General features: G+C 72.7%; 104 protein-coding genes and 1 pseudogene (2 of these 105 cut by a window edge). 58 read left to right on the top strand and 47 right to left on the bottom strand.

The window, feature by feature from the left end; translation table 11 throughout:
* Together ACFXAE_RS06510 and ACFXAE_RS06505 are read left to right on the top strand one after the other, a co-directional pair.
* A protein-coding gene (locus ACFXAE_RS06510) for an IS5 family transposase (RefSeq protein WP_384708916.1) occupies nt 1-564 on the top strand; the annotation gives its coding sequence in 2 pieces (ribosomal slippage) (nt 1-94 and nt 97-564; 816 coding nt in all); it begins 254 nt to the left of the window's first position.
* Nucleotides 565-786: 222 nt separating this feature from the next.
* On the top strand, nt 787-1,614 hold the full coding sequence (locus ACFXAE_RS06505) for an MOSC domain-containing protein (protein ID WP_384708913.1): 828 nt from the start codon (nt 787-789) through the stop codon (nt 1,612-1,614).
* A 23-nt stretch (nt 1,615-1,637) separates the two neighbouring features.
* Here the strand turns inward: ACFXAE_RS06505 and ACFXAE_RS06500 are convergent, their stop codons facing one another.
* Nucleotides 1,638-2,606 carry a LysR family transcriptional regulator gene (locus tag ACFXAE_RS06500; protein WP_384708910.1) on the bottom strand — a complete coding sequence of 323 codons (969 nt, stop codon included), beginning with the start codon at nt 2,604-2,606 and terminating at the stop codon, nt 1,638-1,640.
* A gap of 107 nt (nt 2,607-2,713) precedes the next feature.
* Here ACFXAE_RS06500 and ACFXAE_RS06495 point away from each other — a divergent pair, with 107 nt between their 5' ends.
* From ACFXAE_RS06495 to bla, 3 genes are all read left to right on the top strand, one after another.
* On the top strand, nt 2,714-3,655 hold the full coding sequence (locus tag ACFXAE_RS06495; RefSeq protein ID WP_384708907.1) for a serine hydrolase: 942 nt from the start codon (nt 2,714-2,716) through the stop codon (nt 3,653-3,655).
* An 83-nt stretch (nt 3,656-3,738) separates the two neighbouring features.
* On the top strand, nt 3,739-4,776 hold the full coding sequence (locus ACFXAE_RS06490; protein ID WP_384708904.1) for an MBL fold metallo-hydrolase: 1,038 nt from the start codon (nt 3,739-3,741) through the stop codon (nt 4,774-4,776).
* Nucleotides 4,777-4,967: 191 nt separating this feature from the next.
* Complete coding sequence (gene bla / locus ACFXAE_RS06485; RefSeq protein WP_384708901.1) at nt 4,968-5,918, top strand: class A beta-lactamase; 951 nt, start codon at nt 4,968-4,970, stop codon at nt 5,916-5,918.
* A gap of 189 nt (nt 5,919-6,107) precedes the next feature.
* Here the strand turns inward: bla and ACFXAE_RS06480 are convergent, their stop codons facing one another.
* A complete protein-coding gene (locus ACFXAE_RS06480; protein ID WP_384708898.1) occupies nt 6,108-6,566 on the bottom strand; it encodes a CAP domain-containing protein in 459 nt (152 codons plus the stop codon).
* A gap of 503 nt (nt 6,567-7,069) precedes the next feature.
* Between ACFXAE_RS06480 and ACFXAE_RS06475 the strand changes: the two genes are divergently transcribed.
* Together ACFXAE_RS06475 and ACFXAE_RS06470 are read left to right on the top strand one after the other, a co-directional pair.
* Nucleotides 7,070-8,131: a LacI family DNA-binding transcriptional regulator gene (locus ACFXAE_RS06475; RefSeq protein ID WP_384708895.1), complete on the top strand. Its 1,062-nt coding sequence runs from the start codon at nt 7,070-7,072 to the stop codon at nt 8,129-8,131.
* A gap of 311 nt (nt 8,132-8,442) precedes the next feature.
* A complete protein-coding gene (locus tag ACFXAE_RS06470) occupies nt 8,443-9,669 on the top strand; it encodes an MFS transporter (RefSeq protein ID WP_384708892.1) in 1,227 nt (408 codons plus the stop codon).
* Here the strand turns inward: ACFXAE_RS06470 and ACFXAE_RS06465 are convergent.
* Nucleotides 9,644-10,345, bottom strand: a complete 702-nt coding sequence (locus ACFXAE_RS06465; RefSeq protein WP_384708889.1) for a ThuA domain-containing protein — start codon at nt 10,343-10,345, stop codon at nt 9,644-9,646. The genes ACFXAE_RS06470 and ACFXAE_RS06465 overlap by 26 nt on opposite strands.
* A gap of 140 nt (nt 10,346-10,485) precedes the next feature.
* Here ACFXAE_RS06465 and ACFXAE_RS06460 point away from each other — a divergent pair, with 140 nt between their 5' ends.
* The gene (locus ACFXAE_RS06460) at nt 10,486-10,890 is read left to right on the top strand and encodes a VOC family protein (protein ID WP_384708886.1); all 405 of its coding nucleotides are present in this window, start codon (nt 10,486-10,488) and stop codon (nt 10,888-10,890) included.
* On the opposite strand, the pseudogene ACFXAE_RS06455 reads toward ACFXAE_RS06460, so the two are convergent.
* Together ACFXAE_RS06455 and ACFXAE_RS06450 are read right to left on the bottom strand one after the other, a co-directional pair.
* Nucleotides 10,873-11,559: pseudogene (locus ACFXAE_RS06455) on the bottom strand (helix-turn-helix domain-containing protein); the annotation flags it as partial. The gene ACFXAE_RS06460 and the pseudogene ACFXAE_RS06455 sit on opposite strands and share 18 nt — an antisense overlap.
* Before the next feature lie 9 nt (nt 11,560-11,568).
* Nucleotides 11,569-12,504: an AraC family transcriptional regulator gene (locus ACFXAE_RS06450; RefSeq protein WP_384708883.1), complete on the bottom strand. Its 936-nt coding sequence runs from the start codon at nt 12,502-12,504 to the stop codon at nt 11,569-11,571.
* Between the two features lie 81 nt (nt 12,505-12,585).
* Between ACFXAE_RS06450 and ACFXAE_RS06445 the strand changes: the two genes are divergently transcribed.
* Complete coding sequence (locus tag ACFXAE_RS06445) at nt 12,586-13,428, top strand: NmrA family transcriptional regulator (RefSeq protein WP_384708880.1); 843 nt, start codon at nt 12,586-12,588, stop codon at nt 13,426-13,428.
* A gap of 55 nt (nt 13,429-13,483) precedes the next feature.
* On the opposite strand, the gene ACFXAE_RS06440 is transcribed toward ACFXAE_RS06445, so the two are convergent.
* Nucleotides 13,484-14,623 (bottom strand): YihY/virulence factor BrkB family protein, encoded by a 1,140-nt coding sequence (locus ACFXAE_RS06440; protein ID WP_384708877.1) that lies wholly within the window; start codon nt 14,621-14,623, stop codon nt 13,484-13,486.
* 90 nt (nt 14,624-14,713) lie between these two features.
* Between ACFXAE_RS06440 and ACFXAE_RS06435 the strand changes: the two genes are divergently transcribed.
* From ACFXAE_RS06435 to ACFXAE_RS06365, 15 genes are all read left to right on the top strand, one after another.
* A complete protein-coding gene (locus ACFXAE_RS06435; protein ID WP_384708874.1) occupies nt 14,714-16,348 on the top strand; it encodes an acyl-CoA dehydrogenase family protein in 1,635 nt (544 codons plus the stop codon).
* Between the two features lie 380 nt (nt 16,349-16,728).
* Nucleotides 16,729-18,018 carry a GAF domain-containing protein gene (locus tag ACFXAE_RS06430; protein WP_384708871.1) on the top strand — a complete coding sequence of 430 codons (1,290 nt, stop codon included), beginning with the start codon at nt 16,729-16,731 and terminating at the stop codon, nt 18,016-18,018.
* Nucleotides 18,019-18,216: 198 nt separating this feature from the next.
* Entirely contained in the window at nt 18,217-19,488 is a 1,272-nt protein-coding gene (locus ACFXAE_RS06425; protein WP_384708868.1) for a hypothetical protein, read from the top strand.
* 63 nt (nt 19,489-19,551) lie between these two features.
* Nucleotides 19,552-20,124, top strand: a complete 573-nt coding sequence (locus ACFXAE_RS06420) for a GNAT family N-acetyltransferase (RefSeq protein ID WP_384708865.1) — start codon at nt 19,552-19,554, stop codon at nt 20,122-20,124.
* 127 nt (nt 20,125-20,251) lie between these two features.
* The gene (locus ACFXAE_RS06415) at nt 20,252-20,335 is read left to right on the top strand and encodes a putative leader peptide (RefSeq protein WP_310591794.1); all 84 of its coding nucleotides are present in this window, start codon (nt 20,252-20,254) and stop codon (nt 20,333-20,335) included.
* A gap of 129 nt (nt 20,336-20,464) precedes the next feature.
* On the top strand, nt 20,465-22,183 hold the full coding sequence (locus ACFXAE_RS06410; RefSeq protein WP_384708862.1) for a nitrite/sulfite reductase: 1,719 nt from the start codon (nt 20,465-20,467) through the stop codon (nt 22,181-22,183).
* Nucleotides 22,180-22,359 (top strand): hypothetical protein, encoded by a 180-nt coding sequence (locus ACFXAE_RS06405; protein ID WP_149547040.1) that lies wholly within the window; start codon nt 22,180-22,182, stop codon nt 22,357-22,359. The genes ACFXAE_RS06410 and ACFXAE_RS06405 overlap by 4 nt, the downstream gene beginning before the upstream one ends.
* Nucleotides 22,356-23,066: a phosphoadenylyl-sulfate reductase gene (locus ACFXAE_RS06400; RefSeq protein ID WP_384708859.1), complete on the top strand. Its 711-nt coding sequence runs from the start codon at nt 22,356-22,358 to the stop codon at nt 23,064-23,066. Before ACFXAE_RS06405 ends, ACFXAE_RS06400 begins: the two co-directional genes overlap by 4 nt.
* 43 nt (nt 23,067-23,109) lie before the next feature.
* Nucleotides 23,110-23,646, top strand: a complete 537-nt coding sequence (gene cysC / locus ACFXAE_RS06395; RefSeq protein WP_384708856.1) for an adenylyl-sulfate kinase — start codon at nt 23,110-23,112, stop codon at nt 23,644-23,646.
* The gene (cysD, locus tag ACFXAE_RS06390; protein ID WP_384708853.1) at nt 23,643-24,578 is read left to right on the top strand and encodes a sulfate adenylyltransferase subunit CysD; all 936 of its coding nucleotides are present in this window, start codon (nt 23,643-23,645) and stop codon (nt 24,576-24,578) included. The genes cysC and cysD overlap by 4 nt, the downstream gene beginning before the upstream one ends.
* A gap of 2 nt (nt 24,579-24,580) precedes the next feature.
* Nucleotides 24,581-25,915, top strand: a complete 1,335-nt coding sequence (locus ACFXAE_RS06385) for a sulfate adenylyltransferase subunit 1 (RefSeq protein WP_384708850.1) — start codon at nt 24,581-24,583, stop codon at nt 25,913-25,915.
* 228 nt (nt 25,916-26,143) lie between these two features.
* Nucleotides 26,144-27,247, top strand: a complete 1,104-nt coding sequence (locus tag ACFXAE_RS06380; RefSeq protein WP_384708847.1) for an aliphatic sulfonate ABC transporter substrate-binding protein — start codon at nt 26,144-26,146, stop codon at nt 27,245-27,247.
* A 36-nt stretch (nt 27,248-27,283) separates the two neighbouring features.
* Nucleotides 27,284-28,072, top strand: a complete 789-nt coding sequence (locus tag ACFXAE_RS06375) for an ABC transporter ATP-binding protein (protein WP_384708844.1) — start codon at nt 27,284-27,286, stop codon at nt 28,070-28,072.
* Nucleotides 28,059-28,955: an ABC transporter permease gene (locus ACFXAE_RS06370; RefSeq protein WP_217134612.1), complete on the top strand. Its 897-nt coding sequence runs from the start codon at nt 28,059-28,061 to the stop codon at nt 28,953-28,955. The genes ACFXAE_RS06375 and ACFXAE_RS06370 overlap by 14 nt, the downstream gene beginning before the upstream one ends.
* Nucleotides 28,956-28,963: 8 nt before the next feature.
* Nucleotides 28,964-29,701, top strand: coding sequence for a sirohydrochlorin chelatase (locus ACFXAE_RS06365; RefSeq protein WP_384708840.1), 738 nt, complete (start codon nt 28,964-28,966; stop codon nt 29,699-29,701).
* A gap of 2 nt (nt 29,702-29,703) precedes the next feature.
* On the opposite strand, the gene ACFXAE_RS06360 is transcribed toward ACFXAE_RS06365, so the two are convergent.
* The gene (locus ACFXAE_RS06360; protein ID WP_384708837.1) at nt 29,704-30,255 is read right to left on the bottom strand and encodes a DUF1697 domain-containing protein; all 552 of its coding nucleotides are present in this window, start codon (nt 30,253-30,255) and stop codon (nt 29,704-29,706) included.
* A 270-nt stretch (nt 30,256-30,525) separates the two neighbouring features.
* Between ACFXAE_RS06360 and ACFXAE_RS06355 the strand changes: the two genes are divergently transcribed.
* Nucleotides 30,526-32,775 (top strand): MMPL family transporter, encoded by a 2,250-nt coding sequence (locus ACFXAE_RS06355; RefSeq protein ID WP_384708834.1) that lies wholly within the window; start codon nt 30,526-30,528, stop codon nt 32,773-32,775.
* Between the two features lie 146 nt (nt 32,776-32,921).
* Here the strand turns inward: ACFXAE_RS06355 and mgt are convergent, their stop codons facing one another.
* Together mgt and ACFXAE_RS06345 are read right to left on the bottom strand one after the other, a co-directional pair.
* The gene (gene mgt / locus ACFXAE_RS06350) at nt 32,922-34,118 is read right to left on the bottom strand and encodes a macrolide-inactivating glycosyltransferase (protein ID WP_384708831.1); all 1,197 of its coding nucleotides are present in this window, start codon (nt 34,116-34,118) and stop codon (nt 32,922-32,924) included.
* 346 nt (nt 34,119-34,464) lie between these two features.
* A complete protein-coding gene (locus ACFXAE_RS06345; protein WP_384708828.1) occupies nt 34,465-35,202 on the bottom strand; it encodes an NADPH-dependent F420 reductase in 738 nt (245 codons plus the stop codon).
* Nucleotides 35,203-35,350: 148 nt separating this feature from the next.
* Here ACFXAE_RS06345 and ACFXAE_RS06340 point away from each other — a divergent pair, with 148 nt between their 5' ends.
* Nucleotides 35,351-36,199, top strand: coding sequence for a LysR family transcriptional regulator (locus ACFXAE_RS06340; RefSeq protein ID WP_384708826.1), 849 nt, complete (start codon nt 35,351-35,353; stop codon nt 36,197-36,199).
* A 230-nt stretch (nt 36,200-36,429) separates the two neighbouring features.
* Here the strand turns inward: ACFXAE_RS06340 and ACFXAE_RS06335 are convergent, their stop codons facing one another.
* The 3 genes from ACFXAE_RS06335 to ACFXAE_RS06325 are packed head-to-tail and all read right to left on the bottom strand — an operon-like array spanning nt 36,430 to nt 39,478.
* Nucleotides 36,430-37,710, bottom strand: a complete 1,281-nt coding sequence (locus tag ACFXAE_RS06335) for an ABC transporter substrate-binding protein (protein ID WP_384708823.1) — start codon at nt 37,708-37,710, stop codon at nt 36,430-36,432.
* On the bottom strand, nt 37,710-38,543 hold the full coding sequence (locus ACFXAE_RS06330; protein WP_384708820.1) for a carbohydrate ABC transporter permease: 834 nt from the start codon (nt 38,541-38,543) through the stop codon (nt 37,710-37,712). Before ACFXAE_RS06330 ends, ACFXAE_RS06335 begins: the two co-directional genes overlap by 1 nt.
* Nucleotides 38,540-39,478 (bottom strand): carbohydrate ABC transporter permease, encoded by a 939-nt coding sequence (locus tag ACFXAE_RS06325; protein ID WP_384708817.1) that lies wholly within the window; start codon nt 39,476-39,478, stop codon nt 38,540-38,542. The genes ACFXAE_RS06330 and ACFXAE_RS06325 overlap by 4 nt, the downstream gene beginning before the upstream one ends.
* 181 nt (nt 39,479-39,659) lie before the next feature.
* Here ACFXAE_RS06325 and ACFXAE_RS06320 point away from each other — a divergent pair, with 181 nt between their 5' ends.
* Nucleotides 39,660-40,523 (top strand): phosphotransferase, encoded by an 864-nt coding sequence (locus ACFXAE_RS06320; protein WP_384708814.1) that lies wholly within the window; start codon nt 39,660-39,662, stop codon nt 40,521-40,523.
* 28 nt (nt 40,524-40,551) lie between these two features.
* Here the strand turns inward: ACFXAE_RS06320 and ACFXAE_RS06315 are convergent, their stop codons facing one another.
* Together ACFXAE_RS06315 and ACFXAE_RS06310 are read right to left on the bottom strand one after the other, a co-directional pair.
* Nucleotides 40,552-41,274 (bottom strand): 3'-5' exonuclease, encoded by a 723-nt coding sequence (locus ACFXAE_RS06315; RefSeq protein WP_384708811.1) that lies wholly within the window; start codon nt 41,272-41,274, stop codon nt 40,552-40,554.
* 116 nt (nt 41,275-41,390) lie between these two features.
* A complete protein-coding gene (locus ACFXAE_RS06310) occupies nt 41,391-42,662 on the bottom strand; it encodes an SAV2148 family HEPN domain-containing protein (RefSeq protein WP_384709065.1) in 1,272 nt (423 codons plus the stop codon).
* 271 nt (nt 42,663-42,933) lie between these two features.
* On the opposite strand from ACFXAE_RS06310, the gene glgX reads away from it, so the two are divergent.
* Nucleotides 42,934-45,072, top strand: a complete 2,139-nt coding sequence (glgX, locus tag ACFXAE_RS06305; RefSeq protein WP_384708808.1) for a glycogen debranching protein GlgX — start codon at nt 42,934-42,936, stop codon at nt 45,070-45,072.
* Nucleotides 45,073-45,174: 102 nt separating this feature from the next.
* Entirely contained in the window at nt 45,175-47,523 is a 2,349-nt protein-coding gene (treY, locus tag ACFXAE_RS06300; RefSeq protein WP_384708805.1) for a malto-oligosyltrehalose synthase, read from the top strand.
* A gap of 135 nt (nt 47,524-47,658) precedes the next feature.
* On the opposite strand, the gene ACFXAE_RS06295 is transcribed toward treY, so the two are convergent.
* From ACFXAE_RS06295 to ACFXAE_RS06285, 3 genes are all read right to left on the bottom strand, one after another.
* Complete coding sequence (locus ACFXAE_RS06295) at nt 47,659-48,078, bottom strand: SSI family serine proteinase inhibitor (RefSeq protein WP_384708802.1); 420 nt, start codon at nt 48,076-48,078, stop codon at nt 47,659-47,661.
* Nucleotides 48,075-49,418 carry a M14 family zinc carboxypeptidase gene (locus tag ACFXAE_RS06290; protein WP_384709062.1) on the bottom strand — a complete coding sequence of 448 codons (1,344 nt, stop codon included), beginning with the start codon at nt 49,416-49,418 and terminating at the stop codon, nt 48,075-48,077. Before ACFXAE_RS06290 ends, ACFXAE_RS06295 begins: the two co-directional genes overlap by 4 nt.
* A gap of 117 nt (nt 49,419-49,535) precedes the next feature.
* Nucleotides 49,536-50,087, bottom strand: coding sequence for an FHA domain-containing protein (locus ACFXAE_RS06285; protein WP_384708799.1), 552 nt, complete (start codon nt 50,085-50,087; stop codon nt 49,536-49,538).
* A gap of 174 nt (nt 50,088-50,261) precedes the next feature.
* Between ACFXAE_RS06285 and treZ the strand changes: the two genes are divergently transcribed.
* Nucleotides 50,262-52,007, top strand: coding sequence for a malto-oligosyltrehalose trehalohydrolase (gene treZ / locus ACFXAE_RS06280; protein WP_384708796.1), 1,746 nt, complete (start codon nt 50,262-50,264; stop codon nt 52,005-52,007).
* A gap of 140 nt (nt 52,008-52,147) precedes the next feature.
* On the opposite strand, the gene ACFXAE_RS06275 is transcribed toward treZ, so the two are convergent.
* The 7 genes from ACFXAE_RS06275 to ACFXAE_RS06245 form a co-directional block, all read right to left on the bottom strand.
* On the bottom strand, nt 52,148-53,101 hold the full coding sequence (locus ACFXAE_RS06275) for an aminoglycoside phosphotransferase family protein (protein ID WP_384708793.1): 954 nt from the start codon (nt 53,099-53,101) through the stop codon (nt 52,148-52,150).
* A 49-nt stretch (nt 53,102-53,150) separates the two neighbouring features.
* Complete coding sequence (locus tag ACFXAE_RS06270) at nt 53,151-54,278, bottom strand: aminopeptidase P family protein (protein WP_384708790.1); 1,128 nt, start codon at nt 54,276-54,278, stop codon at nt 53,151-53,153.
* Nucleotides 54,279-54,505: 227 nt separating this feature from the next.
* Nucleotides 54,506-55,093 (bottom strand): PDZ domain-containing protein, encoded by a 588-nt coding sequence (locus ACFXAE_RS06265; RefSeq protein ID WP_384708787.1) that lies wholly within the window; start codon nt 55,091-55,093, stop codon nt 54,506-54,508.
* A 73-nt stretch (nt 55,094-55,166) separates the two neighbouring features.
* Nucleotides 55,167-57,326: a germacradienol/geosmin synthase Cyc2 gene (gene cyc2 / locus ACFXAE_RS06260; RefSeq protein WP_384708784.1), complete on the bottom strand. Its 2,160-nt coding sequence runs from the start codon at nt 57,324-57,326 to the stop codon at nt 55,167-55,169.
* 95 nt (nt 57,327-57,421) lie between these two features.
* Nucleotides 57,422-58,600 carry a damage-control phosphatase ARMT1 family protein gene (locus ACFXAE_RS06255; protein ID WP_384708781.1) on the bottom strand — a complete coding sequence of 393 codons (1,179 nt, stop codon included), beginning with the start codon at nt 58,598-58,600 and terminating at the stop codon, nt 57,422-57,424.
* A gap of 41 nt (nt 58,601-58,641) precedes the next feature.
* Entirely contained in the window at nt 58,642-59,289 is a 648-nt protein-coding gene (locus ACFXAE_RS06250) for a ScbR family autoregulator-binding transcription factor (RefSeq protein WP_384708778.1), read from the bottom strand.
* A 255-nt stretch (nt 59,290-59,544) separates the two neighbouring features.
* Nucleotides 59,545-61,356: a S8 family serine peptidase gene (locus ACFXAE_RS06245; protein ID WP_384708775.1), complete on the bottom strand. Its 1,812-nt coding sequence runs from the start codon at nt 61,354-61,356 to the stop codon at nt 59,545-59,547.
* A gap of 373 nt (nt 61,357-61,729) precedes the next feature.
* Between ACFXAE_RS06245 and ACFXAE_RS06240 the strand changes: the two genes are divergently transcribed.
* The 6 genes from ACFXAE_RS06240 (at nt 61,730) to ACFXAE_RS06215 (ending at nt 67,755) form a co-directional block, all read left to right on the top strand.
* Nucleotides 61,730-62,629 carry a lytic polysaccharide monooxygenase gene (locus tag ACFXAE_RS06240; RefSeq protein WP_384708773.1) on the top strand — a complete coding sequence of 300 codons (900 nt, stop codon included), beginning with the start codon at nt 61,730-61,732 and terminating at the stop codon, nt 62,627-62,629.
* 261 nt (nt 62,630-62,890) lie between these two features.
* Nucleotides 62,891-63,901, top strand: coding sequence for a substrate-binding domain-containing protein (locus ACFXAE_RS06235; protein ID WP_384708770.1), 1,011 nt, complete (start codon nt 62,891-62,893; stop codon nt 63,899-63,901).
* A gap of 51 nt (nt 63,902-63,952) precedes the next feature.
* The gene (locus tag ACFXAE_RS06230) at nt 63,953-66,343 is read left to right on the top strand and encodes a nitrate- and nitrite sensing domain-containing protein (RefSeq protein WP_384708767.1); all 2,391 of its coding nucleotides are present in this window, start codon (nt 63,953-63,955) and stop codon (nt 66,341-66,343) included.
* Between the two features lie 36 nt (nt 66,344-66,379).
* Nucleotides 66,380-66,811: a roadblock/LC7 domain-containing protein gene (locus ACFXAE_RS06225; protein WP_085575286.1), complete on the top strand. Its 432-nt coding sequence runs from the start codon at nt 66,380-66,382 to the stop codon at nt 66,809-66,811.
* Between the two features lies 1 nt (nt 66,812).
* Complete coding sequence (locus ACFXAE_RS06220; RefSeq protein ID WP_384708764.1) at nt 66,813-67,172, top strand: DUF742 domain-containing protein; 360 nt, start codon at nt 66,813-66,815, stop codon at nt 67,170-67,172.
* Nucleotides 67,159-67,755 carry an ATP/GTP-binding protein gene (locus ACFXAE_RS06215; RefSeq protein ID WP_384708762.1) on the top strand — a complete coding sequence of 199 codons (597 nt, stop codon included), beginning with the start codon at nt 67,159-67,161 and terminating at the stop codon, nt 67,753-67,755. Before ACFXAE_RS06220 ends, ACFXAE_RS06215 begins: the two co-directional genes overlap by 14 nt.
* A 43-nt stretch (nt 67,756-67,798) precedes the next feature.
* On the opposite strand, the gene ACFXAE_RS06210 is transcribed toward ACFXAE_RS06215, so the two are convergent.
* The 7 genes from ACFXAE_RS06210 to ACFXAE_RS06180 all read right to left on the bottom strand — a co-directional run bounded on the left by ACFXAE_RS06210 (nt 67,799) and on the right by ACFXAE_RS06180 (nt 74,011).
* Entirely contained in the window at nt 67,799-68,758 is a 960-nt protein-coding gene (locus tag ACFXAE_RS06210) for an ABC transporter substrate-binding protein (RefSeq protein ID WP_384708759.1), read from the bottom strand.
* Nucleotides 68,759-68,832: 74 nt separating this feature from the next.
* Nucleotides 68,833-69,498 (bottom strand): ABC transporter permease, encoded by a 666-nt coding sequence (locus ACFXAE_RS06205; RefSeq protein WP_384708756.1) that lies wholly within the window; start codon nt 69,496-69,498, stop codon nt 68,833-68,835.
* On the bottom strand, nt 69,495-70,193 hold the full coding sequence (locus ACFXAE_RS06200) for an ABC transporter permease (RefSeq protein ID WP_384708753.1): 699 nt from the start codon (nt 70,191-70,193) through the stop codon (nt 69,495-69,497). The genes ACFXAE_RS06205 and ACFXAE_RS06200 overlap by 4 nt, the downstream gene beginning before the upstream one ends.
* Entirely contained in the window at nt 70,190-71,362 is a 1,173-nt protein-coding gene (locus tag ACFXAE_RS06195; RefSeq protein ID WP_384708750.1) for an ABC transporter ATP-binding protein, read from the bottom strand. The genes ACFXAE_RS06200 and ACFXAE_RS06195 overlap by 4 nt, the downstream gene beginning before the upstream one ends.
* Nucleotides 71,363-71,483: 121 nt before the next feature.
* Nucleotides 71,484-72,224: an FAD:protein FMN transferase gene (locus tag ACFXAE_RS06190; RefSeq protein WP_384708747.1), complete on the bottom strand. Its 741-nt coding sequence runs from the start codon at nt 72,222-72,224 to the stop codon at nt 71,484-71,486.
* Between the two features lies 1 nt (nt 72,225).
* Nucleotides 72,226-72,624, bottom strand: coding sequence for an FMN-binding protein (locus ACFXAE_RS06185; protein ID WP_384708744.1), 399 nt, complete (start codon nt 72,622-72,624; stop codon nt 72,226-72,228).
* Nucleotides 72,625-72,670: 46 nt separating this feature from the next.
* Nucleotides 72,671-74,011, bottom strand: coding sequence for a ferric reductase-like transmembrane domain-containing protein (locus ACFXAE_RS06180; RefSeq protein WP_384708741.1), 1,341 nt, complete (start codon nt 74,009-74,011; stop codon nt 72,671-72,673).
* 149 nt (nt 74,012-74,160) lie between these two features.
* On the opposite strand from ACFXAE_RS06180, the gene ACFXAE_RS06175 reads away from it, so the two are divergent.
* Together ACFXAE_RS06175 and ACFXAE_RS06170 are read left to right on the top strand one after the other, a co-directional pair.
* Nucleotides 74,161-74,850, top strand: coding sequence for a response regulator transcription factor (locus ACFXAE_RS06175; RefSeq protein WP_384708738.1), 690 nt, complete (start codon nt 74,161-74,163; stop codon nt 74,848-74,850).
* A gap of 38 nt (nt 74,851-74,888) precedes the next feature.
* A complete protein-coding gene (locus tag ACFXAE_RS06170; protein WP_384709059.1) occupies nt 74,889-76,292 on the top strand; it encodes a sensor histidine kinase in 1,404 nt (467 codons plus the stop codon).
* Between the two features lie 70 nt (nt 76,293-76,362).
* On the opposite strand, the gene ACFXAE_RS06165 is transcribed toward ACFXAE_RS06170, so the two are convergent.
* The 3 genes from ACFXAE_RS06165 to ACFXAE_RS06155 form a co-directional block, all read right to left on the bottom strand.
* Nucleotides 76,363-76,530 (bottom strand): hypothetical protein, encoded by a 168-nt coding sequence (locus ACFXAE_RS06165; protein WP_384708735.1) that lies wholly within the window; start codon nt 76,528-76,530, stop codon nt 76,363-76,365.
* A gap of 92 nt (nt 76,531-76,622) precedes the next feature.
* The gene (locus tag ACFXAE_RS06160; protein WP_384708732.1) at nt 76,623-77,384 is read right to left on the bottom strand and encodes a hypothetical protein; all 762 of its coding nucleotides are present in this window, start codon (nt 77,382-77,384) and stop codon (nt 76,623-76,625) included.
* Entirely contained in the window at nt 77,381-77,917 is a 537-nt protein-coding gene (locus ACFXAE_RS06155) for a sigma-70 family RNA polymerase sigma factor (protein ID WP_384708729.1), read from the bottom strand. Before ACFXAE_RS06155 ends, ACFXAE_RS06160 begins: the two co-directional genes overlap by 4 nt.
* 478 nt (nt 77,918-78,395) lie before the next feature.
* Between ACFXAE_RS06155 and ACFXAE_RS06150 the strand changes: the two genes are divergently transcribed.
* Nucleotides 78,396-79,904: a DUF4246 domain-containing protein gene (locus ACFXAE_RS06150; protein ID WP_384708726.1), complete on the top strand. Its 1,509-nt coding sequence runs from the start codon at nt 78,396-78,398 to the stop codon at nt 79,902-79,904.
* A gap of 109 nt (nt 79,905-80,013) precedes the next feature.
* Complete coding sequence (locus ACFXAE_RS06145; RefSeq protein ID WP_384708723.1) at nt 80,014-81,015, top strand: NAD-dependent epimerase/dehydratase family protein; 1,002 nt, start codon at nt 80,014-80,016, stop codon at nt 81,013-81,015.
* Nucleotide 81,016: 1 nt separating this feature from the next.
* Here the strand turns inward: ACFXAE_RS06145 and ACFXAE_RS06140 are convergent, their stop codons facing one another.
* On the bottom strand, nt 81,017-82,129 hold the full coding sequence (locus tag ACFXAE_RS06140) for a sensor histidine kinase (RefSeq protein WP_384708720.1): 1,113 nt from the start codon (nt 82,127-82,129) through the stop codon (nt 81,017-81,019).
* A 3-nt stretch (nt 82,130-82,132) separates the two neighbouring features.
* A complete protein-coding gene (locus ACFXAE_RS06135) occupies nt 82,133-82,861 on the bottom strand; it encodes a response regulator transcription factor (protein ID WP_384708717.1) in 729 nt (242 codons plus the stop codon).
* 104 nt (nt 82,862-82,965) lie between these two features.
* On the opposite strand from ACFXAE_RS06135, the gene ACFXAE_RS06130 reads away from it, so the two are divergent.
* From ACFXAE_RS06130 to ACFXAE_RS06120, 3 genes are read left to right on the top strand one after another with little or no spacing between them, the layout of a single operon-like run.
* Nucleotides 82,966-83,688 (top strand): glycosyltransferase family 2 protein, encoded by a 723-nt coding sequence (locus tag ACFXAE_RS06130; RefSeq protein ID WP_384708714.1) that lies wholly within the window; start codon nt 82,966-82,968, stop codon nt 83,686-83,688.
* Nucleotides 83,685-84,308, top strand: a complete 624-nt coding sequence (locus ACFXAE_RS06125; protein WP_384708711.1) for a DUF2064 domain-containing protein — start codon at nt 83,685-83,687, stop codon at nt 84,306-84,308. The genes ACFXAE_RS06130 and ACFXAE_RS06125 overlap by 4 nt, the downstream gene beginning before the upstream one ends.
* Nucleotides 84,309-84,313: 5 nt before the next feature.
* The gene (locus ACFXAE_RS06120; protein WP_384709056.1) at nt 84,314-85,000 is read left to right on the top strand and encodes a class I SAM-dependent methyltransferase; all 687 of its coding nucleotides are present in this window, start codon (nt 84,314-84,316) and stop codon (nt 84,998-85,000) included.
* A 74-nt stretch (nt 85,001-85,074) separates the two neighbouring features.
* On the opposite strand, the gene ACFXAE_RS06115 is transcribed toward ACFXAE_RS06120, so the two are convergent.
* Nucleotides 85,075-85,488 (bottom strand): hypothetical protein, encoded by a 414-nt coding sequence (locus ACFXAE_RS06115; protein ID WP_384708708.1) that lies wholly within the window; start codon nt 85,486-85,488, stop codon nt 85,075-85,077.
* 8 nt (nt 85,489-85,496) lie between these two features.
* A complete protein-coding gene (locus ACFXAE_RS06110) occupies nt 85,497-86,756 on the bottom strand; it encodes a molybdopterin-dependent oxidoreductase (RefSeq protein ID WP_384708705.1) in 1,260 nt (419 codons plus the stop codon).
* Nucleotides 86,757-86,869: 113 nt separating this feature from the next.
* On the opposite strand from ACFXAE_RS06110, the gene ACFXAE_RS06105 reads away from it, so the two are divergent.
* Nucleotides 86,870-88,195: a hypothetical protein gene (locus ACFXAE_RS06105; RefSeq protein ID WP_384708702.1), complete on the top strand. Its 1,326-nt coding sequence runs from the start codon at nt 86,870-86,872 to the stop codon at nt 88,193-88,195.
* 19 nt (nt 88,196-88,214) lie between these two features.
* Here the strand turns inward: ACFXAE_RS06105 and msrB are convergent, their stop codons facing one another.
* The 4 genes from msrB to ACFXAE_RS06085 form a co-directional block, all read right to left on the bottom strand.
* Nucleotides 88,215-88,622, bottom strand: coding sequence for a peptide-methionine (R)-S-oxide reductase MsrB (msrB, locus tag ACFXAE_RS06100; RefSeq protein ID WP_384708699.1), 408 nt, complete (start codon nt 88,620-88,622; stop codon nt 88,215-88,217).
* 14 nt (nt 88,623-88,636) lie between these two features.
* Complete coding sequence (gene murC, locus ACFXAE_RS06095) at nt 88,637-90,025, bottom strand: UDP-N-acetylmuramate--L-alanine ligase (protein ID WP_384708696.1); 1,389 nt, start codon at nt 90,023-90,025, stop codon at nt 88,637-88,639.
* An 81-nt stretch (nt 90,026-90,106) separates the two neighbouring features.
* The gene (locus ACFXAE_RS06090) at nt 90,107-90,580 is read right to left on the bottom strand and encodes an indole-3-glycerol phosphate synthase (RefSeq protein ID WP_384708693.1); all 474 of its coding nucleotides are present in this window, start codon (nt 90,578-90,580) and stop codon (nt 90,107-90,109) included.
* A gap of 201 nt (nt 90,581-90,781) precedes the next feature.
* Nucleotides 90,782-91,576 carry a pyrimidine reductase family protein gene (locus tag ACFXAE_RS06085; protein WP_384708691.1) on the bottom strand — a complete coding sequence of 265 codons (795 nt, stop codon included), beginning with the start codon at nt 91,574-91,576 and terminating at the stop codon, nt 90,782-90,784.
* Nucleotides 91,577-91,613: 37 nt separating this feature from the next.
* On the opposite strand from ACFXAE_RS06085, the gene zapE reads away from it, so the two are divergent.
* The 5 genes from zapE (at nt 91,614) to ACFXAE_RS06060 (ending at nt 97,812) form a co-directional block, all read left to right on the top strand.
* The gene (zapE, locus tag ACFXAE_RS06080) at nt 91,614-92,717 is read left to right on the top strand and encodes a cell division protein ZapE (protein ID WP_384708688.1); all 1,104 of its coding nucleotides are present in this window, start codon (nt 91,614-91,616) and stop codon (nt 92,715-92,717) included.
* Nucleotides 92,718-93,130: 413 nt separating this feature from the next.
* Nucleotides 93,131-93,712: a carbonic anhydrase gene (locus tag ACFXAE_RS06075; RefSeq protein ID WP_384708685.1), complete on the top strand. Its 582-nt coding sequence runs from the start codon at nt 93,131-93,133 to the stop codon at nt 93,710-93,712.
* Between the two features lie 8 nt (nt 93,713-93,720).
* Nucleotides 93,721-95,208 carry a SulP family inorganic anion transporter gene (locus ACFXAE_RS06070; protein ID WP_384708682.1) on the top strand — a complete coding sequence of 496 codons (1,488 nt, stop codon included), beginning with the start codon at nt 93,721-93,723 and terminating at the stop codon, nt 95,206-95,208.
* 261 nt (nt 95,209-95,469) lie between these two features.
* A complete protein-coding gene (locus ACFXAE_RS06065; protein WP_384708679.1) occupies nt 95,470-96,291 on the top strand; it encodes a slipin family protein in 822 nt (273 codons plus the stop codon).
* 90 nt (nt 96,292-96,381) lie between these two features.
* Nucleotides 96,382-97,812, top strand: coding sequence for an alkaline phosphatase PhoX (locus ACFXAE_RS06060; RefSeq protein ID WP_384708676.1), 1,431 nt, complete (start codon nt 96,382-96,384; stop codon nt 97,810-97,812).
* A gap of 61 nt (nt 97,813-97,873) precedes the next feature.
* On the opposite strand, the gene ACFXAE_RS06055 is transcribed toward ACFXAE_RS06060, so the two are convergent.
* Together ACFXAE_RS06055 and ACFXAE_RS06050 are read right to left on the bottom strand one after the other, a co-directional pair.
* Nucleotides 97,874-98,359, bottom strand: a complete 486-nt coding sequence (locus ACFXAE_RS06055) for an SRPBCC domain-containing protein (RefSeq protein ID WP_384708673.1) — start codon at nt 98,357-98,359, stop codon at nt 97,874-97,876.
* Entirely contained in the window at nt 98,356-98,760 is a 405-nt protein-coding gene (locus ACFXAE_RS06050; protein WP_384708670.1) for an ArsR/SmtB family transcription factor, read from the bottom strand. Before ACFXAE_RS06050 ends, ACFXAE_RS06055 begins: the two co-directional genes overlap by 4 nt.
* An 86-nt stretch (nt 98,761-98,846) precedes the next feature.
* Between ACFXAE_RS06050 and ACFXAE_RS06045 the strand changes: the two genes are divergently transcribed.
* From ACFXAE_RS06045 to ACFXAE_RS06030, 4 genes are all read left to right on the top strand, one after another.
* Nucleotides 98,847-100,370: an FAD-dependent oxidoreductase gene (locus ACFXAE_RS06045; RefSeq protein WP_384708667.1), complete on the top strand. Its 1,524-nt coding sequence runs from the start codon at nt 98,847-98,849 to the stop codon at nt 100,368-100,370.
* 98 nt (nt 100,371-100,468) lie between these two features.
* Nucleotides 100,469-101,332, top strand: a complete 864-nt coding sequence (locus ACFXAE_RS06040; protein WP_384708664.1) for a polysaccharide deacetylase family protein — start codon at nt 100,469-100,471, stop codon at nt 101,330-101,332.
* Nucleotides 101,329-101,514, top strand: a complete 186-nt coding sequence (locus ACFXAE_RS06035) for a hypothetical protein (protein WP_384708661.1) — start codon at nt 101,329-101,331, stop codon at nt 101,512-101,514. The genes ACFXAE_RS06040 and ACFXAE_RS06035 overlap by 4 nt, the downstream gene beginning before the upstream one ends.
* A 33-nt stretch (nt 101,515-101,547) precedes the next feature.
* Nucleotides 101,548-102,264, top strand: a complete 717-nt coding sequence (locus ACFXAE_RS06030; protein WP_384708658.1) for a peptidyl-tRNA hydrolase — start codon at nt 101,548-101,550, stop codon at nt 102,262-102,264.
* A gap of 52 nt (nt 102,265-102,316) precedes the next feature.
* On the opposite strand, the gene ACFXAE_RS06025 is transcribed toward ACFXAE_RS06030, so the two are convergent.
* Nucleotides 102,317-103,795 carry a glycoside hydrolase family 76 protein gene (locus ACFXAE_RS06025; protein WP_384708655.1) on the bottom strand — a complete coding sequence of 493 codons (1,479 nt, stop codon included), beginning with the start codon at nt 103,793-103,795 and terminating at the stop codon, nt 102,317-102,319.
* Nucleotides 103,796-104,046: 251 nt separating this feature from the next.
* Between ACFXAE_RS06025 and ACFXAE_RS06020 the strand changes: the two genes are divergently transcribed.
* The 4 genes from ACFXAE_RS06020 (at nt 104,047) to ACFXAE_RS06005 (ending at nt 109,071) form a co-directional block, all read left to right on the top strand.
* Nucleotides 104,047-104,991, top strand: a complete 945-nt coding sequence (locus tag ACFXAE_RS06020; RefSeq protein ID WP_384708652.1) for a C45 family autoproteolytic acyltransferase/hydolase — start codon at nt 104,047-104,049, stop codon at nt 104,989-104,991.
* A gap of 194 nt (nt 104,992-105,185) precedes the next feature.
* Nucleotides 105,186-106,490, top strand: coding sequence for a DUF692 family multinuclear iron-containing protein (locus ACFXAE_RS06015; protein WP_384708649.1), 1,305 nt, complete (start codon nt 105,186-105,188; stop codon nt 106,488-106,490).
* A 110-nt stretch (nt 106,491-106,600) separates the two neighbouring features.
* Complete coding sequence (locus ACFXAE_RS06010) at nt 106,601-107,380, top strand: TIGR04222 domain-containing membrane protein (RefSeq protein WP_384708646.1); 780 nt, start codon at nt 106,601-106,603, stop codon at nt 107,378-107,380.
* A gap of 89 nt (nt 107,381-107,469) precedes the next feature.
* On the top strand, nt 107,470-109,071 hold the full coding sequence (locus tag ACFXAE_RS06005) for an alpha/beta hydrolase (protein ID WP_384708643.1): 1,602 nt from the start codon (nt 107,470-107,472) through the stop codon (nt 109,069-109,071).
* Here ACFXAE_RS06005 and hemQ read toward each other — a convergent pair whose 3' ends face one another.
* Entirely contained in the window at nt 109,072-109,803 is a 732-nt protein-coding gene (gene hemQ / locus ACFXAE_RS06000) for a hydrogen peroxide-dependent heme synthase (protein WP_384708640.1), read from the bottom strand. It abuts the gene before it with no gap.
* A 5-nt stretch (nt 109,804-109,808) separates the two neighbouring features.
* Nucleotides 109,809-111,266 carry a protoporphyrinogen oxidase gene (gene hemG, locus ACFXAE_RS05995; protein WP_384708637.1) on the bottom strand — a complete coding sequence of 486 codons (1,458 nt, stop codon included), beginning with the start codon at nt 111,264-111,266 and terminating at the stop codon, nt 109,809-109,811.
* 155 nt (nt 111,267-111,421) lie between these two features.
* Here hemG and ACFXAE_RS05990 point away from each other — a divergent pair, with 155 nt between their 5' ends.
* A protein-coding gene (locus tag ACFXAE_RS05990; RefSeq protein ID WP_384708634.1) for a DUF4349 domain-containing protein crosses the window boundary here: on the top strand, nt 111,422-112,208 show its 5' portion. Its footprint extends 215 nt past the window's final position; the window shows 787 of its 1,002 coding nt (coding positions 1-787); its start codon is at nt 111,422-111,424; its stop codon lies off the right edge, out of view.

Genomic DNA, 112,208 nt, shown 5'->3' with positions numbered 1-112,208 from the left:
GCTGCACCGGGCCGTTCCGGACGAGCTCGGCGCCCGCGGCGAGGTGGACTGGACCTCGGCCATCGTGGACGCGGCCTCCGTCCGCGCGAAAAGGGGGGATCGCTGACCGGGCGCAATCCGGTCGACCGGGGTAAGAAGGGCGGCAAACTGCACGTCCTGTCCGACGGGCAGGGGCTGCCTCTTGCGCTTGGCGCGTCCGGTGTCAACGTTCACGACAGCCAGGCGCTGCTGCCGCTGGTGCTGGGCGTCCCCGCCATCCGCTCCCGGCGCGGCCCGCGAAGGCGCCGCCCCGGCAGGCTCCGTGCGGACAAGGCGTACCACTCCGTCGAGAGGCTGAAGTGGCTGCGCGAGCGGGGCATCGTCCCGCGCATCGCCCGGCCCGGCATCGAGTCCAGCGAGCGACTCGGCCGGCACCGCTGGAAGATCGAACGGTCGATCTCGTGGCTCTTCGGCTACCGCCGCCTGACCGTCCGGTACGAGCGAAAGGGCAGCCACTTCCTGGCCTTCCTCGGACTCGCGGCGGCCCTGACCTGCCACAAGAAGCTCGCAAAACTCACCACGTGAGACACCCTCTTGATCAATTCAGAAGTGAGGGAACCGTAAGCATTTCCCGGATCGACCCACAAGAAGATCACAACTTCTCGTGATCACAGTGTGATGATCTTCGACCGATTTTTTCGACAAATGATCAATGGTCCGACAGAAAAGGGGCCAGCATGCTGCGAGACTCATCAAAACGAGCACCAGTGCGGTCGCCGATCGGCAGAACAGGACGGAAACGCCACCATGGCCAGCGTTGTCGAGCTGACGTACTACCCCGTCAAAGGCTGCGCCGGGGCATCGGTGGGCGAGGCGCTGCTCACCCCCGCCGGGCTCGCGCACGACCGCACGTTCATGGTCGTCGGCGAGGAGTGCGTGGGGCGGACCCAGCGTCGGGATCCCCGGCTCGCTCTGGTCCGGCCCACGGTCGGCGACGACGGCGAGCGGCTCGTGCTGCACGCGCCGGGCGTCGAGGCGCTGGACCTCCGCGTGGACACGGTCGGTGACCGGCGGAAGGTGGAGGTACTCGGGACGGTCCACCAGGGCATCGACCAGGGTGACGCGGCAGCCGACTGGTTCTCGGAGGTGCTCCGCGCGCCGAGCCGGCTCGTGCGCGTACCGCCGGAACACGACCGGGTGACCGACGGCCGGATTCCCGGCACCTCCGCCTACGCCGACAGCTGCGCCCTGCACGTCGTCTCACGCGCCACGCTCGGCCTGCTCCACCGCAAGCTTGCCGAACGCGGCCTCCCGCCGCTGCCGATGAACCGCTTCCGCCCCAACATCGTGGTCGACGGCTGGGACGAACCGCACACCGAGGACCGCGCCCACCGCATCCGCATCGGCGACACCGAGCTGGGCTACGCCAAGCTCGCCATCCGCTGCGCGGTCACCACGGTCGAACAGGAGACGGGAGCGAAGGCGGGCCCGGAGCCTCTGCGCACCCTCGCCGGCTACCGCCGCGCCACCGAGGGCGGCGTCGCCTACGGGACCAAGTACGCCGTGCTCCGTACCGGCACCCTGTCCGTCGGCGACACCGTGAACGTCACCTCGTGGGGAGAGTCCGAACTCTAGGACACCGGCCGGTGTGCGGGTGTTCAGCCGTACACCACCGACCACGGACGCGGGGTGTCGTCGGGTGGGTGGGCGGTGCCCCCTCGTCGGGGGATGACGGTGTGGTGGCGGGACAGGACCTCGGCGGCGAGTTCGGCGAAGCGGCGGGCGGCCGGGTGGGCTCCGCGGCCGGCGGGCCAGGCGCCGCTGATGCGCAGGGTGAGGGGACGGCCCGCCAGGGGGGCCCAGGCGACGCGGGGTTCCTTGCGGGCCGCCGGTCCCGGGTCGAAGGCGACTCCGTGTCCTGCCGTCACGAGGGCGAGCAGGAACTCGGGGTTGGAGGCGTGGCGGAGGCGGCCGGGGACGAAGCCTTCGGCGCGGCACACGTCGAGGACGCGGTCGTGCCAGCCGGGCGCGTGCGCGCGGGGGAAGAGCACCAGGTCGTGGCCGGAGAGGTCGCCGAGCGACACTTCCGGCAGCCGGGCCAGGGGCGAGGTGCGGGGAAGGACGACGCCCAGGTCCAGTGAGACACCGGGGCCGATTCTCAGTTCGGTGGCGTCGACGGGGTGGTGCACGAGTCCGACGTCCAGACCGCCGGAGGCCAGCAGCCGCAGTTGCTCCGCAGTGGTGACCTCCTGCAGGTCGACGGAGAGCTCCGGAGCGTGTTCCGCGCAGGCGGCCAGCAGAGCGGACAGGACGGCGGCCGTGGTGTCGGGCGGCACGCCCGCGCGCAGGGTGCCGAGGCCGCCGTCGGCGGCACGGCGGGCCAGGGTGCGCAGCCTCTTCTCCCGGGCGAGGAGTTCGTGGGCCTCTTCCAGCAGCGCCGTTCCGGCGGCGCTGAGCCGGACGGCGCGCTGCGAGCGGTCGAAGAGCTCGGCTCCGAGTTCCTTCTCCAGCCGGCGGATCGCCTGGCTGAGCGGCGGCTGGGCCATGCCCAGCCGCTCGGCGGCCCGGCTGAAGTGCAGCTCGTCGGCTACGGTGACGAAAAGACGCAGGTGGCGCAAGAGATCCACGGTCAAGGATCCTATGCGGAAGCCGCCTTGAGGGGGACGGCCCGGTCGACCCGGCGGTCGAGCGGCCGGCCGACGATGAGGGGAACGTCGATGGCCGAGGACGAGCAGTGACGAGCACGCGAACAGCGATCGAGGACCGGATCCGGCAGGTCTTCGCCGAGGCGGGCGCGAGGGGGCAGTTGCACGCCGTCCCCGTCCGCGCGCGCACGCCGGCCGCCGGGGAGACCGACGGCGAGCGGGATGTCCGTGAGGTCGCCGTGAGCGCCGACGACGCCGTGGTCATCGCTTCGATCTTCAAGATCCTGCTGGTGCTGGAGTTCGCCCGGCAGGTCGTGGCCGGCCAGCTCGATCCGAGGGAGCGGGTACGGGTGACCTCGGCCGACCGGCTCGGCGGCTGGGGCACCGCCGGCTGCCTGGACGACGTGGAGCTGTCGTTGCGCGACCTGGCCTACTTCGCGATGTCGGTCAGCGACAACTCGGCCGCCGACCTGCTGCTGGACCGGGTCGGCCTGGACACCGTGCGACTGCTCGCCAAGGAACTCGGCCTGGACCGGACGCGCGTCGTGGGCGGCCCGCGGGACCTGCTGGAGTCGATGCTCGCGGAGGTCGGGGCACGCGACGAGAGGGAGTTCGCCGTGCGCTACCCGGCCCTGCCGGACGAGCGGAAGAGACGGCTGGCGGTGCTGGATCCCCGCCACACCACGGCCAGTACGCCCCGCGAGATCACCCGGCTGCTCCGGCTCGTGTGGACCGATGCCGCCGGTCCGCCGGAGGCCTGCGCGCTCGTGCGTGACCTGATGGGCAGGCAGGTCTTCCGTCACCGGCTGGTGTCGGGTTTCCCGGACGACGTCGCGGTCGCGGCCAAGACCGGCACCCTGCCAGGACTGCACATGGAGGCGGGCGTCGCCCGTTACCCGGACGGCGCGTGCTACGCGATCGCCGTGTTCGCGCGCACGCACGACCTGACCGCCTCCCGTGCCACGGTGGACGCGGCGATCGGCCGGGCCGCCGGAATCGCGGCCGCTTTCCTCCGCGGCGACGGCCGCTGACCGGGACACATATGCGTTCGCGTATCGGAGGTGCCCGACTCCGGTCTTGGACAGGGGACTTCACCCCTTGATCTGCTGACGCCATGACCCAGGACACACACGCGTCGGACAGATCAAACGTCTCCCCCCGCCGCGGGCCCGACCGCCGTACGGTGCTGCGAGGCGCCGCGCTCGGTGCGACAGCCCCGCTGATCCCGGCCACAGCGGCCACCGCAGCCCCGGCGTCCGCGACCGCCGGCCGCGACCGGGGCGGTGACCGGGCCGCCCGTTCCGCGTCGTTCCGCTGGCTCGGCACCACGGGCTGGCGCATCGACGTGGACGGCCGCACCGTGCTCTTCGACCCCTACCTCACCCGCTTCCCCACCGGGCTGTTCGGCAGCGGTCTCGACCCGGAGACGGAGCTGAAGACGGATCCCGCCGTCGTGGACGCGCACATCGGCCGTCCCGACCTGGTGCTGGTGAGCCACTCCCACTGGGACCACCTCGGTGACGTGCCGTACATCGCCAGGACCACCGGCGCCCGCGTCATCGGCACCGAGACCACGTACCACCTGCTCACCGCCCTCGGAGTCGACCCGAAGCAGATCTCCGTGGTGAAGGGCGGCGAGGTACTGGACATCGGCACGGTCACCGTCGAGGTCGTACCCGGCCTGCACAGCCGCAACAAGAACTGCGCCTACTTCGCCCCGGGCACGCTGAACGCCCCGCCGGCGCGGGTTCCCCGCACCATCGCGGACCTGCCCGAGGGCGACACCCTGGCCTTCCAGGTCACGGCCGGGGAGCACGGCCCTTCGGCCTTCCTCATGGGGGCCAGCGACTTCTCCGAGCGGGCGGTGCGGGGCCTGCGTCCCGACCTGGCGATGATCGCCCTGCCCAGCGTCACCGGCACCACCCACCGCTACGTGCCCAGGCTGCTGGACGCCCTGGACGCCCCCGGTGTCGTCGTGCCCGTCCACTGGGACAACTTCGAGCTGCCGCTGGATGGTTCCCCGGTCCGCGACCCGGCGATGGACCTCGACGCCTTCCTCGCCCAGGTCGGGAAGGCGTCCCCGGCCACCCGGACCGTCGTCCCGGACTACCGCACCGTGTACGACGGCGCCATGCGGCCCGCACGCCGGTAGGCGGGGCCCGCCGGGCCGACGACGGGCCTTCGGCACCGCTCGGCCCGGACGGTCGTCGACAGTTGTGTCGACGCGCAGAACACCCCCTATCGGGATGGGACACCTTCCCTATGGTTCTTGACTCCCTTTCCGGCACGGGACGGCCTCTCCGCTCGCGCTTACGGCTCGCGGCGCCGACTGCCTTCGCGCTGTTGGCAGTCGGCGCCTGTGCGGCGGGTACCACCAGCGTCACCGGCGCGGGTGCCACCGGCGGTACGAGCACCGCCGACGGGACGAGCACCCCGAGCCCCACCCCCCGGACGCAGGACGACGTCTCCTCCGACTCCGGCCTGACCGAGGCCCTGCGGGCACTCGAGAAGTCCTACGACGGGCGGATCGGCGCGGTGGGCATCGACCTGGGGACCGGCCGGGCGGTCGGGTACCGGGCCGGCGAGCGCTTCCCGTTCAACTCCTCGTTCAAGGTGTTCGCGTGTGCGGCGGTGCTGCACACGGCGCGCACCGGCGAGCCGGGGCCGATGGACGAGGTGGTGCGCTGGAAGCCCGCCGACATGGCCGGACCGACCGCGAACTCCCCGGAGACCACCGAGTACACCGACACCGGGATGACGCCCGCGCAGTTCTGCCGCGCCGGGATCACCAAGTCCGACGGTTTCGCGGGCAACATGCTCCTGGAGCGGATCGGCGGGCCGCGCGGGCTGACCGCGTTCTTCCGCGCCGTCGGTGACCGGACGAGCCGCCTGGACCGGCCCGAACCCGGGTTGACCGAGTGGGCGCCCGGCGAGACGCGCGACACCACCACCCCCGCGGCGGCCGCACGGACCTTCTCCGAACTCACCACCGGTGACGTCCTCCGTCCCCGTGACCGGGCGCGGCTGGTCGGCTGGCTGAAGGCGAGCCTCACCGGAGCGAACCGGATCAGGGCGGGACTGCCCGAGGACTGGACGGTCGGTGACAAGACCGGCACCGGAGGCGCGAGCAACCACGGCACCGCGAACGATCTGGCGATCGCCTGGCCCCCGGGGGCGGACGCCCCGGTCGTCCTGTCGGTGTTCACCCACCGCAACCTCGACGGCACCCGCCACGACGACAAGGTGATCGCATCCACCGCGACCGCGCTGGCCGAGGCCCTCGGCAAGCGGTGACCGGCCGTCGGGCCGTGGCACGGTCCGCGAGCCGAAGCGGCCCCTGACCACCGCCCGACCCGTGCAGGACGCGTGCTGACGGTCGTACGGCCTTGCCGCCAGTGCCGAGGCCGACGTCCTACCGGGGAGATGAGCGCCCGGCCCCCGGTGGAGCCCTCGTCTCCTTTCGTGCCTCCGTGCGGCGGGGCCCTACCTCGTGCCCATGTCCAGCGTCCAGTAGTGGCCCCAGGGGCCGCCCTCGTGATGGCCCAGGCCGGCCTCCTGCGTTTCGGACCGGAGGATGGCGTTGCGGTGCCCCCAGCCGAAGCGTTCGTCGTCCTGCATCCAGAAGCGCAGCGCCTCCTCCGCAGTGGTGAAGCCCACGGCCACGTTCTCCGCCCGCCAACTGCGGTAACCGGCCTGGTCCATGGGCTCTCCGGCCTCCCAGACCAGTTTCCCGCTGGGGCCGCGGTGCATGTGGTCACCGCTGACGGCCCAGTCCCTCGATTGATCCTTCAAGAAGAGGTTGTGGGCGTTCGCCACGTCCGTCAGCTGCGGCGAAAGGCCGAAACCGTTCGCGCACGCGGTCATGGTCGCGCCTGCGGAGTTGCCGTGCGGCGGGTACTTCTCCGGATGCTGTCGCGCATCGTTGATCAAGTCGAAACTCACCTTGGGCTCCTCACACGAAGGCCTGCCCCGGTGCGACCGAACCGGCCGACCAGGAGGAGTCGGCCCTTTCCTCGATTGTCCCGGACGGGCGGCGCCCCGGCATTTCGTGGCCCACAGGCTCGACTTGCTCGTCGAGCGGGCCCGCCCGGCCGCACGCCCGTGTCGGTCGCGGCGGAGTGCGCCGACGCGGCGCAGGCGGCGTACGACCGAGCGGAGTTCGGGGGTGGGGACTGCGCGGGGTCCTCGGTGGCGGCCGGTCAGACGGTGCAGGAAATGCGGAGCAGGTGATCGGTGACCGGCCGGCCGGCGGGTTCCGCGGTGCCGTCATCCGCCCACCGGTCCTTCACCGCGCCGCGCCGTATCACGCACCGGACGGACCCGCCGGTGACACGAGCGCCCCACCACGCCCTTCGGTATTCCCGGGTCCGCGTAGAAGTTCTTCCCGCCCCGGTGCGCCGGACCTACAGTAGGAAGCGCTTTCTATTCGGAGAGGTGGGTACTCGATGGTCCGTGCGGGGAGTGCCGGCGTGACGGCCGGGCCGACGCTGGCGGTGGTGGCCCGGGAGGCGGGGGTGTCCGTGCCGACCGCGTCCAAGGTGGTCAACGGCCGCGAGGACGTGGCTCCCGAGACCCGCCGCCGCGTCACCGAGGCACTGGACCGGCTCGGGTACATCAGGAGACCCCGGTTCGACGGCGGGAGGGCGCCGCGCCTGGTGGACCTCGTGGTGCACTCGCCGGAGACCTCCGGGTCGGGCGCGGTGCTGCACGGCGCGGAGGAGGCGGCGCACGACGCGGGTCTCGAGCTCGTCGTGTCGGCGGCCCTGACGCGGAGCCGCTCGGAGCGGCCGGAGCGTGGCTGGCTGGACAAACTCGTCCTGCGGGGATCGTCGGGAGTGCTGTTCCATCTGGCCGAGCTGAGCGAGCCGCAGTACGCGTGGCTCGCTCAGCACCGCATCCCGTTCGTGATGATCGACCCGGTGCTCGAACCGCCGCCGGGTGTCGTCTCGGTGGGTGCGGCGAACTGGCGGGGCGGGGTGACGGCGACCGAGCATCTGCTGTCCCTGGGCCACGAGCGCATCGCGGTCGTGGCCGGCCACCGGCACACGCTGTGCGCCGACGCGCGGATCGCCGGTTACCGCTCGGCCCTCGCCACGGCGGGGGTACGGCACCGCCCCGAGTACGTCCGGCACGCCGACTCCGGGGAGGACGCGGCCGGCCGCCGCATGCGCGAACTCCTCGAGCTGCCCGAGCCGCCCACGGCCGTCTTCGTCTGCGCGGACCGGATGGCGCTGGGTGTCTACGCGGCCCTGGCCGAGCGGGGTCTGCGCGTACCGGACGACATGAGCGTGGTCGGCTACGACGACCTGCCCGAGGCCCGCTGGCTCACCCCGGCCCTGACGACGGTCCGCCAGCCCCTGTCCGAGATGGCGGCGACGGCCCTGCGGCTGCTGCTGCGCATGATGGACGGCCACCGCCCGGAGAGCACCCGCACGGAACTGTCGACCCGGCTGGTGGAACGCGCCAGCACGGCGCCTCCCGGGTCCCGCCCGGACGGTCACGGCTGACGGACGGCACCGTGCTCCGGTACGGGCACGCCCCGGTGGCCGGCCGGCCGCGGAGCCCGGCTCCCGGGAGGCGGCCGGGCGGGACCGGAGGGCGGTGCCCCCGCCCGGTACGACGTGACACGAGTCACGGCGATGTGCGGCCCGATCTTGGAATGCGTGGCTCGCCGTTCTTGCTCCACTCCTTATGGGCTCGCCCTGTCCCGCGCCGGGCAATGGTGCTCAGCGCGACCGGCCACGAGAGCCGGGGGACGGCTTCGGTCCTCCCCGCTCCCCCGATCCGGCCCGCTGTCTTCGAAAGGTTTCCCCGCACCATGCCACTGGCTCTGCTGGCCCTGGCCGTCGTCGCGTTCGGCCTCGGCACGACCGAGTTCGCCACGATGGGGCTGTTGCCCCAGATCGCCGACGGCGTCGACGTCTCCGTGCCGGACGCCGGCAACCTCGTCTCGGCCTACGCGCTCGGTGTCGTCGTCGGCGCCCCCGTGCTGACCGGCATCGGTGCGCGCATGCCCCACAAGCGGCTGCTGCTGCTCCTGACCGGGTTGTTCGTGGTCGGCAACGTCGCGTCCGCGCTCGCCCCCACCTACGGCACGCTCTTCGGCGCGCGTTTCCTGACCGGACTGCCGCACGGGGCGCTGTTCGGCGTGGGCGCCGTCGTGGCCTCCCGGCTGGTCGCCCCCGACCGGGCCGCACGCGCCGTCTCGAAGATGTTCCTCGGACTCACCGTCGCGAACATCGTCGGCGTCCCGGCCGGCACGGCCCTGGGCCAGCAGCTGGGCTGGCGGTCCGCCTTCCTCGCGATCGCCGTCATCGGCCTCGCCGCCCTCGCCGCGCTGGCCCTCTTCGTCCCCCACCAGCCCCGTAGCGGGCAGTCCGGCGTCCGGCACGAGCTGCGGGCGATGGGCAACCGGCAGGTGGCGATCGGCCTGGCCGTCGCCGTGGTGGGATTCGGCGGCTTCTTCGCCGTCTACAGCTACCTGGTGCCCATCCTGACGAACGTGACGGGCATCTCCGAGTCCTCGACCACCCTGGTCCTCGCGCTCTACGGCGTCGGCATGACGCTCGGCACGCTGGTCGCGGGCCCGCTCACGGACCGCGCCCTGCGCCCGACGCTGTACGCGGGGCTCGCCCTGCTCGCCGCGGCGCTGGTGACGTTCTCCTTCACCGTCCACAGCACCTGGCCCGCCCTGGTGACGATCACCTTCATCGGTGCGCTGGGCTCCCTCATCACCACGCCCGTCCAGATGCTGCTCATGGCCAAGGCGAAGGACGCCCCGACGATGGCGGCGGCCTCCAACCACTCCGCCTTCAACCTGGCCAACGCGGGCGGCGCCTGGCTCGGCGGGCTGGCCCTCTCGGCGGGCTGGGGCTGGACCTCGCCCGCCCTGGTCGGCGCCGTCCTCGCCGTGGCCGGTCTCGGCCTCGCCCTCCTGGGCGGCCTCCTGAACCGGGACGGCAACCGCTCCGAGGTGATCACCTCGTCCGGCGCCGGAGCCGCGGTGAAGGCCGACCGGGTCACGGCGGCCCACCGCCCGGACTGACCTGCTCGTCCGCCCCGGTCTCCGCCGGAACCAGGCGCGGGGCGGCCGCCCAGATGATCCCGCCGCGCAGGTGGGCGCGGAAGGCGGGGTCGTCGTAGGCCTCGGCGGCATGCCCGAGGGCGGTGTAGAAGACGCGGCCCGCGCCCTGTTCGCGGCACCAGGCCAGCGGGTGGTCGTCGCCCATGCCGCCGCCGTCGTACGACGACTCGTCGGCGGAGACCAGGACCCGGACCCTTCCACGGGGATTGGTGCGGAAGTCGTACCACTCGTCCGTGAACTCCCAGACGGCGGGCAGGTGCCGGGTCGCCGGGTGGGCGTGGTCCTCGATCACGGCGCGGCCCGGCTGGAGGGCGGGGTGCCGGTCGAAGCGGGCGCCGAGGAGTTCGCCGTAGTACGGCCAGTCGTCCTCCGTGCAGGCGGCCGCGTGCACCCCGACGAATCCCCCGCCCGCCTCGACGTACGCCGCGAGCCGCTGCCGCCCGGCCGGGGTGAGCACCTCGCCGCTGGTGGAGAGGAAGACGACGGCGGCGTAGCGGCCGAGCGGTTCCTCCAGGGCGGCCGGGTCCTCGGTGGCGTCGACGGTGAAGTCGCCGAGGGCGCGCAGGGCGGCGACCCCGGCGGGGATGGAGTCGTGCCGGTAGTCGGTGGTGCGGGTGTACACGAGGAGTGCGGGCATGGGCGCGAGCCTATGCGGCGGGCCGGTGCCGGGGCGGCCGGCTCCTCGGAGTCGTCCGGCTCCTCGGAGTCGTCCGGTCCGGACTCGCGTGTCCGATTCCTTCAAGACCGGCGTAGGGGCGCGGCCCTACGGTGGGTCGCATGAGCACACGATTCGATGCCATCGGGCTGGTCGTCTCCGACATGGCCGCCTCCGTCGCCTTCTACCGGAAACTCGGATTCTCCTTCCCCGAGGGGGCCGAGGAACAGGGACACGTGGAGGCCGGACTGCCGGGCGGGCTGCGGTTGTTGCTGGACACGGAGGAGGTGGTCCGGTCCTTCCACACGGAATGGGAGCCGCCGTCGGGCGGGGGCAGGACCTCACTGGCGCTGCGGTGCGACAGTCCCGCGGAGGTCGACACGCTCTTCGCGGAGATGGTCGACGCCGGGAGCGGCTTCGAGCTCAGGCCGTGGGACGCGGTGTGGGGGCAGCGGTACGCCGTCCTCCTCGACCCGGACGGGAACGGCGTCGACCTGTTCGCGCCGCCGGCCGTGAGCGGCCAGTAGCTCGCCCAGCGGCAGGCCCGTCAAGTCCCGTATCTCACGGGAGAGGTGGGCCTGGTCCGCGTAGCCGGTCCGGGTGGCCGTCTCCGCGAAGACGACGCCCGCCCGGGCCAGGGCGAGGGCGCGGCGCATCCGGAGGATGCGGGCCAGGGTCTTCGGACCGTAGCCGAACGCGGCCAGCGCGCGACGGTGCAACTGACGGGCGCCCAAGCCCAGTTCGTCGGCGGTGGCGGCCACCGGGCGGCCCGCGTCGAGGGCGGCCACGAGAAGGCCGAGCAAGGGGTCCGGCGGGGCGGTTTCCGCCGCCCGGCGCAGGGCCAGGTCCTCCAGGGCGCGCACCGGATCGTCCGCCGCGTTCACGAGGGCGGTCACGCGGCGTACGTCTGCCGCCGGCCACAGGTCGGACAGGGCGACGCGGCGGTCGCGCAGCTCGTGGGCGGGTACGCCCAGCAGCGCGGGCGCGGTGCCGGGCCCGAAGCGGACGCCCGCCCAGATGCCCGGCCGGCCTCCGGTGAGGTGCGCGTGGGTGTCGGGGCCGGCGACCAGGAGGCGCCCCTCGTTCCACAGCAGGTCCATGCAGCCGTCGGGCAGCACCCGGTTCTCCCCGGCGCCGGACGGGCTGTTGGTCCACACGACCGCGCCCGTCAGCCGTGATACCCGCTCCCTGTACACGCCCCCACGCTACGCCGCCCGGTTGCGCCACTCCTGCGGGCTGACGCCGTACGTCCGTTTGAAGGCCGTGGACAGGGCGAACGCGCTGCCGTAGCCGACCTGGCGGGCGATCGCGCCGATGGTGTCGCCGGTGTCGCGGAGGCGGTCCGCGGCGAGGGCGAGACGCCAGCCGGTGAGGTAGGTCATCGGGGGTTCGCCGACGAGTGCGGTGAAGCGGCGGGCGAGGGCGGCGCGGGAGACGCCGGCCTTCGCGGCGAGTTCGGCGACCATCCACGGGTGGGCGGGGTCGTCCTGGAGCAGGCGGAGGACCGGGCCCACGACCGGGTCGGCCCGGGCCCGGTACCAGGCGGGCGGCTCCGCCTCCGGGCGGGCGAACCAGGCGCGCAGCGCGGCGATGACCAGCAGGTCGAGCAGCCGGTCCAGGACGACCTCCTGGCCGGGGGCGTCGCGCACGATCTCGTCCATGAGGAAGGGGGTGAGCGGGCAGTCCCAGACGTCGGTGGTGAGGGAGAGCAGCGGCGGCAGCGCGTCGAGGAGCCGGCCGCCGATCTCACCCCGCATCCGGTAGGTGCCGATCAGCATCACCGTTCCGCCGTCCGGCCGGTCGCCCCAGGTGCGGACGCCGAGGTCCATGACACCGTTCAGGGGGCGTCCGTCGGGGTAGTGGCACTCGCCGCCGGGCAGGATCAGCGCCTGCGGGGTCGTGGCCGGGTCGTCGGCGCAGATGTACGGGTCGGGGCCGCGCGCGATGGCGAGGTCACCGGGGCGCAGGCGCAGCCGCTCCCCGTCGTCGGAGACGATCCGTGCCTCGCCGCGCACGAGCAGCATCACCGTCAGCGGGGCGCGGTCCTCCACGCGGATCGCCCACGGCGGGTCGAAGCACGCCCGGATCATGAACGCGCCACGGGCGCGGGGGCCCTCGAGCAGGCCGGTGAGTGCGTCCATGGCAGCAGCGTAGACGCGGGCTTATGGAAATGAGCCGCTCGGCGATGGTTCCTCGCGGCGCGGGGCGGTTGACTCGACGGCATGACGCAGAACGCGAAGAGCACGAGGGACATGACCCTGGTCGTCACGGGTGCGACGGGGCGTACGGGGAGCCGGGTGGCGCGGGCCGCCGAGGCGGCGGGGCTGACGGTGCGGGCGGCGTCGCGGGCGACCGGGTTCGACTGGGCGGACCGGTCGACGTGGGCGGACACCCTGCGGGGTGCCGACGCGGCGTATCTCGTCCACCCGGCGGACGTCGGCGCCCCGGGCACCGCGGAGGCGGTCGGCGAGCTGGCCGGCACGGCGGTCGGTCTGGGCGTACGGCGGCTGGTGCTGCTGTCCGCGCGGGGCGAGGACCAGGCGCTGCCCACCGAGGAGGCGCTGCGGGCGTCGGGCGCGGACTGGACGGTCGTACGGGCCGCGTGGTTCGCGCAGAACCTCAGCGAGGGGCCGCTGGTGGCGGAGGTGCGGGCCGGGGAGCTGGTGTTCCCGGCGGGTGAGGTGCCCGAGCCGTTCGTGGACGTGCGGGACATCGCCGAGGTGGTGGTGGCCGCGGTGACGGGCGGGGAGCGGTACGCGGGACGGACGCTGTCCCTCACCGGGCCCCGGCTGCTGACCTGGGGCGAGGCGGTCGCGGAGATCGCCGCGGCGACGGGGCGCCCGCTGGCGTACCGGGCGGTGTCCGCGCGGGACTACGGCGAGGCGCTGCTCGGTTTCGGGGTGCCGCCGCAGGAGGCCGCCTTCCTCACCGGGCTGTTCGAGACGCTGCTCGACGGCCGCAACGCGCGTCTGGAGGACGGGGTGCGGCAGGTGCTGGGGCGGGAGCCGCGGGACTTCGCGGAGTTCGTACGGGAGGAGGCGGAGGCCGGGACCTGGAAGGCGTGAGCCTGTGTGTCGTCGCCCCCGCCGCCCCGTCCCGTCCCCGGGGGCGGGACGCGGCTCACTCCTCCTCGTGCGTCGGCCCCTCGCCGTTCCGCTGGTGGGTGGACTTCACGTGCGTGCGCAGCCGGGCCGTGACGTCCTCCGGGGGCAGGAAGCGGGACCAGCGTTCGGGGAACTCGGAGGGCATGTCGGGATCGACCTCGCCGGCCGCGGCGGTGCGGGCGACGTACTCGGCGACCTGCGCCTGCCGCAGCCGCTCGTTGGCCTCGCGGGCCGCGGCCGTCGCGGCGGCCGGCCAGACCCGGTCGATGGCCGCGTTGACCGCGGCGCCGACGAGCACGGCGAACGCGGACACACCGATCCACAGCAGTACGGCGACGGGGGCGGCGAGGGAGCCGTAGATCGTGGGGCCCTCGACGGTGTTCGTCAGGTAGAGGCGCAGCAGGAAGCTGCCGAGCACCCACATGGCGAGGGCGACCAGCGCGCCGGGGACGTCCTCGATCCACGGGGAGCGCACGGGCACGGAGACGTGGTACAGCGTGGTCAGGAAGGCGACGGAGAGCAGGATCACCACCGGCCAGTAGAGGATCTGGACGAGCGTCGTCGACCAGGGCACGATCCGCACGACCGCGTCCGGGCCCGCCACCATCAGCGGCAGCGCGACCGAGCCGATCAGCAGGGCCACGATGAACAGCAGGAAGGCCAGCAGCCGGGTCTTGACGATGCCCCGCACGCCGTCGAGGCCGTACATGACGGTGATGGTCTCGATGAAGACGTTCACCGCGCGGGAGCCCGACCACACGGCGATCAGGAAACCGAGGGAGATCACGTCGGGCCGGCCGCCCTTGGTGACGTCCCGCAGGATCGGCTCCGCGACCTCCGTCACGCCCCGGTCGGACAGCACCGTCCGGGAGGCCTCCAGGAGGTTGCGCTGCACGCTCTGGATGGTGTCGGCGCCGGTCCAGGCGTCGACGTAGCCGAGGAGGCCGATCAGGCTGAGCAGCAGCGGGGGCACCGACAGCAGCGTGAAGAACGCCGCCTCGGCCGCCAGGCCCAGGATGCGGTACTCCATGCACGAGTTGACGGTGTCCTTCAGCAGCAGCCAGGCGGTCCTGCGCTTGGAGACGTTCCGGTAGAGGGCCCGGGCCCGGTGGAGGCGCCCCGAGGGCGCGTCGGGGGATTCACTTGCTGGCTGCACGCCCTAAAGGTATCCGTCGTGCCAGGTCGCACTCACCCGCAGGCCGGATCGGCGGGTGCGGCCGGCGTACCACGGGGTACGTTCATGGGCATGGCAGGCACCACGCACACCGTGACCAATCAGGTTCCCCCACTGGTGCAGTACGACGTGTTCGGCGCCGACCGGGCGCTGGTGGAGGCGGTCGAGCGGCATCTGGAACCGGACGTGCTGGACGAGGGCCTCTCCGAGCTGTCGGGGCTGGGGCGGACCGCCGGGTCCGCGCAGGTGCAGGAGTGGGGGGTGCTGGCGAACGAGAATCCGCCGCGGCTGCGCACCCACGACCGCTACGGTCACCGGATCGACGAGGTCGACTTCCATCCGTCCTGGCACCGGCTGCTCGGCAAGGGTGTCTCGGCGGGGCTGACGGCGGCCTGGGTGCGGCCGGGCGGGCATGTGCGGCGGGCGGCGGCGTTCCTGGTGTGGACGCAGGTCGAGGCCGGCAACGGCTGTCCGCTGTCGATGACCCACGCGGCGGTCCCCGCCCTGCGCACGGATCCGGCCCTGGCGGCGGAGTGGGAGCCGCGGCTGACGTCGACGATCTACGACCGCGCCCTGCGGCCCGCGGGGCGGAAGCCCGGTGCCCTGTTCGGGATGGGCATGACGGAGAAGCAGGGCGGCAGCGACGTACGGGCGAACACGACGGCGGCCCGGCCGCTGGCCCAGGACGGCGCGTACGAGCTGACCGGGCACAAGTGGTTCTGCTCGGCGCCGATGTCGGACGCCTTCCTGGTGCTGGCGCAGGCGCCCGGGGGCCTGACGTGTTTCCTGGTGCCGCGGGTGCTGGAGGACGGCACCCGCAACGTGTTCCTCATCCAGCGGCTCAAGGACAAACTGGGCAACCGGTCCAACGCGTCCGCCGAGGTCGAGTTCGCCGGGACATGGGCGCGCCGGGTCGGGGACGAGGGGGCCGGGGTGCGCACCGTCATCGGGATGGTGGCGGCGACCCGGCTGGACTGTGTGCTGGGTTCGGCGGGGCTGATGCGGCAGGCCGTGGCGCAGGCGGTGCACCACTGCACGTACCGGGAGGCGTTCGGCGGGAAGCTCGCCGACAAGCCGTTGATGCGCAACGTGCTGGCCGATCTGGCGCTGGAGTCGGAGGCGGCCACCACACTGGCGCTGCGGCTGGCGGCGGCGTACGACGACGGCGGCGAGCAGGAGCGGGCGCTGCTGCGGATCGCGGTGCCGGCGGCGAAGTACTGGGTGACCAAGCGGTGCGCGCCGCTCGCGGTGGAGGCGGCGGAGTGCCTGGGCGGCAACGGGTACGTCGAGGAGTCGGGGATGCCCCGGCTGGTGCGGGAGTCGCCGCTGAACTCGATCTGGGAGGGCGCGGGGAACATCCAGGCGCTGGACGTGCTGCGGGCGCTGCGCCGGGAGCCGGCGGCGCTGGACTCGTATCTGCGCGAGGTGGGACAGGCGCGCGGGGCGGATCACCGGCTGGACGCGGCGGTCAAGGACCTGCTGACCGAACTGGCGGATCTGGAGGGCGTCGAGGGGCGGGCGCGGCGGCTGGTGGAGCGCCTCGCACTGGTGCTCCAGGGGTCGCTGCTGGTGCGGTACGCGCCGCCGCAGGTGGCGGACGCGTTCTGCGCCTCAAGGCTGGGAGGCGACGCGGGCACGGCCTTCGGCACGCTGCCCCACACCTTGGATCTGGCAGCGATCGTGGACCGGGCCCGGCCGGTCTCCTGAAGCCGAGGGCGTGGACACCGGCCCGAGGGGCGCGGGGCCGTGACATGTGCGGCTCCGCCGCGTGGGCGCGACCGGCCACCCGCAACCCGGCGGCCGCCGACGCGTATCGGGCCGCACCCCGTGCCGCGCACACCGTCCCGGCTGCCGCAGGCATGACGCGGGGGTGGTGCTGCGCCGACACGGCACCACCCCCGCCGCACGGGCCCTTTACGAGCCGTGGACGCCGCTCGGGACGGCGTCGCTCAAGTTTCGGACAGCCGGGGACTCTTCACCAGGGTTGCAAGGGGTTGCAACGTGTTGTTCCCGTGGCCGCGGTGAGCGTTCGCTGCCGGGGGCAGACGGCAGTATGAGTCCCGACAGTCTTTCTCCCGGGAGGACCGGTGGCGCTCTCGCCGATGGACATGACGCGGCTGGCCGCCGTCGACACGGCGCGTGCGGCGCGGGTGCTCGACGAGGTCCGCTCCGCCGCGCTCTCCGGGCAGCGTACGCCCGTGGCCCCCCGCCCGGTGATCGGGCAGTCCTGGGAGCGGATGCTGCGCAGTGGTGTGGACCCGGACCACGACTTCCGCAACGGGCTGCTGTCCCGTGAGGAGGTGCAGCGGCGCCGGGAGTCGTCGACGCTGCGGCAGGTGCTGCCGGTGCTGCGGGAGGGGCTGCTGTCGGTCGCGGACGTCGCCCGCCACATCATGGTGGTGGCCGACGAGGAGGGCCGGGTGCTGTGGCGGGAGGGCAGCGCGCCGGTGCTGCGCAAGGCCGACGGGCTGGGCTTCGAGATCGGCGCGGACTGGCGCGAGGAGGTCGTCGGCACCAACGGGGTGGGGACGCCGGCGGTGACGCGGCGCCCCGTGCAGGTGTTCGCCGCCGAGCACTTCGTACGGTCGCACGCCGCCTGGACGTGTGCCGGGGCGCCGATCACCGATCCCCGCGACGGGCGGCTGATCGGTGTGGTGGATGTGAGCGGGCCGCTGGAGACGATGCATCCGGCCACGCTGGCATGGGTCGACTCGGTGGCGAAGCTCGCCGAGGCACGGCTGCGGGAGACGCATGTGCGGTCGCTGGAGCGGCTGCGCGCGGTGGCGGCGCCGGTACTGGCACGGATCGACGGGCGTGCGCTGGTCGTGGACCGGCAGGGGTGGACGGCGGCGGTGACGGGGATGCCGTACACGGAGCGGCTGACGCTGCCCGAGTCGGTGTCGGCGGGCATGCGGTGGCTGCCGGCGCTGGGCCGCTGCTCGCTGGAGCCGCTGGCCGGGGGCTGGCTGGTGCGGGCGGCGGACGAACCGGTGGCACGTGCCGCGACCCGGATCGTGCTGGACCTCGCGGGGCCGCGCCGCTGGTCGGTGGAGGTGTCCGACGGGTCGGGCTCCTGGACCCGGGAACTGAGCCCCCGGCACGCCGAGTTGCTGTACCTGCTGGCCGTGCACCGTGCGGGGCGCAGTGCCGCGGACCTCGCCCGGAACGTCTTCGGCGACCCGGCCCGCACGGTGACGGTACGCGCGGAGATGTCCCGCGTGCGCCGCTACCTGGGTTCCCTCCTGGACCACCGCCCCTACCGCTTCACGGAGACCGCCGAGGTGGAGGTCGTCCTCCCGGACGACCCCCGCGACCTGTTCCCCCACTCGGCGGCCCCGTTCCTGAGCCGTCGACGGCGGCCGGTGCGGGCGGACTGACTCGCCGCCCGTCAAGACCGCGCGGGGCCGCACAGACGTGCCCCGGAGCCCCTCGGAAGGTCGCTGTTTCACATATTTGCAGGGTCTTCGGCTCCTGGGCCGGCCGGCTGCCGTAGCATCCCGGTACGGGCCACCCCAACTGCTCCACGGTCAACCCTCGGACCACCGGACGCAGTTGGCTCGTCTCGGGAGGACGTCATGAAGCATCGCGGCAGACACCGCCGGCGCAGGCGGAGCAGGGCGCTGCGGGCGGCGCTGGCCGGGACCGCCCTCGCGCTGACCGCGGCCGCCGCCATGATCAGCGCCTCCCAGGCCACCGACGCCGACGACCCCGGGGCGCTGAAGCCGCTCACCGCGTCCGCCGAGACCGCACCGCTGCGGCTGACCGAGCACCACGTGCCGCGCGACGCGCTGGACCGGCTCTCCGACGGGATGGGCCGGCCGGTCGGTGTGGGTGCCGTGCTCGCCGATCCCGACGGCTCCCTGGGCGACGCGGAGGACTGTACGGACGACGACCGGCGGGCCCTGCCGGTCGAACCCGCCGCGACCCACGCGTACTGCTGGCCGGGCACCGACACCGACGGCTGGCGGTCCGGCGCGGTCACCACTTCCGGGGACGCGGACGACGACGGCCGCTGGGGCGGGCACCGGGTGATCCTCTCGGGGTGGAGCCGCAGCACCGGCACGCCGTCCGAGGACGGTCTGGCCCGCGTCGCCTTCGTGGACGCCGGCGACCCGGACGACCTCCGCTACACCTGGGCCCTGCTGACCGTTCCGGTGGACGGCGGCCGCGACTACCGCGGGCTCGGCTCCGCCGTGTCCGGCATGGTCTGGTACCAGGACAAACTGCTGGTCACCGCGGGCCCGGCGGACGCCGGCGCGCTGTATGTGTACGACCTGGCACGGGTCCAGCGGGCCACCGTGGACGGCACCTCGGTCGGGCGGGTGCCCGGCGGCTGGTCGGCGGCGGGGGCGCGGTACGTGCTGCCGGCCGTCGCCTCCTACCGGACCGACGGGGCCGGCGCGCCCCGGCCGGGCGGCATCTCCCTGGACCGCAGCACCGCGCCCGACAGCCTGGTCACGCACGAGGCGACGCCCGCGGACGAGGACGGGCCGACCCGGCTGTGGCGGTACGCGTTCAGTACCGAGCCGGAGCGTGCGGGACTGCTCGACACGGACCCGGCCGGGGTGTACGAGACGGAGCTGACCGATGTGCGCGGCGTGCTGTCGTACCGGTCGGGCTGGTATCTGGGCCGGACGACCGGGACGCCGGACGAGCGCGGCACGCTGTGGCGGCAGGACACGGACGGGGCGCGCCCCGTCCGGTGCGGCGCGGACGGGACGCACCGCTGCTGGAGCGGCCGGGCGGTGTCCCTGTCGTACTGGGAGGAGAGCGGCGACGTGTGGTCCCAGTCCGGCCGGATGCTGTTCGCCCTGCCGCTGGCGTCCGTGGACCGCTCCCTGGACTAGCGGGTGTCCGCGCCTTGATCAGGCGTTCGACAGCAGCTCGTGCCGGGTGGTTCCCTTTCGGGCATGACGACCATCTCCGTGACCACCTGGTCCCTGGAGCAGACCGCGCCCACCGATCTCCTTCCGGCCGCCGTGCCCGAGGGGGACGTACGGGTCGTCCGCTCCGAGGTGCCCTCCCCCGAGTTCAGCCGTTTCCTGTACGCCTCGGTCGGCGGGGACATCCGCTGGACCGACCGGCTGGGCTGGACGTACGCGCGGTGGCTGGAGCACCTGGACCGGCCCGAGGTGGAGACGTGGGTCGCCTACGACCGGGGCACGCCGGCCGGGTACGTGGAGCTGGAGGCCCAGGGGGACGGGGTCGTCGAGATCGTCTACTTCGGGCTGCTGCCCGCCTTCCGGGGGCGGCGCATCGGCGGGCACCTGCTGTCGTACGGCACGGCCCGCGCCTGGGACCTGGCGGACCGCCGGCCGGAGCTGAAGCCGACCACGCGGGTGTGGCTGCACACCTGCAGCAAGGACGGTGAGCACGCCATGGACAACTACCGGCGTCGCGGCTTCACCCTGTTCGACACCAAGGTCGAGGACGAACCGGAGGCGTCGGCTCCGGGCCCGTGGGCCGGGGCCTACCCCGCCTGACCAGCACGGACAAGACCGCCTGCGGCGCTTGTGACCAAGGACACCCTTGTCTCTCACTTCGAGACAAGGGTGTCCGCATTTTGGACGAAGCTGGACTGTGTCCAGAACGCCGTGACACGCTTCCGCCATGTCTGGAACTGGAATCGCCTTGGTGAGTCGGCGGCACGTCGACCTCGGCCGCATGTCCAGCGCCATCTGTCCGGCGCGCTGAGAACACTCGGCACCGCCCGGCATCCCCTTCTTCGCCCCACTCCCCGCGCAATGACGCGCACTCCCATTCGTGCGCGCATACGCGCAGGTCAGAGCCGCATTCCCGCCTGTCCCGAAGGACGTATCAACCATGGCCGCCACCCCGCAGAATCCTGCCGCCGCGCAGAAGCCTGCCGCCGCGACTCCCCGCCGCAAGGTGAGCCGTCACCGCGGAGAGGGACAGTGGGCCGTGGGTCACTTCACCCCGCTCAACGGCAACGAGCAGGTGAAGAAGGATGACGACGGTCTCAATGTGCGGACACGCATTGAGACGATCTACTCCAAGCGCGGTTTCGACTCGATCGACCCCGGCGACCTGCGCGGCCGGATGCGCTGGTGGGGTCTGTACACCCAGCGCAGGCCCGGGATCGACGGCGGCAAGACCGCGATCCTGGAGCCGGAGGAACTGGACGACGAGTACTTCATGATGCGGGTGCGCATCGACGGCGGGGCGCTGACCACCCAGCAGCTGCGGGTCATCGGCGAGATCTCGCAGGAGTTCGCGCGCGGCACCGCCGACATCACCGACCGGCAGAACGTCCAGTACCACTGGATCCGGGTCGAGGACGTCCCCGAGATCTGGGACCGGCTGGAGGCCGTCGGCCTGTCCACGGTCACCGCCTGCGGCGACACCCCCCGCGTGATGATCGCCTCCCCCGTCGCCGGCATCGCCGAGGACGAGATCATCGACGGCACCCCGGCGCTGGAGGAGATCAAGCGCCGCGTCCTGGGCAACAAGGCGTATTCGAACCTGCCCCGGAAGTTCAAGACGGCCATCTCCGGCTCGCCCGTCCTCGACGTGGTGCACGAGATCAACGACGTCGCGTTCGTCGGCGTCCGCCACCCCGAGCACGGGCCGGGCTTCGACCTGTGGGTCGGCGGCGGGCTGTCCACCAACCCCAAGCTGGGTGTGCGGTTGGGCACCTGGGTGCCGGAGGAGGACGTCCCCGACGTCTACGAGGGCGTCCTGTCGATCTTCCGCGACTACGGCTACCGCCGGCTTCGCAACCGTGCCCGCCTGAAGTTCCTGGTCGCCGACTGGGGCCCGGAGAAGTTCCGCCAGGTACTGGAGGACGAGTACCTGGGCGGGCGCAAGCTGATCGACGGTCCCGCGCCCGAGCAGCCGGTGCAGCAGTGGCGCGACCACATCGGTGTGCACCGCCAGAAGGACGGCCGTCACTACGTCGGTTTCGCCCCGCGGGTCGGCCGCGTGGACGGCACCACCCTCACGAAGATCGCCGACCTCGCGGAGGCGCACGGCTCCGGCCGGGTCCGTACCACCGTCGAACAGAAGATGATCATCCTCGATGTCGAGGAGGACCGGGTCGACTCCCTCGTCGAGTCCCTGGAGGCACTGGACCTCAGCGCCAGGCCCTCCCCGTTCCGGCGCGGCACGATGGCCTGCACCGGCATCGAGTTCTGCAAGCTCGCCATCGTCGAGACCAAGGCGCGCGGCGCCTCGCTGATCGACGAACTCGAGCGCCGCATCCCGGACTTCGACGAGCCGATCACCATCAACCTCAACGGCTGCCCGAACGCCTGCGCCCGTATCCAGGTGGCGGACATCGGTCTCAAGGGTCAGCTGATGCTCGACGAGCAGGGCCAGCAGGTCGAGGGCTACCAGGTGCACCTCGGCGGCGCACTCGGCCTGGAGGCCGGCTTCGGCCGCAAGGTGCGCGGTCTGAAGGTCACCGCGGACGAACTGCCCGACTACATCGAGCGGGTCCTCAACCGCTTCCAGGAGGAGCGCGAGGACGGCGAGCGGTTCGCCACCTGGGTCGGCCGCGCGTCGGAGGAGGCCCTGTCGTGAGCGAGCGTGCTGCGCCGTTCCACTGCCCCTACTGCGGGGACGAGGACCTGCGCCCTGGCGAGCAGGGCCACGGCGCCTGGGAGTGCGGCGCGTGCAACCGGGCCTTTCAGCTGAAGTTCCTCGGGTTGCTCGCCCGGGGACTCGAGCGATCCGACACGGGAGGGGACCGGACATGACGGCTGTTCAGGAAGAGCGCGCCGCCGAGGACCTGAAGGCGCTGGCCGAGCGGGCGGGCCGGGACCTGGAGGACGCCTCCGCCCTGGAGATCCTGCGGTGGGCCGCCGAGACCTTCGGCAAGCGGTTCTGCGTGACCTCCTCGATGGAGGACGCGGTGGTCGCCCACCTCGCCTCCCGTGCGCTGCCCGGCGTCGACGTGGTCTTCCTCGACACCGGCTACCACTTCCCGGAGACCATCGGCACCCGCGACGCGGTGGAGGCCGTGATGGACGTGAACGTCATCACGCTGACCCCGCGGCAGACGGTCGCCGAGCAGGACGCCGAGTACGGCCCGAAGCTGCACGACCGCGACCCCGATCTGTGCTGCGCCCTGCGCAAGGTCAAGCCGCTGGAGGAGGGCCTGAAGGGCTATGCGGCCTGGGCGACCGGCCTGCGCCGCGACGAGTCCCCGACCCGGGCGAACACCCCGGTCGTCGGCTGGGACGAGAAGCGGCGGAAGGTGAAGATCTCCCCCATCGCGAAGTGGTCACAGGAAGATGTGCAGGCGTACGTCGACGAGCACGGCGTCCTCACGAACCCGCTGCTGACGGACGGTTACGCCTCCGTGGGCTGCGCGCCCTGCACCCGCCGGGTGCTTCAGGGTGAGGACGCCCGCGCCGGCCGCTGGGCGGGCCGCTCCAAGACCGAGTGCGGACTGCACGGTTGACATGACGACGACCACCGGACCATCGAGATCCAGGGAGAACCACGTGACGACCGGAGCCACCGTCTGGCTCACGGGTCTGCCGAGTGCGGGCAAGACCACCATCGCCCACGAACTGGCCGGCCGGCTGCGCGAGGAGGGCCGCCGGGTCGAGGTGCTCGACGGCGACGAGATCCGCGAGTTCCTCTCCGCGGGCCTCGGCTTCACCCGCGAGGACCGGCACACCAACGTGCAGCGCATCGGCTTCGTCGCCGAACTGCTCGCCCGCAACGGCGTCATCGCGCTCGTCCCGGTCATCGCGCCGTACGCGGACAGCCGGGACGCGGTACGCAAGCGGCACGGGGCGAACGGCACGCCCTACGTCGAGGTGCATGTGGCGACCCCGGTCGAGGTGTGCTCCGTACGCGATGTGAAGGGCCTGTACGCCAAGCAGGCCGCGGGCGAACTCATCGGGCTGACCGGCGTGGACGACCCGTACGAGGAGCCCGAGACGCCCGATCTGCGGATCGAGTCGCAGAACCAGACCGTGCAGGAGTCCGCGGCGTCGGTGTACGCCGCGCTCAGCGAAAGGGGACTGGCATGACGACCGTCGCCACCGTCGAGGAGGGCACGGACAACCCGTACGCCCTTTCCCACCTGGACGCCCTCGAGTCCGAGGCGGTGCACATCTTCCGCGAGGTGGCGGGCGAGTTCGAGAAGCCGGTGATCCTGTTCTCCGGCGGCAAGGACTCCATCCTCATGCTGCACCTGGCGCTGAAGGCGTTCACCCCGGCGCCGGTGCCGTTCTCCCTGCTGCACGTCGACACCGGGCACAACTTCCCCGAGGTCCTCGACTACCGCGACCGCACGGTCGCAAAGCACGGGCTGCGGCTGCACGTCGCCTCCGTGCAGGACTACATCGACCGCGGGGTGCTCAAGGAGCGCCCGGACGGCACCCGCAACCCGCTGCAGACGGTGCCGCTCACCGAGAGGATCCAGAGCGAGAAGTTCGACGCCGTCTTCGGCGGCGGGCGCCGCGACGAGGAGAAGGCCCGCGCGAAGGAGCGGGTGTTCTCGCTGCGCGACGAGTTCTCCCAGTGGGACCCGCGCCGCCAGCGCCCCGAGCTGTGGAACCTGTACAACGGCCGGCACGCCCCCGGTGAGCACGTCCGGGTGTTCCCGCTGTCCAACTGGACCGAGCTGGACGTGTGGCAGTACATCGCCCGCGAAGGCATCGAACTGCCCGAGATCTACTACGCGCACGAGCGCGAGGTGTTCAGCCGCTCCGGCATGTGGCTGACCGCCGGTGAGTGGGGCGGCCCGAAGGACGGCGAGAGCGTCGAGAAGCGGCTGGTGCGCTACCGGACCGTGGGCGACATGTCCTGCACCGGCGCGGTGGACTCCGACGCCGACACCATCGAGAAGGTGATCACCGAGATCGCCGCCTCCCGGCTCACCGAGCGCGGCGCCACCCGCGCCGACGACAAGCTCTCCGAGGCCGCGATGGAAGACCGCAAGCGCGAGGGGTACTTCTAGAGATGAGCACCATCACGACCGAGGAGCTCGCGGCCACCACGCTGCTGCGGTTCGCCACCGCCGGTTCCGTCGACGACGGCAAGTCCACGCTGGTGGGCCGGTTGCTGCACGACTCCAAGTCGGTCCTCACCGACCAACTGGAGGCCGTGGAGCGGGTGTCGGCGAGCCGGGGTCAGGAGGCGCCCGACCTGGCGCTGCTCACCGACGGTCTGCGGGCCGAGCGGGAGCAGGGCATCACCATCGACGTGGCCTACCGCTACTTCGCCACGCCCCGGCGCCGGTTCATCCTCGCCGACACCCCGGGCCACGTGCAGTACACGCGGAACATGGTCACCGGCGCCTCCACGGCCGAGCTGACCGTGGTCCTGGTCGACGCCCGCAACGGTGTCGTCGAGCAGACCCGCCGGCACGCCGCCATCGCCGCCCTGCTGCGCGTCCCGCACGTCGTCCTCGCCGTCAACAAGATGGACCTGGTCGACTACCAGGAGTCCGTGTTCGCGGGGATCGCCGAGGAGTTCACGGCGTACGCGACCGAGCTGGGCGTTCCCGAGGTCACCGCGATCCCGATCTCGGCGCTGGTCGGCGACAACGTGGTGGAGCCGTCCGCGCACATGGACTGGTACGGCGGCCCCACCGTGCTGGAGCACCTGGAGACCGTCCCGGTCAGCCACGACCTGGCGCACTGCCACGCGCGGCTGCCCGTGCAGTACGTGATCCGGCCGCAGAGCGCCGAGCACCCCGACTACCGGGGCTACGCGGGGCAGATCGCCGCGGGCACCTTCCGGGTGGGCGACGCGGTGACCGTGCTGCCGTCCGGACGGACGACGACGGTCACGGGGATCGACCTGCTGGGCGAGCCGGTCGACATCGCCTGGACGCCGCAGTCGGTGACGCTGCTGCTGGCCGACGACATCGACATCTCCCGCGGTGACCTGATCGTCCCCAGCAAGGACGCGCCGGCCGTCTCGCAGGACGTCGAGGCCACCGTGTGCCACGTCGCCGACCAGCCGCTGACCGTCGGCCACCGGGTGCTGCTCAAGCACGGCACCCGCACCGTCAAGGCGATCGTGAAGGACATCCCGTCCCGGCTGACGCTGGACGACCTGTCGCTGCACCCGCACCCCGGGCAGCTCACCGCCAACGACATCGGCCGGGTGAAGATCCGCACCGCCGAACCGCTGCCCGCCGACTCCTACGCGGACTCGCGGCGCACCGGCTCGTTCATCCTCATCGACCCCGGCGACGGCACCACGCTCACCGCGGGCATGGTCGGCGAGTCCTTCGCCGCACCGGAGCCCGTCAAGGACGAGGCCGACGACGACGGGTGGGACTTCTGAGCATGAACTCCACCGATTTCTACTCCGGGTTCGCGAAGGAGGGCGGCCGCGTCGGCAGCGGTGCGCTCGGCAGCGGGCAGGGCGGGGTGGCCCGATGTGTGCGATGACGTACGCGCACCGCTCGCGCGCCCTCACCCCCCACCGCCGTAGACGAAAACCCGCCGACTTCCCGGCCACGGCCTGAGACCAGGACCGTGACCGCCGGGCCTTGCGAGAGGAACACCTCCCGTGCCTGCCACAACAGCCCTGCGCCGTACCCTCGCGGTGATAGCCGCGCTTCCGCTGCTCACCCTGGCCGCCTGCGGCTACGGATCCGAGGCCAAGGACGACGACACCGCGAAGGTCACCGCCGGGGCGAAGAAGACCGACGGTCTCGACTCCGTCAGGATCGGCTACTTCGGCAACCTCACCCACGGCACCGCGCTGGTGGGGAACAAGAAGGGTCTGTTCCAGAAGGAACTCGGCGCCACCAAGGCCACGTACGCGATCTTCAACGCGGGGCCGTCGGAGATCGAGGCGCTCAACTCCGGTTCCATCGACATCGGCTTCATCGGCCCGTCCCCCGCCATCAACGGCTACACCAAGTCGGGCGGCAAGAACCTGCGGATCATCGGCGGTTCGGCGTCCGGCGGGGTGCGGCTCGTGGTGAACCCGGACAAGGTGAAGTCGCTGAAGGACGTCAGGGGCAAGCGGATCGCGACACCGCAGCTGGGCAACACCCAGGACATCGCGTTCCTCAACTGGGTGGCCGAGCAGGGCTGGAAGGTCGACGCCCAGAGCGGCAAGGGCGACGTCACGGTCGTCCGCAGCGACAACAAGGTCACCCCGGACGCGTTCAGGGCCGGGTCGATCGACGGTGCCTGGGTGCCGGAGCCGACCGCGTCGAAGCTGGTCGCGGAGGGCGGCAAGGTGCTGCTGGACGAGGCGTCCCTGTGGCCGGACGAGAAGTTCGTGATCACGAACATCATCGTGCGCCAGGAGTTCCTGAAGGAGCACCCGAAGGCCGTCGAGGCCGTGCTGAAGGCGTCCGTCGAGACCAACCGGTGGATCAACGCCAACCCGGACGAGGCGAAGACCGCCGCCAACGAGCAGCTGGCGGCCGACTCCGGCAAGGCGCTGCCCGCCGAGGTGCTCGACCCGGCTTGGGAGTCGATCCGGTTCACCGACGACCCGCTGGCCGCCACGCTCGACGCCCAGGCGGAGCACGCCGTCAAGGCGGGTCTGCTGGAGCAGCCCGACCTGGACGGCATCTACGACCTCACGCCGCTCAACAAGGTCCTGAAGGCCGCCGGTGACCCCGTCGTCGACGACGCCGGACTCGGCGCCAAGTAAGCCCGGATCACGAAGAGTTCCCAGGAGGTGACGACCATGGCCACGACCCTCGCCAAGGCCGCCGACGGCACCGGGGCGGCCACGCACGCCGCCCGGATCGAGCATGTTTCGAAGTCGTTCGCGGGCCCCGCCGGACAGCAGCTCGTGCTGGACGACATCACCCTCGATGTCGCGCCCGGTGAGTTCGTCACCCTCCTGGGTGCCTCGGGCTGCGGCAAGTCCACGCTGCTCAACCTGGTCGCGGGGCTCGACCGCCCCACGGCCGGCACGATCAGCACGGACGGGCGGCCGGCCCTGATGTTCCAGGAACACGCCCTCTTCCCGTGGCTGACCGCGGGCAAGAACATCGAACTCGCCCTGAAACTGCGGGGAGTTCAGAAGAACGAGCGCCGCGAGCGGGCCGAGGAACTGCTGGAGCTCGTCCGGCTGAAGGGCGCGTACGGCAAGCGGGTGCACGAGCTGTCCGGCGGTATGCGGCAGCGCGTGGCGCTGGCCCGGGCGATCGCCCAGGACAGCCGGCTGCTGCTGATGGACGAGCCGTTCGCGGCGCTGGACGCCATCACCCGGGACGTGCTGCACGACGAGCTGACCCGCATCTGGCGCGAGACCCGGCTGTCCGTGCTGTTCGTCACGCACAACGTGCGCGAGGCCGTCCGGCTCGCGCAGCGGGTGGTGCTGCTGTCGTCCCGTCCGGGCCGGATCGCCCGCGAGTGGACGGTGGGCATTCCGCATCCGCGCCGTATCGAGGACACCGCCGTGGCGGAACTGTCCGTCGAGATCACCGAAGAACTCCGTGGGGAGATCCGCCGTCATGGCCAGCACTGAGACGACCGCGAAGGACAAGGACGGGGGCGACCTCGCCGGTCTGGAGGCGGGGCTCGACGCACTGGAGACGGTGCAGACCGGACGCAAGCCGCTGCGGCAGACCTTCGTGGAGAAGATCCTGCCTCCGGTCATCGCCGTCGCGCTGGTGCTGGCGGTGTGGCAGGCCCTGGTCTCCTTCGAGATCGTCGACGATCCGACCAAGCTGCCCTCGCCGGGCGCGGTGTGGGACGTCCTCCGTGAGGCGTGGCTCCAGGGCGAGCTCCTCGGCTACATCTGGACCAGTGTCTCGCGCGGTCTGCTCGGCTTCTTCTTCGCGCTGCTGATCGGCACCCCGCTGGGACTGCTGGTGGCGCGGGTGAAGTTCGTGCGCGCCGCGATCGGGCCGATCCTGTCCGGTCTGCAGTCGCTGCCGTCGGTGGCGTGGGTGCCGCCGGCGGTGATCTGGCTGGGTCTGAACAACCAGATGATGTACGCCGTCATCCTGCTCGGCGCGGTCCCCTCGATCGCCAACGGCCTGGTCTCCGGCGTCGACCAGGTGCCCCCGCTGTTCCTGCGCGCCGGGCGCACGCTGGGCGCGACGGGGCTGAAGGGCACCTGGCACATCGTGCTGCCGGCCGCGCTGCCGGGCTATGTGGCGGGACTGAAGCAGGGCTGGGCGTTCTCCTGGCGTTCACTGATGGCCGCGGAGATCATCGCGTCGTTCCCGGACCTCGGCGTGGGCCTCGGCCAGCTCCTGGAGAACGGCCGCAACGCCAGCGACATGGCCATGGTCTTCGAGGCCATCCTGCTGATCCTGACCGTCGGCATCGCCATCGACCTGCTGATCTTCAGTCCGCTGGAGCGGTGGGTGCTGCGCAGCCGCGGTCTGCTGGTGAAGGGCTGAGGGACACCATGCGCCGTCCGGTACTTCTCGTCGTCGCCCACGGCAGCCGCGATCCGCGGCACGCCGCGACCGTGCACGAACTGGTGCGGCGGGTGCGGTCGCTGCGGCCGGGGCTGCGGGTGGAGACCGGGTTCCTGGACTTCAACATCCCTGCCGTCAAGGGGGTGCTGGAGTCCCTGGACGCGGAGGGCGTGCGCGATGTGGTCGCCCTCCCGCTGCTGCTGACCCGCGCCTTCCACGCCAAGGCGGACATCCCGGCGGTGCTGGCCGAGGCCCCGCCGCGGCTGCGGATCCGCCAGGCCGAGGTGCTGGGCCCGTCCCCGCTGCTGCTGGCGGCACTGGAGCGCCGGCTGTACGAGGCGGGCCTGACGCCCGCCGACAAGTCCTCGACCGGGGTCGTCCTGGCCTCGGCGGGGTCCTCCGACCCGGAGGCGATCGCAGTGATCGCAGCAATCGCGCGGGAGTGGCGGCACACCGGTTGGTGCGCCGTGCGGCCTGCGTTCGCCTCCGCGTCCCTGCCCCGCACCGAGCAGGCGGTACGGGACCTGCGGGCCCTCGGCTGCGCACGCGTCGCCGTCGCGCCGTACGTCCTGGCCCCCGGCTTCCTCCCGGACCGGATCGCCCGGGGCGCGGCCGGGGCGGACGTCCTCGCGGACGTGCTGGGCCCGGCGCCTGAGGTGGCGCGGGTGCTGCTGGAGCGGTACGACGAGGCGCGGGTGCCGCTGCTCGCGGCGGTCGGCGCCTGAGCTCAGCCCTCGGTGAGCTCCACCAGTTTGCGCACCGTGTTCCAGTTGCGGCCGGTGGCGACGACGCCCTTGTTGATACGGGGTCTGGCCAGGTGCTCGGCGAGTTTCGAGCGGCCCAGGCCGTTCGGGGCGTACAGGTAGAGGGCGCGGTCGCCGAGGCGGAACTCCTCGGGCAGATACGCCTCTCGGTCCATCCCGGCGAAGCGCTCGGGGGTGACGGGTGCGGAGAAGTACGTGACGTGGAGCTGCTTGGGCTCCAGTTCGCCGGCCGGGAACGGGCAGGCGTCGACGATCCCCTTCAGATAGGCGTGGTCGCGCACGATCACGTCCACGGCGAAGCCGAAGTGCCGCTCGACCGCCGCCGACAGCTCTGCGGCCAGTGACTCCTCGTCGCCGTGCGCGGCGGTGAACACCACCTGGCCGCTCTGCAGGTGGGTGCGCACCCCGTCGTGACCGAGGCCCTCCACGAGGGCGCGCAGGTCGGCCATCGGGACTTTCCTGCTGCCGCCCACATTGATCCCGCGCAGCAGTGCCGCGTATCTCGTCGTCGCCATGCGCACACCCTAGGACGGCCGTCGTACCCCGTGGGGGTGTGCCCGACGGCGGTGGCGTACCGGGACCCTGATCAGCGGCCCCGACACGCCCGGGTACGTGTAGGGGGCCGCTGTCCTCCCCAGTGGGGAGGAGGCGGGCGCCGATCGGATGACCCGGGGCTTCCCGGCTTCGCCGGACAGCACGACGAGACGGGCTTATCCGGCCCCTACCTTCGAAAGGGTCAGGTGGCGGCAGGGGGTCGCTGCCGAACACGAGGGAGCGAGCCCGTCATGGGGAACGGACAATCACGGGTGCGGGGCCTCGCCGCACGGGCCGGCGGCTGGAGCGCCCGGCACCGCTGGGCGGCCGTCGGCATCTGGGTGCTGTTCGTCGTGCTGGCGATGGGTCTCGGTTCGGCCGCGGGCCGGGTCGACGTCGGCGACAGCGATCAGCTCAAGGGAGAGACCAGTACCGCCGCCCGCATCATCGAGGACGCCGGCATCGAGGAGCCGGCCGGTGAGACCGTGCTGATCCAGGCCGGGGACGGCGGTCCGAAGGCCACGGACGCCGAGTTCAGGTCGGCGGTCACCGCGGTCGTCACGGCGGTGGAGAAGACCGGCGAGGTCACGGACGTCACCTCGCCGTACGAGAGCGACACCATCTCGCAGGACGGGCGCAGCGCGCTGGTCCAGTTCGACGTGCGCGGCGACTCGGACACCGCCGGTGAGCGGATCGAGCCGGTGCTGAACGCCGTGGAGGACGTCCAGAAGGACCACGAGTCGCTGCGGATCGAGGAGATCGGCGGCGCCAGCATGATGAAGACGTTCGACGACGCGTTCGGCGACGACTTCAAGAAGGCCGAGTACTCCGCGGTGCCGGTGGCCCTCGGCATCCTGCTGATCGCGTTCGGCGCGCTGGTGGCGGCGCTGCTGCCGGTGGCGCTGGCGATCACCGCGATCATGGCGACCATGGGTCTGATGGGCCTGGTCAGCCATCTGCAGCCGATGAGCGAGACCGCGAACTCGGTGATGCTGCTGGTCGGCCTGGCCGTCGGCGTCGACTACTGCCTGTTCTACCTGCGCCGCGAGCGTGAGGAGCGGGCGGCCGGCCGGGACGCCCAGGCCGCGCTGCGGATCGCCGCCGCGACCAGCGGCCGCGCGATCGTCGTCTCCGGTGTCACGGTGTGTGTGGCCATGGCGGGCATGCTGTTCACCGGGCTCGCCGAGTTCGAGGCGATGGGCCTGGCCTCGCTGATGGTCGTGGCGGTCGCCATGGTCGGTTCCGTCACCGTCCTGCCCGCGCTCCTCTCGCTGCTGGGCGAGCGGGTCGAGAAGGGCCGTCTGCCGTTCCTGCGCCGGCGGCGCACCGGCGGCAGTGGTGACAGCCGGTTCTGGTCGGCCGTACTGAAGCGGGTGCTCGCCAAGCCGGTGCTGTCGGTCGTGGTGGCGACCGGTGCGCTGCTGGCGGTGGCCGCTCCGGCGGTCGGGATGAAGACGCAGAACCTCACGCTGGACCAGGAGTTCGGCGACTCGCTGCCGATCGTGCAGACGTACAACCGGGTCAACGACGCCTTCCCCGGCGGCTCCGAGCCGGCCGAGGTGGTCGTCAGGGCGGACGACATCAACGCGCCCGAGGTGCGGTCCGCGCTCGCCGAGTTCCGTGAGCGGGCGATCAGTTCGGGGGCCTCGCGCGGCCCGGTCGAGATCAAGCTGCACGACCAGCAGAACGTCGCGTTCGTCTACGTCCCGCTGGTGGGCGGCTCCGACCAGGACAAGGCGGGCGAGAGCCTGGACATGCTGCGCGACGAGGTACGGCCCGCCACGCTCGGTGAGGTCGACGGCGTCGAGGCGCCGATCACCGGGCAGGTCGCCGGGAACAAGGACTTCAACGACCAGCTGGTCGGCTCCGTGGTCCCGGTCTTCGCCTTCGTGGTGGTCTTCGCCTTCCTGGTGATGCTGCTGTCGTTCCGCTCGCTGACGGTCGCGATCACCTCGATCGTGCTGAACCTGCTGTCGGTGGGCGCCGCGTACGGCATCCTCGTGGCGGTCTTCCAGCACGGCTGGGGCGCGTCCCTGGTGGGCGCGGAGGGCGTCGGCGCGATCATCACGTGGCTGCCGCTGTTCCTCTTCGTGATCCTGTTCGGCCTGTCGACGGACTACCACGTGTTCGTGGTCTCCCGGATCCGCGAGGCCCGGCTGCGGGGCCGTACGACGCGGGACGCGGTCCAGCACGGTGTGGTCACCACGGCCGGTGTGGTCACCAGTGCCGCGATCATCATGGTCGCCGTGTTCGGGATCTTCGGAACGCTGTCCATGCAGTCCATGAAGCAGATGGGCGTCGGCCTCGCGGCGGCGGTGCTCATCGACGCGACGATCATCCGGGGAGTGCTGCTGCCCGCGGTGATGGCGCTGCTCGGCGAGCGCAACTGGTACCTGCCGAAGTGGCTGCACCGGATGCCCGACCTGACCCACGACGAGTCGCCGGAGGCGGTGGCGCCGCCGGCGTCGCGGGACGACGAGGGCGAGCGGGTGCCGGTGTGATCCGGTAGGCGCGCTGCGAGACGGGCCCGGCGGTTCTCCGCCGGGCCCTCTTTGCAGACAGGGGCGGAGGTCACGCTGCCCGGCGCCGGCGGGGTGCCGCTGCGCCCACCCGTGCCGCCCCAGCGGCACGACTGCCCGCAGTCGCGTCAGCGTGTGGGCAGCTCCGCCTCGATCAGGTCGGCCGCCCGGCGAGTGCCGCCCTCCTCCGCCATCTCGGCCTGGACGCCCTTCAGCCGCCGGGCGACCTCCGGGTCGTCGACCAGGGCGAGGGCCGCCGCCCTCAGCACCTCGGCCCTCGCCTCGTCGGCCGGAACGTGCCGGGCCACCCCGAGCCCCTGGAGCATGTCCGCGTTGCCGAACTGGTCCACGGCCTGCGGTACGGCGATCATCGGCGTGGCCGTGGCCAGCCCCTCCTGGCTGCCGCCGGCCCCGGCATGGGTGACGAACAGGTCGGCCTGCCTGAGGATCGCGAGCTGCGGCACCCAGGACCGCACCTCGACGTTCTCCGGTACGCCCCCCAGCTCGGCGGGGCCGACGTGCCTGCCGACCTGGAGCACCAGGTGCCAGCCGGGCAGGTGGGCGAACGCCTCGACGCACTCCCGGTAGAAGGCCGGCTGCTTGGTGAAGGACGACCCGAGCGACACCAGCACGACCTTCTCGGCCCCGGCGGGCCGCTGCCAGTCGCCCTCGGTACTCCGGTCGCCCTGGCAGGCCCCGACGAAGGAGTGCACCCGCTCGTCGACCCGGTCGGCGTGGGGCTGGAGGGCCTTGGGGATCAGCACGATGGAGCGGTCGGGGCGGCCCACGAAGTCGTCGGGATGCATGGTGATCCCGTTCTCCTCCAGCCAGGCGTGGAAGCGGGCGTAGTACGCCTGCCCCCGCTCGGTCTTCTTCGGCTCCTCCCACATCGGCTCGGCGACCTCCTGCTCGTACCCGTCCCAGGCGACGAGGTTCGGCGAGAGGGAGACGGCGGGCACGCCCCAGCGGTGGGCGAGCACACGGGCCGGGTAGGAGGTGATGTCGTGCAGGACGAGGTCGGGGGTGTCGCCCTCGTGGGCCTCGATGAGCTGCGGGAGTGCCTGGACGGCGTCATCGAGGAACGGCTCCATGTTGTCGAGCAGTGTGGTGCCCCAGGCCTCCGGGTCGTCGTCGGGGCCGGGCAGCGTGCTGTTCCACAGCTTGAGTTCGGCGCCCGTCTCGGCGACCTTCTCGGCGAACAGCGGCGGGATCGCGTACGTGACCCGGTGGCCGCGCGCCACGAGCTCGCGGATCACCTCGAGGCTGGGGTTCACGTGCCCGTGGGCGGCGATGGAGAACATGGCGATGTGTGCGGGACCGGTCATGCGCCGACAGTAGACGAGACGATACGTCTCGTGCAACCTCTTTGATCTCCTGTCGTCGGCTCCACGTGCAGCCGCGGCCACCTCGCCGGCGCCGGGCGACCGACCGCAGCCCCACCCGGCGGCCGCGGTCGGCCAGGACCGTGCGCCGCTCGAAGACCGCCCGCCGGCCCACCGGCCGGGGCGTCATCCGCGGCGCGGTGTCCCTCACCGCCCGCCCCGCCGAGGCCGGGGCCCGCAAGGTCCCCGGGGCGAGGTCCCGGGGTTCCCCGTGCCGCAGCGCCCGGACGTCAGGCGCGGTGACGGTGAGCGGACGCTCGGCCGTACCCTCGGGGCGGATCGCCCCCTCCTACATCCGGAAACCCGCGGGCCCCCGCACCGCGGCGGCGGCGAGCTCCTCGACCCGGGCGGCGGGTACGGGCACACCGGACGCCTGCTGGACCCAGGCCACGAATTCCCTGACGGTGAGGCCGGACGGCGGCTGTCCCACGTACGGGAGGGCGTACAACGGGGTGTTGGGTTCGCTGCGCCAGCTGTCGGCCAGTGCGCCGAGGTCCACCGCGTCGAAGCCGAGGACGTCCAGCAGGTCGGCCACCTCCTTCTTGGCGTCCGGGTCGTCGCCGGAAAGCGGCAGCGCGGTGCGGTCGGGGGCTCCGGCCGGGCGGAACAGCTCCATCAGCTGCTTGGGGCCGATGTTGTGCAGTGCCTTCACCACCCGGGCGTCCGCGAGGTGGCGCTGTACCAGTTCGCTGGAGGTCAGCTCGTTGCTGTCGAGTTCCGGCATCTCGAAGTCGGAATGCGGCGCGTAGTTCATCGGGTCGATCACGGTCTTGCCGGCGAGCTCCGCCCGGGGCAGCTGCTCGTGGGCGGCCAGCGGCACGGCCGCGATGACCAGATCACCGGCGTTCGCCGCTTCGGCCGGGGTGGCCGCGCGGGCCCGCTCGCCGAGCTCCGCGACGAGGCCGGCCAGCGTCCCGGGGCCGCGTGAGTTGCTCAGGACGACGTTCAGGCCGGCGTCGACGGCGCGGCGGGCGGTCCCGAGGCCGACCATGCCGGTGCCGATGACGCCGAGGGTTGTCGTACTCACTCTGTTCTCCGTTCGTGTTTCCCCGCGTCGCGGCATCCAGCGGGTAGGACCGCTCCGGCGGGCTCGTACCCATCACAGCCGGAGTCACCTGCGCGAACAATGACCAGAAACGCTCGGCAGCGATCACCTCGCGTGATAGATCGGGCAGATGGAACTGAGAGCGCTGCAGTACTTCGTGACCGTCGCCGAGGAGCTGCACTTCGGGCGCGCGGCGCGACGGCTGGGCATCGTGCAGCCGGCGGTGAGCCAGCAGATCGCCCGGCTCGAACGGGAGCTCGGCGTGCGCCTGCTCGACCGCACCTCACGCCGGGTACGGCTCACCCCGGCCGGCGGACGAGTGCTCGCCGCGGCCCGCGAGACCCTCGCCGCGGCGGCCCGGGTGCGGGTGGTCGCCGGAGAACCGGCGGCCGTCCTGCGGATCGGGGTGGCGTCCTGCGTCACCGGACGGCTCGACCGGGCGGTGAGCCGTCTGGGCGACGGCGAACGCCCCGCCGAGCCGAAACTGGTCGACCTGCCGGTGACCGCGCGGCTCGACGCCGTCCGAAACGGCGAACTGGACCTGGCGCTGGTGCGGGGCACGCTCACCTCCGCGGCGGTGAGGGTGGTGCGCGCCTGGTCCGAGCCGCTGCACGCAGTGCTCGCGCGTGAACACCCCGCCGCCCGCAGGCCCTCGGTCGGCCTGCACGACCTCGATCCGTACGGTCTGCGGCTCCCCGCCCGCGACAGTGACCCGCCGATGCATGACGCGATCCTCGCCGCCCTGCCCGTGGCCCCGCTGCGGCCGCCTGCCGGGGACATGCTCAGCGTGCTGTTCGAAGTGGGCCGGGACACCGAGGGCTGGACGCTGATGCCGGCCGAACAGCTCGACGGGTCCCGCTCCGAGCGGTTGCTCCGGATGCCGCTCGACCCGCCGGTGACCGTCGACGGCCACGTGGTCACCTCACTGGCCACCCCGAAGCCGTGCGTGGCGTCGTACGTGGCCGCGTTCGCGGATTGAACTCCCGCCTCGGGCAAGTGTTTCCCGGGAAGGAACACCGTGTCCCGCCCCGCGCCGACGGCAATACGCCGAGCTTGTTCCACCGGACTCGGCCGACGACGTCGGCCGGCCGGGGCCCGCGGCCGCGGCCGCTCGGCCTACCCGTCCCCGGCTTCCGCGAGAGCCTTGGGGACGACACCGACCGGGATCCCGACGCCGGCGGCGCGCAGCGGTTGTCCGGACGGCCGCGCTCAGCGCTGGTAGCGGGCCAGGACCAGGTTGCCGTCCTCCTCCAGCCGTTCGCGCAGTTCGTCGAGGCCGATCGCGCCGCTGTAGTACTCCTGGAGCGCCGGGGTGGCGACCTTGTCCTTCCACTCCGGGTAGCCCCGTACGGTCTGTGCGGGCGCCGGGCGCAGCCGGGCCGCCAGTGCGGTGCCGGTGGCCCAGCCGTGTTCGGCGGTGTGCAGGGCGGGGTCGGCGAGGGCCTGGCGGCCGGTGGGGAGCATCCAGTCACCGAGGGCGAGGCGGACCATGTTCCGCGGCTGGAGCAGGAAGTCGAGGAAGGCCGCGGCCTCCTTCTTGTGCGGGCAGTCCTCGGCCACGGAGAGCGTCTGCGGGCTGACGCCCTGGGTGAGCCCGCCGGCACCGGCCGGGGCGGGCAGCACCCGCCACTCGAAGCCCTTCGGCGCCTGCTGGACGATCTGCTGGCGGTAGGAGAACCCGAGCGGCACCATCGCGTACGTGCCGGCGAAGAAGCCGGGCAGGGTGTCGGAGCCGCCGCTGCCGAGCGTGGTGGGCGAGGCGCTGCGGTCGGTGTTCACCTGCTCGTGGACGGTGCGCGGGACGACCTCGTCGCCCTCCTCGAACCGCACGGTCACCTTGCCGTCGCCGCCCCGGTGGAACAGCCGTCCGCCGGCGGAGAGGGAGAGGTTGAGCGTGGCGGACACGGGCTCCTTGAGCGGCCAGGCCACGCCGTACTTCCCGTCGCCGCCGAGCCGCTTCGTGATGCGACGGAACTCGGCCCAGCTCCAGGGGTGTTCGGGGGTCGGGACACGGACGCCGGACTTCTCCAGCCAGGTGGCGTTGGCGATGAGCACGCGCGGTTCCTGGAGGAAGGGGACGCCGTAGACGCCGTCGCCGAAGGTGACGGTCTCCCAACTGCGGGGCGGGATTTCGGACTTCAGCCGCTCGGGCAGCAGGTCCGTCAGGTCGGCCAGGTAACCGCCGTAGGCGAAGTCGGCGAGGTCGTCGGAGGCGTCGTGGATGATGTCGGGTGCCTCGCCGCCCTCGAAGGAGGTGAGGAGCTGGTCGTGGACGCTGTCCCAGCTGCCCTGGACGTACTCCACCCGGACGTCCGGGTGGGCCGCGTTCCACTCCTCGACCAGTTCCCTGTTGGCCTCGACCGACTCCTGCTGCCAGGCCAGGGACTGGAAGCGCAGGGTGATCCGGCCGTCGTCGCGGGTGCCGCCGGAGGAGCAGCCCGCCAGGAGCAGGGCGACGGCGAGTACCGTCACGAGGATTCTGGTCCGCATCAGCTCTTCACCGCCCCGGCGAGCATGCCGCCCGTGATCCGCCGCTGGATGATCGCGAAGACGACCAGGGAGGGCAGCGTCGCGAGGAACGCGGCAGCCGCCAGCGGGCCGAGGTCGGCGACTCCCTCGGCGCCGATGAAGTGGGTGAGGACGACCGGCAGGGTCTGTTTCTCCGGGGTCTTGAGCAGGACGAGGGCGAAGAAGAACTCGTTCCACGCGGTGACGAAGGCGAACAGCGCGGTCGCGACGATCCCCGGCGTGAGGAGCGGGGCGGTGACCGACACCAGGATCCGCAGCCGCCCGGCCCCGTCGACGGCCGCCGCCTCCTCCAGCTCGGCCGGCACGGCACGGACGTATCCGGTGAGCATCCACAGGGCGAAGGGCAGTGCCCAGACCACGTAGACCAGCACCAGACCGGGCACGGAGTCGATCAGCCGCAGGTTCTTCAGCACCAGGAAGAGCGGGATGATCAGCAGCACGAACGGGAACGCCTGGCTGACCACCACCCAGCCGGTGGCGGCCCGGGCAAGGGCGGTGCGGTGACGGGCCATCACATACGCCATCGGGGTGGCGACGACGACGGCGACGACGGCCGCCGCGAGCGCGGCGAGCAGGGAGTTGAGGGCGGCCCGCAGCAGTGGCTGTTCGTCGAAGGCCTGACGGAAGTTGGCGAGGGTGGGGTCCTCGGGGATCCAGGTCGGGTGCAGACCGGCCAGCTCCGTCGGCGGCTTGAACGCCGTCGAGACCAGCCAGAGGAACGGAAAGGCGAGGAAGACGAGATACGCGAGCAGCGCGGCGTACTGGCCGACGCGGGCGCCGGTGGAGGTCCTCATGCCCGGTCACCTCCCCGGAGCCGGCCGGCGAGGAAGACGGCCAGCGCGATCGAGACCGCGGCGACCATGACGCAGCCCATCGCCGCCGCGTAGCCGAACTGTCCGTAGCGGAAAGCCTCTTCGTAGGCGAAGAGCATGGGCAGCCGGGTGCGTCCGCCGGGGCCGCCGTTGGTCAGCACATAGACCAGGGCGAAGGAGTTGAAGTTCCAGATCAGGTTGAGCGCCGTGATGGCGAGGGCGACGGGGCGGATGGCGGGCCAGGTCACCGTGCAAAAGCGGCGCCAGGCGCCGGCGCCGTCGACCGCCGCCGCCTCGTGCAGCTCGCGCGGGGTGTTCTGGAGCCCGGCGAGCAGCGCGACCGTGGTCTGGGGCATTCCGGCCCACACGCCCACGACGATCACCGCGGGCAGGGCGGTGGCGAGCCCGCTGAGCCAGTCCCGGCCGTCGCCCAGGCCGAGGTCGCGCAGTGTCTCGTTGAGGATGCCGGCGTCGGGGTTGTAGACGATCCGCCACATGATGCCGACCACCACCTCGGGCATCGCCCAGGGAATGATCGCCAGAGCCCGAGCCGCCCAGCGCAGTCTCAGGTCCTGGTGGAGCAGCAGGGCGAGGCCGAGTGCCAGCAGGAACTGCGGCACCGTCACCCCGACCGCCCACACCAGACCGATCCGGAAGGACTCCCAGAACAGCGTGTCGTGCAGCAGGTCCCGGAAGTTGAGGGTGCCGATCCACCGGGTGGGCTCGGTGCGGCCGGACTGGGCGTCGGTGAAGGCCAGCAGGATGCCGTAGAGCAGCGGGCCGACGCTGAGGACCAGGATCGGGATCAGGGCGGGCAGCACCAGGAACCAGGGGCCGTGGTCGACGGCCCGCCCGGCTCTGCGGCCCGGGTCGGGCGCGCGGGGTACCGGTCTCCTCACCTCGGTCACTGACGTCACGAGATCAGCCCCTTTGCGCGGCGCGGGTGGGCCCGGCCATGGTCGTGAAGGCGCTCGCCCCCGTCAAGGGGCCACGCACACCGCCCGACCTGTGTGAATGCGACACTGGCCGACGGATGGCCGGATACCGGCGGTCGGACGGGACCGGTGATCGGGCGTGGACGGACAGGGAGGCGGACGGATGGACGAGGCACGGGCGCGGGACGTACTCGCGGCGGCGGGAGTGCTGCCCGGTGCGGCGGCGGACGCGCGGCTGCTCGCCCTCGGTGAGAACGCGGTGTTCGCCGCCGGTGACCTGGCCGTCAAAGTGGGCCGTGACGCCGAACTGCTGGAGCGGGCCCGCCGGGAGCTGGCCGTCGCGGGGTGGCTGGCGGAGCAGGGCGTGCCGGCGGTGCGGGCGGCCGAGCCGGAGGCACTGCTCGTCGACGGGCACCCGGTGACCGTGTGGCACCGGCTGCCGGAGGCGGTGCGGCCCGCCGGACCCCGGGATCTGGCCGGACTGCTGCGGCTGGTCCACGCACTGCCCGCTCCCCCCTTCGCGCTGCCGCCCCGCGAGCTGCTGGGCGGGGTGGAGCGCTGGCTGCGCCTCGCGGGCGACGCGATCGACCCCGCGGACGCGGCGTACCTGCGTGAGCGGCGCGACGGTTTCGCCTCGGCCGCGGCGGCGCTGACGCCCCGGCTGACGCCGGGCCCCATCCACGGGGACGCGCTGCCCCGCAACGTGCACATCGGGCCGGACGGGCCGGTCCTGGTCGACCTGGAGACCTTCTCGGCCGATCTGCGCGAGCACGACCTCGTGGTCATGGCCCTCTCCCACGACCGCTACGGGCTGCCGGACGAGGCGTACGCCTCCTTCACCGCCGCCTATGGCTGGGACGTGCGTGCCTGGGAGGGCTGCTCGGTGCTGCGCGGCGCGCGGGAGACCGCCAGCTGCGCCTGGGTCGCCCAGCACGCACCGGGCAACCCCGCGGCACTGGCCGAGTTCGTACGCCGGGTGGCGTCGCTGCGGGACGGGGACGGGACCGTGCGCTGGTATCCGTTCTGACCTTCCGGCCTTCGGACCGCCCGGCGCGTCAGACCCGCTCGCCCGCCGGCTCCCGCAGCGGCCAGGTGCCGTCGATCACCGCGCCGGCGTCGCCCTTGCGGCGCAGGAAGTCCTGGAAGTCCGCCGCCCACGCGGCGTACCACTCGATCTGGCGGCGGTGCAGCTCCACCGGGTCGAGGGCCGCGACCTCGGGGTGGCGGCCGGCTATCGCACAGGCCAGCCGGGCCGCGGCGAGGGCGTCGGCGGTCGCGTCGTGCGCCGAGCCGAGGACGACGCCGTACTCCGCGCAGACCGCCTCGAGGTTGCGCTTGCCGCGCCGGTAGCGGTCGACGGAACGGTCGATGGTGTACGGGTCGATGACCGGGGCGGGATCGGCGCCGCCCAGACGGTCGCGCAGCGACGGCAGTCCATACCGCCGCAGTTCGGCGGAGAGCAGGGTCAGGTCGAAGGCCGCGTTGTAGGCGACGACCGGGACGCCCGCCTTCCAGTGGGCGGTGAGGACGCCGGCGATGGCGTCGGCGACCCGGTCGGCGGGGCCGCCCTCGGCGGTCGCCCGCTCGGTGCTGATGCCGTGCACCGCCACCGCGTCCTCGGGGATCGGCACGCCCGGGTCGGCCAGCCACTCCCGGCGGCTCACCGGCTCCCCCGCCCTGACCTCGATCACGGCCCCCGTGACGATCCGTGCCTCGCGCGGATCGGTACCCGTCGTCTCCAGGTCGAAGCCGATCAGCGGCTCCCGGTGCCAGCCCATGGGCCGTCCCCCTTCTGTGTGGTGCGTTCCCCCAGTGGTTCCCACCTTCGCACGCACCACTGACAATCAGAGGATCGCGTTCCGCTTACCGGCCGGGACGGCTCCTCGCCGCCCGCTCACGACACCGGCCGCGCATCCGTCCACATCAGCTCGAACTCCTCGCGGTAGGTGGGGAACAGTCCACCTTCCTCGACTTCGCCCGGCTTGACCACTTTGATCCCGTTGCGCAGGACCAGTACCGGCGCCTCCATCCCCCGGGCCCGGCGCAGATGGTTCTGCACGACCGCGACGCCGTCCGACCCGTCCCCGTCCACGAGGTAGGCGGTGCAGCGGGGCGTCTCGTCGTAGACCTGGATCTCGAAGGCGCCGGGGTCGCGCAGCCGGGACCGTACCCGGCGCATGTGCAGGATGTTCATCTCGACGCTGCGGCCGAGCTCGCCGCGCTTGAGGCCGAGCTCGCGCTCGCGGCGCTTGACCGCGCTGGAGGCCGGGTTCAGGAACAGCAGCCGCACCCGGCAGCCGGACTCCGCCAGCCGCACCAGGCGCCGCCCGGAGAAGTTCTGCACCAGCAGGTTGAGGCCGATGCCGAGGGCGTCGAGCCGGCGGGCCCCGCCGAAGATGTCCTCGGCCGGGAACTGGCGCAGCAGCCGCACCCGGTCCGGGTGGACGGCGACCACGTCGGCGTACCGGTCGCCGACCAGGTCCTCGACCGCGTCGACGGGCAGCCGGCGCGCGGACGGCACGTCGCCGCCGGCGCCGAGCATCTCGAGGAGCCGCGCGGAGGCCCGCTCGGCCTGGGCGAGGACCGTCTCGGACAGTGCGCGGTTGCGGGAGACGACGTTCCGGGTGACCTCCAGCTCGTCCAGGGCGAGTTCGACGTCCCGGCGGTCGTCGAAGTACGGCTCGAAGCAGGGCCAGTGCGCCACCATCAGCTCGCGCAGCTGCGGCAGCGTGAGGAAGGACAGGACGTTGTCGTCGGCCGGGTCGAGCAGATAGCCCTTGCGGCGGCTGACCTCGCGCACCGCGACCGCGCGCTGCACCCACTCCTGCCCGGCGGGCCCGGCGGCGGCGACCACCCAGTCGTCGCCGTGCACGGGCTCGTAGATGGGACGCAGGACGGCGGCCACGACCGCGCGCAGCCGCTGTTCGACGAGGTTCAGCCAGATGTAGGCGCGGCCGGCCCGCTGGGCGCGGGTGCGCACCTCGCGCCAGGCGTCGGCACCCCAGTCCAGCTCCGGCCCGATCGAGCCCGCGTCCATCGGCCGTGCCAGGGACACCGCACCGGGCGGGACGTCCGTGGAACCACTCCCCTCGTGACCGTCGTCACCAGGGGGCAGTTCCAGCCCTCCCGCGCCCACCCGCGTACCGCCTTCCGCTCCCCCGAGCACTCCCGTCCCGACGATCAAGGAGAGTACTCCGCCAGCGGTGCACGGTGCAGCCCGATGGACAGGGTCGTTTCCCAACTTCCCGTATTCACCGGACCGTTCCGCCCGGAGGGCCCCCGGGAGTGAGCGGATTCATAGCAAGATCGGCGGCGGGTACGGGTCATCGGACCCGAGGAGCACGGGTAGAAGGTGGTTCCCGTCCTTTCGGGGAGACACGGAAACACTCGGAGCCAAGGCGCCCCACCGGCGCCGTACACCTGAAAGAGTCGTATCCATGCAGGTCTGGCCTGGCGAGGCGTATCCGCTCGGTGCCACGTACGACGGCGCCGGAACGAATTTCGCGGTCTTCACGGAGGCCGCGGACCGAGTGGAGCTGTGTCTGCTGCACGACGACGGCTCCGAGACCGCGGTCGAACTGCGCGAGAGCGACGCGTTCGTGCGGCACGCGTACCTGCCCGGGGTCATGCCCGGGCAGCGGTACGGCTTCCGTGCGCACGGGCCGTACGCCCCCGAGCGGGGGCTGCGCTGCAATTCGGCGAAGCTGCTGCTCGACCCGTACGCGCGTGCGATCAGCGGGAAGATCGACTGGGGCGAGGAGGTGTACGGCTACCACTTCGACGACCGCGACCGGCGCAACGACCTCGACTCCGCGCCGCACACGATGACGTCGGTCGTGGTCAATCCGTACTTCGACTGGGGCGACGACCGGCGCCCCCGTACGGAGTACCACCACACGGTGATCTACGAGGCCCACGTCAAGGGCCTCACCATGCGCCACCCGGGGCTGCCGGAGGAACTGCGCGGCACCTACGCGGGCCTCGCGCACCCGGCGGTGATCGAGCACCTGACCGAGCTGGGGGTGACGGCGCTGGAGCTGATGCCGGTGCACCAGTTCGTCAACGACCACCGTCTGGTGGACATGGGCCTCAACAACTACTGGGGCTACAACACGATCGGTTTCTTCGCCCCGCACAACGCCTACGCGTCCTGGGGCGACCGGGGCCAGCAGGTGCTGGAGTTCAAGTCGGCGGTGAAGGCGCTGCACGAGGCCGGGATCGAGGTGATCCTGGACGTGGTCTACAACCACACCGCCGAGGGCAACCACCTGGGCCCGACGCTGTCCTTCAAGGGGCTCGACAACCCCTCGTACTACCGGCTCACCGACGACCCCCGCTACTACATGGACACGACGGGCACGGGGAACTCCCTGCTCATGCGGTCCCCGCACGTCCTGCAGATGATCATGGACTCGCTGCGGTACTGGGTCACCGAGATGCATGTCGACGGGTTCCGCTTCGATCTCGCGGCGACCCTCGCGCGGCAGTTCCACGAGGTGGACCGGCTGTCGTCGTTCTTCGACCTGGTCCAGCAGGATCCCGTGGTCTCGCAGGTGAAGCTGATCGCCGAGCCGTGGGACGTGGGCGAGGGGGGCTACCAGGTGGGCAACTTCCCGCCGCTGTGGACCGAGTGGAACGGCAAGTACCGCGACACCGTGCGCGACCTGTGGCGGGGCGAGCCGCGCGCGCTCGCGGAGTTCGCCTCCCGGCTGACCGGCTCCTCCGACCTGTACCAGGACGACGGACGGCGCCCGCTGGCCTCGATCAACTTCGTGACCTGCCACGACGGATTCACGCTGCACGACCTGGTGTCGTACGACGACAAGCACAACGAGGCCAACGGTGAGGACAACCGGGACGGCGAGAGCCACAACCGGTCCTGGAACTGCGGCGCCGAGGGCGGGACCGAGGACCCGGACGTGCTGCGGCTGCGGGCCCGGCAGATGCGCAACTTCATCGCCACGCTGATGCTCTCCCAGGGCGTGCCGATGATCAGCCACGGCGACGAGGTGGCCCGCACCCAGCACGGCAACAACAACGCCTACTGCCAGGACAACGAGCTGGCCTGGCTGGACTGGCCCGCGCCCGGCGAGGGGGAGGACGGCGGGCAGGACCCGCGCCGGCAGCTGCTGGAGTTCACCCGCGCGATGGTGTGGCTGCGCAAGAACCATCCGGTGTTCCGGCGGCGCCGCTTCTTCCACGGCCGGCCGGTGGAGGGCACCCACGACGACCTCTCCGACATCGCCTGGTTCACTCCCGAGGGCGCGGAGATGACCCAGCGGGACTGGGACTCCGCGCGGGCGTCGGCGCTGACGGTGTTCCTCAACGGCAACGCGATCTCCGAGCCCGGGCAGCGCGGGGAGCGCATCACCGACGACTCGTTCCTGCTGATGTTCAACGCCTCCCCCAAGCCGCTGGACTTCGTGGTGCCGGTCGACCACGGCCGGCAGTGGCAGGTGGTCGTCGACACCTCCCGCGCGGACGGCGTACCGCCCGGGACCGGTCCGAAGGTGGCGGCCGGCACCCGGCTGACGCTGACCGACCGCAGCATGACGGTGCTGCACCGGCCGGCGTAGCGGCTGCGGCGGCGCACCCCCGCGGTCACCCGTCCGGGCGACGGGTGGCTCGGTGGGAGGAGCGATGACAGATAAGGCGGCCACGCGGGTACGTAGGTTCCCATGACCTCTGAGCGACCTGACCCGGCGGTGCCCACGGCCACCTACCGGCTGCAGTTGCAGCCCGGCTTCCCGTTCGGGGCGGCGGCCGGCGCCGTGCCGTACGTGGCCTCGCTCGGCGTGTCCCATCTGCATCTGTCGCCCGTCCTGGAGGCCGTGCCCGGCTCGCGGCACGGCTACGACGTGGTGGACCACACGCGCGTGCGCGAGGAGCTGGGCGGCGAGGAGGGCCTGCGGGAGCTGGCGCGCACCGCGCGGGAGCACGGTCTCGGCCTGATCCTTGACATCGTCCCGAACCACATGGCGATGTCCCCGCGCCACAACCGGGCCCTGTGGGAGGTGCTGCGCGACGGCCCCGCGTCGCGCTACGCGCGGTGGTTCGACATCGACTGGGAGGCGCAGGGCGGCCAGGTGCTGCTGCCGGTGCTCGGGGGGCCGCTCGGCCGGGAGGCCGGCCACCTGAGGACGGACGGCGACGTGCTGCGCTACCACGACCACGCCTTCCCGCTGCGCGAGGGGACGGCCGGGCTGCCGCTCCCTCAGCTGCTGGACGCGCAGTGGTACCGCCCCGTGTGGTGGCGTCTGGCGCGGACCGAACTGAACTACCGGCGGTTCTTCAGCATCTCCGAGCTGATCGGGGTGCGGGTGGAGGATCCGGAGGTGTTCGAGGCCACGCACGCCAAGATCCTTCAGCTGCTCGGGGAGGGCGTGGTCGACGGACTGCGCGTCGACCACCCGGACGGGCTCGCCGACCCCGACGGCTATCTGCGGCGGCTGCACGAGGCCACGGGCGGCCGGTGGACGGTGGTGGAGAAGATCCTCTCCGACGGGGAGCCGCTGCCCGCCTCCTGGCCGGTCGCCGGCACCACCGGCTACGACGCCCTGCGGCACGTGGACGGGGTGTTCACGGACCCGGCGGGATTCGGGGAGCTGCTCGGCCGGTACCGGCGGTTCGCGGCCCCGCAGACGGACCGGGGCGGCGACTGGGACGCCACGGTGCGGCGGGCCGCGTACAAGGTGCTCACGCACGAGCTGGCCGCCGAGGTGGACCGGCTGGTCCGGGTGGCGAGCCGGCTGTGCGCGAGCGCTGCGGAGACCGGGCTGCGCGACCGCGCGCCCTGGGCGCTGCGCACCGCCCTGCGGGAGCTGCTGGTACGGCTGGAGGTGTACCGCCCCTACGCCTCCGTGGACGCGGCCGGTGTCGTCACCGAGGAGGCCGCCGCCGAGGCCCGGCTCGCCTTCGCCGTCCCCGAGGAGGCCGGGGCGGTGGACGTCGTACGGGACCTGGTGCTCGGGCGGTACGGGGACGGCGCGGAGTACGTGGAGTTCCGTACGCGGTTCGCGCAGACCGCGTCGGCGCTGCGGGCCAAGTCGGTGGAGGACACGGCGTTCTACCGCTATGTGCCGCTGCTGTCGGCGACGGAGGTGGGCGGGAACCCCGGTGACCCGGCGGTGTCCCCGGAACGGTTCCACGCGTACTGCGCGCGCGTGCAGCGCGACTGGCCGTCGACCGGGACGGTCGTCTCGACACACGACACCAAGCGCAGTGCCGATGTGCGGGCGGCGCTGCAGGTGCTCACCGAGTGCCCGGAGCGCTGGGCGGACGTCCTGGCGGAGGTCACCCGCGCGGGCGAGGGCGTGCCGGACGCGCAGCTGGCGTGGGCGGCCTGGCAGACGGTGTTCGGGCTCGGTCCCGCGGAGGAGGAGCGGGTGCGGGGGGCGCTGCTGAAGCATGTGCGGGAGGCGGGCCTGTACACGAGCTGGACGGAGCAGGAGCCGCCGTACGAGGAGGCGGTGGCGCGGTTCGTGGCGGCGGGGCCGTGCGGGGTGCCGGGTGAGCGGGTGGCGGCGCTGCGCGCCTCGCTGGAGGCGCACGTCCGGGCGAACGTCCTGGGCACGGCGCTGGTCCACCTGACGATGCCGGGGGTGCCCGACCTCTACCAGGGCACGGAGCACGAGTACCGGGCGCTGGTGGACCCGGACAACCGGCGGACCGTGCGGTTCACGGACGACGGGAGCGGCAAGGAGGCGGTGACGCGGGCGGCGCTGCGGCTGCGGGCGCGGCGGCCGGACGTCTTCGGTGACACGGCCACGTACGAACCGCTGTCCGCCGAAGGGCCCGCGGCGGCGCACTGCCTGGCCTTCGTTCGCTCCGGCGAGGTGCTCACCGCCGTGACCCGGCTGTCGCTCCGGCTGGCGGAGGCGGGCGGCTGGCGCGACACCCGCCTGCCCCTGCCACCGGGACGGTGGGCCGACGTGCTGGAGACGGAGCGGGAGTTCAGCGGGCACGCGCGCGTGGGAGAACTGCTCGGGCGCTCCCCCGTGGCACTGCTGGAGCGGCTCCCGGACTGAGCGCCCTTGACACCACCTCCCCACCGTGGGGTACCGCGCCACGCGGACGCGAGGGGTGACGGAGGGTGGGGCCGCTGCCGGAGTTGCGCCGTCCGGCGGCGGCCGAACCGGTCTCCGCCGCCCGGAGCCGGGTCGTCACGGGGTGTCCAGGGCGAAGACCGAGCCCGTCCTGGCGGACATCGTGCAGGCGTTCGGGAAGGTCTGCGTGTAGTCGACGGAGCGCCCGCGCCACGTCCCACTGGCGTGTGCGGTGACCGGCGCGTAGATCATCGGGCACACGACGCCCTCCCTCGGAGGGATGTCGGCGATGCGGCCGTCCGCCGCGGCCAGCTCCGCGCAGGCGTCGGCCGCGTGCCGGTGCCCCCGGGGCGGGTCGCACCGCAGCATGGTGCCGTCCTCCGCGGTGGACGGTGGCTCTCCGTGACTGACCGTGAGCATCAGCCAGCTGTCCTCGGCGGAGTGCCCGGCGCCGGCCCGCGCGGGTGCCGCGCACGCGAGCAGGACGAGGGCGGCGACCAGTCCCGCCCGTACCGCTTTCACTGAGATGTGCGTCATTCCCGATGCATCGGCACGACGGTGTCCGGACCCCACCCCGGCTCACCCGAACGGAAGGCTCCGCGGCCGGCCAGCTCGAACGCGGCGAGGACGACCCGCGCCTGGTACTCGGCCTGGCGCGCGACCGCGATCCAGCGCGCCCCGAACACGTCCCGGTAGTCGGCGCACCGCGCGTCGACGAGCCGGTCCAGCTCCGGCAGCGCCCCGGCCGGGTCGTGCCCGGAGCGCGTCACCAGCTGGTGCAGCAGCCCGGCGGTGCGCAGGGCCAGCCGCCGCCCGGAGAGGCGCAGCGCGGCGAGGCGGGCGGTGGTCATGGGCGGCAGCGGCCGAGCAGAATCGTTCCAGCGGTCGGGGTCCCACGTGTCGGCGAGTCCTGGGCAGACCAGGAGGTAGTCGTCGACCGGGGCGAGCAGCCGCGCCGCGTCGGGCACGCCGGCGAGATGCGGCCGGATCCGGGCCGTCAGGCCCGCCAGCAGCAGGGTGTCCTGGCGCAGGGTGCGGCTGACGGACCGCAGCTCCGCCTCCGCTCCGGCGTGCGGGGAGCCGTCCCCGACGGCCGCCACCCCCCACATGGGTGCCTCGACGACCGCGGTGACGGTGCCGTGCCGGTGCGGGTGGAACCACGTCGACTCGACGGCGGCCTCGGTGATGGCGGCGGCGAGGTCGCGGCGGCGCGGGGGCGGGATGCGGTAGACGGCGGGGCCGAGTCCGGGCCAGTACAGGGCGTCGTAGGCGCCCAGCTCGCGCGGGACGCCGAGGCGGGCGGCGATGCCCTCGACCCGCCGGTCGAGGCCGGGCAGGTCACGGGTGAGCTCGACGAAGCCGCCGCCGACGTCGACGCCGTGCAGGGAGCACTGGAGGAAGGGCCGCAGTTCGTCCTGGAGGGCGAGCAGGGCGCGGGTCTCGGGCAGCGCGGCGGCGGCGGCGCCGTCGGGCAGCCATTCGGGTTGTTCCAGGAAGCCGGGCCGGAAGAAGTTCCGGAAGTGGTGGCCGAGGGTGTACGGGCCGGTCAGCCAGCGCTCGTTGCGGCGCAGTCCGTCGGGATCGAGGCACAGCAGCAGGTTCCAGGTGGCGTCGGCGCCCTCGGTGAGCCGGGGGTCGGCCAGGGCGCGCTCGGCCAGGCGCAGCACGGTGGCGCCGCCCGCGGGCTCGTTGGCGTGCGGCCCGGCGACGACGAGGACCTGGCGGCTGCCGTGGCCGACGCTGAGCAGCCACAGGGGGATGCCCGCGCGGGAGGCGCCGACGCGGCGCAGCCGGGCGTCGCGGGGATGCCGGGCGACGAGGGCGGCGGCCCGCGCGCCCAGTTCGTCGACGGTCGGGTAGTACGGGAGGGGCGGCAGGGCACACCTCCACGAAGCGGCGCCGTCGTTTCACCGGGAGTGCAGGGCGTACGCACAGTCAGTCACGACTTCGGGGGTACGTCAACACTGTGGCGATCGTGGGGATTTCGCCGGGAGTCAGTGCGTCGCGAGCCGGTAGGCGATCTGTCCGAAGCCGATCTGGTCGCCCTCGCGGACGACGGCCGCGCCGACCACCCGACGCCCGTTCACCGTGGTGCCGTTGGTGGAGCCGAGGTCCCGCAGCACCCAGAGGCCGCCCTGGTGGCGGAGTTCGGCGTGCACGCGGGAGACCGTCTCGTGGCTGAGCCGCAGTCCGCTGCCGGGATCGCGGCCTATGCGCAGGGGGTGGCCGGTCGACGGGTGCGGCAGCAGCAGCTTGGGGAGCTTCTCGGCCTGCCAGGCCCGGCGCAGCCGCACGGTGAACCCGGAGACGGCCTCCACGGTGCCGAACACCAGGCGGGAGAAGCGGCTTTCCTGCGGGAGGTCGGCGGTGAGCGCGGCGAGTTCGTCGGAACGCCGCGCGGCGAGGGCGAGTTCCATGCGCCGGACGAACGTGTCGTGGGAGAGGCGGCCCATGGCGACACCGTCCCGCAGCACGCCCAGCGCCTTGTCGCGCTCCGCGTCGGACAGCCGCGCGGGGTACGTGTGGAACTCGAAGGACGACGTCACACTGTTGATTGTCGGTCAGCGACGGCCGGACTGTCCAGGAACCGGGGAAACGGCCGGCGCGCGTGCGTACCCGGCGACACCCGCCGCAAAAGGGGAAATCCCCCGGCGAATTGATCTCCGATGGCGCACGATGGAGGCGCTACATCACGGTGAGCAGACGAAGGGGAACCGTCCGTGCAGTTCGAGGTGTGGGCACCGCAGGCCGGCAGAGTGACGCTCCAGTGCGACGGCGTCACGCGCGCGTTGGAGCACGATCCCGAGCGCGAGGGGTGGTGGCGGGGGGAGGCCGGGGCGCACGACGGCTCCCGGTACGGCTTCGCGTTGGACGACGGTCCCGTCCTGCCCGATCCGCGCTCGCGCCGGCAGCCGGACGGGCCGGACGGCCTGAGCGCCGTCGTCGACCACGACCGGTTCGCCTGGCGTACGGAGTGGACGGGGCGCCCGCTGCCCGGCGCGGTGCTGTACGAGCTGCACGTGGGCACGTACACGCGCGAGGGCACCTTCGACGCCGCCGCCGAGCGGCTCGGCCATCTCGCGGAGCTGGGCGTGACGCATGTGGAGCTGATGCCGGTGTGCCCGTTCCCGGGCCGGCACGGATGGGGGTACGAGGGAGTCTCGCTGTGGGCGGTGCACGAGCCGTACGGCGGACCCGAAGGGCTGAAACGGTTCGTCGACCGGGCCCACGCCCTCGGCCTCGGCGTCGTCCTGGACGTCGTGCACAACCACCTGGGGCCGTCCGGGAACCATCTGCCGCTGTTCGGGCCGTACTTCACGGACACCCATCACACCCCGTGGGGGGCGGCGGTCAATCTGGACGCGCCCGGCTCCGACGAGGTGCGCGCGTTCCTGGCGGACAGCGCACTGGCATGGCTGCGGGACTACCGGTTCGACGGGCTGCGCCTCGACGCGGTGCACGCGCTGGCGGACACGCGCGCGTGCCACTTCCTGGAGGAACTGTCCGGGGCCGTGGACGCCCTCGCCGCCGACACCGGCCGCCCCCTGTTCCTGATCGCCGAGTCGGATCTGAACGACCCCAGGGTCATCCGGCCCCGCGCGGAGGGCGGTTTCGGGCTGCACGCGCAGTGGAACGACGACTTCCACCACGCCCTGCACACCGCGCTGACCGGTGAGGCGCAGGGCTACTACGCCGACTTCGCACGTGCCCCGTTCGCGGCCCTCGCCAAGACGCTCACCGGCGGGTTCTTCCACGACGGCACGTACTCCAGCTTCCGGGGCCGACGCCACGGCCGCCCCCTGGACCGCGACCGGATGGCCGGGCACCGGCTCCTCGGTTACAGCCAGACCCACGACCAGGTCGGCAACCGCGCCCGGGGGGACCGCCTGGCCGCCCTGGTCTCCCCCGGACTGCTGGCCTGCGCGGCGGCCCTCACGCTGACCGCTCCCTTCACGCCCATGCTGTTCATGGGCGAGGAGTGGGGGGCGGGCACGCCCTGGCAGTTCTTCACCGACCACACCGATCCGGAGCTCGCCAAGGCGGTGAGCGCGGGCAGACGGCGGGAGTTCGCGGCGCACGGCTGGGCCGAGCAGGACGTGCCCGACCCGCAGGACCCCGCCACCCGCGACCGCTCCTGTCTCGACTGGTCGGAGCCGGAACGCGAGCCCCACGCGCGCGTGCTGTCCTGGTACCGGCTCCTCCTCTCCCTGCGCCGGGAGCAACCGGACCTCACCGACCCCGACCTCGGCGACACCAAGGTGGCCTACGACGAGGAGCACCGCTGGCTGGCCTTCCGGCGGGGGGACGTCCGGGTCGCGGTGAACCTCGGCGACGGGCAGGCGGCGATCCCCCTGGGCGTCCCCGGGGCGCGCGTCCTCGCGGCATGGGAGCCGGTGGAGACCCCGGGCGCGGACGGGGTGCTGCGACTGCCGGGCCGGTCGGCGGTCGTCCTCCTCCAGGACTGAGGGCCGCCCGGCGCTCGCGAAGGCCGCGACACACCTGCCCCGGCCACACGGTCCGGCACCGGAGCGGCCCCACCGGCGGTCGGGGCGGGGGGTCGCGTCGTGGCCGGGGCCCCTCCGGCGGAGGGTGCCGGACGGGCCCTCTACGGCGCGTCGTCCGCGCGGCCGAGGTCCGTCACCCGCTCCAGCATGATCGGCTCCCAGGCGCGTCGCAGCCGGGTGCGCAGCACGGCCGGCGGGGTGGTGGTGCGGCCTGTGAGGGCCTCGGCGAGGTGGCGGACGGAGTCGCAGCGGGCCAGCCACAGGCCGCGCAGGCAGGGGCGGGCGCCGTAGCCGGCGAGGGTGGCGGCGCGTACGGCGGCCGGGGCGCCGACGGCGAGCGCGAGGCCCGCGATGTCCTCGGCGGGGTCGCCGACCACCGCCGCGTCCCAGCCGAGGACGCCGCGTACGCGGCCGTCCGCGCTCACCACGAGGTGTCCGCCGGTGAGGGCGTGGTGGACGAGGACGGCCGTGCCGGACTGGGCGGCGAGCTGGACCGCGGCGGGCGGGGTGAGCCGGTTCAGCCGGTCCGGATCGAACTCGTCGGCCTCGGCGAGCCGTCCGGCGGCCTCCGCGGCGGCCCGGCGCAGGGCTTCCAGGGAGCGCGGGGAGACGCGCGGCACACCGAGCGTCTCCGCCTGCCGCACCGGCACCTCCCGCAGCCCCGTGAGCAGCCCGGCCAGGTCGGCCTCACCGACGGCGGACACGCGGTGCTCTTCCGCCGTCCCGCCGGTCAGCCGGGTGTCCAGGGCGCAGAGCAGACCGGGTGCCCACTCGCCGTGCGCCACGGCGGACGGCAGCGCGACCGGGACGTGCGGGCGGACGAGGTCGCGCAGCCGCAGTTCGCGGCGGCGGCGCACGCTCGCCTCACGGTCCGGGGCGAGGCGCAGCACATGGCGGGTGCCGACCCACCAGGCGGCGGGTTCGGCGCCCGCGGCGACAGGCCGGACGTCGGGGCCTGCGGCGGAATCCGCGCCGCCGCCCCTGCCGCTGTCCTTCAGCAGGGAGCGGGCCAGTCGGCGGACGGTGTCCGCGGTGGGTGTCGGTGCCTGGGTCATGGTCGCGCCGTTGCCGTTCGGGGAGGCAGGGAGGGGACGGTGGGGCCGTTCAGTCCACTATGACCATCTCCCGCGCGGTGTTGTTCAGCCGCCGTCCGCCGTCCTCGGTCACGGTCACGATGTCCTCGATGCGCACGCCGAACCGGCCGGGCAGGTAGACACCGGGTTCGACGGAGAAGCACATGCCGGGGACGAGGGGCCGCTCCTCGCCTTCGATCATGTAGGGCGGCTCGTGCGTGGTGACGCCGATGCCGTGCCCGGTGCGGTGGACGAAGTACTCCCCGTACCCGGCGTCGGCGATGACCGCACGGGCGGCGCGGTCGACCTCCTGGCAGGCGGCGCCGGGCCGCACCGCGCGGAAGCCCGCCTCCTGTGCCTCGCGCACGAGGTCGTGCACCCGGCGTTCCTCGTCGGTGGGTTCGCCGACGTGGACGGTGCGGGAGGTGTCGGACCCGTAGCCGTCCTTGAGGCCGCCGAAGTCGAGCACGACCATGTCGCCGCGTTCGATGACACGGTCGCCGATCTCGTGGTGCGGGTTGGCGCCGTTGGGTCCGGAGGCGACGATCGTGAAGTCGACCTGGGAGTGTCCGAACCGGCGCAGCAGGGCGGCCAGATCGGCCGCGATCTCGGTCTCGCGGCGGCCGGCGAAGGCGACCTGCCTGATCTCCTCGAACACCGCGTCCGCCGCGGCCCCCGCGGCGGCCAGGAGCTCCAGCTCCGCCGCGTCCTTGACGGCGCGGAGCATCGGCAGGGCCTCGGTGAGGGAGGCGTACGAGGTACCGGGCAGCGCCTTCTGCAGGCCGAGCAGGTGCATGGCCCAGGCGTTGTCGCTGATGCCGAACCGCCCGTCCGCGTCCAGCAGGGCCGCGGTGGCGGCGTAGGGGTCCTTGCCGTCGGTCCAGTCGTGCAGGGTGAGTGCGGAGGCGCCCAGGGCGCGCCCGGCGTCCGGGGCCTCCAGGGTGGGGACGACGAGCACGGGGTCCCGGCCGGCCGCCAGGACCAGCAGGGTGAGCCGCTCGGTGACGGCGGTGGGGGTGTAGCCGGTGAGCCACACCAGGTCGGGGCCGGGTGCCACGAGCAGTCCGGCGAGCCCGGCGTCGGCGGCCTGCCGCGCCGCACGCTCCCTACGGGCCTCGTAGTCGTCGGCGGTGAAGAACGCGGGCACGGCGCCGGTCATTCGGGGGCCTCCCAGGGCGACAGCAGGTTACGGGCAGCATCCTGCCCGGCGGGCGGGGGTGACGCGAGCCGGTTCGCGGTGTTCGCCCTACGGCCCACCGCGCGTCATGGCGGAGCGTCGCCCCACCATGACGAGAGGCACACGACCGCGGCCGGGGCCGTCGCGGACGGACCACGGCACCGGGACCGAGTCCGGGGAGGGCCGGCTCACCAGCCGCTTCCGCGTGGTCACGTGACGATGCCGGGGACGGCCGTCAGCTGCTGGTGGCCGCCGCTGCGACGGCGCACCGTCAGTGTCACCTCGTCGCCCGGGCGGGCCCGGGCGACGGCGCGTGCCAGGTCGGCGGCCGAGTCGACACGGGTGGTGCCGAAGGCGAGGAGGACGTCGCCGCGCACGAGACCGGCCGAGGATCCCGGGCCGGGCACGTGCACGGTGACGACCAGCGCCCCGGGTCTCCTGTCGTCGGCCACCTCCACGCCGAGCCTGGTGACAACGGGCGGGGACGGGACGGACCGCGGTGCCACGGCCGGGGCGGCGGACGGCACTCCCGCCTGCCGCTTCAGCTCGGCGAGCCCGCCCGCACCGACGACCGTGGCCCCCACCGCCCCCAGCCCGGCGCCGGAGAGCACCAGGAGCATCCCGGCCGGCACCCCGAGCAGCGCGGCCACCAGCCGCCGCCCGCGCCGACGACCGGGATGCCGGCCGGGCGGGCCGGAGCCCGGCCCGCCCCCGGACACGCCGCCGCCCCCGCCCTCGGATACGCCTCCGCCCCCGTCGCCGGGCATCGGCCTGGGCCGCAACGCGGTCTGTTCCATGGTTCGCCTCCGGCGGCAGAGCGGGCAGTACGGGTGTGCGGGCAGTACGGGCAGGTACGGGCGGTGCCGGACGTCAGACGAGGACCGGTGGTGCCGGTGTGCGGTTCGGAAGGAAGCCGTGGACCCGGCCGGACAGGTACTCGTCCTTGTACCGGTCGACGCTGCGGTGCCAGTTGAGGATGCCCGCCATCCAGTTCCGCAGGTCCGTCACATAGCCCCGCATGATCGCCCGCGCCTCGCCCGACAGCTGGAAGTCGTCGTACACGACGGGCAGTTCGTGCTCCACGACGTGCTCGAACTGGCGCATGCGCTGGTTCATCAGGTCCTGCACCACGGGCAGCGCGGTCGGATAGTCGACGCCGAAGAAGTTCTGCACCACGAGGACCGCGTTGTGCATCTCGCCCTCGAACTCGATCTCCTTCTGGTAGGAGAAGATGTCGTTGAGGAGGCACGCGTAGTCGATCGCCGCGTTCTCCAGGGAGCGGACGGGACCGCTGCGGTAGACCTCCGGCGGCACCGCCGGTCCGTGCCCGGCGCGGCAGAGCCCCAGGGTGAGGTCGGAGCCGAAGGTGGCGCGCCGCATCTCCAGGTAGTCCACGGGGTCCGGGACGCGGTTCTGGATCTGGTTGGTCAGCTCCCACACCCAGGCCTCGGTCATCGTGTCGACGGCCGTCCTCAGGGGGCGGCGCTCATCGGGCGTCATGCCGGCCGTCGTACGCCTCCACAGGTCGGTCAGCGCCCGCTCCATGGCGTTGACGGGCGGCGGCGGGACCTCGTCGGAGCCGAGGGGCATGCAGGCCGACAGGCGGGTCGTGGTCAGCCGCGCGGCGGCCAGATCGCGGCGGTGGCCGTAGACGAGCGGGTAGTAGTCGTCGCCGTAGGTGCCGAAGGCGAGCCAGCCGGAGGCGAGGTCGAGCTGCTCCTGGGTGGCGTCCGGGTCGAGGCCCGCCGCGCACAGGGGGAGGTCGCAGCTTTCGAGTTTGTCCTCGTCCCAGACACCCTCACCGAGGAAGCCGATCCGCCGCGACCACTCCAGCAGATGCCGTCGCGCACCGTCGAGGGCGGGGCTGAGCTCCAGGGGGAACGGCATGCGGATGTCGGGGATGATCGAGGGGCCGACCTTCTGGAACGGCACGTGCGTGTAGGCGCGTAGTCTCTCGGCCCCCGCGCCGGCGAGCAGTGCGCCGACGTCGGCGGCGGACGTCCCGGGGCCGGACAGGGACTGCCAGGGGGCGCCGGACCGCGCGCCCTCGTTCATGTAGCGGCTGGAGCGCAGGTGCCATTCGTGGCCGCCGGACTGCCAGTCCTGCAGGCCCTTCGTGTACGCCCCGACGGCCGCCGCCTCGGCCGGGGTGAGCCCGTTCTCCAGCGCCGCGGCGGGGACTTCGGTGAACGCGGTGTGCTCGAACTGGTGGAGCCGCGAGGTGAGGACGTCGCCCACGATGTCGGCGGCCTCCTGGGTGGTGCAGCCGAAGAAGGTCTCCAGGACGAGTACGCCGTTGCTGAGCTCGCCCTCGTCCTCGACCTCCCGCTGGTAGGAGAACAGGTCGTTGCGCAGGTGCACGGCGTCGGAGAAGGTCTCCCTCAGCACCCTCAGCGGCCTGGTTCCGGCGACGGCGGGGGGCACCTCGGCGGTGGCGTACTCCACGAGCCCGGCGGACCAGGGTGCGCCGCCCACCTTGCGGCGCATCTCGATGTACTCGACGGGGTTGGCGATCCGCCCCTCGTTGATGTTGGACAGCTCCCACAGGGACTCGTTGAGGAGGTGCTCGGTGGCGAGGGCGAACCGGCGGCGCCAGCCGGCGGACATCGCCGGAACGGTGCGCGCCCACAGGTCGGCGAGGCCCGCCTCGACCGGGTTCTCCGGTGCGGGAACGGGAGTGGCCGGGTCGAGCGGCATGAACAGCGGCAGCCGGTCCAGGTGGGCCTTGCCGGCGTCGCGGTCCTGGGTGCGTTTGAACTTCTCCAGGAAGTGGTCGTCGAAGAAGAAGACCCACACGTACCAGTCGGTGATGAGCGAGAGGGCGGGCCCGTCGCAGTCGGGGTGGGTGTAGGCGCAGAGCAGACCGTAGTCGTGCGCGTCGAGATCGGTCCGCTCCCAGACCCCGCTGCCCTCCAGCATGCCCATCTCGCGCGCCCACCCGGCCGAATGGGCGCGGGCCTCGTCGACGTGCGGGTTGAGCCGCGCGGGATGCGGCAGGTAGAAGTGCGGGAGTTCGAACGGCTGCGTCATGGCCGTGGGCTACCCGCGGCCCGGTGGCGGCATCCACCGGGCCGAGCATGATCACACCATCGCGTGAACCGTGCCCCGTACGGGAGTTGTGGACCCTATGTCCGGACCTGGATCAGCGCGTGGGTGCCGCCGGTGCGCCAGCGCTGCCCCTCCGCCGCGGCCAGGGCCGCCTCGGTACCGGCGGTCAGTCCGGTGATCACGTCGGACTTCAGGGTGCGCAGGGCCGCGACCGGACCCGGGAAGTAGGCCGTGACCTCCGCGAAGGGTGTGGTCGGGGGCCAGTACCGGTCGCCCACGAGGCGGCGGTAGTTGAGGTCGCCCTTGACGACGGTGAGCGCGGCGGCGGCGAAGTCCGCGCGCAGGTCGTCCGGCATCTCCTCGTACGGCAGCGGAGAGCAGGAGAACGGGTGGGCCCGGAGGGCGAGCCGGCCGTCGGTGAGCGCGGCCCACAGGCCGCGGCCGTACTCGGCCGCGGCGCCCTCGGCGCCGGTGAGCCGGCGCACCGCGTCGACGACGTCGGCGGTGGTGGCGTCGGAGACGTAGTACGGGTACGGCTTGACGTGCAGCACCGCCCGGCCGATCCGGCCGCAGGCCAGCAGGTGGGCGGCGAGGAGCAGGTCCGGGACGAGTTCGCGGCCCGCGTTGTCGGCGACCAGGCACAGCGTGCCGGTGCCGGAGGTGCCGAGCAGGGGCCACAGCCGTTCGCTGTCGTCGGCCACCAGGGCCGACACGGCGGCCGTCTCCTCGGCGCCCTCGGCGGACAGCCGGAAGCCGAGGTCGGCGCGGTTGCCCCACAGGGAGCCGTGCAGCAGGGCACGGGCCCGTTCGTCCGCCGGGCGTGCGGCGAGGTCGTCGAGCGCGGCCAGTTCCTCGTCCGTGGCGGGCGAGTCGAGTTCGGCGAGCTTGGAGGGGCGGAACGGGTCGATGCCCTGCCAGGGGCCGGGGGCGAAGTAGCCCACCGCGTGCAGCAGTCGGCGGTAGAACCAGCTCTCCGACCACAGCCACGGCACCTCGTACCAGGAGCGGCCGGCGTAGGTGTCCATCCCCCAGGTCTCCCAGTGTCGCCGGTCGTGCGCGTCGGCGGGGAGGGGTTCGATCGTGCCCCCGGTGCAGTTGTCGAGCAGGGCGTCGAGCGCGCGGTGCTGCTCGGGCCCGTACGGGAAGGACTCGCGCACCTGCCGGATGATCGCGGGGTGCCGCTCGGCCAGCACGCCGTGGGGGAAGGTGCCGGGCTCGTCGGCGAGGATCACGGGCGCGGTGGGGTGGTCGGACATGCGGCTCACCGTAACGCGCGCCGGCCGTCGCGCGCCGCGGGTCACACCGGCGCGATCTCCCGCTCCAGCCGTGCGGCCAGGCTGAGGTAGCGGGCGCGCCGGGTGACGGGGACCAGGCCCCTGATGAGGATCTGCCACATCTCCGCCGTACGGCGGGGCTGCCGGGCGACGGATTCACGGGAGTGGCCGACGACGCGGGTGCCGACGAAGAAGCAGACCAGGGAGTGCGCCACGACGTCGATGTCGACGTCCGGGTGGACGTCGGACTCCTTGACGGCGCCGAGGAGCCGGGCGGTGACGATGTCCAGCCACTCGGTGAAGGGATGACTCAGTGGGGGGCGCGGCCGGGTGCCGCCGGTGGCGAGCCGCAGTCCGGCCCGCAGGACGGGGTCCTCGGCCGACATCCTGGCTATGCAGAAGGTGAGGCGCATCAGCGCCTCCAGGGAGGTGCGCCCCCGCGTCTCGGTGTCCCGGGCCAGCCGGCGGCTGGTCGCGGACTGGAGTTCCAGGATGGCGTGGGCGAGGTCCTCCTTCGCGGCGAAGTGGAAGTAGAGGGCCCCTTTGGTGACCTGGGCGTGCTCGACGATGTCGCTGAGACTGGTCGATTCGTAGCCCTGCCGGTCGAACAGCTCGGCGGCGGCCGTGATGATCGTCGCGCGGGTCTGCTCGGCGCGTACCTGCCTCGCCATCGCCTGAACTCCTGAGCCGGAAAGGAACGGGTCATGCTGTTTGTTTTCACGCCCGGTACACGATATCTCACGCTGTGGCGATGCTCATCATATGGGTATCGCACCGGACTTGGGCACATCAGACAAAACAAACGCGCTCCCTGAAAGAAAACAGCGCGTCCGGTATCTAAGTGTGTCAGGTGCGGGGACAAAAGAGAACGGCGGGCCGACCGGTGCCCCATCCGCACCGGCCGGCCCGCCCTTTTCAGAGGTGGATCAGAAGGTCAGCTGCCAGCTGTTGAGCCGGCCGGTGTCCTGGGACGCCGTGTCCTGCACCCGCAGCTTCCAGGTGCCGTTCGCGGTCTCGGCGGACGCGTTCACCGTGTAGGTGGTCCGCACGTCGTCCGCGGAGTCCGAGGAACTGGCGGACTTCAGGCGGTACACCGAACCGTCCGGTGCCACCAGGTCGACGGCCAGGTCACCGCGGTAGGTGTGGGTGATGTCCACGCCCACCTGGAGGGCGGACGGCGCGTTGCCGCTGCGGCCGCTCACCGTGATCGGGGACTCGACCGCCGAGCCGTTGTCCGGGATGGACAGGGCGGTGGTGCTGGAGTACGTGGAGCCGGTGGACGTACCGCCCTTGACGGCCTGGACGGTCCTGGCGGCGTCCGCCAGGCCCGCGCCGCAGCCGCCGGAGCAGGTGCCGGGCAGCACACGGGCGTTGGACTTGACCGCCGACTCGATCTGGGCCGGGGTGAGGGCGGGGTTCGCCGACTTCATCAGCGCGGCGAGACCCGCGATGTGCGGGGTGGCCATGCTGGTGCCCTGGTAGTAGGCGTAGTTCTCGGTGGACGGGGTGCGGGCGCCGGAGTTCAGTGTGGACAGGATGCCGTTGGCCGCGGTCGCGGTCTCCCCGCCGGGCGCGGCGATGTCCACGGTCGTGCCGTAGTTGGAGTAGGAGGCCCGGTTGCCGGAGCGGTCGGTGGCGGCGACGGTGATGACGTTGCCGCAGTTCGCCGGGGAGGAGTTGGCGGCGTTCTGGTTCTCGTTGCCGGCCGCGACGACCACCGTGGTGCCCCGGCTCACGGCGCCGTTGATGGCGCTCTGGGTGGCGGTGGAGCAGGCGCCGCCCCCGCCGAGGCTCATGTTGACGACCTTGGCGACATTGGTGTTGGCGGGCACCCCGGAGACGGTGCCGCCGGACGCCCAGGTGATGGCGTCGATGATGTCGGAGTCGTAGCCGCCGCACTTGCCGAGCACCCGCACCGGGGAGATCTTCGCGCCGTACGCGACGCCGGCGACGCCCTTGCCGTTGTTCGTGGCCGCGGCGATGGTTCCCGCCACGTGGGTGCCGTGCCAGGAGGAGGAGCCGCCGGTGGCCTGGCCGCACTCGCCGGCGGCGTACCAGTCGCCCGGGTCGGCCGGGTTGCTGTCGCGCCCGTTGCCGTCGACGGAGACGGCGGTGTCGGAGATGAAGTCGTAGCCGCCGACGATGTTCGCGGCGAGGTCGGAGTGGGTGACGTATCCGGTGTCGATGACGGCGACGGTGACACCGCTGCCGGTGGTGAGGTCCCAGGCGCCCGGCACGCGCATGCCGGCGGTGGACTCGAACAGGTCCCACTGCTTGCCGTACTCGGTGTCGTTCGGGGTGGCCAGCGGCTTGTTGAGACGGTCCGGTACGACGTAGGCGACCTGCGGGTCGGCCCGGTACTCGGCGACGACGTCGGCGACGTCCGCCGTGGTGGGCCCGGTGCCCAGGTCGACGAGGGCGGCGCCGGTGCCGAGGCGGCGCCGGAAGTCGACGTCCTCGCCGGCCTTGTCGCCCTTGGTGGCGGCGTCCGCGGCGGCGGCCTTGTCCGACTTCGCCTCGGCGGCGCCGGACTTGTAGCCGACGATGAGCCGCTCGGCCGGGGTGCCCGGGGCAGCCTCGGTACGGGCCGCGGGGACGGCCGGCGCGTCGGAGGGGGCGTCCTGGGCGACGGCGACCTGGGCGGACGCGGTCGTCAGCAGGGCGACGGAGAGGGCGGCGACGGATATCAGCTTCCGTCTGGGGGAGGAGCCGCGGGGAGAGCTCGATGAGGTGCGCAAGGGGGGGTGCCTTTCGTGCCGGTACTCCGGGCAGCGCGGAGTGTGGGGAGGGGGAGCCGATTCGCTTCGTCGTCTCGTCGTCGAAGCAGCGTGGGGTGAATCGAGGTACGGCGAGTCGGCCGGCCGGGCGCGAGCAGCGGCCCGTCCAGGGTTACCGGCGGACCTACTGCGGTGGAACGATAGGCAGCGCGCGAGCTGCCCGGATACGGGGGAAACCCTCGATCCGGCCGGGAAACCACCCTCGCCGAAAGGCGGTTGACCAGGAACGGACCGCTATGCCCGCATCGGCACGGAGGTGAACGCGCCAGGCGTTCGCTCCGTACTGCACGGAAGAGTTCCCCACGTTCCCCGCCCGCCGAAGGAGGCGGTCCGGATGCCCCGGACGACCGCACACCGCACCGCGCTCGCGGTGGCCCTCGTCGCCCCGCTGCTGCTGCCGCTGTGGGCGGCGGGGCCGGCCGGGGCCCACGGGGCGCCGACGGATCCGGTGAGCCGGGTCGTGGCCTGCTCGCCCGAGGGCGGTGACCGCGCGGGGTCGGCGGCCTGCCGTGCCGCCGTCGCCGCGAACGGTGCGCCGTTCGCGGCGTGGGACAACCTGCGGGTGGCGGACGTCGCCGGCCGGGACCGGCAGCGGATCCCCGACGGACGACTGTGCAGCGGTGGTCTGCCCGCCTACCGGGGTCTCGACCTGGCCCGCGCGGACTGGCCGGCGACCCGGGTGGCACCCGGTGCGGCGCTGCCGGTGACGTACGTCTCGACGATCCCGCACACCGGCACGTTCCACATGTACCTGACGGAGCCCGGCTACGACCCGGCGAAGCCGCTCACCTGGGCCGACCTGTCCGGGGAGCCGTTCGCCGAGGTGACGGACCCGGCGCTGACGGACGGCGCCCACCGGTTCCGGGTGACCCTGCCGCCGGACCGGACGGGACGTCATGTGCTGTACACGGTCTGGCGGAACAGCAGCACTCCGGACACGTACTACGCGTGCTCGGACGTGGTGTTCCCGGAGGAGGAGAAGGCGGCCGAACCGGCGGAACCGGCACAGGGGGGTACGGCGGAACCGTCATCGGCTCCGCGCCCCCGGACGTCGAGCACCCCGGCCGCGAGCACCCCGGCCCCGCGTGCCGCCGGAACCTCCGCCGCTCCCGCCGCGCACACCACCGCGGCACCCCCCTCCGGGCCCTCCGCCCCGCTGCTCGCGGGCGGCGCCGCCGCCGTCCTGGTGCTCACCGGTGGTGCCGCGCTGGCCCTGCGGCTGCGCCGGCGCTGAACTGCGGTCGCCCGGAAGGGAATCGGGACGGCTCCATACCGTCCATTCGGTTCGTCGGCGCGAAACGGCCGCACCGTATTCACGGTTCATCACAATGCGGCAGCATCGCCTCACTTCACGTGGCTGTTCACTTGACGACCAGTGGTTCCACAGGGTTGGCTCCGGGCCAGCGATAGTCACCCGTTCGGCGCACGCCCCCGTGGTTCCGTCGGTGCTCTCCCCCTGCTCTTGCTCGGCCGCACAGCGAGGTCCGTACTCCTCATGAACACTCGTCCCCCGTCCCGCCGCCTCCCGAGACACCGTCTGGCGGCGCTGGCAGCCGCCGTCGGTCTGCTGGCGACCGGCTGTTCCGCCTTCGGCTCGGCCGACGACTCCTCGGACTCCGACGGCGCGGGCGCCTCCGGCGCCGGACGGATCAAGGTCGCGATGGTCACCCACGGCAGCGAGGGCGATGCCTTCTGGGACCGGGTGAAGAGGGGTGCCGAGGCGGCGGCCGCCAAGGACGGCATCGAGCTGACGTATGTGAGCGACCCGGACCCGGCGGGGCAGGCCGAGCTGGTCCGCGAGGCGGTCCGCGACGGTGTCGACGGCATCGCGCTGACGCTGGCCAAGCCGGCCGCCATGAAGGGCCCGGTCAATGAGGCACGGGCCGCGGACATCCCGGTGGTCGGGCTCAACTCCGGTATGGACGCCTGGAAGTCGGCGGGACTGCTGGAGTTCTTCGGCCAGGACGAGAGCGTGGCGGGCCGGGCCGTCGGCGACAAGCTGGACGAGCTGAAGGCCGAGCACGCCCTGTGCGTCGTCCACGAGCGTGGCAACGTTGCCCTGGAGGCCCGCTGCGCCGGCGTGAAGAAGACGTTCGGGGGGACGACCGAGAACCTCTACGTGGACGGCACCGACATGCGCGCCGTCTCCGGCATCATCACCGCCCGGCTGCGGCAGGACCCGACCATCGACGAGGTCGTCACCAACGGGGCGGACTTCGCGCTCACCGCGGTCGAGGCCGTCGCGGAGGCGGACAGCGAGGCCGACGTCGCCACCTTCGACCTCAACAACGACCTGGTGGACGCGGTACGCGGCGGCAACGTCCAGTTCGCCGTCGACCAGCAGCCCTATCTGCAGGGCTACCTCGCCGTCGACGCGCTGTGGCTGTACCGGACCAACGGCAACATCAGCGGCGGCGGGGTCGCGCCCGTGCTCACCGGGCCGGCGTTCGTCACGAAGACCAACGCGGCCTCGGTCGCCGGTTTCGCCGCCGACGGAACCCGCTGACGGGCCCGACCGTGCGTACTTCTCCCACCATCCGACCGCTCTAGGACCACGATGTCTCCACGGACAGGTGCCCGGCGCCGTCTCGGCTCCATACGTCTCTCGCTGTTCCTCCTCGCCCTGGTGCCCAGCGTCACCCTCGCCGGCATGTGGGGCCTGACGACGATCCAGATGTTCTCCGAGGGCCTGCAACTGCGTTCCCAGACGGAGCTGAGCCGGTCGACCGGCGCGATGGGCACGCACGCCACGCTCGCGTTGCAGCAGGAGCGCCGGCTGACCGCCGCGTGGCTGGCCGAACCGGACACCCCCCGGACCGCCCTGGAGGCCCAGCGCAGGAAGACCGACGACGCGGTGGCGAAGCTGGTCGGTCAGGCGGACGCGATCGCCGAGGCACCACCGCGCATCTCGGACCGCATGTACGGGGTGCTCGGCTCGGTGGGCAGCCTGGAGTACTACCGGGACCAGGTGGACAGCCCCAGCGACATCACCGCCGAGCAGGCGCTGGACCAGTACACCTCGATCATCGACGACCAGATCCACGCCTTCCAGGAACTCTCCCAGGTCGACGACGGAGACCTCACCTCGCAGGCCGAACCGCTGATCGCGCTGGAGCACACGGCGGAGCTGGTCTCCGAGGAGGACGCGCGACTCACCCTCGCCTGGCCCTCCGGGCGCATGGACACGCAGGGCTGGAGCGAGTTCGCGGAGCTGGTCCACACCCGCCGCTGGCTGGTCGAGGACCAGATCGTTCCCTCCCTGCGCGGCGAGACCAAGACGCAGACCGAGCGGATCCTGCAGAGCAGCGAGTGGCGCGCCCTGGAAGCGGTCGAGGACCAGGTGCTCGCGACCCCGCCCACGGGCGAGAAGCGCAGCGTCGAGCTGCCGGACCTGCGGGAGCGGTGGGACGAGGCCATGGACCGGGTCTCCCCGCAGTACGCCGCCATGATCCGGCAGCAGACCGACGCGCTGCTCACCCGCAGCGCCGACGAGGCCCGCAGCCTGCTGCTGACGGCCGGCTCCCTGAGCGCCGGCGGACTGCTCGCGCTGCTGCTGTGCGTCGGCCTGTCCTGGCGCATCACCCGCTCGCTCTCCCGCCGGCTGCGCGGCTTGCGGGTGGCCACCCTCGGCCTGGCCGAGGAACGGCTGCCCGATGTGGTGGCCCGGCTGGAGCGGGGCGAGAAGGTCGACGCGGAGTCGGCGACGACTCCGCTGGACTACGGACACGACGAACTGGGCCAGGTGGCGCAGGCGTTCAACACCGCGCAGCGCACCGCCGTGCACACCGCGGTCGAACTCGCCGACACCCGGCGCGGTTTCCAGAAGGTCATCCTCGGCATCGCGCGGCAGAGCCAGAATCTGGTCAACCTCCAGCTCAGCAAGCTCGACGCGCTGGAGCGCCGGCACACCGACCCCGAGGTCCTCAAGGGCCTGTACGAACTGGACTCCACGGCAAGCCAGTTGCGGCGTTACGAGGAGAACCTGGTCATCGTCAGCGGTGAGCGTCCCGGCCGTACCTGGAGTGAACCGGTCGCGCTGATCGACATCGTGCGCAGTGCCGTCGGCGAGGTCGCCGAGTACCAGCGGGTGGAGGTGCTCACCGAGGAGGAGGTGTCGCTCGCCCCGCCCGCGGTGGCCGACGTCATCCACCTGCTGGCCGAGCTGATCGACAACGCGACGGTGTACTCGCCGGCGCCGAGCCCCGTCGGGGTGCGGGCGGCGATGGTGGCCAGGGGCCTCGCCGTCGAGATCGAGGACCGGGGCCTGGGCATGTCGGAGGACGACTACGCCTCCCTGAACACCCAGTTGGCCAAGGCGCCGCAATTCGACGTGGTGGCGCTCGCCGACGACCTCCGGCTCGGCATGTTCGTGATCTCCCAGCTCGCGCACCGGCACGGCATCTCCGTGACCCTGCGTCCCTCGCCGTACGGCGGGACGACGGCGATCGTGCTGATCCCGCACGAGATCGTGGTGCGGGACGCGCCGTCCGGCGGTGGACGGCGGGAAACGCGCACCGAGGTCACGGAGGACCGGGCGGACATCGACGGCCGGGCCGACGACCGGCGCGAGGAGACCGTGGCCGCCGGCGCGGCACGGACCGCGGCGTCCCGGTCGGCGACCGCCGTGCGGACCGCCCCCGTCCCGGCCGCGTCGGTGCCCGCGCCCCGCCGGGACGGGCTCACCCCGCTCCCCCGCCGGGTGCCGCAGACCAGCCTGGCCGCCGAGCTCCGTGAGGAGTCCGTCCCGGACGCCGAGGACGACTGCGGCGACTTCACCGCGGAACACGCCGCCTCCTCCCTCGCCGGCTTCCAGCGTGGCACGTCCCAGGCGCGGGACGACGACGACACCGACGAGGCCGGGCCACCGGACGACGCGGACAAGGCGACCGCCCCGGCGCACGTACCCGCCGCTCCCGCCGAGCTCCCGACTCCGCCCGCCGACCGCTGACCGCCGACCGCCGACCGTTCACGAAGGAACACCGTCATGACACGCCCCATCCCCGCCACCCACACCCAGCTGGACCAGCTGCTGACCGGACTCGTCGAACGGGTCGCCGACGTGAACCAGGCCGTGGTGCTCTCGGAGGACGGGCTGGTGGTGAGCAAGTCCACCGGCTTCCTGCGGGACGACGCGGAACGCCTGGCGGCGACCGCGTCCGGTCTGATGAGCCTCAGCAAGGGCGTCAGCATGGACTTCCGCGGCGGCCCGGTGCGCCAGGCGCTCATCGAGATGGCGCACAGCTACCTGATCCTCACCTCGGCCGGTCCCGGCGCCCATCTGGTGGTGCTGACCGGTCCGGGCGCGGACGTCGGCGTGGTGGCGTACCAGATGAACATGCTGGTGAAGAAGATCGGCGAGCACCTCAGCGCGGCCCCGCGGGACATCGCGGGGCCGGCCGTCGACCCCGGCGTGTGAGGTGGGCGGGAGCGACTCGGCGGGCCGGCTCGTACGACCGTTCACCCTGACCGGTGGCCGGACCCGGCCCAGCCGCGCCGACTTCACGCTCATCACGACGGTGACGGCGGCGGATCCGCAGCCCGAGGGGGTGGCCCGGCCGCAGCCCGAGCACTCCCGGATCCTGCGGCTGTGCGCCGAGCCGGTGGCGGTCGCCGAGCTCGCCGCGCGTCTCGACCTCCCCATGAGCGTGGTCGTCATCATGCTGTGCGACCTGCTGGAGGCGGGCCGGATCACCGTCCGTCCGCCGCACCCCGTCAACAGCACCACTGTGGACCTGGATCTGCTGCAGAAAGTGAGGGAGGGCCTTGGCCGGCTCTGACACCACCGCTCGGGCATCCGCGGGGCGTTCCGCACCCGACACGGTCAAGATCCTGATCGCCGGCGGCTTCGGCGTGGGCAAGACGACCATGGTCGGCTCGGTCAGCGAGATCGTCCCGCTGCGCACCGAGGAGCCGCTGACCATGGCGGGGCTGGACGTCGACGACCTGAACGGCGTCGAGGAGAAACGTGCCACCACGGTCGCCCTGGACTTCGGCCGGATCTCCGTCTCGGACGACCTCGTGCTGTACCTCTTCGGCACGCCGGGGCAGCAGCGGTTCTGGTTCATGTGGAACGACCTGGCCGTCGGCGCGCTGGGCGCGGTGGTCCTGGTGGACGTGCGCAGGCCCAAGACCAGTTTCGCCGCGATCGACTTCTTCGAGCGCCGGGGCATCCCGTTCGTGATCGCCGTCAACGGCTTCCACGGGGAGCATCCGTACCCGGTCGAGGACATCCGGGACGCGCTGACGCTGCCGGACGGCGTGCCGGTGCTGCTGTGCGACGCCCGGGAGCGGGAGTCGTGCCGGGACGTGCTGATCGCGCTGATCGACCGGCTGATCGCGCAGGCGGCCCCGGCACGGTGAACGGCCCGTGGGGTGCGGCCCGTTCGCCGCACCCCGGGCGGGGTCAGTCCAGGCCGGCCGACTTCAGCCAGGCCTTCGCCACGTCGAGGGGGTCCTTCTCCTCCAGCTGCACCTGGGCGTCCAGGTCGAGGAGGGTCTCGGTGTCCAGCTTCGCGGAGACCGCGTTCAGCGCCTCCACGCCCTTCCGGGGCAGCCCTTCCTTGCTGACCAGCGGGGTGACGTTGGCGAAGCCGAAGAGGTTCTCCGGGTCCTTCAGGACGACGAACTTCTCCTTGACGATGGTCGGGTCGGTGGTGAAGACGTCCGCGGCCTGGACCTCGTTCTGGCTGAGCGCCGCCTGGGTGAGCGGGCCGCCCGCGTCGAGCGCCTTGAAGGACTTGAACTTCAGGCCGTAGACGGTCTCCAGGCCCTTCAGCCCCTGCTGCCGGGTCTGGAACTCGGGCGAGCCGCCGATCACCATCTCCGGCGCGATGTCCTTGAGGTCGGCGAGGGTCGACTCCGCGGTGAGGCCGTACTTCTTCGCCGTCTCGGCGTTGACGCTGACGGAGTCCTTGTCCTCGGCGGGCGACGGCTCCAGCAGTGTCAGCGACTTGTCCAGCCTGGCCTTGGCGGCCTCGTTCACGGCGTCCGCCGACTGCTGCTCGGCCTTGGGGTCGAGGTAGGCGAGGAGGGAGCCGTTGTACTCCGGCAGGACCGTGATGGAGCCGTTCTTCATCAGGCCGTACGTCGTCTCACGGCTGCCGATGTTGTGCTTGTAGTCGACCTTGAGGCCGGCGGCGCGGAGCGCCTCGCCGTAGATGTCGGCGAGCAGGGTGCTCTCGGCGAAGTTGTTCGAGCCGACGACGACGGTGCCGGCTTCGGCCTTCTCGCCGTCGAGGGGGTTGTCGGAGGTGTCGTCGGAGGAGGAACAGCCGGCGAGCAGCGCCGCCGCGGCGGCGAACGCGACGGCCGCCGCGCCGGTGTGCCTCGTCCTGGACCTGCTGCTCTGCGCGGTGAAAGTCATTCGCCGATCCAATCCAGCCGTCTACGGTGAGTCAAGAACGTCCGGGTCACGTTTGTCGCACATCCGATCGAACGTCAGCGCCTGCGCACCCCGGGGGACACGGCCAGTCGTCCCGCCGCCCAGAACACCGCGAGGGTGAGCAGCGCCAGGACGGCCACCAGCGTGGCGCCGCCGACCACCTTCTCGTAATCGCGCTGGTAGAGCCCGTCGATGATGTACCGGCCGAGCCCGCCGAGACTGACGTACGCGGCGATGGTGGCCGTCGACACGATCTGGATGGCGGCGGAGCGCAGGCCGCTGAGGATCAGCGGGAGCGCCACGGGCACCTCGACCTGGAAGAGGACCCGCGACTCATGCATGCCCATGCCCCTGGCGGCATCCACCGGGGCGGGGTCGACGGAGCGGACCGCCTCGTAGGTGGTCACCAGGATCGGCGGGACGGCCAGCACGACCAGCGGGATCATGACGGGCAGCAGGCCGAAGCCGATCAGCAGGACGGCAAGGACCAGCAGACCGAAACTGGGCAGCGCGCGGGCGGCGTTGGCGATAAAGGCGAGCGCGTTGCCGCCGCGTCCGGTGTGGCCGGTCAACAGGCCGACGGGCAGCCCGATCGCGGCCGCGACGGCGAGGGCCAGCAGGGAGTACTGGAGGTGTTCGAGGAAACGCCGCGGGATGCCGTCGTAGCCGTGCCAGTGGGCACTGTCGCTGAAGAAGGCGTTGACGAAATTGAGGACGTTCACCGGACCGCGCCCTCCGGGGTGATCTCCGCCCGCCGGGCGGCGGGCTTCGGACGGGTGCCGCGCGGCATCCACGGCGTCAGCAGCACCCGCAGCGCGACCAGCAGGACGTCGCACAGGATCGCCAGGGCGGCCATCGTGACCACGGCGTTCACCGCGAGTTCGGGCCGGTCGTACTTCTGCGCGGCGGCGAGCAGGTTGCCGAGGGCGCCCTGGTTGCCGATCAGGGCTCCTACGCTGACCAGGGAGATGCTGGACGCGGTGGCGACCCGGAGCCCGGCGATGATGGCGGGCGCGGCGATCGGCAACTGCACCTGGAGGTAACGGCGCACGGGGCCGAAGCCCATGGCGGTGGCCGCGGCGAGGGTCTCGTCCGGCACCGAGCGCACGCCGTCGACGATGGCCGGGACCAGGACGACCAGGCTGTACAGGGCCAGCGGGATCATCACGGTGAGTTCGGTCTGGCCGGTGTAGTCGATGAGGACGACGAAGAACGCCAGGGAGGGGACGGCGTACAGCACGGTCGTCAGGCCCAGCACGGGCGGGTACAGCCAGCGGAAGCGCCCGCACAGCTGCGCGATCGGCAGCGCGAGGAGCAGCCCGGCGGCCACCGGCAGCAGGGCCTCCCTCATGTGCAGGCCGATCAGGCCCGCCCAGCTGTGCTGGAGGTCGCTGGGGATGTCGAAGAAGCCGGTCACTTGGCGGCCTCGGTCCTGGCCGGGTCCGTGGTCCTGGCCGGGTCCGTGTCCGTTTTCCCGGCCGTGTTCGCCCGGCTCTCCGCGTGGGCGGTGCGGATGGCCTCGCCGATGGTCTGCTGGGAGACGACGCCGGTCACCCGGCCGCCACCGTCCACGGCGACCGCCCGGCCGACGGGCGAGAGCACGGCGCAGTCGAGGGCGACCCGCAGGGAGTCGGCGCCGGGCACGAACGGCCGTCCGTACGGCAGCAGTCGGTCGGTCCTGACGTCCCCGGCGGCCAACTCCTCGCGCGCGGCCCAGCCGAGCGGGCGGCCGTCGGCGTCGGTGACCAGGAGGTGGGGGGCCTTGGTGGCGGCGATCCGGCCGGCGGTGGCGTCGGCCGGGATCACGGCGTCGGTGGTCAACTCCAGTGCGGCGGAGGGGAAGAAGGACAGCCGCCGGATGCCGCGGTCGGCACCGAGGAAGTCCTCGACAAACCCGTCCGCGGGGTTCGACAGCAGCTCGGCGGGCGGCGCGTACTGGGCGAGCCGGCCGCCCTCGCGCAGTACGGCGACCATGGTGCCCAGTTTGATCGCCTCGTCGATGTCGTGCGTGACGAAGACGATGGTCTTGCCCAGCTCGTCCTGGATGCGCAGGAGTTCGTCCTGCAGCCCCTTGCGCACCACGGGGTCGACGGCGGAGAACGGCTCGTCCATCAGCAGCACCGGCGGGTCCGCGGCGAGCGCCCGCGCCACGCCGACGCGCTGCTGCTGCCCGCCGGAGAGCTGGTACGGATACCGCTTGGCCAGCGAGGGGTCAAGACCCACCCGCTCCATCAGCTCCGCCGCCCGCTCCCGGGCCCGCTGCTTGCCCCAGCCGAGCAGGCGGGGCACGGTGGCGATGTTGTCGACGATCGTGCGGTGCTGGAAGAGCCCTGCGTTCTGGATGACGTACCCCATGGACCGGCGCAGGGTGGTGACCGGCTGCCGCTGAACGTCCTCGCCGTCCAGGAGGATCGTCCCCTCGGTGGGTTCGACCATCCGGTTGATCATGCGGAGGGTGGTCGTCTTGCCGCAGCCTGAGGGTCCGACGAGGACGGTGATCGAGCGGTCGGGGATCTCCAGCGACAACCGGTCGACCGCCACCGTGCCGTCCGGGTACCGCTTCGTTACTGAGTCGATCCGTATCAAGACGCGGAATGCCCTTCGGGTGGCGGAAGTTTCTGACCGGGGTCGCACGCTCTGTCGCCGGACGAGTGTAGACGGCAGCACTGACAGAACCCCGGAACCCCGTCCCCGGAAGGGCTTCGGGCTACGCCGCCACCTGCCCCGATCCCACGGAGGGAAACCCCGCCGTGCGCAGCACTCTCCGGTCCGCCCTCACCGCGTACACCTCGCAGCCGGGGCGTGCGGCGGCCCACGCGATCCCCTCCGGGCCCAGTGCGAAGGCCGCCGTGGCGACCGTGTCCGCCTCGGTCAGGGTGGGGGCGGTGACGGTCAGGGCGAGCAGGCCGGTCGCCGGGCGGCCGGTGCGGCCGTCGATGATGTGGTCGCCGCGCTCGTAGCGCGCGGAGGTCGCGACCGCGCCGTCGGTGAGGTCGAGGACGGTGCACAGCCGGTCGGCGTGTTCCGGGTGTCGTACGCCCACGCGCCACGGCCCGCCGGCGGCGACCACGTCCCCGCCGGCGTTGAGGCAGAACCGCCGCGCTCCCGCCGCCCGCAGCAGATCGGCGCCCTTCTGCACCGACCAGCCCTTCACCACCGCGCACGGATCGAGGCGCCGGCCCGGCAGCCGCACGTCGAACGCGCCCCCGGTGGCGATCCGGTACCGCTCGCAGAGGGCGAGGACCTCGGTCAGTTCGGGGCTGAGCCGGTCCGGGTCCAGCTCGCCCCGGTCCAGGCGGGAGACCTCGCTGTCCTCGCGGAACGGGCTGAAGCGGGCGTCGACCGCGCGCAGCCGGGTGAAGAGGTCGTCCACCGCGGATTCCCAAAATCCCTCGTCGTCGATCCGCAGCGACACCGGGAAGCCCATGACGTGTTCGACGCGCCGCATGTCAGGAGCCCTGTGCGTCGAGTGCGGCCTGCAGGGACTCCCGGTAGCCGTCGCTGGTGACGGTGGCGCCGGAGACCGTGTCGACGTCGGCGCTCTGGGCCTCCAGCGTCTCCTCGATCAGGACCGGTACGGCGGCCGTGGTCTGCGGGTGGTCCGGCTGCCGGAGCATCCGCACCGCGCTGATGCGGTCGCCGTCGAGGGTGACCTCGACCCGCACGGGGCCCTTCTCGGTGTCGACGGTGGGGCCAGCCACCACCCGGGTGGTGCTGCCCGGGGAGGTGGACACCGAGGGGGCGGGCGCGGGTTCGGCGACCGCCGGCTCCGGGACGGACGGGGTGTAGCGCCAGACCGGGATCAGTCCGGCGACGGTCAGGACCAGGACGGGCAGTGCTCGCTTCACGGTGTTCTCCTCGTTCCCCTCGTTCTCCTCGTGCGCCGCGTGTCCGTCATCCGGCCAGGCTGAAGCGTTCGTAGTGGATCTGCCGCTTCGGTACGCCCAGTTCGCGCAGGGTGCGCAGGACCGCGGTGGTCATGCCGGGCGGGCCGCAGACGTAGACGTCGCGGTCGGTGAGGTCGGGCACGAGCCGGGACAGCTCCCCGGGGGCCAGCCGGTCGGGGACCGGCGGGCCGGTGAGCAGGTGCAGCTCGGCGCCCTTGGCGACGGCGAGTTCGCGCAGTTCGCCGTGGAGGACGGCGTCGGCTTCGGTGGACACGCGGTAGAGGACGACGGCATGACCGTGCAGCTCCTCCAGCAGGGCCCGGATCGGGGTGACGCCGACACCGCCGGCGATGAGCAGGGCGTCCGGGCGGGTGCGGTGCAGGGTGGTGAAGGCGCCGTAGGGTCCCTCGGCGAAGACACGGGTGCCGGGCTTGAGATGGCGCAGGGCCGCGCTGCCGTCGCCGGCCGCCTTCGCGGTGAGCCGCAGGGTGCGGCCGTCGGGCGCGGCGGACAGGGAGAACGGGTTCGCCTGCCACCAGCGGTCCTTCGTCAGGAACCGCCACAGGAAGAACTGGCCGGCGCGGGCGGGCAGCCGGTCCAGATCACGGCCGGTGATGTGGATGGACACCACGTGGTCGTTCTCCGGGACGACGGCCGTGACCCGCAGCCGGTGGCGCCGGTTCCGCCACAGCGGCAGGACCAGCCGGCCGGCGAACACCGCGGCGAGCGCGGCGCCCCACAGCCCGTACCAGTAGGCCGTGGCGGCGGACGAGGCGGTGAAGGTGGAGCCTACGGCGACCTGATGGGTGAAGGCCAGCACCACGGCGACGTAGGTGTACAGGTGGACGAAGTGCCAGGTCTCGTAGGCGAGACGGCGCCGCGCGCGGCGGGCGGAGACGGCGCCGACGACGAGGATCAGCGCCAGCGCGACGACCGCGCGCAGCACGCCCTCGACGGTCTCGGCGAGGTCGACGAGCTGGTTCACCGGGTCCATGGAGGACATCTCGGCGTAGCCGAAGATGATGAAGACGGCGTGGCCGAGGAGCGTCCACAGCAGTCCGAAGCCGACCCGGCGGTGCCACAGGGTCAGCCGGTCCATGCCGATCCGGCGGTCCAGCCAGGGCAGCCGGGCCACCAGCAGCAGCTGGAACGCCATCAGCAGGGCGGCGTACAGGCCGGTGAGGCGGCCGAGTACGACGAGGGCGTTCGCGCCGAAGCCCGCCTGGACGAAGAAGACGGCCACCACCACCGCGTTCGCGGCGAGCAGGCCGTACAGGCCGATGCGCGCCACCGCCTTGGGGCGTCGCCTCGCGGTGGGGGGTGCGGGAGGCGATTGGACAGCTGTCACGCCGGAAACTCCTTGATCGGGTCCTGGGACTCCGAGCTTGGTCACAGGCGCTGTCGATCCCCTGTCGGTCAACTTTCAAGTTTTTATCGATCGAGATGCGATCGTGCGCCGCCTCTGGCGCCGGAGGCGGGGTGCCGCAGTATGGGCGGGTGGAAAAAGTACGACTCCTCGTCGTGGACGACGACCCGCCGATAGCCGACCTGGTGGCGACGGTCGCCCGCTACGAGGGCTGGGAGGCGGTCACCGCCAACTCGGGCGCGGAGGCGCTGCGCCGCGCCGCCGAGTTCCGCCCGGACATCGTGGTGCTGGACCTGATGCTGCCGGACGTCGACGGCTTCGGCGTCCTGGACCGGCTGCGGCGTTCCGGAACGATGGTGCCGGTGGTGTTCCTCACCGCGCGGGACGGGGTCGCCGACCGGGTGGCGGGGCTCACCCGAGGCGGGGACGACTACCTGGTCAAGCCGTTCGCCGTGGAGGAGCTGATGGCGCGGCTGCGGACGGTGCTGCGGCGCAGCGCGGGGCCGGGGTTCCAGCGGTCGGTGCTGCGGGTGGCGGACCTGACGATGGACGAGGACACCCGCGAGGTGCGGCGCGGTGAGCGGCTGCTGTCGCTGACGCCGACCGAGTACGAGGTGCTGCGCTATCTGATGCGCCGGTCGCCGACCGTGCTGACCAAGGCGCAGATCCTGGACCATGTGTGGGAGTACGGCTTCGGGGGCCGTTCCAATGTGGTGGAGCTGGTGGTGAGCCGGCTGCGGCGCAAGCTGGACGACACCGGTACGCCGCTGATCCAGACGGTGCGGGGCTTCGGTTACGTGATCCGGCAGGCCGCCGAGTGACGGCGTGTCTCCGACGGCTGCGGGACACCTACCGGCGGATGCGCCTGGGCACCCGGCTGACGCTGGGCCTCGGGGTGCTGTCGCTGGCGGTGTTCGCGGTCGTCGGCACCGCGCTCACCACGTACATGCACGACTATCTGGAACGGCAGCTGGGCGACCAGCTGAAGCTGATCCAGGCCGTGCAGGCCAAGGACGCGGCGGCGCACGGCACGGTCAGGCGGAAGCCGTACTACGGCTGGTACACGGCGGTGTACGACGTCTCGGGCGGCGCGGTCACCCTGCGCAGGCCCTCCGACGTGCCCGAGGACACCCGCGCCCTGGCCGACCTCGCGCGGGCGATGGCGCACTCCGACACGGAGCTGACGCGCACCGCGCGCATCCACGGGGAGGGCACCTACCGGCTGCGCGGCTGCGAGGTCGAACCGGGGGTGGTGCTGGTGAGCGCCGCGCCCGTGGAGGACATCGAGGAGACCGTCGGGCAGCTGATCACGGTGCAGGTCGTGGTGTTCGCGCTCGCGCTGCTGGCCCTGGTGGTGTTCGGGCGGCGGATGCTGCGGCACGGGCTGAAGCCGCTGAGCGACATGGCGCACACCGCGCACGGCATCGCCTCGCACGATCTGAGCGAGTCGGCGGCCCGGCTGCCGCTGCGCGCGGACGGGCGGGACGGCGGCCTGGAGGTGGCGGAGCTGCGTACCGCGTTCAACACGATGCTGGAGCACATCGACGACTCCCTCGCGGTGCGCGCGGAGGCGGAACTGCGGCTGCGCCGGTTCGTCGCGGACGCCTCGCACGAACTGCGCACCCCGCTGATGTCGGTGCGCGGCTACGCGGACCTGTTCCAGTACGCCGCCGCCAACGAGCCCGCCGAACGCGAGCGGCACCTGGCCCGGCTGCGGGCGGAGGCCGCCCGGATGGGCGTACTCCTCGACGATCTGCTGCTGCTCGCCCGGCTGGACGCGGCGGAGGTGGAGGCGCCGCTGCGGGCGGCGGACACGGACCTGGTGGAGCTGGTGCAGCAGGCCGCCGACGCGTTCCGGGCGAGCCATTCGGGGCATCCGCTGGCGGTGACGGCGGGCTCCGGACCGCTGAGGCTCCGGCTCGATCCGCAGCGCGTACGACAGGTCCTGGACAACCTGCTCACCAACGCCGCCGTGCACACCCCGGCCGGTACCCGGGTGTCAGTGGCGGTGTCCGTCGCCGCCGGCTCGGCGCTGGTGCGGGTCGCCGACGCGGGTCCCGGTGTCCCGGCGGAGGACCGGGAGCGGGTCTTCGACCGTTTCTACCGGGTCGACAAGGCCCGCAGCCGGGACCGGGGCGGCAGCGGGCTGGGCCTCGCGGTCGCCCGGTCCCTGGTGCGGGCGCACGGCGGCGACATCGAGCTGAGCAGCGCGCCGGGGGCGACGGTCTTCACCGTACGGCTGCCGCTGCACGGCGGTGCCTGACGGGCCCCGGTTGCCGGGGGCGGCTCGTGCCGCCGGTGCGTCCGGGGGCGTGTGCGGGGCCGGGGGCGGCTCAGATCCACTGGCGGAGCCACCAGAAGGCGAGGCCTACGGCGCCGGCGCCGTAGGCGGCGCCGCGCAGGGCGCTGGAGACGGCGTCGCGGCGGCGGATCCAGGCGGATACCCGGTCGAAGCGGCCGGGGCCCTGCGTGGTGGGGGCGGTGCGGTGAGGCTCGCTCATGGTGGCGCTCTCTCCCGTGGGTGCTGCTCTCGAGTCCGGTGGAGCGGGCGGCCTGGAGACCTTCGTCCCCGCCGGGCTTTCTTCGCGCGGGGTCAGTGCGGGGCGGACAGTTCGTGTATGCGGTCGGGCAGCCGGCTGTCGGGCCGGCAGACCAGCCCGTCCTCGCCGTGGCGTTCGGCGAGCGCCTGGTAGCGCTTGCGCAGGTGGCGGGTGGGGATCGGCGCGGGTTCGCGGTGGCGGGCGCAGTAGGTGGTGAAGGCGTCGACCGCGCCGACCAGGTCGCGGGTGTAGTCGTTCGGGGGCCCGTCGAACCACTGTTGTGCGGTGCGGTCGCGCATGACGCTCATCTGCCGCTTCCAGAAGGCGGCTTCCCGGATCTCGCCCTGGCCGACGTGGCGCAGGTGGAGGCAGTAGGCGGCGCCGGTGTGTTCGGCTCCGGCGGCGATCTGCCACCAGAAGACGGCGCTCTCGGGGTGGTCGACGAGGTGGAGGATGCAGGCGAAGACGTGGATGCCGTGGACGTCGACGGGCAGCCACTCGGTGAAGTCGTCGGGCGTGGGTTTGCCGTCGCCGTCGTCGCCGATGAGCGCGGCCAGTTCTTCGACGTGGTCGGCGGCGCCGGCCTCGGTGACGGTCCAGCGGGAGATGAGGTCGAGCTGGTGGCGGGCGCGGGTGCCGGCGGGCCGGGCCGGCGCGGGCCGGGTGTACCCGGCGTCCGCGGCCAGGCGGCGCAGCCCCTCGGCGGCGTCGAAGGGGCGCCGCGCCTCCCGGGCGAACGGGTCGGTCTCGGCCAGGCGCCGGGTCCATGTCGTCTCGGCTTCGGACAGGCGCTTGCTCCACACGGGAGGTGTCACTGGTCTGCCTCCTTCTCCTTCGTCGGTGTGGTCCCGCGGTGGTTGTGGTGGACGGGGGCGAGGCGCTTGCGGGCCTCGCGGAGGTGGTAGTCCACGGTGCTCACGGTGATGCCGAGGTACCAGCTGGTCTTCTGGCTGCTGTAGTGCAGGACGTACCGCAGGATGATCACGTCGAACTGCCGCTGCGGCAGGTTCAGCAGCGCCGCGTAGAGGCCGGTCTCGCTCGCCATCGCGGTGATCTCGTCGCGCGCCGTAGCCAGTGCCTCGTCGCCGACGACGCGCCGCAGGATGCTCCAGGTCTGCTGCGGAAGGTTGGCCTCGGCGAGCAACTCGTCCCAGACCCGGAGAACTTCCAGGAAGGCACGATGGACCGCGCGCTCCGCGGCGTCGTTGGTGCGGAGCCGGTACAGCGCGTAGGAGTGCCAGGCCTCCTGGTTCATCACGTAGTGCGCCTCGAAGTCCAGCGGCAGGGGAAGCGGCGCCTGCGTGGAGGAACCGGAGCCGTCGTCGGTCCGGAAGACGTCTTCGTGCATGGATCCTCTTCGTTGAGGGTGTTCGGGTGCCCGGCGTGCGCCGGTGAGGAGCACTCAACCGGGCCGACGCCCAGAACACGCATGCACGCGCCCCTAAATATGACCATCCGAATTTCAACAGTCACCTACGGTGATCAAGAAACCGGAGAGGGCACCCCGCCTGAGCTGCGACGTCGACCTCCCAGGAGGGGCGGACACCCGCCCCACGAAGCCACTCCGGGTGACGGGCGTCACAGAACGGGGTCAAAGCTTCTCGGCCAAACCCGTTCGAATCAGCCACTGTTGCGCTCCACCACGCCGTCCCGGGGCGGACGGAACGGCGGCCACCCGGAACACACCCGGGCCCGGAGCGCGCCCGGCGAGGCGCACGTCGCCCCGTCCGCAGGGCGGGGCCGTGGAGACAGGGACCACGGCTGCGGTGTCAGTCCGCGGACGTATCCTTCCCGCCACCGCACACCGACCGTGAGGACCGAGAGAATTGACCGGCCTGTCTGCTTTCCCGCTGCCCTTTCACGCTTCCCGTTCCATAGCGTTCGCGACACCCCGAACGCTGCGGGAACTTGAGATGATGCAGTGCAGCTCACACCTCCGGGAGAAGCCGGGGTGGTTCGACAAGATGAACGACGCCGACATCGTCGCCAGGTGGACGCAAGAAGCGGTCACCCAGGGCCTCACCGAAGCGCAGATTCGTTACGTGCTCGCCGAACTCCGGCACTACGCCGCGCTGCGGGACGGACGGACCGGCGCCGAGGTGTCCGCCGTCGACGGGGTGTGGCAGTCGGACACGCTGGTCGACGACGAGCTCAGGGCCCGGCTGCGGGAGGCGGTCCGGGTTCTGGAGGAGGTCCCCGAAGCGGAACTGGACTGGCATCCCGGATCCGACGGCCAGGTACTGGATCTGGTTCACCCCTCACTCTTCTGCCTGGTGAGAGGGGTGAGCGGGGCGCCCGAGCGGGCTTGGCTGAACCCGACGAGCCGCTACTCGAAGTACGAGTTCTCGGAGAAGTTCCAGTGGCTGCCCACGGATGTCGACGTCAGCGACGACGGAGAGGTCGCCTTCCGTTCGTACGTCAACAACGTCCACCCCGAGACCCATCACGAACTGGCCTCCGTGCTGCCGGAGTTGTTCGCGCGCTTCCGCCCGTTGTGGGAGAACGTGCTCACCGATCTGCGCCGTCCGAGGCCCCTGCGGATCAAGGCCGATCCCTACGGTTGGTACGACTCGGAGCCGGAGGACCCGGACGAGTCCTCCTTCAGCGACAGCGAAGCCTACGAAGAGGCCGTCGCGGCATGGGAGGAGGCCTATGACAACTGGTGGGAGAACCGCCGCCCGGTCGTCCCGGACGCCCCGGAATTCACCCCGCCCGAGCCGCCCGACGACTCCGACCGGGTCGACCTGCGCGGCCGTCGTCTCCAGGTCATCGTCAAGCTCGCCACCATTCACCTCACCCCGGACAAGCCCGAGTACCAAGGCGGCTCCTGGCACGTCGAGGGAATGCTGAACGAGCGGATCGTCTCGACCGGCATCTACTACTGGGACAGCGAGAACATCACCGAGAGCCGGCTGAGCTTCCGGGCGGCACTCGACAACCCGCAGTACGAGCAGAGCGACGACAACGGCATGCGTGAGGTCTACGGCCTGGAGAACGAGGACGCGCTGAACCAGGTGCTGGGATCGGCGTCGACGCCGGCGGGCCGCTGCCTGGCGTTCCCGAACATCCTGCAGCACCGCGTCGGCTCGTTCCGCCTCGCGGACCCCACCCGCCCCGGGCATCGCAAGATTCTCGCGTTCTTCCTGGTCGACCCGTCGGAAAGGATCGTCTCGACCTCCGATGTGCCACCGCAGCAACCGTGGTCCGACACCTCGACCATGACGCTCGAACAGGCCGAGGACCACCGCGAACAGCTCATGCGGGAACGCAAGTTCTTCGTCGACGAACACAACGAGCAGCTCTATGAACGGGAATTCTCCCTCTGCGAGCACTGACCCTCTCCGTGCCCCACCGGGCAGATGCCCGGTGGGGCTCGTCTTACGGACCGGTGACGTGCCCGGCGCGGCCCCGCCGTACGGCTCGGGGCGCGCCTAGCGTGGGCGCATGCGTGTACTGGTCACCGGCGGTGCCGGGTTCATCGGGTCCCATGTCGTCGAGGCGCTGGAGGCGCGCGGGCACGAGCCCGTCGTCTTCGACGTGCGCGCCGATCCGACGGCGGACGTGCGCTCCCCCGGCGCGGTGCGCGAGGCCCTGTCCGGGGTGGACGCCGTCTGCCACCAGGCGGCGATGGTGGGCCTCGGCACCTCCTTCGCCGACGCGCCGGAGTACGTCTCCCGCAACGACCTGGGTACGGCGGTGCTGCTGGCCGCGATGGCGGAGGCGGGCGTGGGCCGGCTGGTGCTGGCCGGTTCGATGGTGGTGTACGGCGAGGGCCGCTACGTCTGTGCCCGGCACGGGGTGGTGCGTCCCGGACCGCGGGCCGTCACCGACCTGGCGGCCGGGCGCTTCGAACCCGCCTGCCCGGTGTGCGGGGCGGACCTCGAACCGGGCCTGATCGGCGAGGACGCCCCGGCCGACCCGCGCAACGTGTACGCCACGACCAAGCTGGCCCAGGAACATCTGGCCGCCGCCTGGGCGCGTTCGACGGGCGGTTCGGCGGTGTCGCTGCGCTACCACAACGTCTACGGCCCCGGCATGCCCCGCGACACCCCGTACGCGGGCGTGGCCTCCTTCTTCCGCTCGGCGCTGGCCCGCGGCGAGGCCCCGCGGGTCTTCGAGGACGGCCGTCAGCGCCGGGACTTCGTGCACGTACGGGACGTGGCGGCGGCGAACGTCGCCGCGCTGACCGCGGACCCGGCCGCCGGGACGCTCACCGCGTACAACACCGGCAGCGGCACCCCGCACACGGTCGGCGACATGGCCCGCGCCCTGGCCGGCGCGTACGGCGGTCCGGACCCGGTCGTCACCGGCGAGTACCGCCTGGGCGACGTCCGCCACATCACGGCGGACTCCTCCCGCCTGCGGGCCGACCTGAACTGGAAACCGGGGGTCGCCTTCGAGGAGGGCATGCGGGAGTTCGCGTCGGCGGGGCTGCGGGACGGCTGAGTCAGCTCTCCGTCGCCGGGAGCGTCACCTCGAAGCGGCAGCCGCCGGTGACGTTGCGGACGGTGGTGCTGCCCCGGTGGGCCTCGACGATGCCGCGGACGATGGCGAGGCCGAGGCCCGCGCCGGCCGGCGGGGTGCGCGCGTGGGTGCCGCGCCAGCCGGTGTCGAAGACGCGGGGCAGGTCCTCCTCGGGGATACCGCCGCAGCCGTCCGTCACGGACAGCACCACGCCCTCGTCCGAGCGCCGCGCGGCGACGGCGACCGTGCCGTCGGCCGGGGTCCGGCGGATCGCGTTGACCAGCAGATTGCCCAGTACGCGGCTCATCTCCCGCCCGTCCACCTCCACCGGCACCGACTCCACCCGGTCCCCGACGAGCCGTACGCCGTGCTCGTGGGCGAGCGGGTCCGCGCCGGCGAGGGCGTCGCCGATCAGGTCGTACAGGGAGATCCGGGAGAGCGAGAGGGTCAGCGCGCCGGCGTGGATGCGGGAGAGCTCGAAGAGGTCGCCGACCATGTCGTTGAGGCGCTCCACCTCGGTGCGGATCTGCCTGAGGTAGCGGTCGGGTTCGGCGGCGACCCCGTCCTCCAGCGCCTCGGCCATCGCACGGAGTCCGGCGAGCGGGGTGCGCAGGTCGTGGGAGATCCAGGCGACGAGTTCGCGGCGGGAGGACTCCAGGGCGCGTTCGCGGTCCCGCGACTCGGCCAGTTTGACGCTGGTCGCCTCCAGTTCGCGGCTGAGCGCGGCGAGTTCGGCGGTGGACGGGCGCGCGGGCGCGGCGAAGTCGCCGCCGTCGCCGAAGGAGCGGGCGGCGAGCGTCAGTTCGCGGCTGCGGGCGACGACCCAGCGGCCCAGCAGCAGCGCGGTGACCGTGGAGACCACGGCGGCCATGGCGACGACCGTCGTCACCACGCTCAGGTCGTGCGCCGACAGGAACATCGCCCGGGCGACGGCGAGGGTGCCCGCGAGCATCGCCGCCGCCGCGACCCCGGCGACCACCGCGAGGTGCGCGGTGAGCGACCGGCGCCGGATCAGCAGCAGCACGCACGCGCCGAGCAGACCGGCCGCGGCGGCGCCGAGGAAGGCGAACAGGGCGATGAGCAGCATGTCCCGCATCGCTCACTCCTCCCCGAAACCGGCGGCGGGGTCGAAGCGGTAGCCGACGCCCCACACGGTCTGGACGATCCGGGGCCGCGCGGGATCGTCCTCCACCTTGCCGCGCAGCCGCCGTACGTGGACGGTCACGGTGGACAGGTCGCCGAAGTCCCAGCCCCACACCTCCCGCATCAGCTCCTCCCGCGCGAAGGCCTTCCCGGGGTGCCGCAGGAAGAAGGCGAGGAGGTCGAACTCGCGGATGGTGAGGGCGAGTTCGGCGCCGTGTTTGGTGGCCCGGCGGGCGGCGGGGTCGACGGTGAGACCGGCGGCCCGCAGCAGGCCGGACGCGGCGGCCGGCGCGGGCCGGGTGCGGCGCAGCACCGACTCGACGCGCAGGACGAGTTCGCGTGGGCTGAACGGCTTGGTGACGTAGTCGTCGGCGCCGACCTCCAGGCCGAGGATGCGGTCGTCCTCGTCGCCCCGCGCGGTGAGCATGATGACCGGCACGGGCCCCTGCCCGCGCATCCTGCGGCACACCTCCAGGCCGTCCATGCCGGGCAGCATCAGGTCGAGGACGACGAGGTCCGGCCAGTGGGCCGCCGCCCGGGCGAGCGCGTCGGGGCCGTCGCCGGCCCGGTCGACGACATAGCCGGCGCGGTCGAGGTAACCCGTGACGATCTCGGCGACGGTGGGATCGTCGTCGACGACGAGGACCCGGGCTCCGGCCTCGGCGTTCGGTGGTCGCTGCTCCATGCGGCCAGCCTCGCACCACGCGCGCGCGAGCGGTGCGGCCGGGCCGGCGACGTCCGCATTCCGTAAGGAGCCGATGCCCGGTATACCCTTTTTGCGTTCGTAGGGTGAGAGCCGTGACCACCTCCTCCCCCGCCCCGGAACCGGGCCCGCCGTCCGTGGACGTCGTCCTCCCCTGTCTCGACGAGGCCGCAGCGCTGCCGTGGGTACTGGAACGCGTCCCGCCCGGCTGGCGCGCCCTCGTCGTGGACAACGGCTCCACGGACGGCTCCGACCGCATCGCCCGCGAGCTCGGCGCGACCGTCGTGCACGAGGAGCGGCGCGGTTTCGGCGCCGCCTGCCACGCCGGGCTGACCGCCGCCACGGCCGACATCGTCTGCTTCTGCGACTGCGACGCCTCGCTCGACCCGGCGGACCTGGTGCCGTTCGTGCGCGAGGTGCGGGCCGGCGCGGCGGACCTGGTGCTGGGCCGGCGCCGGCCGCGGGCGCGCGGGGCCTGGCCGGTGCACGCCCGCGCGGGCAACCTCGCGCTGTCCCGGCTGCTGCGCCGCCGTACCGGACTGCGGCTGCGCGACCTCGGCCCGCTGCGGGCCGCCCGGCGCGAGGAACTGCTCGCCCTGGACCTGACCGACCGGCGCAGCGGCTATCCGCTGCAGATGGTGGTGCGCGCCGCCGACGCCGGCTGGCGCGTCACCGAGCACGACGTCCCGTACGCGCCGCGCGCCGGCGCCTCCAAGGTCACCGGCACCTGGCGCGGCACCTTCCAGGCGGTACGGGACATGAGCCGTGTGCTCCAGGAGGCGCCGGTGCGGGAAGGGGCGGCCTCGTGACCTCCACGTCTTCCGTGACGCTGCTCGTCATCGCCAAGGAGCCCCGGCCGGGCCGGGTGAAGACCCGGCTGACCCCGCCGTTCACCCCCGAGGAGGCGGCGGGGCTCGCCGAGGCCGCGCTCGCGGACACCCTGGACGTGGTGGCGCGTACGCCCGCGCGACGCCGGGTGCTGGTGCTGGACGGGACACCTGGACGCTGGCTGCCGAAGGGCATCGAGGTCGTACCGCAGTGCGCGGGCGGGCTCGACGAGCGGCTGGCCGCCGCGTTCGCCGGGTGCGACGGACCCGCCCTTCTCATCGGCATGGACACGCCCCAGGTGACGCCGGAGCTGCTCACCGTGGACTTCGGTGACTGCGACGCGTACTTCGGTCCCGCCGAGGACGGCGGTTTCTGGGCGCTGGGCCTGGCCGAGCCCGATCCCCGGCTGCTGCGCGGGGTCCCCATGTCGACCCCCGGCACGGGGGCCGCGCAACGACGGCGGCTCACGCATCTGCGGGTGCGTGAACTACCGCGTCTGCGGGACGTGGACACGGCGTACGACGCCGAACTGGTCGCCGGTGAGGCACCCGGCGGACGGTTCGCCGCGCGGCTGGCCCGGCTGACGGCGGCCCACCGGTGAGCGAGGTGCGCGCGGCAGCGCGCATCGGACACCAGCGGACGGCCCTCGCCGCCGAGCGGGCCTGGTCCGCCGACCCCTACGCCGAGGCCCTGCGCGCAGGCCGGGGGCCGCTGTTCCTGCGCCGCGCCGACGGATGGCTGCTGCCCCTGGACGTGGAGCGCTGGTGCGCGGAGGCCGACGCGGCGGACCTGGAGGTGCTGCGGCGCTGCGAGGGCGCGGTGCTGGACGTGGGCTGCGGGCCGGGGCGGCTGGTCGCGGCCCTGGGCGCCCGGGGGCACCGGGCACTCGGCATCGACGTCAGCGAGGCCGCGGTCGCGCACACCGTCGGCCGCGGCGGGCAGGCACTGCTCCGCTCCGTCTTCGACCCGCTGCCCGGCACCGGCCGCTGGGGCACCGCCCTGCTCATGGACGGCAACGTGGGCATCGGCGGCGATCCGGGGGCCCTGCTCGCCCGCCTCGCCCGACTCCTGACACCGGGTGGCCGGTTGATCGCGGAGACGGTCCCGTACCCGGACGTGGACGAACGCACCCCGGTCCAGGTCACCGACGCCCACGGCACCCCCGGCGTCCCGTTCGCGTGGGCCCGCCTCGGGACTCCGGCGCTGCTGCGGTACGCGGAGGGAGCGGGCTGGCGCGCTGAGGACGAATGGTCGACGGGCGGGCGCTGCTTCGTGGCACTCCGGGCGAAGTAGGGGCGAAAACGTACGGGCCGGCACACCACCGAACAGCCGTCAGCCGTCAGCCGTCAGCCGTCAGCCGTCAGCCGTCAGCCGTCAGCCGCCGGACGCTTCCTTCCGCCGCGCACCGCGAACACCACCGCCGACCCACCGAACAGCACGGCCGTGACGATCAGCCACCGGACCGCATACCCGTCCGCGGACAGCCCCGCAACGCCGGCATACCGCTCCGACACCCGACCGGTGATCAGCGGGAACCACACGAGCAGCAGCAGCCCGGACAGGGCAGCCGGCACCCGTACGTGGTTGACCCACCTCCTCCGCCGCCCCGCGCCCTTGACCAGCGCCCGGTCGGCCGCCGCGTACAACGGCAGCAGCACCAGGTCATGGATCACCGCCGCCCCCACGAACCACAGCGCGACCATGAGCCAGTCGCCGTCGAGCAACCGCACCCCCGCGTACGCGCAGAGGACGAACGAACAGAGCAGCACGAACAGCTTCACAGGTCACCTCACAGTTCACCGAAGGTCAGCCGGGCGACCCACTTGGTGGCGAGCACGCCGGGCGCGGCGGGGACGATGATCCGGGCCGGGTAGCCGTGGTCGGGGGTCAGTTCCTCGCCGTTGACGAACAGGGCGAGCAGGGAACGCGGGTCGGCGACCTGGTTGGCGCGCAGCGCACCACGGCGGAACGCACCACGACGCTGCAGCGACTCCACGAACACGTCCACCGGCTCCTCATGGCCGACGAGCGCCGCGAGGTCCCGCAGCCGTACGCCCCGCCACCACTGGTCGGAGGTGGACCAGCCCTCCACGCAGGCGATGGGCAGGGCGGCGCTGTGCAGCGGCATGCCGAGCAGGTCGGCCCTGCTGAGCCGTACGGTGCCGGTGGGCCCGGTGACGACCAGCCGCCACGCCTCCTCGCTCGTCTCGGCGGCGCGGATCCCGGCGTACGCGGCCGTCTTGTTGATCTGGAAGCCCGCCGGTCCGGTGCCGGGTTCGGGGCCGCCGTGCGGGGTGAGGACGGCGGTCTCGCGCAGCGGCCCGTCGAAGCTGCGCCCGGCGGAGGTGGCCAGGAGCAGCAGCGAGCCGCCGCCGACCAGCCCGAGCGCCCCGCGCCGCGAGACGGTCGGCGGACCGGGACGCGGAGCCACCAGTTCGTCCGCCTGCTCGTGCCCCTCCTCCCGCATCGTCCGCAGATTGCGGAACGCCACCGGCGCCTTCAGTACCGCATGGGCGAGGAACGCGCCGAAGAACACCCAGGCGCCGTAGAAGTGCAGGGGGTAGAAGGAGCCGGGGAAGACGTAGTCGAGCTGGACGTTGAGGATGCCGGTGGTGAACTCGAACAGCGCGCCGCCGACCAGAAGCAGCAGCGAGATCCGTTCCAGGGCGTGGGTGAGCGAGCGGGCCGGGGGCAGGGTGAACAGTCTGGGTACCACCGACCAAAGCTTGGCCAGCAGCACCGGGACGAGCACGAGGCCGAGCGTGACATGGACACCTTGGGTGAGCCGGTAGAGCCACGGCGGGTCGGTGGGCCAGGAGAAGAGGTGGAAGCCGAGGATGCCCTTGCCGGGGGTCTTGTCGTTCACCGGCGCGAGGTCCGGGTTGTACGCGGCGTACGACAGCAGTCCCGTCACGAAGAGGATCGTGACGCCGGCGAGGAGGACCACCCCGAGCACCGAGGTGAACCAGGGGCCGCGCAGCGGGCTGCGCCAGAAGTCCGGCGCGAACGGGCCTCGCGCGAGGCGGATGGGGAGGGAGGACCGAGGCATGTGCCGACCGTAGGTCCGCACCACCCCGCGAACGGGTGCGGAAGCGATGACGAAACGCTGACGTCCGCCCTTGTCGGCCACTCGCCACCGCTCCTCCGGCCTAGCGTGACGACGTGAACCGCGATCTTTCCCGTGCCACGGCCCGTGACCTCTCGGCGGTCCTGGCCGCCGCGCTGCTCGTCCTGGCCGCCGTGCTGATCGGCGCCCGGCTCGAGGACCGCTACGGCACGCTCCGGGTGAACCGGCCGCCGCTGCTGGCCGACTGGGCGCCGCACGCCGGCCCGGGTACTCCGGCCGCGCTGGTCGTCGCCGCCGCCGTGGTGGCGTACGGGCCCTCCCTGGCCGCCCGGCTGTCCTGGCGGCGCCTGCTGCTCACGACGTGGGGGGCGTCACTGGCCTGGACGTGGTCGCTCGCCCTCGTCGACGGCTGGTTCCGGGGCGTCGCCGAGCAGCTGACCACCACCCACGAGTATCTGCGGGCCGTCGACCGCTTCCGGGACCTCCCCGCCGCCCTGCGGGACTTCGACGCGCACATCCTGCTGGACAGCCCCGACAACTGGCCCGCCCATGTCGCCGGGCATCCCCCGGGCGCCACCCTCACCTTCGTCCTCCTCGACCGGATCGGCCTGGGCGGCGGGGGGTGGGCGGGCGCCTTCGTCATCACCGTCGGCACCACGGCGGCGGTCGCGATCCTGATCGCCGTACGCCGGCTCGCCGGCGAGTCGCTCGCCCGCCGCGCGGCGCCCTTCCTGGTCCTGGCCCCGGCGGCGGTGTGGGTGGGCACGTCCGCCGACGGTTACTTCACGGCGGTGGCCGCCTGGGCCGTGGCCCTGCTGGCCCTCGCCGTGACCGGACACCGCCCGGCGTGGACCGGCCTCGGCTCCGGACTGCTGTTCGGGCTCACCGTGTATCTGTCGTACGGGCTCACCCTGTTCGCGGTGATCGGCGCGGCCGTCCTGCTGCTGGGGACGCGGCGGCTGCGGACACTGCCGTACGTGATCGCCGGGTTCCTGGTCGTGCCGGTGGTGTTCGCCGTGCTGGGGTTCGACTGGTGGGAGGCGTACCGGCTGCTGGTCACCCGCTACCAGCAGGGGGCGGGCGGGGTACGGCCGTACGGGTACTGGGTGTGGGCCAACCTCGCGTGCACGGTGCTGATCACCGGTCCGGCGACGGTGGCCGGGCTGCGCAGGGGCGGGGGCGCGCTCATCGGGGACCGGGGCGCCGCCGCCCGCCTGGCGGTGCTCGTGGCGTCCGCCCTCCTCGCGCTGCTGATCGCCGATCTGTCCGGGATGAGCAAGGCGGAGACGGAACGCATCTGGCTGCCCTTCGCGTTCTGGCTGCTCCCCGCCGCGGCCTTCCTGCCCGGCCCGCGCGCCTGGCTGACCGGGCAGGCGGTCCTCGCGCTGCTCCTGAACCACCTGCTGCTCACCGGCTGGTGAGCAGCAGGCAGGTACGGGGTCAGCCCTCCGTGGGCTGCAGCGTCAGCGAGATGCTGTTGATGCAGTACCGCTGGTCCGTGGGCGTCGCGTACCCCTCGCCCTCGAACACGTGCCCCAGATGCGAACCGCACCGCGCACACCGCACCTCGGTGCGCACCATGCCGTGCGACCGGTCCTCGATCAGCTCCACGGCGTCGGTGTCCTTCGGGTCGTAGAAGGACGGCCAGCCGCAGTGCGACTCGAACTTGGTGGTCGAGGTGAACAGCTCGGCGCCGCAGGCGCGGCAGGAGTAGACGCCCGTGGTCTTGGTGTCGGTGTACTCGCCGGTGAAGGCGGGTTCCGTGGCCGCCTGGCGCAGAACGGCGTACTCGGACGGAGACAGTTCCGCGCGCCACTGCTCGTCCGGCTTCTCCACGTCGTACGGCATGAGCTTCCAGCCCCTTACTTCGACAGACGGTCCAGGATCCGCGGGCCGAGGTCGGTGACGTCGCCCGCTCCCATGGTGAGAACGAGATCACCGGGCTTCGCCATTCCCGCGACCACCTCGGGGATCTCCGCCTTGTCGTGGACGGCGGTGACGTCCGCGCCGGCCGTCCGGGCGGCCTCGATGATCAGCTCGCTGGTGACGCCGGGGATCGGGTCCTCGCGGGCCGGGTAGATGTCCAGCACCACCGAGGCGTCGGCGAGGGACAGGGCCCGGCCCATCTCCGCGCCCAGCTCGCGGGTGCGGGAGAAGAGGTGGGGCTGGAAGACGACGAGGATGCGGGCGTCCCCGGCGGCGGCGCGCATCGCCTCCAGGTCGGCGGTCATCTCGGTCGGGTGGTGCGCGTAGGAGTCGATGACCTGCACGCCGGCGGCCTCGCCCTTGAGCTGGAGGCGCCGCTTCACCCCGGTGTACGCGGCCAGCGCCGGGGCCAGCTCGGCGGCGGGGACGCCGAGGGCGGCGCCCGCGGCGAGCGCGGCCACCGCGTTGTGCGCGTAGTGCCGGCCGGGGACCGACACGGTGAAGGTGAGCGGGGCGCCGTCGAACTCGACGGTCACCTCGCTCTTCAGCCCCTGCGGGACGACCGACAGCACCCGCACGTCGGCGTCCGCCGCCTCGCCGTACGTCACGGTCCGCACCGAGCCGTCCAGCCGCCGGGTCAGCTCGCGGGCGCCCTCGTGGTCGGCGGAGATCACCAGGGTGCCGCCGGGCACGATCCGGCCCACGAACGTCTCGAAGGACTCGTGGATCTCCTCCATGGACGCGTAGTTGGCGTGGTGGTCCAGCTCGACGTTGAGGATGATCGCGACCTCGGGCGCGTACTTGTGGAAGCTGCGGTCCGATTCGTCGGCCTCGGCGACGAAGATCTCGCCCGCGCCGTGCAGCGCGTTGGAGCCCGGGGCGTCCAGGTCGCCGCCGATCGCGTACGACGGCTTTCGGCCCAGCTCGGTGAGGGAGACGGCCAGCATGGAGGTGGTGGTGGTCTTGCCGTGGGTGCCGGCCACCGCGATCGGCCGCAGGCCGTCCATCAGGGCGGCGAGGGCGTCGGAGCGGTGCACCACCGGGACGCCCAGCTCGGCCGCCCGGACCAGTTCGGGGTTGTCCTCGCGGATCGCGGAGGAGACGACCACGCAGCTGGCGTCGTCGGCGAGGTGGCCGGCGGCGTGGCCGATGTGCACGGTGGCGCCCAGCGCGCGCAGGGCCTCGGCGGTCGGGGAGTCCTTGGCGTCGCTGCCGGCCACCTTCGCGCCGCGCTGGGCGAGGATCTTGGCGATGCCCGACATTCCGGCGCCGCCGATGCCGATGAAGTGCGGTCGGTCCATGGCGGTAGGAAGGCCGGGTGCCATGCGTGTTCTCCCAGTGGTGCGACGAGCGGGACGGCGGTCTTCGCGCTCCCGCGGGAGGGCCCGGGAGAGCGCCGCCCCAGCCTATGCCTTGCTGTGCGAGAAGAGTTTCAGCACCGGTACCCCGACCTTGTGCCGGGCCCGGGAGGCCCAGTCGCGGTGGAAGAACTCCTCCACGTAGTGCGGGTCGGTCAGGACGATCACCTCGTCCGCCCCGACCTCCTCCACCATGGTCTTCAGCGCGTCCAGGGGGTGGTCCGCGATGAGCCGGCCGTCCGCCTCGTCACCGGTGGCCCGCAGGGCCTGCAGGGACACCTCCAGCGCCCGCTCCCCCATGTCCTGGGCCTCCTCGCCCTCGGGGGTCTCGCCCTCGCGGGCGGCCTCGTCGAGCTCGCCGAGCGCGACGTCGTCGATGGCTCTCAGCAGCCGGTCGGCCTGTTCGCCGCGCGGCTGGAGCAGCACGTGGAAGGAGACCGGCTCGTCGCCGTGCAAGGTGGTGACGAACTCCACGTCGGCGGACGTCAGGGCCTTCTCGATCATCAGTACGCTGGTGAACACCAGGCGCCCCTTCTCCTCGGAGGACCCTAGGGCCCCTCTCTGCTCCGTGGGCCCGGCCAGGCCCTGCGGAAACCCTTCTGCCCCGCGTTCGCACGGGTACTGCCGGATTCAGTGTCGCCCCTTCCCGCACCGGCCGGGCGGATGCGTTCCGCCGATCACCGGACAAGCGGCCACCATCGGGCGCTCCCGCGGACGCGGACGTCAGGACCGCCGGTATCGCGTGAACAGGAAACCGTCCTCCTCCAACATCGACTTCAGCGCGAAACGCCGCGGAAGTGTTACGGACGGCCCACCGGCGATGCGCTGCGCGTCACCGGCGGTGAGCATCGGCGAAACCGTCAGACAGAGCTCGTCCAGCACCTCCGCCGCCACCAGCTGGCCCAGCAGCCGCGGCCCGCCCTCGGTCAGCAGCCGGGTGTGTCCGAGGTCCGCGAGGGCCCGCACCGCCCGCGCGGGGTCCACCGCCGCCCCCTCCCCGGCGGTGACCACCCGGGCGCCCGCCCGCTCGGCGGCGGCCACGCGGTCCGGGGCGGCCCCGGCGCCGGTCAGCAGCAGTGTGGGCACCAGGGGGGAGGTGAACAGCGGCAGCGAGAAGTCCAGGTCCAGACCGGCCGTCACCACCGCGATCACGGGCGCGGGCCCCTGTCCGGCCGCCTCCCGCGCGGCCGCGAACTCCGCACGCGCGCGTGCCGGGCGGTAGCCCTCCTGCCGTACCGTCTGCGCGCCGACGACCACGACGTCGGCGAGCGCCCGCAGTGTGCCGAAGATCCGCATGTCGGCCGGGCAGGAGATGGGCTGCGAGCGGCCGTCGTGCTGGGCGGCCCCGTCGAGGGTGGACACCATGTTGGCCCGCAGCCACGGCTCCCGGCCGCCGGGTCCCGGCTCGGGGTAGGCGTACGCGGCGGCCAGCTCGGCGAGGCTCCACTCACGGCCTTCCTCCCCGCCGGGAGCTGCTGTTTCGTCGGTCACGTCGGTCACGGGGAACAGGCGTCGCATGCGGTGCAGTCTTCCACGGGCCGTAGCATGGGGGACCGTGTCGTCCTCCTCCCCCGCCCCCCGGCCCGGTCCCATAGCCGACGTGGCTCCGCTGTCCCTGTGCGCCCGCGAGCCGCACGTGCCCGCGGACCGGCTCGTCGCCGAGATGGTGCCGCCGCCGCGGTTCGACTCGGTCCGCTTCGACACCTACGTCCCGGACCCGGACCAGCCGAGCCAGACCGAGGCCGTGCGCGTCCTCGAGGGGTTCGCGGCCGGCCTCGACGGGGCGGCGGCCGGTGACGCGGGCCGGCGCCGGCTGTTCGGCTTCGGCAAGGCGCCGAAGAAGGCCCCGGCCGGGCCGCGCGGCGTCTACCTCGACGGCGGCTACGGCGTCGGCAAGACCCACCTGCTGGCCTCCCTGTGGCACGCCACCCCGGCCGAGCCCTCCCGCAAGGCGTTCGGCACGTTCGTGGAGCTGACCAACCTGGTCGGCGCCCTCGGTTTCCAGCAGACCGTGAAGACCCTCTCCGGGCACCGCCTGCTGTGCATCGACGAGTTCGAACTGGACGACCCGGGCGACACCGTGCTCGTGTCCACCCTGCTCGGCAAGCTGGTCGAGGCGGGGGTCGCGCTCGCCGCCACCTCGAACACGCTGCCGGGCAGGCTCGGCGAGGGCCGGTTCGCGTCGGCTGACTTCCTGCGTGAGATCCAGGGCCTGTCGGCCCACTTCCGCGCCCTGCGCATCGACGGCGAGGACTACCGCCACCGCGGTCTGCCCGAGGCGCCGGCGCCGCACTCCGACGAGTGGGTGACCCGGACGGCACACGCCACCGAGGGCGCCTCGCTCGACGCCTTCCCCGACCTGCTGGAGCATCTCGCGCGGGTCCACCCCAGCCGCTACGGCGCCCTGACCGACGGACTCCGCGCGGTGTGCCTCACCGGTGTGCGTCCGGTGCCGGACCAGTCGACCGCGCTCCGGCTCGTCGTCCTCGCGGACCGGCTCTACGACCGTGAGGTGCCCGTACTCGCCTCGGGGCTGCCGTTCGACCGGCTGTTCAGCGAGGAGATGCTGAAGGGCGGCTACCGCAAGAAGTACTTCCGGGCGATCTCGCGGCTCACCGCGCTGGCCCGCGACGCGGGACGGCTCACCGAAACCCCGTGAAACGGGTGAACCGGGTCGACCGCGTGTCGGATACCCGATCGAACAGCCGTCGATCAAGGGCGCATTCGCGCCAACACACCCTTTCTTTTCAGGCTCTCTTCGCCACGAAACATTGAGTTAACCCTGCAAACGACTTTGCAGGGTTAACGTGTTTCTTGACCAACCATTGACCAAGCGTTGGCATGCGGGAGAGGTGCGAACCGCCTCGCGAAGCACGCATGTTCCAAGGTCCGGCGACTGCGGCCCCACCCCCGGCCTCTGCCGTCGCTTTACCTGCGCTTCACTTCTCCGCATTTCCCGCACCCTTCGCACCCGCGTATACATTCCGTGAGGCAAGGGCCACGGGTCAGCGGAGTCCGACCTTTGTCATGCCCGTCCGACGCGCCCCCACGCGCGCCAGGAGGAATCACCAGATGCAGCCCCTCATCGACAACGCCCGCACGTTCGGACAGCGCCCTGAGGAGTTCGCCCGCCTCGCCGAGGGGCAATCCCCCGACGTCCTGTTCATCACCTGCTCCGACTCCCGGGTCGTGCCGGCCCTGATCACGGGCGCCCGGCCCGGCGAGCTCTTCGAGCTGCGCACCGCGGGCAACATCGTCCCGCCGTACACCCCCGGGCGCCCCACCTCCGAGGCGGCCACCGTCGAGTACGCGGTGGGGGTCCTCGGCGTGACGGACATCGTGGTCTGCGGCCACTCCCACTGCGGGGCCATCGGCGCGCTGGTGCGCGGCGACGACCTGGACGCCGTGCCCGCCGTACGCGACTGGCTGGCGCACGCCGCCGACGAGCCGGCGCCGGCCGACGCGACGGACCCGGCGTGCGCGCAGGCGGTCCAGCACCACGTCCTGGCCCAGCTGCTGCGGCTGCGCTCGTACCCGTGCGTCGAGCAGCGGCTGGCCTCGGGCCGGCTCCGGCTGCGCGGCTGGTACTACGAGGTGCACACCGGAGCCGTACGCGAGCACCGCGCGGACACCGACACCTTCGAGGCGCTGTGAGCACGGCCGTGTCCAAGTTCCCCCGTCTGCGGCAGGACTTCGCCGCCTCGCTCGTCGTGTTCCTCGTCGCGCTCCCGCTGTGCGTGGGTGTCGCCGTCGCCTCCGGCGTCCCGGCCGAACTCGGCCTGATCACCGGCATCGTGGGCGGGCTGGTCACCGGCCTGCTGCCGGGCAGCAGCCTGCAGGTGTCCGGTCCGGCCGCCGGGCTGACCGTGCTGGTCTTCGAGGCCGTCGACACCTACGGACTGCCCGCCCTCGGCGTGATCGTGCTGGCCACCGGGCTGCTCCAGCTGGCCATGGGCGCGCTGCGGCTCGGCCGCTGGTTCCGCGCGATATCGCTCTCGGTGGTCGAGGGCATGCTGGCCGGCATCGGTCTCGTGCTCATCGCCGGCCAGCTCTACGCGGCGGCCGGGCTGGCGGCGCCCGCCTCCGGCGTCGACAAGATCCTCGGGCTGCCGGGGGCGGCCGCGGACGCGCTCGGCAGCACCGAGGCGCTCGCCTCGCTCGCGGTCGGCGCGGGCACCGTCGCCGTGATGGTGCTGTGGCGCCGGATGCCGGGCCCGGCCGGCGCCGTACCGGGCGCGCTCGCGGCGGTCCTGCTGGCGACGGCGGTCACCCTCGCGTTCGGCGTGCCCGTCGCGACGGTCGAGGTGCAGGGCCTGCTCGACGCCGTCCAGCCACCCGGCGCGGACGCCTTCGGCGGACTGGAGGCCGGCGTCCTCGGCACGATCGTCGCCTTCACCCTGATCGCCTCCGCCGAGAGCCTGTTCAGCGCCGCCGCGGTGGACCGGCTGCACGACGGTCCGCGCACCCAGTACAACAAGGAGCTGATGGCGCAGGGCGCGGGCAACACGGTCTGCGGGGTCCTCGGCGCGCTGCCGATGACCGCGGTCATCGTGCGCAGCTCGGCCAATGTCCGGGCGGGCGCCAGGACCAAGGCGTCCCGGGTGCTGCACGGCGTGTGGCTGCTGCTGTTCGCGGCGCTGCTGCCGTCCGCGCTGGCGCTGATCCCGCTGCCCGCGCTGGCCGGCATCCTGGTCCACGCCGGCTGGAAACTGATCCCGTTCCGCGGGGTGGTCGCGCTCTGGCGGGGCCACCGGGGCGAGGCGCTGATCCTGGTGGTCACCGCCGTGTCGATCGTCGTGGTCAACATGTTCGAGGGCGTGCTGATCGGTCTGGCCCTGTCGGTCGCCAAGACCGCCTGGGAGGCCTCGCAGGCGAAGCTGGAGGTCATAGACAAGGGAGCGGGCCCCATCCAGGTGTACCTGTCGGGCAACGCGACCTTCCTGCGCCTCCCGAAGATCCTGGACACCCTGGAGTCCCTCCCCCAGGACCGCCCCGTCGAACTGGACCTCACCGGCCTCCACCACCTGGACCACGCCTGTCACACGGCCCTGAGGAACTGGTCCGAACGCCACAGCACACCGGGCACGGACCCGGTGAAACTCACGGAACGCCCGACGAAGGAGAAGGAAACTCCGGTCACGGCCCCCTGAGGACGCGGGGAGCCGGGCCTCTTCAGGGACGCGGGGCTGTCCCGACATGCGGCTCCGCCGTGTGGGCGCGAACGGGGGTCCGGGGGCAGCGCCCGGGGAACGGGAAGGAGCGGGAAGGGGCGGCGGGGGCGAAACACCCCGCCGCCCAGCCCTGCGGCCCGGCCCTGCCGCCACCCGACATGGCTCCACACCGGGCACCGGGCATATCGTTGCAGCAACGGATGAACCCGCACGCAACAGACCTCTGACCGGGAGGTCGACATGGTCGAGGAGCTACTCACCGCAGCCGTCACCGTGGGCGCCGCCGGCGCCGCCTACGTCATCGCGGCGGCCCGGGTCGTCAAGCAGTACGAGCGCGGCGTCGTCTTCCGCCTCGGCCGCCTGCACGGCACCGCGCGCCCGCCCGGCTTCACCCTCGTGGTCCCCGGCGTGGACCGCCTGCACAAGGTCAACCTCCAGATCGTCACGATGCCGGTGCCGGCCCAGGAGGGCATCACCCGGGACAACGTCACCGTCCGGGTCGACGCGGTCGTCTACTTCAAGGTCGTCGACGCGTCGGCGGCCATCATCAACGTCGAGGACTACCGCTTCGCGGTGTCCCAGATGGCGCAGACCTCACTGCGGTCGATCATCGGCAAGAGCGACCTCGACGACCTGCTGTCCAACCGCGAGAAGCTGAACCAGGGCCTGGAGCTGATGATCGACAGCCCCGCGATCGGCTGGGGCGTGCAGATCGACCGCGTCGAGATCAAGGACGTCTCCCTGCCCGACACGATGAAGCGGTCCATGGCCCGCCAGGCCGAGGCCGACCGCGAACGCCGGGCCCGTGTCATCAACGCCGACGCCGAACTCCAGGCCTCCAAGAAGCTCGCCGAGGCCGCCCAGCAGATGTCGGAGACCCCCTCCGCCCTCCAACTGCGCCTGCTGCAGACCATCGTGGCCGTCGCCGCCGAGAAGAACTCCACCCTCGTCCTGCCCTTCCCCGTCGAACTCCTCCGCTTCCTCGAACGCGCCCAGCAGCCCGCACCGGACCTCTCGACGGAACCCCGCCCGGCGTCCGACGACCGCGCCCCCGGCCCGTGACACGTGCTACGCGCGTGGTTCCCGTGACCCGCACCAGGTGATAGACACGACCGGATCACAGTTCCTGTCCGCCAGCAGGAAGGTTTCCCCATGTCAGAAACCGGGTCCACCACCGGGTCCACCACCGGCTTCCCCACGACACGACGTCAGGCGCTCGCCCGTTCCGGCGCCCTCGGCATCGGCATCGCCTTCACCGGCGCCCTCTCCGAACTCTTCACCGGCACCGTCGCCGCCCAGGACCTCGGCCACAGCGGCTACGGCCCCCTGGTCCCCGACCCCGACGGACTGCTCGACCTGCCGAAGGGCTTCCGCTACACCGTGCTCTCCCGCGAGGGCGACCCGCTGCGCTCCGGCGAGGGCCCGGTCCCCTCCCACCACGACGGCATGGCCGCCTTCGCCGGCCGCCACGGCCGTGTCCACCTGGTCCGCAACCACGAGAACCGCGCCACCGGCAGAGTCCCGGTCCCGGTGGTCGACGGCCTGACCTACGACCCAGAGGGCAAGGGCGGCTGTACGGCACTCACCCTGGACCACCGCGGCCGGGTGCTGTCGGAACGGGTCGCGATCGCCGGTACGGCCGTGAACTGCGCGGGTGGACCGACCCCCTGGGACACCTGGCTGACCTGCGAGGAGACCGAGGACAAGGCCGGCACAGGCGGCTACACCAAGGACCACGGCTACATCTTCGAGGTCGACGGCGCCGACCCGCGCCGCACGGGCGCCGTACCGCTGACCGCGATGGGCCGCTTCCAGCACGAGGCGATCGCCGTGGACCCGAAGCGGGGCGTGGTCTACGAGACCGAGGACGCCTTCGAACGGCCCTTCGGCCTCTTCTACCGCTTCCTGCCGGAGAAGCCGCTCGGCGGCACCGGTTCGCTGCGCGCGGGCGGCCGGCTCCAGGCGATGCGGGTGCCCGGGGTGCCCGACCTGTCCTCGATCCAGGACGTCGGCGCCCGCTTCGACGGCGTCGAGTGGGTCGACGTACCGGACCCGCTGGCCGCCGAAACCCCCATCCGCCACCAGGACTTCGGCCCGAAGGGCATCACCCACGCACAGAAGCTGGAGGGCTGCTACTGGGGTGGCCGCTCGGTCTGCTTCGTGTCGTCCTTCGCCCGCAGCGCCGAGGGGTCGGCCGGTGACCACTACGGCCAGATCTGGCGCTACGACCCGGACCGGCGTTGCCTCACCCTGGTGATCGTCTTCGGCCCGGACACCGACGTCCAGCTGCCCGGCGAGTCTCCGGACAACATCTGCCTCGCGCCCAGCGGCGGTCTGATGGTGTGCGAGGACGGCGGCGGCGCCCAGCACGTCTACGGCGTCACGCGCCGGGGCGAGGTCTACGCGATGGCGCGCAACCGCCAGGCGATCACATCAGCCGCTACCGCGGCGGGCGGCACCCCCGAGGGACCGGAGTGGGGCGAGTTCGCCGGGGTCACCTTCTCCCCGGACGGCCGCACGATGTACGTCAACTGCTACGACCCCGGTACGACGTTCGCCGTGACGGGCCCCTGGCGCAGGTAGCCGCAGCCGCACGACGACCGGGACGGAGGCCGGTGCGCCGCCCTCCGTCCCGGCACGGCGCTCAGCCCGCCAGAAGCGCGTCCATCTGGCCGACGGCCTGACTCATCCCCTCCACCATGCCCATCTCGGCCAGCTGCTCCATCTGCTCCCGGGTGTCGAAGACGGACCGCAGTTCCATCCGGGTGCCGCCCTCGGACGCGGTGAGCGTCATCCGTACCGAGGTGGTCGGCATTTCGGGGTTCGGCTTCCCCTCCTGGTCGGAGAAGCCGTCGGTGAACTCGAGGGTGGTCGGCGGCGTCACCGAGGAGACCCGCCACCAGCCGCCGTACTTCTCGCCCTCCGGGCCGGTCATGTGGTACTTCATGCCGCCCCCGGGCGTCAGGTCGTGCTCCTCGAAGGTCGCCGGGTAGCTCGGCGGGCCCCACCAGCGCTCCAGCAGCCGCGGGTCGGCCCACAGCCGCCACACCCGCTCCACGGGAGCGGTGAAGTCGGCGACGAGGGTGAGCGTCAGTCGGTCGACGTCCTTGTCCACGCTGGTGACAGTCATCCGTCCGGTCCTTCCGTCGTGTTCTCGTCGTGGGCCGGGGCCTCGGAGTCACCGGTCCCGGTGACGTCCTCCGCGAGCAGACCGGACATCCGGTCCACCCGCGCCCGCCAGGCCGACTCCAGTTCGTCGAGGGCCTGCCGCGCCCGGCCCACCGCGTCGGGATCGGTGCGCACGAGCTGCTCCCGTCCGCGTCGCTCCTTGGCGACCAGACCGGCCCGCTCCAGCACCGTGACGTGTTTCTGCACCGCGGCGAAGCTCATCGGGTACGCCGCGGCCAGACGTGACACGGACAGCTCACCCCGGACGCAGCGGCGGAGGATGTCGCGCCGCGTCGCGTCGGCCAGGGCGTGGAACAGCCGGTCCACGGCTTCGCCGGTCTCGTCGACCCCATCTACAACCATTTGGTTGTACGTTAGTCCCGTGCCGCCCGTCGTGCAAGAGATCCGCCCGGACGGTGAACCGGTCGCGCCGGGGTACTCGGCGCGGCATGACGGAGAAGCAGCAGGCAGGCGGCTCGTACTGGCTCCAGACCGCGCCGGGCGGCCGGCACACCCCATTGACCGAGGACCTCGACGTCGACGTGGCCGTGATCGGCGCGGGCATCGCCGGCCTGTGCACGGCCCGGGAGCTGGCGCGGGCGGGGAAGAGCGTCGCGGTACTGGAGGCCGGACGGGTCGCGGCCGGTGTCACCGGGCACACCACGGCCAAGGTCACCGCCCTGCACACGCTGGTCTACGACAAGCTGCGCCGCACCCGGGGCGGCGAGGGCGCGCGCCTGTACGCCCGTTCGCAGTCCGAGGCGATCGAGCACACCGCACGGGTCGTGGAGGAGCTCGGCGTCGACTGCGAGTGGGAGCGCCGCAGCGCGTACACCTACGTCCGTGACGCGGACCGGGTGGAGGAGCTGCGCGCGGAGGCCGAGGCGGCGCGGGAGGCGGGCCTGCCGGCCTCCTTCGTGACGGAGACCGGCCTGCCGTTCCCGGTGGCGGGCGCCGTCAAGGTGACGGACCAGGTGCAGTTCCATCCGCGCAAGTACCTGCTGGCGCTCGCGGACGACATCGTCGCGCACGGCGGGCGCGTCCACGAGGACACCACCGTCCTCGGTCTGGAGGAGGGCACGCCGTGCCGTCTGTCGACGGCGGCCGGGGCGACGGTGACGGCCCGGGACGTCGTGGTCGCCACCCACTACCCGGTCTTCGACCGGGCACTGCTGTTCACCCGCCTCTCCCCGCGCCGCGAACTGGTCGTCGCCGGGCCCGTTCCCGCCGGTCAGGACCCCGGCGGCATGTACATCACTCCCGAGGAGAACACCCGCTCGGTCCGCACGGCCCCCTACGGCGAGGACGGCTCCCACCGCCTCCTCGTGATCACCGGCGAGCACTTCACACCGGGCACGGGCGACACCCGTGCCCTCTTCGACCGCCTCTCCGCGTGGGCCCGCACGCACTTCCCCGACGTCGAACTCACCCACTTCTGGGCCACGCAGGACAACGATCCCACCGACACCGTGCCGCTGGTCGGCCCGCTGCACCCGGGCGCCCGGCACACCTACGTCGCCACCGGTTTCGGCGGCTGGGGCATGAGCGGCGGCATGATGGCGGGCCTGCTGCTCACGGCGCAGATCACCGGTGAGGAGTGCGAGTGGAGCGGTCTGTACGACCCGCGCCGCCTGGCCTCCGCCGTACGCGAGGCGCCGTCCTTCCTCAAACACCAGGCGCAGGTGGCCAAGCACTTCGTCGGCGACCGGCTGCGCCCGGCGCCGCCGGCGGAGGCGCTGCCGCCGGGCGAGGGCGCCGTGGTCCGCGCGGAGGGCGGCCGGCTCGCGGTCTACCGCGACGACGACGGCACCCTGCACGCCGTCTCCGCCCGCTGCACCCACCTGGGCTGCCTGGTGGACTTCAACGCCGCCGAACGCGCCTGGGAGTGCCCCTGCCACGGCTCCCGCTTCGACACCGACGGCAAGGTCATCCAGGGCCCGGCGACACGGCCGCTGGAACGGCGCGACATCTGAGGCGGTACGGGGCGGACACCCACCCACCCGGGTGATGCGGGGACCGACCAGGACGTACAACAGCATGAACGCCATGAATGCACTCATATTGTCATACGGTGATCACTCTCGTACGTCGAGCAGCCGCCGTATGCGTCCTGGCCACCGCGCTCGCCGCCTGCGCCACCGCCCACCCCGCCCGGCAGGCGCCCCGCCCCGCGCCCTCCGCGCCCCCCTCCCCCTCGGCCCCTCCCACACTCGCCCCGGGCCCGTCCGGCCTGACCCCGGTCTTCCGCAACGGCCCGCGCACCGGCGACCGGGCGGTCGCCCTCACCTTCGACGCCGACATGACCGCCGACCAGGGCCCGAGGGCGGCGGCGGGCGAGCACTTCGACCACCCGCGGCTCATCGCCACCCTGCGCGCGCTGAAGGTGCCGGCCACGGTGTTCATGACGGGCCGCTGGGCCGAGGAGTACCCGGACCAGGCCCGCTCCATCGGCCGGGACCCGCTCTTCGAGGTCGCCAACCACTCCTACAGCCACTACGCCTTCACCGGCGACTGCTACGGCCTGCCGGCCGTCTCCGCCGACCGGATGCGGGCGGACGTGGAGCGGGCGTACGCGGCGTTCCGGAAGGTGGGCGTGCCCGATCCGAAGCCGTACTTCCGCTTCCCCGGCGGCTGCTACGACCGCGCCGCGCTCAAGGCGTTGACCCCGGCCGGTGTGACGGCCGTGCAGTGGGACGTGGTGGGCGGCGACGCGTTCGCCACGGACGCGGAGGCGGTGGCGCGGCAGGTGCTGGAGGGCGTACGTCCCGGCTCGGTGGTCGTCCTGCACTGCACCCGCAGCGCGGCCCCGGCGACGGAACGGGCCGTACGGAGAATCGTCCCGGAGCTGCGCCGCCGGGGCTACCGTTTCGTGCAGGTCTCCGACCTGATCTCGGCGGCGAACGGCCGGGCCGAGCGTCCTACCCTTGAGCCATGAGCGACACCGACAACGACTACTGCCTGATCGACGTCACCCGGCCGCCCAGGGCCGACGGCCCGCCGTACGCGGCATGCGTGCTGTGCCAGAAGCCGACGGAGTACCCGGAGTCGTACAAGGGCATCACGCTGTGCCCGGTCTGCGAGTGGCGGGAGGCCGAGCGGACGTCCTGCTCGGGCTGACGGGACCGCCGCGCGGCTTGGCACACTGAACGCGTGAGCAATGATCAGACACCTGCCGCCGACAACCCCTTCCGCCCCGATCCGGGCGCCCGCGACGCGGCACCCCAGTTCGTCCTGCCCCTGGTGGTCCGCATCGAACGGGCGGCGCCTCCGCCCCGTACGGACGCCCTGGAGACGGCGGCCCGCGCGGTCCTGGTGATGCTGACCGACGAGCGCTCGGTGGGCGAGGGCGAGTGGGCGCGGGCGATGCGCGACTGGCAGGACGCCCGCATCCGCAAGGTGGTGCGCCGGGCGCGCGGCGCGGAGTGGCGCCGCGCGGAGGCCCTTCCCGGGATCACGGTCACCGGCAAGTCGGCGGAGGTCCGCGTCTTCCCGCCCGTCCCCCTGGACGGCTGGCCCAAGGACCTGGCCCGCCTCCAGGTCTCCGGCACCGACCTCGACGACCCCGATCCCGTGCCCCCGACGGACCCGGCGGCCCCCGTCCTCTGGCTGAACCCCGCCCTCGACATGTCGGCCGGCAAGGCCATGGCCCAGGCGGGCCACGCCGCCCAACTGGCCTGGTGGCGACTCCCGGACGAGGCCCGCGCCGCCTGGCACGCCACCGGCTTCCCCCTCACCGTCCGCACCGCCGACCCCGCCCACTGGCCCGCCCTGACCACCACCGGCCTCCCCACGGTCCGCGACGCGGGCTTCACGGAGATCGCCCCGGGCTCGTGCACGGTGGTGGCGGACCATCCGGCGCTGCGGTGAGCCCGGCCGGGCGTGACTTCTCCTTGCCTTCCGTCCCTGCCGGAAGCGTCGGTCAGGGCGCGGCGTTGAACAGGTCGACGGCGCTCTGCTGGCGTGCCGCGTCCACCCTGTCGAGCGGCCCGTACCAGCGCAGCCCGTACTGGTCGAGGGTGTTGCGGTCGCTCGCGTGGGCGCGGTCGGCCTGGCGCCGGAGGTAGGGGGTGTACGGGTGGTCCGGGAGTACGGCATTGAGCTCGCCCAGTCCCCGCACGTGCGCCCCCTTGAACGACGGTCCGTCCGCCCCGCAGTCGCCGTTCTCGCACGGGTCGCGCAGGATGCCGTCCGCCGTGTGGAGCGCGGACGAGGTGGTGGCGGCGTCGGCGATGCGCCGTGCGTCGGTGAGCAGGGCACCGTCGCCCGTGGCCCGGTGCAGTTCGGTCAGGGCGCCGAGGAGCACACCCTGGTTGTACGACCACACCGTGTCGCCGTTGTTGCGGCAGGTGCCCAGGTCGATGCCGTCGTTGACCAGGTGCGAGCCGTTCACCATGCCCGTGCCCCTGAACCAGGACCAGCCGGCCCGCGCCCGCTCCAGGTAGGTCCTCTCCCCCGGCATCCGGTTGTGCAGCGCGGCGTTGAGCTGGATGTAGAGGGAGTTCGAGATCGCGTTCTTGTAGGTGCGCGCGGTGCTCCACCACACTCCGCCGCCGCACGTGGAGTCCCAGTACGCGGCCATGTGGTCGGCGTCCGCGCGGGCGGTGGCGAGATAGCGGCGGTCGCCGGTCAGGTCGTAGGCGGCCACCCAGGCCAGTCCCCACCAGCCGGTGTCGTCGATGTAGTCGTTGCGGAACTGCCCCTCCCGCGCGTTCACGTTCAGGTCGTAGGTGCGGGCGATGGCGTACCGGTAACTGCCCATGCCCGACGCGCGGATGTTGTCGATGACGGCCGTGAGCGCGTTCGCCGAGTTCCACCAGCCGGTGGTGTCGAACAGGCCCGTCGAGTGGTTGTAGAGGGTCATCAGTCCGGTGGCCGCGGCGGTGCGCCGGTCGCCGGCGTTCCAGGTGGTGCGCGCCCAGGGCGTGCAGGCGATCTCGGGACGGTCACCGGCCTTGCCGCAGGCCCGCAGCGCGCCGACGCCGTGGGCGCCCCAGTCGTCCACGTTGTACATCCGGGTACGCCATCCGCGCTGCCCCGACGGTACGGCGGTGGCGCCGAGCCTGCTTCCCTGACTCCAGGTCCGGCCGCCGTCGAAGGAGCGGTCGAGCCAGACCTCGTCGCCCGGGTCGCCGTTGCCGAGGGAGGCCCAGCCCATCGCGTCGGTGTCGTCGAAGTGCAGGACGATGGAGCGTGAGTGGACGGTCGCCGTGACGGGCGTGCGGTCGCCCGGGGAGAGGGCGGGGTCACGGCCGTCGCAGTGCTTGTTGCAGACGTCGGCCGCGCTCGCCGTGTCGCCGGCGGACGCGGTCTGCGGCAGCAGCGCGCACAGTGCCAGCGCCAGGGTGAGGCCGAGCGCCGCGGCGGGCTGCCACCGGCGGGATCTCCGTACGGGATTCATGGATGGACTGCTCCCTGTGTGGGGCGCCTTCCTGCCCTGATGTCAGCTGGGGCCGTGTGCCGGCCCTTCGACGGACGCGACGGTCCTGCACACGGAGGCAGGGTGCTCGGCGGATGTGGGGGAATGAGAGCGCTCCCGCAAAGTAGTACTGGGCATGGTGAGCGTCAACGTGCGTGAAACGAAAGTGAGTTGTTCCGGAAATTAGGTAGCTTGCCACTACTTCATCCGAGGCCCGTGAGGGAGCGACAGACATGAGCCGGCTGCGGAAGACATTCCGTTCCATCGAGATCGGCGACGGCGGCGACGGCCGCTGGGCCACCCATGTGCGTCCCATGTGGCCGCGCGCGAAGGAGTGGATGACCGACGAGAGCCGGACAGCGGAAGGCACGGACCGGGCCAGGGCGCTGTTCGAGACACACATGCCGGAACTGGTCCCGGTCCTGGAGCGGCTCGCCCGTCAACTCGACCGGCCCGGCGGGGAGACGTTCCTCACCCTCGCGATCCTGCGCCCGTTCTTCTCCGGCTGCACGCAGATCGGCGGGAGCGGCACCCTGCTGCGCAACTACGACTTCGCCCCCGACGAGTGCGAAGGCACCATCGTCTCCTCGCACTTCCTCCGTCCGGTCATCGGAACGCAGGACGCGGTCTGGGGCCTGCTCGACGGGATGAACGACGCCGGACTGGCGGTCTCGCTCACCTTCGGCGGCCGGTTCGTCCACGGCCCCGGCTTCGCCGTCCTCATCGTGCTGCGCTATCTGCTGGAGACGTGCGACACCGTCGACGAGGCACTCGGCAAGCTGCGGTCCATACCGATCGCCATCCCGCAGAACGTCACCCTCGTGGACTCCGGGAAGGCGGTGACGGTGTTCGTGGGACCGGACATCCCGCTCACCGAGGCACCGGACGCCTGCGCCGCCAACCACCAGCACCTGCCGGTGCCGGACGACCAGGAGCGGTTCTCCCGGACCCAGGAGCGGCTGAGCACCGTCCGGGCGGCGGGCGAGGACGTGGCGGCGATGCTGAAGCCGCCGCTGTACCAGTACGCGTATGACGAGGGGCTGGGAACGGTCTACACCGCCCACTACCGGCCCACCGAGGGCCGGGTGACCTACCACTGGCCCGACGAGTCCTGGGAACAGTCCTTCACCGACTTCACCCCCGGCTCCCGCGACATCTCGCTCGGTCGGGCCGGCTGAGACCCGGGCCGTGCCCGTACGACCCGCATACATCCGGGAGGACGACTTCCGCGCGCTCGACGGCTTCGCCCGGCCGGCGCGCCCCCAACCTCAAATGTTGCTCTGAAGGTGGCCGGGGCGCGGTTCGGGGGTGTGTTGGGGGGCCATATCCCTCTCACCTACGGGGGCCGGACACACCGGTGGAGGAGGGGACGATGGTGCGACTGGGGACGGGGATCGGGTGGCGGCCGGAGATCGCGGAGGCCGTCGAGGGCATGCCGGGGATCGACTGGGTCGAGGTCGTGGCCGAGAACGTCTGCCCCGGGCATCTGCCCGAGTCGCTGGAGCGGTTGCGCGAGCGGGGGGTGACCGTCGTGCCGCACGGGGTGTCGCTGGGTCTTGGCGGGGCCGAGCGGCCCGACGAGGGGCGGCTGGCCGCCCTCGCCGAGCGGGCGGAGGCACTCGGGTCGCCGCTCGTCACCGAGCACATCGCGTTCGTGCGGGCGGGCGGTGCGCTGACCGCCTCGTCGCTGATCGAGGCGGGGCACCTGCTGCCCGTTCCGCGCACCCGTGACGCCCTCGACGTGCTGTGCGAGAACGTCCGTATCGCGCAGGACGCGCTGCCCGTGCCGCTCGCCGTGGAGAACATCGCCGCGCTGATCTCGTGGCCCGGCGAGGAGATGACCGAGGGGCAGTTCCTGTACGAGCTGGCCGACCGGACCGGCGTACGGCTCCTCATCGACGTCGCCAACCTGCACACCAACCACGTCAACCGGGGCGAGGACCCGGCCGAGGCGCTCGCCGGACTGCCCCTGGAGGCCATCGCGTACGTCCATGTCGCGGGCGGGTTCGAGCGGGACGGCGTGTGGCACGACAGCCACGCCCACCCCGTCCCGCGGCCCGTGCTCGACGTCCTCACCGACCTCGCCTCCCGGGTCTCCCCTCCTGGCGTCCTGCTGGAGCGGGACGAGAACTTCCCGGAAGCGGAGGAGATGGAGCGGGAGTTGGGCGCGATCCGGCGTGCGGTGGAGCAGGGGGCGGAGCGGCGGGACGCGGGCGCGGCGCCGGTCGTGGGGGTCCGCCCCGAGCCACGGCAGGGCTCCCTCGAGGCCGCCCGGGAGCGGCTCGCGCTCGCGCAGACCGCGGTGCTGTCCGCGCTGGTCGCCCAGGCGCCCGTACCGGAGGGGTTCGACCGGGTGCGGATGGGCGTGCAGGCGCGGGCGCTCGCCGCCAAGCGGGCCGATGTCGTCGCCAAGGTCGCGCCCGAGCTGCCGGTGATCCTCGGGGACGGGTACCGGGCCGCCTTCCTCGCGTACGCGCAGACGCGGCCGATGGCCGGCGGCTACCGGCGGGACGCGCTGGAGTTCGCCGAGCATGTGCTGGCCGGGCGGCCGGAGGACGCGTCGGTGCGGCGCGAGCTGCGGGAGTGGTGGCTGGAGCGGTCGGGGTCGAGGCCGCGTTCGGGCAGGCCGGCGGTGCGGCTGGCGCGGGCCACGCGGCGGGTGTTGCTGCGGCGCTGACCGCAGGCGCACCCGGCAATCCAAGCGGAACGTCACATACTGACAACACTCCGTCCCGGATTGTGAACAAGGCATGGTGTATTCGCGACCGTGTCGCTTACAAACAACTCATGTTCTGGGTACCTCTTCTGCTCCTGGCCTGGGCCGTCGCCGGTGTGGCGTGCCTGCGGCTGTGTCTGGCCGCCGTGCGCGGTGCCGCCGTGGCCGACTCCGACGCGGGAGCGGGACGCGATCTGACGCTGTACGAGGCCGCGTTCCTGTCCGGCGGCCCCGGGCGGGTCGCCGATGTCACGCTCGTCGCGATGGCCCGTCAGCGGCGACTGCTCCTTGCGCACACCGGCTGGGCCACGGTCGTCGATCCATGCGGGCGGGACGAGATGGAGCGGTCGGTGATAGGGGCGATAGGGCCTCAGGGGCAGTCGCCGATCGCGCCGGTGCGGGCCGCCGCGGCGACCGCGGACGCCGTGCGCGGGATCGCCGAACGGCTGGTCGGCGCCGGGCTGGCGGTGCCCGACGGTGCCGGGACGACCGTCGCCGAGGCGGTGCGGCAGGTGCGGCTCGCCGTGCCGGCCGTGGCGGGACTGGCAACGGCCGCCCTGCTCATGCCCGTTCCGTCGGACATGCCGCGCTTTCTGGTCGCGCTGTGGTTCGCGCTGCCCCTGGCCCTCACGCTGGGCTGCCTGGCCATCGCGCGGTTCGAGGTCCACCCGTACTCGCCCTGGGCCTCCCCGGCCGGTCAGCGCCTGCTGGGCACCCTGCCCCGCGGTGCCGGCGACGCCGCTGACGACCGTACGTATCTCACGTCCGTCGCCGTGCGCGGCATCCGCGCGGTGGGCGAGCCGGAACTGCGCGCGGCCTTCGCGCACCGGGGACCCCACGAAGGGCATTGACGCCGACACCCCGGCGCACGGTGCTTGCTTCGAACCACCGACGTACGAAACATCCCTTTTGTCGCCGTCGTGCACCGAAGGGATCGTCGATGAGAACTGCCGCCGCCGTCCATGTGGCCGCCGGGTCCTTGCTGCTCACCACCCTGGCCGCCGCCCCGGCCGGCGCGGCAACGCCCACCGCCGAGTCGCGCGGCACCGCGACGGCCGCCGCGCGGGCCGCGGCCGAGGGCATCGACTTCGGCCCGTGTCCCGCCGGGCAGGAGCTGCCGGGCACCGTCCGGTGCGGCACGCTGCGCGTCCCGCTCGACTACGCCCGCCCGGACGGGAAGCAGATCGAACTCACCGTCAGCCGCGTCCGGGCCACCGGGAAGGACCCCGGCAACGACAAGCGCAAGGTGCCCCGGCAGGGCTCCCTGGTCCACAACCCGGGCGGGCCGGGCGCCACCGGCATGTACTTCCCCATGATGGGCGCGCTGCCCGAGTGGAAGCGCCTCGCGGCGGCGTACGACCTCGTCGGCTACGCCCCGCGCGGGGTGGGCCGTTCGGCACCACTGTCCTGCACGGACCCGGGGACGTTCTTCAAGGGCCCCTCGAAGGCACCCGTCCACCCCTCGGCGGCGTACAAACGGGAGCGCGTCGCGCGGGCCAAGGCGTACGCGCGAGGCTGTGCCGAGCGGGCCGGCGACTCGCTGCGGTACTACAACTCGCTCAACAACGCCCGCGACCTGGACGTCCTGCGCGCCGCGCTCGGCGAGAACCGGCTGACGTTCCTGGGATCGTCGTACGGCACGTACTTCGGGGCGCTGTACGCCACGCTGTTCCCCTCGCACGTACGGCGGATGGTGTTCGACTCGGCGGTGAACCCGGCCCCGGAGCGGATCTGGTACCGCAACAACCTCGGCCAGTCGGCGGCGTTCGAGGACCGCTGGGCGGACTTCCGGGCCTGGGCCGCCCGGCACGACGACGTGTACGGGCTGGGGAACACGGCGCGCGCGGTGCAGGTCGGTTACGACAGGGCCCGTGCGCGTCTGGCGAAGGAGCCGGCGGGCGGGAAGGTCGGTCCTGAGCAGTTGCAGGCGGCGTTCCTGAAGGCCGGGTACTACGACGACCACTGGCCGCATCGGGCGCACGCGCTGTCGGCGTACCTGAAGGGCGACCCCGCGCCGCTGGTCGAGCAGGCCCAGGAGTATCCGCAGGCGGCGGCGGAGGCGGAGAACGCGCGGGCGGTGTATCTCGCCGTGGAGTGCAACGACGCGCCCTGGCCCACGGACTGGGCGGTGTGGGACCGGGACAACACCCGGCTCGCACGCCGGGCGCCCTTCGAGACCTGGGGCAATGTGTGGACCAACCTGCCGTGCGCCTACTGGCGGGCACCCCGGCAGCAACCACTGGACGTGCGCGCGGGCAGCGGTGAGCTGCCGCCGACGCTGATCCTGGCGGCGGAGCGGGACGCGGCCACCCCGTACGACGGTGCCCTGGAGCTGCACCGGCGACTGGCGGGGTCGGCGCTGGTGACCGAGCGGGACGCCGGCAGCCACGGCCTCGCGGGCGGGTCCAACGCCTGCGTGCACCGCCACCTGGAGGCGTATCTGCTGGACGGCCGCGTTCCGGGGCGGCGCGCCTCCTGCGCACCGCGCCCGGAACCGAAGCCGGCGGGTGGTCGGACCGCGGAGGCCCGGCCCGCCGTCTGATCAGGCCAGGCCCGCGACCAGTTCCGCGACGTCCTTGCGGCGGCCCGTGAAGAACGGGACCTCCTCGCGGACGTGCATCCGGGCCTCCGAGCCGCGCAGGTGGCGCATGAGGTCGACGATCCGGTCCAGTTCGTCGGCCTCGAAGGCGAGGAGCCACTCGTAGTCGCCCAGCGAGAACGAGGCGACCGTGTTGGCGCGCACGTCGGGGTAGCCGCGGGCCATCTTGCCGTGGTCGGCGAGCATGCGCCGGCGGTCCTCGTCGGGCAGCAGGTACCAGTCGTAGGAGCGCACGAAGGGGTAGACGCTCACATAGTTGCGGGGCGTCTCGTCGGCGAGGAAGGCCGGGATGTGCGACCGGTTGAACTCGGCGGGCCGGTGCAGCGCCATGTTCGACCAGACCGGCTCGAGCGCGCGGCCCAGCTTGGTGCGGCGGAACAGGTTGTAGGCCTCCTGGAGCCGGTCGGCCGTCTCGGCGTGCCACCAGATCATGAGGTCGGCGTCCGCGCGCAGGCCCGACAGGTCGTAGGTGCCGCGGATCGTGACGTCCTTGGCGGCGAGCTGGTCGAACAGCTCCTGGACCTCTTCGGCGTACCCGGCGCGGTCCTCCGGCAGGACGTCCTTCAGTTTGAAGACGGACCAGAGGGTGTAGCGGATGACCTCGTTGAGGTCCTTGGCCAGCTTGCCCTTGTTCGGGATCCGGTCGGGGGCGGGGGGGGTGGCGTCGTCACTCATGTCCCTTATTCTCCTGCTCCTCCGTGGAGGCTTTGCACCGGGTCGGTGGTGAGTTGTTGCACAGCGCGCAGGTCACCGTGGATCTGGTCGGCGGCGGCGTACGCGCTCGCGATGCACGCGGGGATGCCGACGCCGTCGTAGGCCGCGCCGCACACGGCGAGACCGGCGAGGCCCGCGAGGTGCTCGCGGACGCGGGCCACGCGCGCGTGGTGGCCGACGGGGTACTGGGGCAGGCCGTCCTCCCAGCGGGTGACGCGGGTGGCGACCGGGGCGGCGTCCAGACCGACGGCGGCCGACAGGTCGTGCCGGGAGACCTCCACGAGGCCGGCGTCGTCGCGGCGGAGGATCTCCGTCTCGCCGTACCGGCCCACGGAGGTGCGCAGGACGACCAGGTCCGGGTTCTCGTCGGCGATCCAGCCCCATTTGCGCGAGGCGAAGGTGGACGCCTTGATGGTGTGCCCGTCGACGGGCGGCACGAGGAATCCGCTGCCCTCGGGCAGATCGGCCTCCGCGCGGCGGTAGGCGAGGGTGATCAGCGCCATCGAGGCGTACTCGACGCCGGCGAGCTCGGCGGCGGCGCCTGGTGCCTCGGCGCGCAGCAGGGCGGCGGCGGCCGGGGCGGGGACGGCGACGACGACCGCGTCGGCGTGCAGGGCGCGGTCACCGGCGACGACCCGCCAGCCGTCCCGCGGTTCACGGCGCAGCTCCGTGACCGGCGTGCCGGTGAGGATCTCCGTGCCGCCCGCCCGCAGCGCGTCGGCGACCGCGAGCGGGAGGGTGCCCACTCCGCCCGCGATGCCCATGAAGACGGGGCCCGTCTGCGGCGCGGCGGCGGACCTGTCCTGGATCCCGCGGACCGCCTCGGTGAGGGAGGTGTGGGTGCGGGCGGCCTCGAAGAGCTGCGGGACCGCCGAGCGCATCGAGATGCGGTACGCGTCGCCCGCGTACACCCCGCCGAGCAGGGGCTCCACCAGGCGGTCGACGACCTCGCGGCCGACGCGCGCCGCCACGTACTCACCGACGGCCACGTCGTCGCCGACCTCGGTGCGGGGCAGCCCGGCGTCGCGCCCGATCCGGGCCAGCCCCTCGTCGGACAGGATGCCGGAGAGGGCGGCGGCGGTGCCGGGTACGCCCATGACGTGGCCCTTGGGCATGGGGCGCAGGGCGCCCCGGGTCCACAGCGAGGCCGTGCTGGTGGCCGGCGGCTGGAGGCGGTCGGCGAGGCCCACCGCGCGGGCGAGACCCACCGCCTCGGGGCGGCGGGCCAGCAACGACTCGGCGCCGAGGTCGACGCGCGCGCCCGCGATCTCTCCCGGCAGCAGCTTGCCGCCGACCCGGTCCGAGGCCTCCAGCACGGTGACCCGCGCCCCGTGCTCCCGCAACCGGTGGGCGGCGGCCAGCCCGGCGATTCCGGCTCCGACGACGACGATGTGCTGCCCGGAGCCCGCATGTGATCCGCTCATGACTCCACCCTCTCAAACGCCACCGACGGTCCCACCAGGGCCATGTGGCCCTGTCGAGTCCCTACCGTGACCGCATCGGGACCGTCCGGCGCCAACGTCCCGCACCCCTGCCGCGTCGAAGGAACGTCAGTCATCACCACGCGGGGGAGTCCCATATGCGCACACGACGATCCGTACGACCCGCCCACGCCCTGGCCGGGGTCCTGCTGGCGGCGGCCCTCGCCGTCAGCGGGTGCAGCGGCGCGAGCGACGACTCCGGCGGGTCCGGGGCCGCCGACAAGGCAGCCGCCGCGCAGGCGGAAGGACAGGCCGCGCAGGAGGACGCGAAACAGGGCGCCCCCGGCGGTGCGGCGGACGGCGCGAAGGCGACCACGCCGCCGAAGGCCACCGCGAACCGCGTCATCCGCACCGCCTCGCTCACCGTGCAGGTCGAGGACGTCCCCGAGGCGCTGGACGAGGCCCGCGCGACGACCGGGACCGCGGGCGGCTACGTCGGCAACGAGACGACGAACCGGGACGAGGAGGGCCACGAGCACACGCGCGTGGTGCTGCGCGTGCCCGTCGAGAAGTACGACGAGGTCCTCGCCGACCTGGAGGGCACGGGCAAGCTCCTCGAACGCAGCGCCGAGGCGCGGGACGTCACCGACCAGGTGGTCGACGTGGAGAGCCGGATCACGACCCAGCGGGCCAGCGTGGCCCGCATCCGTGAGCTGATGGACCGGGCCGGCAAGCTCAGTGACGTGGTCACCCTGGAGGGCGAGCTGAGCAGCCGCCAGGCCGACCTGGAGGCACTGCTCGCCCAGCAGGCGTCCCTGAAGGACCGTACGAGCCTGGCCACCATCACCCTGTCCCTGTCCGAGACTCCGGTGAAGGAGGCGGAGAAGGACGACGATCCCGGTTTCGTGGACGCTCTCGCGGGCGGCTGGAACGCGTTCGTGACGA

Source organism: Streptomyces sp. NPDC059454 (assembly GCF_042749965.1).
Lineage (GTDB): Bacteria > Actinomycetota > Actinomycetes > Streptomycetales > Streptomycetaceae > Streptomyces.
Note: the sequence above shows the minus strand (reverse complement) of the source record. Positions and strands in the feature narration are given on the sequence as shown.

Excerpts from the sequence above, each read along its gene's own strand:
- ACFXAE_RS06505 (WP_384708913.1), top strand. The coding sequence starts at position 787 with ATGGCCAGCGTTGTCGAGCTGACGTACTACCCCGTCAAAGGCTGCGCC.
- ACFXAE_RS06490 (WP_384708904.1), top strand. The coding sequence starts at position 3,739 with ATGACCCAGGACACACACGCGTCGGACAGATCAAACGTCTCCCCCCGC.
- ACFXAE_RS06475 (WP_384708895.1), top strand. The coding sequence starts at position 7,070 with ATGGTCCGTGCGGGGAGTGCCGGCGTGACGGCCGGGCCGACGCTGGCG.
- ACFXAE_RS06470 (WP_384708892.1), top strand. The coding sequence starts at position 8,443 with ATGCCACTGGCTCTGCTGGCCCTGGCCGTCGTCGCGTTCGGCCTCGGC.
- ACFXAE_RS06465 (WP_384708889.1), bottom strand. The coding sequence starts at position 10,345 with ATGCCCGCACTCCTCGTGTACACCCGCACCACCGACTACCGGCACGAC.
- ACFXAE_RS06460 (WP_384708886.1), top strand. The coding sequence starts at position 10,486 with ATGAGCACACGATTCGATGCCATCGGGCTGGTCGTCTCCGACATGGCC.
- ACFXAE_RS06450 (WP_384708883.1), bottom strand. The coding sequence starts at position 12,504 with ATGGACGCACTCACCGGCCTGCTCGAGGGCCCCCGCGCCCGTGGCGCG.
- ACFXAE_RS06445 (WP_384708880.1), top strand. The coding sequence starts at position 12,586 with ATGACGCAGAACGCGAAGAGCACGAGGGACATGACCCTGGTCGTCACG.
- ACFXAE_RS06435 (WP_384708874.1), top strand. The coding sequence starts at position 14,714 with ATGGCAGGCACCACGCACACCGTGACCAATCAGGTTCCCCCACTGGTG.
- ACFXAE_RS06425 (WP_384708868.1), top strand. The coding sequence starts at position 18,217 with ATGAAGCATCGCGGCAGACACCGCCGGCGCAGGCGGAGCAGGGCGCTG.
- ACFXAE_RS06420 (WP_384708865.1), top strand. The coding sequence starts at position 19,552 with ATGACGACCATCTCCGTGACCACCTGGTCCCTGGAGCAGACCGCGCCC.
- ACFXAE_RS06415 (WP_310591794.1), top strand. The coding sequence starts at position 20,252 with ATGTCTGGAACTGGAATCGCCTTGGTGAGTCGGCGGCACGTCGACCTC.
- ACFXAE_RS06410 (WP_384708862.1), top strand. The coding sequence starts at position 20,465 with ATGGCCGCCACCCCGCAGAATCCTGCCGCCGCGCAGAAGCCTGCCGCC.
- ACFXAE_RS06400 (WP_384708859.1), top strand. The coding sequence starts at position 22,356 with ATGACGGCTGTTCAGGAAGAGCGCGCCGCCGAGGACCTGAAGGCGCTG.
- cysD (WP_384708853.1), top strand. The coding sequence starts at position 23,643 with ATGACGACCGTCGCCACCGTCGAGGAGGGCACGGACAACCCGTACGCC.
- ACFXAE_RS06385 (WP_384708850.1), top strand. The coding sequence starts at position 24,581 with ATGAGCACCATCACGACCGAGGAGCTCGCGGCCACCACGCTGCTGCGG.
- ACFXAE_RS06375 (WP_384708844.1), top strand. The coding sequence starts at position 27,284 with ATGGCCACGACCCTCGCCAAGGCCGCCGACGGCACCGGGGCGGCCACG.
- ACFXAE_RS06370 (WP_217134612.1), top strand. The coding sequence starts at position 28,059 with ATGGCCAGCACTGAGACGACCGCGAAGGACAAGGACGGGGGCGACCTC.
- ACFXAE_RS06365 (WP_384708840.1), top strand. The coding sequence starts at position 28,964 with ATGCGCCGTCCGGTACTTCTCGTCGTCGCCCACGGCAGCCGCGATCCG.
- ACFXAE_RS06360 (WP_384708837.1), bottom strand. The coding sequence starts at position 30,255 with ATGGCGACGACGAGATACGCGGCACTGCTGCGCGGGATCAATGTGGGC.
- ACFXAE_RS06355 (WP_384708834.1), top strand. The coding sequence starts at position 30,526 with ATGGGGAACGGACAATCACGGGTGCGGGGCCTCGCCGCACGGGCCGGC.
- mgt (WP_384708831.1), bottom strand. The coding sequence starts at position 34,118 with ATGACCGGTCCCGCACACATCGCCATGTTCTCCATCGCCGCCCACGGG.
- ACFXAE_RS06340 (WP_384708826.1), top strand. The coding sequence starts at position 35,351 with ATGGAACTGAGAGCGCTGCAGTACTTCGTGACCGTCGCCGAGGAGCTG.
- ACFXAE_RS06335 (WP_384708823.1), bottom strand. The coding sequence starts at position 37,710 with ATGCGGACCAGAATCCTCGTGACGGTACTCGCCGTCGCCCTGCTCCTG.
- ACFXAE_RS06330 (WP_384708820.1), bottom strand. The coding sequence starts at position 38,543 with ATGAGGACCTCCACCGGCGCCCGCGTCGGCCAGTACGCCGCGCTGCTC.
- ACFXAE_RS06320 (WP_384708814.1), top strand. The coding sequence starts at position 39,660 with ATGGACGAGGCACGGGCGCGGGACGTACTCGCGGCGGCGGGAGTGCTG.
- ACFXAE_RS06315 (WP_384708811.1), bottom strand. The coding sequence starts at position 41,274 with ATGGGCTGGCACCGGGAGCCGCTGATCGGCTTCGACCTGGAGACGACG.
- glgX (WP_384708808.1), top strand. The coding sequence starts at position 42,934 with ATGCAGGTCTGGCCTGGCGAGGCGTATCCGCTCGGTGCCACGTACGAC.
- treY (WP_384708805.1), top strand. The coding sequence starts at position 45,175 with ATGACCTCTGAGCGACCTGACCCGGCGGTGCCCACGGCCACCTACCGG.
- ACFXAE_RS06295 (WP_384708802.1), bottom strand. The coding sequence starts at position 48,078 with ATGACGCACATCTCAGTGAAAGCGGTACGGGCGGGACTGGTCGCCGCC.
- ACFXAE_RS06275 (WP_384708793.1), bottom strand. The coding sequence starts at position 53,101 with ATGACCCAGGCACCGACACCCACCGCGGACACCGTCCGCCGACTGGCC.
- ACFXAE_RS06270 (WP_384708790.1), bottom strand. The coding sequence starts at position 54,278 with ATGACCGGCGCCGTGCCCGCGTTCTTCACCGCCGACGACTACGAGGCC.
- ACFXAE_RS06265 (WP_384708787.1), bottom strand. The coding sequence starts at position 55,093 with ATGGAACAGACCGCGTTGCGGCCCAGGCCGATGCCCGGCGACGGGGGC.
- cyc2 (WP_384708784.1), bottom strand. The coding sequence starts at position 57,326 with ATGACGCAGCCGTTCGAACTCCCGCACTTCTACCTGCCGCATCCCGCG.
- ACFXAE_RS06255 (WP_384708781.1), bottom strand. The coding sequence starts at position 58,600 with ATGTCCGACCACCCCACCGCGCCCGTGATCCTCGCCGACGAGCCCGGC.
- ACFXAE_RS06250 (WP_384708778.1), bottom strand. The coding sequence starts at position 59,289 with ATGGCGAGGCAGGTACGCGCCGAGCAGACCCGCGCGACGATCATCACG.
- ACFXAE_RS06240 (WP_384708773.1), top strand. The coding sequence starts at position 61,730 with ATGCCCCGGACGACCGCACACCGCACCGCGCTCGCGGTGGCCCTCGTC.
- ACFXAE_RS06235 (WP_384708770.1), top strand. The coding sequence starts at position 62,891 with ATGAACACTCGTCCCCCGTCCCGCCGCCTCCCGAGACACCGTCTGGCG.
- ACFXAE_RS06230 (WP_384708767.1), top strand. The coding sequence starts at position 63,953 with ATGTCTCCACGGACAGGTGCCCGGCGCCGTCTCGGCTCCATACGTCTC.
- ACFXAE_RS06225 (WP_085575286.1), top strand. The coding sequence starts at position 66,380 with ATGACACGCCCCATCCCCGCCACCCACACCCAGCTGGACCAGCTGCTG.
- ACFXAE_RS06210 (WP_384708759.1), bottom strand. The coding sequence starts at position 68,758 with ATGACTTTCACCGCGCAGAGCAGCAGGTCCAGGACGAGGCACACCGGC.
- ACFXAE_RS06190 (WP_384708747.1), bottom strand. The coding sequence starts at position 72,224 with ATGCGGCGCGTCGAACACGTCATGGGCTTCCCGGTGTCGCTGCGGATC.
- ACFXAE_RS06170 (WP_384709059.1), top strand. The coding sequence starts at position 74,889 with ATGCGCCTGGGCACCCGGCTGACGCTGGGCCTCGGGGTGCTGTCGCTG.
- ACFXAE_RS06165 (WP_384708735.1), bottom strand. The coding sequence starts at position 76,530 with ATGAGCGAGCCTCACCGCACCGCCCCCACCACGCAGGGCCCCGGCCGC.
- ACFXAE_RS06155 (WP_384708729.1), bottom strand. The coding sequence starts at position 77,917 with ATGCACGAAGACGTCTTCCGGACCGACGACGGCTCCGGTTCCTCCACG.
- ACFXAE_RS06145 (WP_384708723.1), top strand. The coding sequence starts at position 80,014 with ATGCGTGTACTGGTCACCGGCGGTGCCGGGTTCATCGGGTCCCATGTC.
- ACFXAE_RS06140 (WP_384708720.1), bottom strand. The coding sequence starts at position 82,129 with ATGCGGGACATGCTGCTCATCGCCCTGTTCGCCTTCCTCGGCGCCGCC.
- ACFXAE_RS06135 (WP_384708717.1), bottom strand. The coding sequence starts at position 82,861 with ATGGAGCAGCGACCACCGAACGCCGAGGCCGGAGCCCGGGTCCTCGTC.
- ACFXAE_RS06110 (WP_384708705.1), bottom strand. The coding sequence starts at position 86,756 with ATGCCTCGGTCCTCCCTCCCCATCCGCCTCGCGCGAGGCCCGTTCGCG.
- msrB (WP_384708699.1), bottom strand. The coding sequence starts at position 88,622 with ATGCCGTACGACGTGGAGAAGCCGGACGAGCAGTGGCGCGCGGAACTG.
- murC (WP_384708696.1), bottom strand. The coding sequence starts at position 90,025 with ATGGCACCCGGCCTTCCTACCGCCATGGACCGACCGCACTTCATCGGC.
- ACFXAE_RS06085 (WP_384708691.1), bottom strand. The coding sequence starts at position 91,576 with ATGCGACGCCTGTTCCCCGTGACCGACGTGACCGACGAAACAGCAGCT.
- ACFXAE_RS06075 (WP_384708685.1), top strand. The coding sequence starts at position 93,131 with ATGCAGCCCCTCATCGACAACGCCCGCACGTTCGGACAGCGCCCTGAG.
- ACFXAE_RS06065 (WP_384708679.1), top strand. The coding sequence starts at position 95,470 with ATGGTCGAGGAGCTACTCACCGCAGCCGTCACCGTGGGCGCCGCCGGC.
- ACFXAE_RS06060 (WP_384708676.1), top strand. The coding sequence starts at position 96,382 with ATGTCAGAAACCGGGTCCACCACCGGGTCCACCACCGGCTTCCCCACG.
- ACFXAE_RS06055 (WP_384708673.1), bottom strand. The coding sequence starts at position 98,359 with ATGACTGTCACCAGCGTGGACAAGGACGTCGACCGACTGACGCTCACC.
- ACFXAE_RS06050 (WP_384708670.1), bottom strand. The coding sequence starts at position 98,760 with ATGGTTGTAGATGGGGTCGACGAGACCGGCGAAGCCGTGGACCGGCTG.
- ACFXAE_RS06045 (WP_384708667.1), top strand. The coding sequence starts at position 98,847 with ATGACGGAGAAGCAGCAGGCAGGCGGCTCGTACTGGCTCCAGACCGCG.
- ACFXAE_RS06035 (WP_384708661.1), top strand. The coding sequence starts at position 101,329 with ATGAGCGACACCGACAACGACTACTGCCTGATCGACGTCACCCGGCCG.
- ACFXAE_RS06025 (WP_384708655.1), bottom strand. The coding sequence starts at position 103,795 with ATGAATCCCGTACGGAGATCCCGCCGGTGGCAGCCCGCCGCGGCGCTC.
- ACFXAE_RS06020 (WP_384708652.1), top strand. The coding sequence starts at position 104,047 with ATGAGCCGGCTGCGGAAGACATTCCGTTCCATCGAGATCGGCGACGGC.
- ACFXAE_RS06015 (WP_384708649.1), top strand. The coding sequence starts at position 105,186 with ATGGTGCGACTGGGGACGGGGATCGGGTGGCGGCCGGAGATCGCGGAG.
- ACFXAE_RS06010 (WP_384708646.1), top strand. The coding sequence starts at position 106,601 with ATGTTCTGGGTACCTCTTCTGCTCCTGGCCTGGGCCGTCGCCGGTGTG.
- ACFXAE_RS06005 (WP_384708643.1), top strand. The coding sequence starts at position 107,470 with ATGAGAACTGCCGCCGCCGTCCATGTGGCCGCCGGGTCCTTGCTGCTC.
- hemQ (WP_384708640.1), bottom strand. The coding sequence starts at position 109,803 with ATGAGTGACGACGCCACCCCCCCCGCCCCCGACCGGATCCCGAACAAG.
- hemG (WP_384708637.1), bottom strand. The coding sequence starts at position 111,266 with ATGAGCGGATCACATGCGGGCTCCGGGCAGCACATCGTCGTCGTCGGA.